Source organism: Variovorax sp. PCZ-1, assembly GCF_018413605.1.
Lineage (GTDB): Bacteria > Pseudomonadota > Gammaproteobacteria > Burkholderiales > Burkholderiaceae_C > JANMDU01.
This window is the reverse complement of sequence record NZ_JAHCDN010000001.1, coordinates 1656785-1770917: the sequence shown is the minus strand read 5'-3', so window position 1 is coordinate 1770917 and position 114133 is coordinate 1656785. Positions and strand designations below refer to the sequence as shown.

Annotated in this window: 111 protein-coding genes and 1 tRNA gene (2 of these 112 cut by a window edge); 60 read left to right on the top strand and 52 right to left on the bottom strand. The window is 53.8% G+C overall.

The genetic code is table 11. The features are described from left to right. From KIH26_RS08540 to KIH26_RS08465, 16 genes are all read right to left on the bottom strand, one after another. On the bottom strand, positions 1-444 hold the start of the coding sequence (locus KIH26_RS08540; protein WP_213444048.1) for a tetratricopeptide repeat protein. Its footprint begins 639 nt before the window's first position; 444 of the gene's 1083 nt are visible here — the first part of the coding sequence; it begins with the start codon at positions 442-444; its stop codon lies beyond the left edge, outside the window. 4 nt (positions 445-448) lie between these two features. Continuing rightward, positions 449-1171 carry a GIN domain-containing protein gene (locus KIH26_RS08535; protein WP_213444046.1) on the bottom strand — a complete coding sequence of 241 codons (723 nt, stop codon included), beginning with the start codon at positions 1169-1171 and terminating at the stop codon, positions 449-451. Positions 1172-1220: 49 nt separating this feature from the next. After that, a complete protein-coding gene (locus tag KIH26_RS08530) occupies positions 1221-2867 on the bottom strand; it encodes a DUF4384 domain-containing protein (protein ID WP_213444045.1) in 1647 nt (548 codons plus the stop codon). A 46-nt stretch (positions 2868-2913) separates the two neighbouring features. Further along, on the bottom strand, positions 2914-3249 hold the full coding sequence (locus KIH26_RS08525; protein WP_213444044.1) for a hypothetical protein: 336 nt from the start codon (positions 3247-3249) through the stop codon (positions 2914-2916). A 136-nt stretch (positions 3250-3385) separates the two neighbouring features. After that, a complete protein-coding gene (locus KIH26_RS08520) occupies positions 3386-3682 on the bottom strand; it encodes a hypothetical protein (protein WP_213444042.1) in 297 nt (98 codons plus the stop codon). Between the two features lie 73 nt (positions 3683-3755). Then, positions 3756-4487: a hypothetical protein gene (locus KIH26_RS08515; protein ID WP_213444041.1), complete on the bottom strand. Its 732-nt coding sequence runs from the start codon at positions 4485-4487 to the stop codon at positions 3756-3758. A gap of 171 nt (positions 4488-4658) precedes the next feature. After that, positions 4659-5321 carry an OmpA family protein gene (locus tag KIH26_RS08510; protein ID WP_249661009.1) on the bottom strand — a complete coding sequence of 221 codons (663 nt, stop codon included), beginning with the start codon at positions 5319-5321 and terminating at the stop codon, positions 4659-4661. Positions 5322-5337: 16 nt separating this feature from the next. After that, positions 5338-6174 carry a caspase family protein gene (locus KIH26_RS08505; protein ID WP_213444040.1) on the bottom strand — a complete coding sequence of 279 codons (837 nt, stop codon included), beginning with the start codon at positions 6172-6174 and terminating at the stop codon, positions 5338-5340. 12 nt (positions 6175-6186) lie between these two features. Further along, positions 6187-6942: a hypothetical protein gene (locus tag KIH26_RS08500; RefSeq protein ID WP_213444038.1), complete on the bottom strand. Its 756-nt coding sequence runs from the start codon at positions 6940-6942 to the stop codon at positions 6187-6189. After that, positions 6935-7570: an RNA polymerase sigma factor gene (locus KIH26_RS08495; protein ID WP_213444037.1), complete on the bottom strand. Its 636-nt coding sequence runs from the start codon at positions 7568-7570 to the stop codon at positions 6935-6937. Before KIH26_RS08495 ends, KIH26_RS08500 begins: the two co-directional genes overlap by 8 nt. A gap of 55 nt (positions 7571-7625) precedes the next feature. Beyond that, positions 7626-10538, bottom strand: coding sequence for a caspase family protein (locus KIH26_RS08490; protein WP_213444035.1), 2913 nt, complete (start codon positions 10536-10538; stop codon positions 7626-7628). Continuing rightward, a complete protein-coding gene (locus KIH26_RS08485) occupies positions 10538-11875 on the bottom strand; it encodes a hypothetical protein (RefSeq protein ID WP_213444034.1) in 1338 nt (445 codons plus the stop codon). Before KIH26_RS08485 ends, KIH26_RS08490 begins: the two co-directional genes overlap by 1 nt. A 102-nt stretch (positions 11876-11977) precedes the next feature. Next, the gene (locus tag KIH26_RS08480) at positions 11978-13483 is read right to left on the bottom strand and encodes a ShlB/FhaC/HecB family hemolysin secretion/activation protein (protein ID WP_213444033.1); all 1506 of its coding nucleotides are present in this window, start codon (positions 13481-13483) and stop codon (positions 11978-11980) included. 554 nt (positions 13484-14037) lie between these two features. Continuing rightward, positions 14038-14481 (bottom strand): sirohydrochlorin chelatase, encoded by a 444-nt coding sequence (locus tag KIH26_RS08475; RefSeq protein ID WP_213444032.1) that lies wholly within the window; start codon positions 14479-14481, stop codon positions 14038-14040. A gap of 2 nt (positions 14482-14483) precedes the next feature. Then, entirely contained in the window at positions 14484-15644 is a 1161-nt protein-coding gene (gene lptG, locus KIH26_RS08470) for an LPS export ABC transporter permease LptG (RefSeq protein WP_213444030.1), read from the bottom strand. 4 nt (positions 15645-15648) lie between these two features. Continuing rightward, the gene (locus KIH26_RS08465) at positions 15649-16812 is read right to left on the bottom strand and encodes an LPS export ABC transporter permease LptF (protein WP_213444029.1); all 1164 of its coding nucleotides are present in this window, start codon (positions 16810-16812) and stop codon (positions 15649-15651) included. Between the two features lie 56 nt (positions 16813-16868). Here KIH26_RS08465 and KIH26_RS08460 point away from each other — a divergent pair, with 56 nt between their 5' ends. The 4 genes from KIH26_RS08460 (at position 16869) to KIH26_RS08445 (ending at position 20538) form a co-directional block, all read left to right on the top strand. Then, on the top strand, positions 16869-18422 hold the full coding sequence (locus KIH26_RS08460) for a leucyl aminopeptidase (RefSeq protein WP_213444028.1): 1554 nt from the start codon (positions 16869-16871) through the stop codon (positions 18420-18422). Between the two features lie 8 nt (positions 18423-18430). Next, a complete protein-coding gene (locus tag KIH26_RS08455) occupies positions 18431-18862 on the top strand; it encodes a DNA polymerase III subunit chi (protein WP_213444027.1) in 432 nt (143 codons plus the stop codon). A 6-nt stretch (positions 18863-18868) separates the two neighbouring features. Then, complete coding sequence (locus KIH26_RS08450) at positions 18869-19210, top strand: hypothetical protein (protein ID WP_213444025.1); 342 nt, start codon at positions 18869-18871, stop codon at positions 19208-19210. A 116-nt stretch (positions 19211-19326) separates the two neighbouring features. Then, positions 19327-20538 carry a branched-chain amino acid ABC transporter substrate-binding protein gene (locus KIH26_RS08445; RefSeq protein WP_213444024.1) on the top strand — a complete coding sequence of 404 codons (1212 nt, stop codon included), beginning with the start codon at positions 19327-19329 and terminating at the stop codon, positions 20536-20538. 114 nt (positions 20539-20652) lie between these two features. Here KIH26_RS08445 and KIH26_RS08440 read toward each other — a convergent pair whose 3' ends face one another. Together KIH26_RS08440 and KIH26_RS08435 are read right to left on the bottom strand one after the other, a co-directional pair. After that, positions 20653-21129 (bottom strand): DUF192 domain-containing protein, encoded by a 477-nt coding sequence (locus tag KIH26_RS08440; protein ID WP_503005103.1) that lies wholly within the window; start codon positions 21127-21129, stop codon positions 20653-20655. Positions 21130-21240: 111 nt separating this feature from the next. Next, positions 21241-21495, bottom strand: coding sequence for a hypothetical protein (locus KIH26_RS08435; RefSeq protein ID WP_213444022.1), 255 nt, complete (start codon positions 21493-21495; stop codon positions 21241-21243). Positions 21496-21709: 214 nt separating this feature from the next. Between KIH26_RS08435 and icd the strand changes: the two genes are divergently transcribed. Together icd and nagZ are read left to right on the top strand one after the other, a co-directional pair. Then, positions 21710-22963, top strand: a complete 1254-nt coding sequence (icd, locus tag KIH26_RS08430) for an NADP-dependent isocitrate dehydrogenase (RefSeq protein ID WP_213444020.1) — start codon at positions 21710-21712, stop codon at positions 22961-22963. A 121-nt stretch (positions 22964-23084) separates the two neighbouring features. Then, complete coding sequence (nagZ, locus tag KIH26_RS08425) at positions 23085-24146, top strand: beta-N-acetylhexosaminidase (protein ID WP_213444018.1); 1062 nt, start codon at positions 23085-23087, stop codon at positions 24144-24146. On the opposite strand, the gene KIH26_RS08420 is transcribed toward nagZ, so the two are convergent. From KIH26_RS08420 to KIH26_RS08410, 3 genes are all read right to left on the bottom strand, one after another. After that, positions 24143-24784, bottom strand: coding sequence for a TfoX/Sxy family DNA transformation protein (locus KIH26_RS08420; RefSeq protein ID WP_213444017.1), 642 nt, complete (start codon positions 24782-24784; stop codon positions 24143-24145). The two genes, nagZ and KIH26_RS08420, sit on opposite strands and share 4 nt — an antisense overlap. Positions 24785-24794: 10 nt before the next feature. Further along, complete coding sequence (locus KIH26_RS08415; protein WP_213444016.1) at positions 24795-25373, bottom strand: DUF1439 domain-containing protein; 579 nt, start codon at positions 25371-25373, stop codon at positions 24795-24797. Between the two features lie 112 nt (positions 25374-25485). After that, positions 25486-28038 (bottom strand): sodium-translocating pyrophosphatase, encoded by a 2553-nt coding sequence (locus KIH26_RS08410; protein ID WP_213444015.1) that lies wholly within the window; start codon positions 28036-28038, stop codon positions 25486-25488. 214 nt (positions 28039-28252) lie between these two features. Between KIH26_RS08410 and ppa the strand changes: the two genes are divergently transcribed. The 5 genes from ppa (at position 28253) to KIH26_RS08385 (ending at position 33220) form a co-directional block, all read left to right on the top strand. After that, positions 28253-28789: an inorganic diphosphatase gene (gene ppa, locus KIH26_RS08405; protein ID WP_213444013.1), complete on the top strand. Its 537-nt coding sequence runs from the start codon at positions 28253-28255 to the stop codon at positions 28787-28789. Between the two features lie 48 nt (positions 28790-28837). After that, a complete protein-coding gene (locus KIH26_RS08400; RefSeq protein ID WP_213444011.1) occupies positions 28838-29425 on the top strand; it encodes a lysophospholipid acyltransferase family protein in 588 nt (195 codons plus the stop codon). A 268-nt stretch (positions 29426-29693) separates the two neighbouring features. Further along, the gene (gene rpoD / locus KIH26_RS08395; protein ID WP_213444010.1) at positions 29694-31952 is read left to right on the top strand and encodes an RNA polymerase sigma factor RpoD; all 2259 of its coding nucleotides are present in this window, start codon (positions 29694-29696) and stop codon (positions 31950-31952) included. A 352-nt stretch (positions 31953-32304) separates the two neighbouring features. Then, a complete protein-coding gene (locus KIH26_RS08390) occupies positions 32305-32469 on the top strand; it encodes a hypothetical protein (RefSeq protein WP_213444009.1) in 165 nt (54 codons plus the stop codon). Between the two features lie 19 nt (positions 32470-32488). Then, positions 32489-33220 carry a 2-phosphosulfolactate phosphatase gene (locus KIH26_RS08385; protein ID WP_213444007.1) on the top strand — a complete coding sequence of 244 codons (732 nt, stop codon included), beginning with the start codon at positions 32489-32491 and terminating at the stop codon, positions 33218-33220. Between the two features lie 87 nt (positions 33221-33307). Here the strand turns inward: KIH26_RS08385 and lolA are convergent, their stop codons facing one another. The 3 genes from lolA to KIH26_RS08370 form a co-directional block, all read right to left on the bottom strand. Then, positions 33308-33961, bottom strand: coding sequence for an outer membrane lipoprotein periplasmic chaperone LolA (gene lolA, locus KIH26_RS08380; RefSeq protein WP_213444006.1), 654 nt, complete (start codon positions 33959-33961; stop codon positions 33308-33310). A 6-nt stretch (positions 33962-33967) separates the two neighbouring features. Beyond that, on the bottom strand, positions 33968-36346 hold the full coding sequence (locus KIH26_RS08375; RefSeq protein ID WP_213444005.1) for a DNA translocase FtsK: 2379 nt from the start codon (positions 36344-36346) through the stop codon (positions 33968-33970). A gap of 102 nt (positions 36347-36448) precedes the next feature. Next, positions 36449-37123, bottom strand: a complete 675-nt coding sequence (locus KIH26_RS08370) for a Crp/Fnr family transcriptional regulator (RefSeq protein ID WP_213444003.1) — start codon at positions 37121-37123, stop codon at positions 36449-36451. Positions 37124-37311: 188 nt separating this feature from the next. On the opposite strand from KIH26_RS08370, the gene trxB reads away from it, so the two are divergent. Next, positions 37312-38259: a thioredoxin-disulfide reductase gene (gene trxB, locus KIH26_RS08365; protein WP_213444002.1), complete on the top strand. Its 948-nt coding sequence runs from the start codon at positions 37312-37314 to the stop codon at positions 38257-38259. Between the two features lie 5 nt (positions 38260-38264). Here trxB and KIH26_RS08360 read toward each other — a convergent pair whose 3' ends face one another. Next, the gene (locus tag KIH26_RS08360; RefSeq protein ID WP_213444001.1) at positions 38265-38690 is read right to left on the bottom strand and encodes a BLUF domain-containing protein; all 426 of its coding nucleotides are present in this window, start codon (positions 38688-38690) and stop codon (positions 38265-38267) included. A 1377-nt stretch (positions 38691-40067) separates the two neighbouring features. Between KIH26_RS08360 and KIH26_RS08355 the strand changes: the two genes are divergently transcribed. From KIH26_RS08355 to rimO, 4 genes are all read left to right on the top strand, one after another. Then, entirely contained in the window at positions 40068-41057 is a 990-nt protein-coding gene (locus KIH26_RS08355; RefSeq protein ID WP_213443999.1) for a hypothetical protein, read from the top strand. Between the two features lie 46 nt (positions 41058-41103). After that, positions 41104-41180: transfer RNA gene (locus KIH26_RS08350), tRNA-Val, on the top strand. Positions 41181-41342: 162 nt separating this feature from the next. Next, positions 41343-41837, top strand: coding sequence for a polyhydroxyalkanoate synthesis repressor PhaR (phaR, locus tag KIH26_RS08345; protein ID WP_503005097.1), 495 nt, complete (start codon positions 41343-41345; stop codon positions 41835-41837). A 140-nt stretch (positions 41838-41977) separates the two neighbouring features. Next, positions 41978-43435 (top strand): 30S ribosomal protein S12 methylthiotransferase RimO, encoded by a 1458-nt coding sequence (gene rimO, locus KIH26_RS08340; protein ID WP_213443997.1) that lies wholly within the window; start codon positions 41978-41980, stop codon positions 43433-43435. Positions 43436-43448: 13 nt separating this feature from the next. Here the strand turns inward: rimO and KIH26_RS08335 are convergent, their stop codons facing one another. After that, the gene (locus KIH26_RS08335) at positions 43449-44156 is read right to left on the bottom strand and encodes a hypothetical protein (RefSeq protein ID WP_213443995.1); all 708 of its coding nucleotides are present in this window, start codon (positions 44154-44156) and stop codon (positions 43449-43451) included. A 262-nt stretch (positions 44157-44418) separates the two neighbouring features. Here KIH26_RS08335 and KIH26_RS08330 point away from each other — a divergent pair, with 262 nt between their 5' ends. Then, a complete protein-coding gene (locus KIH26_RS08330) occupies positions 44419-44649 on the top strand; it encodes a helix-turn-helix domain-containing protein (protein ID WP_213443994.1) in 231 nt (76 codons plus the stop codon). A gap of 360 nt (positions 44650-45009) precedes the next feature. On the opposite strand, the gene KIH26_RS08325 is transcribed toward KIH26_RS08330, so the two are convergent. Continuing rightward, a complete protein-coding gene (locus tag KIH26_RS08325; protein ID WP_213443993.1) occupies positions 45010-45768 on the bottom strand; it encodes a 3-hydroxyacyl-CoA dehydrogenase in 759 nt (252 codons plus the stop codon). Positions 45769-45977: 209 nt separating this feature from the next. Between KIH26_RS08325 and KIH26_RS08320 the strand changes: the two genes are divergently transcribed. The 3 genes from KIH26_RS08320 to KIH26_RS08310 all read left to right on the top strand — a co-directional run bounded on the left by KIH26_RS08320 (position 45978) and on the right by KIH26_RS08310 (position 47988). Beyond that, positions 45978-46892: a patatin-like phospholipase family protein gene (locus KIH26_RS08320; RefSeq protein ID WP_213443992.1), complete on the top strand. Its 915-nt coding sequence runs from the start codon at positions 45978-45980 to the stop codon at positions 46890-46892. Between the two features lie 4 nt (positions 46893-46896). Then, positions 46897-47448: a transcription elongation factor GreB gene (greB, locus tag KIH26_RS08315; protein ID WP_213443991.1), complete on the top strand. Its 552-nt coding sequence runs from the start codon at positions 46897-46899 to the stop codon at positions 47446-47448. A gap of 201 nt (positions 47449-47649) precedes the next feature. Further along, on the top strand, positions 47650-47988 hold the full coding sequence (locus tag KIH26_RS08310; RefSeq protein WP_213443990.1) for a P-II family nitrogen regulator: 339 nt from the start codon (positions 47650-47652) through the stop codon (positions 47986-47988). Positions 47989-48066: 78 nt separating this feature from the next. Here KIH26_RS08310 and KIH26_RS08305 read toward each other — a convergent pair whose 3' ends face one another. From KIH26_RS08305 to KIH26_RS08270, 8 genes are all read right to left on the bottom strand, one after another. Next, positions 48067-49212 (bottom strand): ABC transporter substrate-binding protein, encoded by a 1146-nt coding sequence (locus KIH26_RS08305; RefSeq protein WP_213443988.1) that lies wholly within the window; start codon positions 49210-49212, stop codon positions 48067-48069. A gap of 298 nt (positions 49213-49510) precedes the next feature. Then, positions 49511-50095, bottom strand: coding sequence for an LOG family protein (locus KIH26_RS08300; RefSeq protein WP_213443987.1), 585 nt, complete (start codon positions 50093-50095; stop codon positions 49511-49513). 6 nt (positions 50096-50101) lie between these two features. After that, positions 50102-50494, bottom strand: coding sequence for a diacylglycerol kinase (locus tag KIH26_RS08295; RefSeq protein WP_213443986.1), 393 nt, complete (start codon positions 50492-50494; stop codon positions 50102-50104). Positions 50495-50534: 40 nt separating this feature from the next. Next, positions 50535-51065, bottom strand: a complete 531-nt coding sequence (locus tag KIH26_RS08290; RefSeq protein ID WP_213443985.1) for an RDD family protein — start codon at positions 51063-51065, stop codon at positions 50535-50537. 114 nt (positions 51066-51179) lie between these two features. Continuing rightward, entirely contained in the window at positions 51180-51872 is a 693-nt protein-coding gene (locus tag KIH26_RS08285) for a DUF3106 domain-containing protein (protein WP_213443984.1), read from the bottom strand. A gap of 13 nt (positions 51873-51885) precedes the next feature. Next, positions 51886-52326: a DUF3619 family protein gene (locus KIH26_RS08280; protein ID WP_213443982.1), complete on the bottom strand. Its 441-nt coding sequence runs from the start codon at positions 52324-52326 to the stop codon at positions 51886-51888. A 44-nt stretch (positions 52327-52370) separates the two neighbouring features. Next, entirely contained in the window at positions 52371-52937 is a 567-nt protein-coding gene (locus tag KIH26_RS08275; RefSeq protein ID WP_213443981.1) for an RNA polymerase sigma factor, read from the bottom strand. Between the two features lie 114 nt (positions 52938-53051). After that, positions 53052-53987: a 2-hydroxyacid dehydrogenase gene (locus tag KIH26_RS08270; protein WP_213443980.1), complete on the bottom strand. Its 936-nt coding sequence runs from the start codon at positions 53985-53987 to the stop codon at positions 53052-53054. Positions 53988-54174: 187 nt separating this feature from the next. On the opposite strand from KIH26_RS08270, the gene KIH26_RS08265 reads away from it, so the two are divergent. The 17 genes from KIH26_RS08265 to KIH26_RS08185 all read left to right on the top strand — a co-directional run bounded on the left by KIH26_RS08265 (position 54175) and on the right by KIH26_RS08185 (position 73289). After that, the gene (locus tag KIH26_RS08265) at positions 54175-55974 is read left to right on the top strand and encodes an acetolactate synthase 3 catalytic subunit (RefSeq protein WP_213443979.1); all 1800 of its coding nucleotides are present in this window, start codon (positions 54175-54177) and stop codon (positions 55972-55974) included. Between the two features lie 216 nt (positions 55975-56190). After that, a complete protein-coding gene (ilvN, locus tag KIH26_RS08260) occupies positions 56191-56682 on the top strand; it encodes an acetolactate synthase small subunit (RefSeq protein ID WP_213443977.1) in 492 nt (163 codons plus the stop codon). A gap of 160 nt (positions 56683-56842) precedes the next feature. Further along, complete coding sequence (gene ilvC, locus KIH26_RS08255; protein WP_213443975.1) at positions 56843-57856, top strand: ketol-acid reductoisomerase; 1014 nt, start codon at positions 56843-56845, stop codon at positions 57854-57856. 125 nt (positions 57857-57981) lie between these two features. Then, positions 57982-58821, top strand: coding sequence for a CDP-diacylglycerol--serine O-phosphatidyltransferase (gene pssA / locus KIH26_RS08250; protein ID WP_213443974.1), 840 nt, complete (start codon positions 57982-57984; stop codon positions 58819-58821). 26 nt (positions 58822-58847) lie between these two features. Then, positions 58848-59414: a DUF3305 domain-containing protein gene (locus tag KIH26_RS08245; protein ID WP_213443972.1), complete on the top strand. Its 567-nt coding sequence runs from the start codon at positions 58848-58850 to the stop codon at positions 59412-59414. After that, positions 59401-60099 carry a DUF3306 domain-containing protein gene (locus KIH26_RS08240; RefSeq protein ID WP_213443971.1) on the top strand — a complete coding sequence of 233 codons (699 nt, stop codon included), beginning with the start codon at positions 59401-59403 and terminating at the stop codon, positions 60097-60099. The genes KIH26_RS08245 and KIH26_RS08240 overlap by 14 nt, the downstream gene beginning before the upstream one ends. Continuing rightward, on the top strand, positions 60026-62146 hold the full coding sequence (locus KIH26_RS08235) for a 4Fe-4S binding protein (protein WP_249661008.1): 2121 nt from the start codon (positions 60026-60028) through the stop codon (positions 62144-62146). The genes KIH26_RS08240 and KIH26_RS08235 overlap by 74 nt, the downstream gene beginning before the upstream one ends. Then, positions 62143-62748, top strand: coding sequence for a TorD/DmsD family molecular chaperone (locus KIH26_RS08230; protein WP_213443970.1), 606 nt, complete (start codon positions 62143-62145; stop codon positions 62746-62748). The genes KIH26_RS08235 and KIH26_RS08230 overlap by 4 nt, the downstream gene beginning before the upstream one ends. Before the next feature lie 165 nt (positions 62749-62913). Further along, the gene (locus tag KIH26_RS08225; protein ID WP_213443968.1) at positions 62914-63120 is read left to right on the top strand and encodes a formate dehydrogenase; all 207 of its coding nucleotides are present in this window, start codon (positions 62914-62916) and stop codon (positions 63118-63120) included. A gap of 23 nt (positions 63121-63143) precedes the next feature. Continuing rightward, the gene (locus KIH26_RS08220; protein WP_213443967.1) at positions 63144-66107 is read left to right on the top strand and encodes a formate dehydrogenase subunit alpha; all 2964 of its coding nucleotides are present in this window, start codon (positions 63144-63146) and stop codon (positions 66105-66107) included. A gap of 11 nt (positions 66108-66118) precedes the next feature. Next, entirely contained in the window at positions 66119-66751 is a 633-nt protein-coding gene (gene fdh3B, locus KIH26_RS08215) for a formate dehydrogenase FDH3 subunit beta (RefSeq protein ID WP_213443966.1), read from the top strand. A gap of 15 nt (positions 66752-66766) precedes the next feature. Next, complete coding sequence (locus KIH26_RS08210; RefSeq protein ID WP_213443965.1) at positions 66767-66988, top strand: hypothetical protein; 222 nt, start codon at positions 66767-66769, stop codon at positions 66986-66988. A gap of 13 nt (positions 66989-67001) precedes the next feature. Continuing rightward, positions 67002-68210: a formate dehydrogenase subunit gamma gene (locus tag KIH26_RS08205; RefSeq protein WP_213443963.1), complete on the top strand. Its 1209-nt coding sequence runs from the start codon at positions 67002-67004 to the stop codon at positions 68208-68210. 26 nt (positions 68211-68236) lie between these two features. After that, positions 68237-68611 (top strand): hypothetical protein, encoded by a 375-nt coding sequence (locus KIH26_RS08200; RefSeq protein WP_213443962.1) that lies wholly within the window; start codon positions 68237-68239, stop codon positions 68609-68611. Between the two features lie 67 nt (positions 68612-68678). Next, positions 68679-69524, top strand: coding sequence for a formate dehydrogenase accessory sulfurtransferase FdhD (locus KIH26_RS08195; RefSeq protein WP_213443961.1), 846 nt, complete (start codon positions 68679-68681; stop codon positions 69522-69524). Between the two features lie 103 nt (positions 69525-69627). Next, positions 69628-70638, top strand: coding sequence for a DegV family protein (locus tag KIH26_RS08190; protein WP_213443960.1), 1011 nt, complete (start codon positions 69628-69630; stop codon positions 70636-70638). A gap of 128 nt (positions 70639-70766) precedes the next feature. Continuing rightward, positions 70767-73289, top strand: a complete 2523-nt coding sequence (locus KIH26_RS08185) for an ABC transporter permease (protein ID WP_213443958.1) — start codon at positions 70767-70769, stop codon at positions 73287-73289. A 295-nt stretch (positions 73290-73584) separates the two neighbouring features. Here KIH26_RS08185 and KIH26_RS08180 read toward each other — a convergent pair whose 3' ends face one another. Next, entirely contained in the window at positions 73585-74055 is a 471-nt protein-coding gene (locus tag KIH26_RS08180; protein ID WP_213443957.1) for a DUF6985 domain-containing protein, read from the bottom strand. On the opposite strand from KIH26_RS08180, the gene KIH26_RS08175 reads away from it, so the two are divergent. The 15 genes from KIH26_RS08175 (at position 74054) to KIH26_RS08105 (ending at position 87814) form a co-directional block, all read left to right on the top strand. Next, positions 74054-74401 (top strand): hypothetical protein, encoded by a 348-nt coding sequence (locus KIH26_RS08175; protein ID WP_213443956.1) that lies wholly within the window; start codon positions 74054-74056, stop codon positions 74399-74401. The two genes, KIH26_RS08180 and KIH26_RS08175, sit on opposite strands and share 2 nt — an antisense overlap. Before the next feature lie 150 nt (positions 74402-74551). Next, positions 74552-76675 carry a 3-hydroxyacyl-CoA dehydrogenase NAD-binding domain-containing protein gene (locus KIH26_RS08170; protein WP_213443955.1) on the top strand — a complete coding sequence of 708 codons (2124 nt, stop codon included), beginning with the start codon at positions 74552-74554 and terminating at the stop codon, positions 76673-76675. Positions 76676-76838: 163 nt separating this feature from the next. Further along, a complete protein-coding gene (locus KIH26_RS08165; RefSeq protein ID WP_213443954.1) occupies positions 76839-78014 on the top strand; it encodes an acetyl-CoA C-acyltransferase in 1176 nt (391 codons plus the stop codon). A 12-nt stretch (positions 78015-78026) separates the two neighbouring features. Further along, positions 78027-78530 carry a hypothetical protein gene (locus KIH26_RS08160; RefSeq protein WP_213443952.1) on the top strand — a complete coding sequence of 168 codons (504 nt, stop codon included), beginning with the start codon at positions 78027-78029 and terminating at the stop codon, positions 78528-78530. Next, positions 78523-78720 carry a hypothetical protein gene (locus tag KIH26_RS08155; RefSeq protein WP_213443951.1) on the top strand — a complete coding sequence of 66 codons (198 nt, stop codon included), beginning with the start codon at positions 78523-78525 and terminating at the stop codon, positions 78718-78720. Before KIH26_RS08160 ends, KIH26_RS08155 begins: the two co-directional genes overlap by 8 nt. Positions 78721-78766: 46 nt before the next feature. Then, entirely contained in the window at positions 78767-80599 is a 1833-nt protein-coding gene (locus tag KIH26_RS08150) for an acyl-CoA dehydrogenase (RefSeq protein WP_213443950.1), read from the top strand. Beyond that, positions 80596-80790, top strand: coding sequence for a hypothetical protein (locus KIH26_RS08145; RefSeq protein ID WP_213443949.1), 195 nt, complete (start codon positions 80596-80598; stop codon positions 80788-80790). Before KIH26_RS08150 ends, KIH26_RS08145 begins: the two co-directional genes overlap by 4 nt. Before the next feature lie 44 nt (positions 80791-80834). Next, positions 80835-81629, top strand: a complete 795-nt coding sequence (locus KIH26_RS08140; protein WP_213443947.1) for an SDR family oxidoreductase — start codon at positions 80835-80837, stop codon at positions 81627-81629. Then, the gene (locus KIH26_RS08135; RefSeq protein ID WP_213443946.1) at positions 81629-82102 is read left to right on the top strand and encodes a PaaI family thioesterase; all 474 of its coding nucleotides are present in this window, start codon (positions 81629-81631) and stop codon (positions 82100-82102) included. The genes KIH26_RS08140 and KIH26_RS08135 overlap by 1 nt, the downstream gene beginning before the upstream one ends. Before the next feature lie 89 nt (positions 82103-82191). Next, entirely contained in the window at positions 82192-83208 is a 1017-nt protein-coding gene (locus KIH26_RS08130; protein ID WP_213443945.1) for an NADP-dependent oxidoreductase, read from the top strand. A gap of 174 nt (positions 83209-83382) precedes the next feature. Next, a complete protein-coding gene (locus KIH26_RS08125) occupies positions 83383-84327 on the top strand; it encodes a glutathione S-transferase family protein (protein WP_213443944.1) in 945 nt (314 codons plus the stop codon). 2 nt (positions 84328-84329) lie between these two features. Then, positions 84330-84788: a GNAT family N-acetyltransferase gene (locus KIH26_RS08120; protein ID WP_213443943.1), complete on the top strand. Its 459-nt coding sequence runs from the start codon at positions 84330-84332 to the stop codon at positions 84786-84788. A 33-nt stretch (positions 84789-84821) separates the two neighbouring features. Continuing rightward, positions 84822-86060 (top strand): DUF898 family protein, encoded by a 1239-nt coding sequence (locus KIH26_RS08115; protein WP_213443941.1) that lies wholly within the window; start codon positions 84822-84824, stop codon positions 86058-86060. 4 nt (positions 86061-86064) lie between these two features. Further along, on the top strand, positions 86065-86889 hold the full coding sequence (locus tag KIH26_RS08110) for a M48 family metallopeptidase (protein WP_213443940.1): 825 nt from the start codon (positions 86065-86067) through the stop codon (positions 86887-86889). 13 nt (positions 86890-86902) lie between these two features. Then, complete coding sequence (locus KIH26_RS08105; RefSeq protein WP_213443939.1) at positions 86903-87814, top strand: SDR family oxidoreductase; 912 nt, start codon at positions 86903-86905, stop codon at positions 87812-87814. A 15-nt stretch (positions 87815-87829) separates the two neighbouring features. On the opposite strand, the gene trmB is transcribed toward KIH26_RS08105, so the two are convergent. From trmB to KIH26_RS08070, 7 genes are all read right to left on the bottom strand, one after another. Then, entirely contained in the window at positions 87830-88627 is a 798-nt protein-coding gene (trmB, locus tag KIH26_RS08100; protein ID WP_213443937.1) for a tRNA (guanosine(46)-N7)-methyltransferase TrmB, read from the bottom strand. After that, on the bottom strand, positions 88620-89582 hold the full coding sequence (gene gluQRS / locus KIH26_RS08095) for a tRNA glutamyl-Q(34) synthetase GluQRS (protein WP_213443936.1): 963 nt from the start codon (positions 89580-89582) through the stop codon (positions 88620-88622). The genes trmB and gluQRS overlap by 8 nt, the downstream gene beginning before the upstream one ends. Positions 89583-89618: 36 nt before the next feature. Then, positions 89619-92693, bottom strand: coding sequence for a beta strand repeat-containing protein (locus KIH26_RS17095; RefSeq protein WP_213443935.1), 3075 nt, complete (start codon positions 92691-92693; stop codon positions 89619-89621). A gap of 61 nt (positions 92694-92754) precedes the next feature. Then, positions 92755-93903, bottom strand: a complete 1149-nt coding sequence (locus tag KIH26_RS08085) for an NAD(P)/FAD-dependent oxidoreductase (RefSeq protein ID WP_213443934.1) — start codon at positions 93901-93903, stop codon at positions 92755-92757. A gap of 30 nt (positions 93904-93933) precedes the next feature. Then, the gene (locus KIH26_RS08080; RefSeq protein WP_213443932.1) at positions 93934-95154 is read right to left on the bottom strand and encodes an ABC transporter substrate-binding protein; all 1221 of its coding nucleotides are present in this window, start codon (positions 95152-95154) and stop codon (positions 93934-93936) included. A gap of 99 nt (positions 95155-95253) precedes the next feature. Beyond that, positions 95254-96498, bottom strand: a complete 1245-nt coding sequence (locus KIH26_RS08075; protein ID WP_213443931.1) for a TAXI family TRAP transporter solute-binding subunit — start codon at positions 96496-96498, stop codon at positions 95254-95256. 182 nt (positions 96499-96680) lie between these two features. Then, positions 96681-98378, bottom strand: coding sequence for an electron transfer flavoprotein-ubiquinone oxidoreductase (locus KIH26_RS08070; protein ID WP_213443930.1), 1698 nt, complete (start codon positions 98376-98378; stop codon positions 96681-96683). Positions 98379-98485: 107 nt separating this feature from the next. On the opposite strand from KIH26_RS08070, the gene KIH26_RS08065 reads away from it, so the two are divergent. The 4 genes from KIH26_RS08065 to KIH26_RS08050 are packed head-to-tail and all read left to right on the top strand — an operon-like array spanning position 98486 to position 101220. Next, on the top strand, positions 98486-99268 hold the full coding sequence (locus KIH26_RS08065) for an SDR family oxidoreductase (protein WP_213443929.1): 783 nt from the start codon (positions 98486-98488) through the stop codon (positions 99266-99268). Positions 99269-99280: 12 nt separating this feature from the next. Beyond that, entirely contained in the window at positions 99281-99937 is a 657-nt protein-coding gene (locus KIH26_RS08060; RefSeq protein WP_213443927.1) for a LysE family translocator, read from the top strand. A gap of 5 nt (positions 99938-99942) precedes the next feature. Further along, the gene (locus KIH26_RS08055) at positions 99943-100845 is read left to right on the top strand and encodes a DMT family transporter (RefSeq protein ID WP_213443926.1); all 903 of its coding nucleotides are present in this window, start codon (positions 99943-99945) and stop codon (positions 100843-100845) included. A 39-nt stretch (positions 100846-100884) separates the two neighbouring features. Beyond that, positions 100885-101220 carry a DUF805 domain-containing protein gene (locus KIH26_RS08050; protein WP_213443925.1) on the top strand — a complete coding sequence of 112 codons (336 nt, stop codon included), beginning with the start codon at positions 100885-100887 and terminating at the stop codon, positions 101218-101220. Between the two features lie 7 nt (positions 101221-101227). Here KIH26_RS08050 and KIH26_RS08045 read toward each other — a convergent pair whose 3' ends face one another. Further along, positions 101228-102313, bottom strand: a complete 1086-nt coding sequence (locus KIH26_RS08045; protein WP_213443924.1) for a phytanoyl-CoA dioxygenase family protein — start codon at positions 102311-102313, stop codon at positions 101228-101230. On the opposite strand from KIH26_RS08045, the gene KIH26_RS08040 reads away from it, so the two are divergent. The 4 genes from KIH26_RS08040 to infC all read left to right on the top strand — a co-directional run bounded on the left by KIH26_RS08040 (position 102312) and on the right by infC (position 105460). Then, complete coding sequence (locus KIH26_RS08040; protein WP_213443923.1) at positions 102312-102734, top strand: acyl-CoA thioesterase; 423 nt, start codon at positions 102312-102314, stop codon at positions 102732-102734. The genes KIH26_RS08045 and KIH26_RS08040 overlap by 2 nt on opposite strands. 118 nt (positions 102735-102852) lie before the next feature. Beyond that, entirely contained in the window at positions 102853-103710 is an 858-nt protein-coding gene (gene trhO / locus KIH26_RS08035) for an oxygen-dependent tRNA uridine(34) hydroxylase TrhO (RefSeq protein ID WP_213443921.1), read from the top strand. Next, positions 103703-104632: a pseudouridine synthase gene (locus KIH26_RS08030; protein WP_349627853.1), complete on the top strand. Its 930-nt coding sequence runs from the start codon at positions 103703-103705 to the stop codon at positions 104630-104632. The genes trhO and KIH26_RS08030 overlap by 8 nt, the downstream gene beginning before the upstream one ends. Positions 104633-104851: 219 nt before the next feature. After that, the gene (gene infC / locus KIH26_RS08025) at positions 104852-105460 is read left to right on the top strand and encodes a translation initiation factor IF-3 (protein ID WP_349627861.1); all 609 of its coding nucleotides are present in this window, start codon (positions 104852-104854) and stop codon (positions 105458-105460) included. Positions 105461-105572: 112 nt separating this feature from the next. On the opposite strand, the gene KIH26_RS08020 is transcribed toward infC, so the two are convergent. From KIH26_RS08020 to KIH26_RS07985, 8 genes are all read right to left on the bottom strand, one after another. Beyond that, positions 105573-106904, bottom strand: a complete 1332-nt coding sequence (locus KIH26_RS08020) for a TolC family outer membrane protein (protein ID WP_213443919.1) — start codon at positions 106902-106904, stop codon at positions 105573-105575. 30 nt (positions 106905-106934) lie between these two features. Further along, the gene (locus KIH26_RS08015; RefSeq protein ID WP_213443918.1) at positions 106935-107285 is read right to left on the bottom strand and encodes a rhodanese-like domain-containing protein; all 351 of its coding nucleotides are present in this window, start codon (positions 107283-107285) and stop codon (positions 106935-106937) included. Positions 107286-107290: 5 nt separating this feature from the next. After that, on the bottom strand, positions 107291-107959 hold the full coding sequence (locus tag KIH26_RS08010) for a protein-L-isoaspartate O-methyltransferase family protein (protein WP_213443917.1): 669 nt from the start codon (positions 107957-107959) through the stop codon (positions 107291-107293). A 23-nt stretch (positions 107960-107982) separates the two neighbouring features. Then, positions 107983-111165: an efflux RND transporter permease subunit gene (locus tag KIH26_RS08005; RefSeq protein WP_213443915.1), complete on the bottom strand. Its 3183-nt coding sequence runs from the start codon at positions 111163-111165 to the stop codon at positions 107983-107985. Between the two features lie 3 nt (positions 111166-111168). Further along, a complete protein-coding gene (locus tag KIH26_RS08000) occupies positions 111169-112332 on the bottom strand; it encodes an efflux RND transporter periplasmic adaptor subunit (RefSeq protein ID WP_213443914.1) in 1164 nt (387 codons plus the stop codon). Next, entirely contained in the window at positions 112329-113153 is an 825-nt protein-coding gene (locus tag KIH26_RS07995; protein WP_503005089.1) for a TetR/AcrR family transcriptional regulator, read from the bottom strand. The genes KIH26_RS08000 and KIH26_RS07995 overlap by 4 nt, the downstream gene beginning before the upstream one ends. Continuing rightward, the gene (locus tag KIH26_RS07990) at positions 113137-113946 is read right to left on the bottom strand and encodes a YdcF family protein (RefSeq protein WP_213443913.1); all 810 of its coding nucleotides are present in this window, start codon (positions 113944-113946) and stop codon (positions 113137-113139) included. The genes KIH26_RS07995 and KIH26_RS07990 overlap by 17 nt, the downstream gene beginning before the upstream one ends. A gap of 115 nt (positions 113947-114061) precedes the next feature. Then, positions 114062-114133 carry the end of a 2-keto-4-pentenoate hydratase gene (locus KIH26_RS07985; protein WP_213443912.1) on the bottom strand. 711 nt of this gene lie beyond the right edge of the window, so only the last 72 of its 783 coding nucleotides appear in the window; its start codon lies off the right edge, out of view; the stop codon is at positions 114062-114064.

Genomic DNA, 114133 nt, shown 5'->3' with positions numbered 1-114133 from the left:
GTAAGTCAAGTCGCGCCTGACTCCCCAGCCTCGCGCATGGGCAAGCCCCAAGGCACCGCTTGCGCAAGCGTGCCCTGCTTGATGTGCGATTTGTATATAAACAGCCATCTCGCTGTAATTGGGTGCACGGCACTCGCCGCGGAAACTTGCAAGTGCTAAGCGCCAGGCTGCTGCAGCGTCACCAGTTCGCGCTCGCGCCACGAGTGCCTCGTCAACACGCCCGGTAGGTTGTTTGCCGTTGTGGCGGGCAATGCTACCTTCAAGGGAGGGTTGACTCTCGCAAGAGGAATCTTGTGCAGATTCTTGCGGGTTCGCAGTGACTTGCAAGGTGGGTGATGGATCAGCACGTGATTTAGGTGTTGTCTTAATTTGAGAGAAGCTCACCGTACTGATGCTACCCAGCAGCATCGTCAGTATGAAAATAATGTGCAGCGTTAACTTCATGGATTCAGCGCCCGATGTCGATCGTAGCTAGGCTACTCGCTTGAATGAAAGGTTCATTAACCAGTTTTTCGATCTCGATGCTACCCACGCCACTGGCGCGGATCTGGGCAGACTGTGCACGACCCTTGAAGGTCATGCTGCCTGCACCGTTCAGCTGTAAATTCAGCACCGCATCGTTAGCGCGCTCAACCTCTATACTTCCTGCTCCGCGCATACTGGCGTCAAGTCGGCCTAGTAGCGATTGGGCTTTGATATCACCCGCATCGATGACAAGGCGTGAGTCCTTGAGTTGAGTGAAGCTCATCTCACCTGCCGAAATCTCCACATCCGCCTGCCAGATACCTGCATGCGTGCTCAGCGAGCCTACCCAGTTTCTTGCTTGAATTCGCCATCCGCTGGGCACAGTAACGACAACCTGTGAATCTGCTTTGGAACCACTCTCTTTGTTGCTGCGACCACCGATATTTTGCTCTGCTACAGCGCCTGTGCCAAAAGCCCGATTGATACGTGTGCCGTTAATGATCACAACAGATGAACTTGATGCTGCGCTTAAAGAGTGTTTTTTCTGCGGAGATTTGCACTGCATACTCACACCATTACTTTGGCTATGAAGACTAACACCCAATGCCTCAGCCGCAGCAGACAGTTTGGGTGCATCTGTTGTGCCATATCGCAAGATCACTGCATGCTCGCAGGAGGCTAAGTGAAGAGTTTGAGCGTAAGTCATGCTAGCAAACATCATTCCGATCAAGACCATGCTTGCTCTCACTGCAACCTCACTTACGCACAATGGTCCAAGGTGTGCGTGCCATACCAAATCGATTTGCACCTAAGGCTGTTGCAAACGCGCGTTGCATATCGTCAATACTGCTGACACCAGCTAAAGGCTGCAACGCTGGGCCGCGAAGTAAGGGAGGCAGCCGTGTGATGATCTCTTGATCGGTTGCAAAACAACCCACTTCTTGCCGCCCTGGTTTGTCAAATTCGATCGTGAAAGTATTAGGGTTGTTCAAATCAGGAACTTGGATAGCAGCATTGGCCTTGATCGGCTGCATGCGCTGAAGAGGGTTGGGGTAGACCTGCGCTACTTTTCTTTGGCTATCGACGTAGTAGCAATACACGAATGATTGGCGATCAACAAAGAATGAGTAGACCATGCTTTCGCCTACAGTGTATTCACCGTCACGATTACCCAGCAATATCGAAATCTTGGGTTCAAAAGTTGCTGTAGAGTTAATTGATGAGCGCTCATGACGTGGTTTAAAAGTGTCAATCACTTGTTGACTCATCACCACATGCGCAGCACCACCTTTGGCGACTGCTTTGGCCTTGTCGGCTGGTCCCCAGCCAACGCGTACGAATTTACCTGCGCCGTCAAAGCTAACATAGTCCTTGGTGAGTCGCTCGTAGGATTCGTAGCCCATGTTGCCTGTGACCACAATGTCTTTGTCTGCTTGATATTTCATCAGTGCTTCGCGTAGCGCTGCGCTGGGTTTGCCGTCAGCATTGCCGTTGAAATAGCTGCTGCTGCGAAGCGCATTTTGAAAGAGCTTGATACGCTCATCCCCGCTCATGTCGTCCCACCAAGCGCGCATCTGCGCTTGGAATTCGGGATGTGTCTGATCCAAAGAGAGGCATTGCCAATACGGAACACGTGACCACTTGCCAATCAGCTCAATCAAACCCAACTCAATCAGCGTGCGCACCGCGGGGCCGAGGCCTTGCGAAATTTCGCGGCTGAAGTTAAATTGCACGCCAGTTTTCTGGATGCGTCCGCCCACATCAAAACCGTGCCCTGCATTGCCTAGCACGAGCTGATTGGCAGATTCCACACCGGGTACCAATGTACGCGTTGCAAAATCACCCAAATGCAGCTCAAGACCGAAGACCGTGCCCATGAAATCACGCGAATAGCCTGCTTCCCAATTCTTAGCGCTGATGCCACCACCCATACGACTGACCGATACGTTTTGATCCATGAACGCAATCGAACCAGAAATATAGAGCTGTGGCTTTTGTAGTCGCATCTGACCGGCGTTGAGCATCAGATTAGTGAGATTTTGAACCGTATCCTGTTTGATCGCGTCAACTTCAAAGTCTACAAATCGGAATGCGCCACTGGTGCGCGACATCACCGATAGTGCCGTGATGACCATATCTTTCATGCCTACAGACACTTTGCCTGAAGAGTCAGCAATGATTTTGCTGGTCACCAAGGTTTGCGGAACTTTATAGTCGCGCAGCATCTTGTCCATGCACATGAGCGAATCGCTGAAACTGGAAATCGAGCGCACGGGCGCTGTCACCGGAATATTGTCAGTGGGTATGCTGTCAAAAAACTTGGTGTTATCGCGCGGGCTGATTGCGCAAGCACTTAATAGGCTCAAAGCCATGGCGCTAAGGGTCAGGCGGAGAGATCTCATGGCTTGATGTTGGAGAATTCAGGCAATCAGGGGTAATTTTTGACTGTCACTTGCAAACATTGATCACAGATCCTGTGACCACGGTGACAGATGGTTTATCTTTGGGGCCGTAACGGCCAGAGCCTTGCGTTTGCGCTGGCTGGCTGGGGCCCACAGTTGTGTTGCAGCCTTTGCTGCCGCCAGGGCCAGTTTTGATCTCACGGGTCACCATGTTTTGCGTGTCACCTGCACCCCATGATCTCCAGCGTTTGGCCATCTCTTGCTTGACTTGTGCATCGTCTTTGTTGTCGATACCTTTGCGTGGCGTAGGATCACCGTCGCTCGCCCAAACCGTGCCGGCGAGGGCAGCAACAAATAATGTGATGAATACATTCTTTTTCATGATGACCTCAGAATGACAGCTTGTTTGAATCCGGTTGGTAGTGAAGACTGATTGAGCCCACCCGCACGACCCACCCCTTTGGGCGAGCGCAAGCTGGATGCCAGCGCTCATCACCCAAAGAGACGGTTACCTTGATTTATTTGTCCGAGGTGTTGGATGCAAGGTTTTGCTTGGCTGTGGTTTTCATGCCGATGGCAGCATTGATCACAGCGCCTTGGATTTCAGTGGTTTGCTTGTTGTCACCGCCAATTTCCACCTTGCCGGCATTCGAAGAGAGGTTTTGCTTGGCAGTAGCACCCATGCCAATCGCTGCGTTGATGACTGCGCCTTGGACTTTGACTTTCTGCTCGTTCTTGCCTGTGATTTTGATCTGAGCTTGAGCTGCACCAGCGGCCATGAAAGCGGCGAGAGCGATGATTGCGAACTTGGTCATGAGATTTCTCCTAGAGTGATGCCCTTTGATAAAACTTCGCATGGGCTGGGCCCACCCGTGCGAAGGGTTAAATTCAGTTGGAGTTAATGTTGACTTTGGAAGGCACACCGAAAGCTGAGTAGTTCACGATGGCACCGCCCACAACGGCGGTTTGAGCATTTCCTGAAGCACTGCCAGCCTTGGATGCAACATTGACCTCAGCCTTGCCGCCCAAAGCTGCGACATTCACAATAGCGCCGCCCACATAGGCGCGCTGCGTGTTACTGCCGTTGACTGAGCCGCCCACAGAAGCGAGATTGACGCTGGCTTTTGCTCCTAACGCTGCTGCATTGACCACAGCGCCGACCACATGCGTGCTTTGCTTGTTGCTGCCTTTGACCGAGCCGTTGACGCTGGACATATTGGTACTGGCTTTTGCGCCAAGACCAGCGGCGTTGATAGATGCACCTACAAGGTTGGTGGTCTGATCATTACTGCCAGATACCTTGCCTTTGACACTGGACATATTTTGCTCAGCCTTGGCACCCAAGGCTGCAACGTTGACGGCGGCACCCTTGATTGTTACGCGCTGCCGATTTTTACCGTTGACTTTGCCACCCGTGGTGGAAGCCATGTTTTGCTCTGCTTTTGCCAAAGGAAGCGAAGCGTTGATCGCGACACCCTTGACATCAACTCGCTGCTCATTGCCGGCGAGTGCCAGATGCGCAGCTGATAGATTGATCAGCGCTACGATGGCAGACTTGAACAGATGGGATGTTTCGTGTTTCATGCCCATGAGTTGCAGCTCATGGGTGGTTCGGTTCAAGTTTTTCTTCTACCTTACACAACGATACTTTTGGTTTGACTGGTTACTATTAAATGAATAGCACTTTGCGCATATTCCGCGCTGGCTACTGAGCTAAAAGCAGATAATTTTTACGATTCACAAAAAAGGAGCCCTGAGGCTCCTTGAAAGACTGTGAAGTACGCAAAGTATTCAAGTGGGAACCACTTTTCCTTCGAAGGCCATCAGCACCACACGGCGATTGGCGGAGCTTTCGGGCTGATCGGGTTCGTGAAGATCGGTCGGACCTTTGCCCGCAGTGAGTAAGCGACGAGAGGGCAGACCATGACGTGCCATGAGATAACGCTTGACGGACTCAGCTCGCCGTGAAGACAGTTGCATGTTGTACTGCAAACTACCTGTTGCATCCGTGTGCCCTTCGATGAGGAAACGCAGCTGTACAAGCTCCTTGGCGCGCAGCGCGATACCGATTTCTTGCAGCACAGGCAAGGCTTCGCGTGAAATACGGGCGGAGTCAAACTCGAAAGTGATCTGATCGAAACTTAGACGCGCAGATTCTGATTCCACCTGCAGTGTCTCGCGAGGTGTATTGTCACGCGGTGTGCTATCAGCCGCGGCAATGCCGGTATCAGGGCGAGTCATGGGTTCGAGGTTGAGCTTGCGGGTGCGCGTTGAAGAAATGCCCTGCTGTGTCTTCAAAACCTCGATGATTTGAGTGCTGGACGGGCTACGGCCAGCCATGTCGATGAACCGTGGAGCGAATGTCGATTTCGATGAACTTTGCGCTCTAAGAGCCAAGGGCATGATCAGTGCAGGGGCTGCAAAGGCAGTGATAGCGTTTCTGCGTGTGAGCATCATCATCTCCTGAATATCAACTGACAGCGCAGCGACCTGCGCTGTCAGCTGCAAAACAAAAATCACCCATGAGGGAGCTTGACTCCCAAGGAACTTGCTTGTTGCCGGTATCACGCGCTACGCCAATGCGTACACGTTTGAAGACCTGCTCAATTGATTGGCCTGGCACACGCATTTGTTCGACAAGATGGCGCGTGTAAGGGCTATTGCCATCGACGCCGTCGTAAGCCACGGAGCCGGGTGCCGTGGAAAATGCAATGAGCGTGCCTTGTGGTGCATTGACTTGTGCTAAACCGCCACCCATGGAGCGCGTACCGCCAAGTCCTCGAGTGCGCGTTGTACCAGCAACAGGTGGGGTGCGGCAGGCATCCAAAATGACAACATTGACGCCTTTGCTGTTCTCATTGAGCTTTTCAACCACTTCATCCACAGAGGCAGCTCGCCTTGGCACATCCTCTTCGTTCTCAATCACCATATCGACAGGTACCAGGTAATTGCGTCCCCGGTGCTGGATACCATGGCCAGAAAAATACAGCAGACGCGCTTCAGAGCGGCGGCTACGTAGCCAAAACTCTTTCATGGCATCAATCATGCTGGCCTGTGAGGCATTCTCTCGCATGATCAAGTTGAAACCAACTTCGCGCATGGCAGATGCCATTGAACGGGCATCGCTGACGGCATTGCGTAATGGCTTTACTCGGTAATCTGCATTGCCGATCACAAGAGCCAACTTGTTATCGTCAGTGCTGGAGCGTGGGCGCTGTGCCCAAGCAGATAGACCTACCATTGAAGCCACACCAGTAGATACGCGTAGCAGTTGACGTCGAGAAATCAGAGATGCGGAGGCTGACATGCTGTGTTCTCTCTAGGGTTTCTTGATGGCAGCTTCTTGCGCAGGATTGCTGAGGGCAGAGCCTGTGGTGTCACTGCTGGCAGCGATACCAGGTGCAGCTGTCTCTTGAACTGATTCTGTCAGCATGCTGTCCTTGAACAGCTTGACCGTGGCATCAAGTTCAGCAGCAGGCACGGCCACGGTGTAGTCACCAAGTTGGGCAGGGCCATAAACGATCACTGCACCAGAACGAACCAACATCAGGCGCATATCGCGTTCGGTGATTTTTTCTTTGAAGTTGATTTTGATGTATTTGCTGCCAGCCGGTGCAGTACCCGTGGCGCTTGGGTTGGATTGCGCACTACGTACCTCAGAATACGCGCGGTCTCCATCAGCGCTAAGTAATATGCCCTGACCAATCACAACAGCAAGTAGCGCCGCACACGCACCGCCAAGCACTCGTGCAGACAGCCAACGATGAGGAAGGAGAACCTCTAAGCGCGCCCAGAGTGATGATTTGGCGGCTGGTACTTGCTGGTTGCGCACGCCTTGGGAAGCGCGAACTTTGGCTTGCAGTTGAGACCATCCGATATCGCCGCGCACTGACTCGACATCGGCAACTACTTTCTCTGCCAGAGCTTCATGCCAAGCCAATGCAGCTCGTGCCTCATGGCTCGCTTTAAGGGCATGCTTGACTTGAGCTTGCTCGGCTGTAGTAGCTGAGCCATTCACATAAGCTGGCAAAACGGCCAGCAGGTCTTTCATACTGAGCACAGCTGTATCAACCATGACGTACCTCCTTGCCACCCACCACATGCAAGCTAGGCTTTCCCGCAAAGACTTGTTCAAGACAATCTTTCATGCTCTTACGTGCGTGAAAGAGCCGCGTCTTGGCGGTGCCTTCAGGGCATGCTTGAAATTCAGCAATATCAAGTACCGACCATCCTTCGTAGAAAGTCAGCATGAGGCACTCGCGTTGCACATCAGGCAGCGTCTCAAGGCAGCCATCAATGTGGTGGCGGTGCTGGGTGTTCAGCACGGTTTCAAAAACTCCCATGCTTTCATCTGGCACAGTGTCACAGAGCTCGTCATCCAGCTCTTGCATTTCGGGGCGGCGTGCACGCAACATCATCAGTACCTTGAATTTTGCGATTCCAAGAATCCAGGTTGAAAACAGTGACTCGCCACGAAACCGATCGGGGCGCTGCCACACTTCGTACAGCACATCCACAATCACAGTCTCAGCATCCTGCTCGTCATGCAGGCGGTTGAGGGCAAAGGCGTAAATCCGCTTGCCGAAAGCTTGGTGAAGCTCGCGTAAAGCCGATTCATCCTGTTTGCCGATGCGCTCTAGCAAGGTGCGCACCTCAGTTTCAGAGGGATGAACTGTTCTTCTTGTGTCTTGAGTTGCAGCCATCGATATTTCAGTTCAATGAAATCGTGAAAAATTTGGTTTTTTTAGTGGGCAGGCACTAACGTGAGAGCAAAGCTGTCTGCTCCAGCACCGAAGGGGCAAGCAATTGCGGAGTTTGTGGGCCAATTGAGCGATCACGAAAGCGCTGAACCACCCTTGCGCTGGCAGCAAACCAGTCTCGCAGATTCAGTCGCGCCAAGTTTTGCGTTTGAGCCTCTTGCATGCTGGTGAGGAGACCGAAGGTGAATAAGCCGTGCCCAGCTGGGTCGTATTCTTGTGATTCTTCGTTTTCGCCTGATGCCAGCATGAGTGCAAATTGGCTCGATGCTGAGCGTTTGATGAGTGCGTTTGGGTCAAAACGACCGGCTATACCTTTGGCTTGACAGGTATCGACAACCAAAACGCGCTGCCCAGCTACAACACGCAGTGCATCAAAGAAAACTTGCCATGAGAGCAGGCTGCTCGGATTGTTGGAGGCTTGCAAGCCATTGAGATCTTGAGCCTTGACATCGCGTGGCACGAAATAATAATTGCCACGTGTGTCTGATACGCCGTGTGAAGCAAGAAATAGAACGACGGTGTCTTGCGCTCGTGCATTCTTGAGGAAATCGAGTGCCGCGAGAATATTAGCTCGCGTGGGTTTCTCTGAGCTGTTATCAGTCAATACGCGGATGTGGCGTTTGTTAAATTGCGTTGAGGGGATGCTCAGAAGCGTATTGGCGATAGTGTCGGCATCTTTGGCAGCATAGGATAGCCATGTCTTCTGAGGTAACTCCTCAAAACGGCTTGCACCAATTGCTAGGACATAGAGATCACCAGTTGCAGGCGCAGGTGATACACCCGAAGGCAGTTCAGCCTGTATTCGCGCAAGGCCCATAGATACGCCCGTAAATGCTTCAACTCGGATATCGTTTATAGGGCGGGTCAGCGGCACTTCGTAATCGCGGCGCAGCTGCCTGGCTTCAGATGAGCGAAGGCTACGATCATTGGATGGCGTGACAGGAATATCGTTCACGTATACAGCGATGTCCTTCATCTCCGGGCCGGCACGCTCGGCATCGACGCTGATGCGTGCGATGCCTCGAGCAGCATCCACACCTTGCAATTTGATTCGCAGGCGCGGAGGTGCAATGTTTGCCATTTGCTCGCTGCTCAGAATTGGTGCAGGCGAGCTGGATTGAACCTGACGACCTTCGAGTGCTGTTCTCACTAAGTCGGGTCGATACAGCACGCGTTCTAGTTGTACTGCGTAGATGAAATCTGGTGCAATATCTAGGCCACGGTTGATGTGCCAGCCAATATGGCGGTCACCATGTGGCGATGATGCATAGTAGCCGCCTGGTATCCATGCGATCCAATCCGCGGAGTTGCGGTGCATAAACGTAGCCAGTAGCTCTCGTCCTGTCTGCGCTGAAAACCAACGTAGAGTTCCGTCGCCAATAGCTGCTACAACAGTTTGATTGTCTGCAGACACATTGATCGCCCATACAGGGGAGGAGACGCGGGTTAGCCACAGGAGTTGGCCATTCGAGCTGTAGGCGCGCAGCCCCCATTCGGTGCCAATGGCTGTAAAGCTGCGATTAGCCGAAATTGCATGGCTGCGCACTCGCTCGTATTCCTCCAAAGCGATAGGCTGCTGATTGATATTCAATATTCTTTGATCGGCACTGATGCGAATATTCCAGCCAGGAGCTTGAGTCACGGGGCGCTGTAGTGCTGTACTGTTGCTTCGCTGGAACTGCGCGCGCGCGCTGTTGACGTCGTAAGCCATCGTTTGCCCAGACACAGCAATACTAACTTGGCTTGCGTTGCCTGACACCAGCAATTGCTGAGACGATTGTGTGAAGTCCCATTGCGCACTCGCAACGAGCTGTTTGACTTGCCCGCTGGGATCGACCCAACCAGCCGAAGGCTCATCAGTAATGAAAAGCATGCGCCCCTTGCTCAGAGGCCAGAGATCATTGATACGAGCCGATGTTGCCTGAAATACCTGTGGCTCGCTGTTAGGTGAGCCAGCGGGCCATGCCCACCGATACACGTCTGAGCGGCCTTTGCTGGCACTATCACCTCCCGCATAGAGATACTGGCCATCACTGCTCCAGCCCACTGTCACGAAATCATGCTGGCGCCCAGTAGATGCTTTCAACACATTTAGCGTACTCAGGTCACGTGCGTTGAGTACTTCAACAACTGGGGCGTCGGCAAAACCAATCGCCAATTGCTCGCCATCGGGACTGACGCGTACGGCTACTGGATCCTTGGATGCCTTGGCCTGACGCCGCGCTAATAGCTTGAAATCTTGCTGATACAAGCGCACAAAGCCATCCAGCCCAATGACATGAAGCCGCCCAAAGCGGTCAAAGTCCATATCCATCACTTTGTTTTGATAGGCTGTATCGGTGGCGATGACTTGGCCGCTAGACCTGCGCACAATGGCTAATCCGCCTTGGCCATGCATGCCTACAGCAAGAAATTGACCATCGGGCGAAAAACGGAGGCTGGTAATTGTCCAACTCGCAACGGGAAGGCGCTGTACAAGTTGCTCAGTTTGCGTGTCAAAAATATAAACGCTGGCACGCTTTTCCCAGTCCCATCCTGTCCAGCCACCTACAGCGAGCCAGCGGCCATCTGGTGATAAAGATAAGGCATAGAGTTGCCCCTCTGGCCCGTCGAGTATGGGCACACGCCATGTAGACAAGAGTTTGCCAGTTGGCATCTGCCAGATACGTACAGTTTTGTCATCCGAGGCGGTGTACAGGCGCTCACGTGTAGCGTCAAAGCCTGCTGCGCGCAGCAAACTGGTATGTGTACCAGGATCAATCCTCAGGATGGGGGCCGAAGTCAGCGCTGCTTGTACTGAATTGGGCGATGTGGTGTTTTGAGCTCTAGGCTGGGGAAGCAAGGCTATGACGCATATCGCAGTGCACAATGCAATGCGAATTTTTTCCCAGGAGCCGTCGTTGAGGAACATTATGGCTTAGCAGCTTGCGCCACAACTTGCTTAGACGCTCGGCCTAAGCCGCGATCTAGACTGTTTCCTAGTTGCTGAACCAAGACCGTCACGCTGCTAGGCCGGTTAGGGCGTAACTTGGTTGTTTTGAGGCCTGCAGCTTTACGTGGGTTGCTATTCGATGCGGCCAGGAGGCGCGGTGATGAGCTATCTTGTGCTTTAGACACGAGTGTGGCTTGGTGAGATACCCACTGCTCGTGTGACATCAATTGCCAGCCTTGTGACACTTGCACGAGGCGCATATCTGCTTGGTTTGCAAGGTTGCCCTGCAGCTGTACCAATTCACGACTCGCAGCCTGAGCGATACACCAGCGTACAGCCTGTGTGAGGTTGACCTCGGCGTAGCCTGCTCGTGTGAAGACAGCTTGGACATGTGCATTGGGCACAGCAGATACGATCAAACCGTCGCCTGTTAAATCTACAAGCGTGGTGTTGGTGCGTTGGGCATCTGGCCTAAGAGTCACGGGGATACAGGCGGTTTGCGAACGTGCTTGAACCTGCGTTGGCGGCCGATTGTCAGCGTTTGGAATGCTGGGTTGAATGACACGCATGCTGCTCAGAAGCACTTGAGTCTCAGGGATGATTTCTCTCAGCGTGGCTGGCGCAGGTGCATTGCCTGTAAATGAATTCCCTTGCGGGGGTGTCTTAGGCAAAGTGCTTTCTAACAGGCCTGTGCCTCTGGGCGGTGTTGAGGTGCCTGGTGGCTCGGCAAGGCTAACATTCGTTATCGGGCCAGCACCAGGCTGAACCTGTCCGTCAACCGTAGTGACTGGTCTTGACGGCGTTATGTCTATGGCACCCGAAACGGGGAGGGTTGGGGTGGGCGTGATGATCGTTGCGGGCTGAGATACTGTCGCCGATGGAGTAGTGACCAGTGGTGGCTGGGAGGTTACAGTCGGTGCGGCGCCTGGAGCTGGCGCAGGGGGCTGAAGAGGCAACGCAGCTGCTGGAGGTATAGCAGGCGTTGCTGGCGGGGTAGGAACAGTCACTGGGCCAGTACCCGGCGTCACACCACCTGTGCTACCTCTGCCTGGATTGGAGGGTAAGGTCGGTGACGATATCTCTAGCGATGGACCGGCGCCTCGAGGAGGGATATTGGAGATTGGCGGGCCTGTCCCAGGGCCGACGATATTGATCGAAGGCGGTATATACCGACCTGATGTGGGATTAGAGACAAGGTCCGCATACGCGAGCTGTGCCGCTAGCGTGGTGAGCATGAGTGCTCCAGCTTGATATGCGAAGCGCTTTGCGATCCGCTTGCGATGACTTGTATTCGTCTGAATGCGCATAGACTTCATCTTCAGCTCCTTTAGACTCTGTGTGAGTTGCATTTCACGTTGTTTTGGTTCATAAGATCAAATTCAGTTACTTTTGTTTGATTTAAGAACACGTTATCCAGATCAAAATTTCCAGGCTGCGCTTAGCCAAGCCTGAGTTTGCCCATCACGGCGACCTTCGTTGTTGTTGCCAGATGTGTCGACGCCACGGTTGTTTCCAATCGGCTTTGCAATCTGCAAGACCAGGCTTGTGCTTGCACTGTCATAGCGCACGCCCACGCCTGCTCCAGCGAGCGTATAAGTGTTGTCTTTTTGATTCATCATGGCCAAGACTGGGGCCACGTTGCGGCTGTAACGTCGCACACCACCTGCATCCACAAAAGCGGCCAGTGATAAGCCCTGTGCAGCTTCAATGGCGTAACGCAGCTCAGTCGATAAAAGCCAACCAGTATCACCTACGCCTTCACCAGAAGGGTAGGCGCGAACGCCATCTGCTCCGCCTAAAGCAATGCGCTCCGAGCCGTCTAAGTTACGTCCTAGATTAAGCTGTCCACGAGTTTGAAGCAGCCATAGCCAAGAGTGCGTGAGATTCAAGGATTGATAAAAACCACCCGTGAGCTTGCTGAAACTGCCTTGTATTTGTGTCGTTGCGTTCTGTGCGAGATCACCCGCATTGTTCTGTAAGTCCGCTCGACCTGCTCGCAGACTTGTATTCCAACTGCGGAATGTACCGACGGTGGTGTAGCCACGGATACCTGCGCTGAGTGCATCGATTTGCCGATTGCTTTGTTCAATACCGTTACGCTCACTCTTGAGGCGGCGCGAATCTAAAGCCGCATAGAGCGCTGAGTTCTCACCACGTTTGAGATTGAGCTGATATGCAGCGTCAAATCCAAAGGATTGAGCAGCGCCTTTGAATGTGATTCCAGCAGCCTGGCAACACAATTCATATTCGAGCACGGAAAGTGACACACCCATCGACAAGCGCGGTGTCAGTGGGAAGCGGTATCCGGCCTGAGCATATGTCAGCGGTGTCCCAGCGCTCAACACAGTCAGACTGAGCTGATCACCTGAGTTGAATGGCTCGTTGATGAGCATTTGACCTATCAAACGTGTGCTACCCGTGTAGCGATTTCCGGAGGTGTCGATCGTTGCACTGCCCTGAACTTTGGGTGCGGGTGCATAGCGCACGGTGACGTTTGATGCATCTCCTTGCGTAGGTGGAATAATCTCCGCCGAAGCGCGACCGCGCCCTGGAAGATCGTTGACCAGGAGCAAAATTTGCTCTAGCGCATTCACATTGAGTGCTTGCTGTGGTGTCAGTGTCTCTTGAATGCTGCGCTGGACCAAGCTTGGTGTCCGTTCACCAATGACTTGCACGCCCGCAAGACGATCCTCTCGTACAGTGATCACAACGATGCCATCGTTGATCGATTGAGGCAGGATCAAAGCTTGAACCAATGTATACCCCGCTGTCCGATAGGCTTGCGTCACTGCATCTGCCGCTTGCTGCATTTGCGATGTTGTTAAGCTGCGGCCCGCAAAGGGTGCAACCACCGTTTGCAAACGCGTTGTTGCCAGCAAGCTAGAGCCTTCAATCCTGAACTCTCGCACATCGATTTGTTGCATTGCTTCTGGGAGCGTTGGATTAGCTTGCGGACTGACCCTTTGCTGCAAGTTAGGCAAGGGTTGCTGTCTATCGTTGGGCAGGCGTGGTTGCACGGACTCGAGCACGCGGCCGGTATCGACGTTTTGGGCCCAAACAGACGATCCGCTTGACGCCAATCCACCCGATACGATTAACAAACCAATGGATAACTTCATATATTTACTAGCAAAGTATTAGTTCAATGCAATATTGTGAGTTGCACATGATGACTAATTCTTTGCATTAATTCACAATCCAGCGCATTCACTGGTAAGAGAAATCAATAGATTGCTACCAAACTACCGCAATTCGTAATAAAGAATGTCTGGTGTTGCAACGCGTGACCTAAGTGGGTGCTCATTGGGCTGAGCGCAGCGCCTCAGGAGAGCCGGTGCGGGCGGTATCGAAGAGCCATCAATCACAGACCAAGCATGGGCTGTAAGGCCAACAATTCTTGACTTGTCCGCAATCGCTAGGCGTCTCAGCCGCTGGCTAGGTTTGAAAAACCGCAGAAAGAGAATAGGCGCTCGATAACTTAAGCACCCAAAGCGATCTGCGCTAACAAAGCAGTCACTCGCTCATCTTCCCCAACAGTGGCTGAAATTTCGAATTGAACCTGGGTATGCGATGAGCGTAATTGGGCTGCCAGCTCGGGCAAGTCTTCACGTGCATGTTTACCCATCCCTAAAAACATAGGGATGATTCGTATTTTTAAGGGTTTTAGGCCAGTCGCCGGCTTAGAGTCTGCGCAGGCAGCTATTGAATTGATAGCAATCTGTAATTTGCTAATCATCTGTGCTGCTGCATCTGGCAGGCTGGGTTCGCACAACTCCAAGTAGGCGCAGGTCACTGGCAGGTGCGGGCTGTCGGTGCGAATACGTGCAGCCACAGCTTCAATCGGACCCCGCCAGAGTGGATCTCTCGAGCCGTGGGCGAATAAGATGATGCCATTGGGGGAGTGTGTTGCGGTCGTTGTCATCGCTATTGCCGTAAAACCAGCCAAGTGAAGGCACTGAGAGATGCCAGTGAATAGATCAAGCCTGGCGCTGCAGCGGTGATCCAGGGTGTCCAGTCGTTCAAATTACCGATGTAGCCAAAAACATTGTTGAGTAGGAAGAAGCTGATGCCGATCATCACGCCAGCAAATACATAGCCGCTGATCGCGCCGCTTCTGAAATGTAGGTAAGCAAAGGGCAGGGCGAGAACAACCATCACGAGGCAACTGAGCGGATAAAACACCTTACGCCAGAACTCGATTTCATAGCGTTGCGAGGTTTGATTGTTGGTCTGCAAATGGCGGATGTATTGAAAGAGGTCGAGTGTGCCCATACGCTCGGGCTTGAGCAATGCCACGGAAACCATTTCAGCGCTGATACCAGTAGGCCAGCGCCACTCAGGTAAGAGTTTGCTGCGCTCCACGCGGGCTGCTTCCTCCAGAGCTTTGGGCTTGTTGATGCTCAAGCTTGGCGTGACGAATGCAGTGGTATCGGGAATGAAGAACTCTTGACGCTGAACATCTTTGAGTAGCCAAGCTTCATCTTCAAAAGTGCCGCGCTGCGCTTGTACCGTGGCCAAAATTTGGCCTTTGGAATTGAATTCATAGACTTTTACGTTGCGCATGCTGCCATCGCCGTCGAGCGCACCCACGTTGACTGCGTAACTGGAAAATTGCTGGCGATCTTTGAGCCATGCACCAGTTTGCCCCAGGCTGATCTGCCCCATGAATTTAGATTTCAACAGTTGCGCAGCGCGTGTGGCCTGCGGAGCGATGTAGTCGCCTAAAGCAAAAGTGAGCAGGGTGAAGGCCACGCCCATCCAGAGCAGGGTTTTAAGTGCGCGCCAAGGCCCCATACCACTGGTGCGAAGAATCGTGAATTCTGAGCTCTGCGCAAAACGTGCCATCACGAAAATGCACCCAATCAGAACAGCAATGGGCAGCAATTCGTAGAGCCGACTCGGTGCCCACAGAAAAGTGTAGAGTGCGGCGTGAATTAAGCCATAGGGGCTACTTGGATTGCCCTTACCGATATCGCCGAGCTCCTCGACCAAATCGAAAAATGAAAACAACGTGAGGAAAGCCAGCGCCACGAAACCTACGGAGATCCAGATTTCGCGGTGCAGCAGGCGTCGGATGGTTTGCATAGTGTCAGAGCGCAGATGTAGGTGGAGTGCGGCGGGGGAGCAGCATCCGCCATGACCATTGGTTATGCCGTAGTGCCATCCATCCCACAGTGAGCGCAAAGACACTGCCATGCAAAGCAATCATCCATACTGCAAAGTCGGTGCGACCGCTGGCAATCCGCGAGAAGCCCACGTTGAGCATGTTGTAGTACACAACGAAGGCCAGCAGAGCAAAGGCGATGCCAAAGCCTCGGCCTGCGCGTGGATTCACAGCTGAGAGCAAGAGAGCGAGCAGCAGCAGATTGAATGCGCATAGCGCTAGCCCCAAGCGCCAGCTCAGTTCAGCCAAATTTAAAGCGGTAGGCTTGGTCAGTAAATCCAGTGTGTCCAATGATTTCGCAGTAGGCTCACGCGCACCTGTGAGCTTGGCAGCATTAGCGAGCACGGCGTATTCTTCAAACTCAATCACCTTGACTTGGCTGCCGTCTTTGTTTTGCTCCATACGCTGGCCGTTTTTCAGCACAATAAATTGATCTTGGTTAACGATGTCTACAGCGCCGCTGCGAGCAGAGGTGATGATTTGTTTTTGATCATCTGACTCCGATACGAAGATATTGCGTGCTTGGCGCTTGAGTATTTCAGCTTGTGTATCCGTTACCGCCTGTGACGATGGGTTGACTTGACCGTTTTCACGGTCAGTTGCTTCTACAAAAAAAACACGAGAGCCTGATGCGTTTTCTTGGAACTGACCAATCGAGACTCGATCCAAATCACCGCGCTGCTCATATTGGCTGCGAAGTTGATTGGTTTGTTGTGCAGTCCAAGGCCAAACCACCAAAGCCAGCGAAGCAATTGCCAGCAATATGGGCCATGCAAAGCGCATCACTGGACTGATGAATCCTGTGAGTCCTTTGCCAGAAGCAAACCATACAGCCATTTCCGATTCGCGATACATGCGTGCGAGTGTGTTCGTGACGGCAATAAACAGCGAGAGCGTCATGATGGTTGATAAATGCCCCAAGCCCGAATAGCCCATGAGCATGATCACATCGCGCGGATTCACGCTGCCCTTGGCAGCCAGGCCGAGCGATCGAATCAACATCATGCTCATGACCACGGTGATCAAGACTACCAAAGTCGCCACAAAGCTGCGAGCGAGTTCTTGGCGAATAGAAGAATGGAATAACATCGAGGCTGCTGAAAAAAGTATTTCTTCACGAGCGTACACCGCCCGGAGCCCCTATTATGAACTTTGAACTTAAGAATTTGTCTTGGGAAGCATGTGAGCAGACTATTTGCGATGTGCTGATTCTGTTGGTGCCTGCCAGCTCTAAGCCAGCTAAGCCTACCAAGGCCAACGACGTGCCCACGAAGTCGGTCAAAAGCCTGCCCGCATTGAAGCGGCTCATGCTGGCAGCTTTAGAACAGGATGATTTGGATACCTCCGCTGGCAAGCTGCTGAGCTGCTACCGCTCAACAGGCATCGCCGCCCGACAAGTGATTTTGGTAGGGGCTGGACAAGCAAATGAGAAAGATGTTGCGCGTGCTTGTGCAGCAGCGTTTGCCGCCTGCAAAATCCCCGGCGCGGTCAAATCGGCTCATGTCATGCTTTGCTTGGCGCAGATCAATGGTCTGTCTGGTGCATCGCTGCAAGCGGCCATGCAAGCTGCTGCTGCCTCAAGCTATGTTTATACGCATACCAAACCGAAGGCTGAAGCGCGCAAGCTTCAATTGGTCAGCATCAATCTGGGAAGTCAAGCCCAAGTCCAAGCCATGAGTCCTGAATTACAGCAAGGGCGAGCCTTGATCGAGGGCGTAGAGCTTGCCAAAGAATGGGGCAATCGCCCAGCAAATCACGCTACGCCAACCCTTCTGGCTAAAGCAGCTCAAGCCATTGCCGCTGGCAAATCGCCTGTGAGCTGCGAAATCCTGGGGCCGAAAGAGGTGGCTAAGCTCAAGATGGGCTCTTTCATGGCTGTGGCACAGGGTTCAGAGCAGCCTTTGCGCTTCATCGTGCTGCGCTATTTTGGTGCAGCCAAAACAGTTCAACCCACGGTGCTGGTGGGCAAAGGCATCACCTTCGACACAGGCGGTATCTCCATCAAGCCTGCTGCCGAGATGGATGAGATGAAATTTGACATGTGCGGCGCGGCCAGTGTGCTCGGCGTGTTCAAGGCTTTGTCTGTGCTCAAACCCAAGATTAACGTGGTTGGCCTCATTCCCAGTTGCGAAAACATGCCCTCGCACAACGCAGTCAAGCCCGGCGATGTGGTCACCAGCATGAGCGGCCAGACCATTGAAATTTTGAACACCGATGCCGAAGGACGCTTGATTTTGTGCGATGCGCTCACTTACGCCGAACGCTTCAAGCCCGCGGCAGTGGTGGACATTGCCACACTGACTGGCGCATGCGTGGTGGCGCTGGGTGCTGTGCGCAGTGGCTTGTTTAGCGCAGATGATGATCTCGCTGCGCAACTCCTTAGGGCAGGAGAGGCCTCGCAAGATCTGGCTTGGCGCATGCCTCTGGATGATGATTACGCCGAAGGCCTCAAAACCAATTTCGCTGACGTGGCCAATGTGGCTGGCCGTATGGGCGGCGCGATCACGGCAGCTAAGTTCTTGCAGCGCTTTGCAAGCCAATATCCATGGGCGCATCTGGATATTGCAGGCACAGCTTGGAAGAGCGGTGCGGCCAAAGGCTCCACGGGCAGACCTGTGCCCTTGCTCATGAAATTCCTCTTGAATTTTGAGCAAAAGCAGGCTGTAGCCGGCAAAAAATCTGCGCGAAGTGCTGCATAATTTATAGCATGACGAGTGTTGCCTTTCACTTTAACGCGCCCGGCAAACTCGCCTACGCTTGCCGTCTGCTGCGCAAAGCTGCGGCTAGCGGCAGCACGGTGGCCGTGTTGGCAGACGACACTCTTCTTGCCAAACTCGATGAACTGTTGTGGAGCTTCAGTGCCCTGGACTTCGTGCCGCACGGGCGAGTACAGCATCTGGCTGAACCAACGCGTCAGCACACGCCAATTTGGTTATGTGATACGGCCGAACAAGGTCAGGGCAGGCAGGTTTTGGTGAATCTCATGCATTCTGTGCCCGCTGGATTTGAAGGCTTTGGCCGTGTCATTGAAGTGGTGAGCCAAGATGAGGCAGATAAGCAAAGCGCCAGATTAAGATGGAAGCACTACAGCGAGCGTGGCATCCAGATAGTGCGACACGATCTCAATCTTGTGGCTTAAATTCCTATGCAGAAATCCCCGCCCCGTTTTGTACCAACACTAACGCAAGTCATCTCTGCAGCGCAGCGCGAGGCAGCACCAGTCGTACCTTCGGTTGCACCTGCAAACTTAGAGTTGAGTACAGAGCAAATTTCACAACAACTAAGACAGCAGTTACTTTTACGTGCGCGGCAATACATGGATATCGAGCTGCAGCGTCGTATTCGCGAGACGGTCTCACAGCTCGCCTTAGAGGCAGCACACAAGTTATTTGAGGAGTTGCAGCCCCAACTTGAAGCGACCATTGCACAGGTTGTCGAGGAGGCGGTAGCGCAAGCAGTTGCCCATGCTGCCGCGAATGCACCATAAGCGATCTCAATACTGGCATGGTGAAAATACTAAGAGCGTGTATCCAAAAGAATAGACAAAGTTCCGTTTTTTAGGGTATCTTCTCGGTTTCGCTCATTAACTTGGAGAATCGCTCGATGAAGCAAACCTTGAAACTGTCGGCAACCGCCGCCGCCATCGCCCTGACCCTGATTGCCTGCGGCAAGAAGGAAGAGCCAAAAGCACCAGCCGCTGCAGCTCCTGCCGCAGCACCAGCTCCTGCACCAGCAGCTGACGCAACTGTGATCAAAATTGGTCACGTAGGTCCAGTCAGTGGCGCAATCGCTCACCTCGGCAAAGACAATGAGCTTGGCGCTCGCATGGCGATTGCTGATCTGAACGCTCAAGGCCTGAAGATCGGTGGCAAGCCAGCCAAATTTGAATTGGTTGCTGAAGATGACGGCGCTGATCCAAAGCAAGGCACTGCAGCCGCTCAAAAGCTCGTTGACAGCAAAGTTAACGGCGTGATCGGTCACCTGAACTCTGGCACCTCCATTCCTGCCTCCGCGATTTACAGCGCTGCTGGTATCCCACAAATCTCCCCATCGGCTACGAACCCCAAGTTCACACGTCAAGGCTTCAAGACCACCTTCCGCGTGGTGGCTGACGGCGTTCATCTCGGTGGCACGCTCGGCAAATACGCTGTGACCACCTTGAAGGGCAAGAGCATCGCAGTGATCGACGACCGTACTGCATACGGCCAAGGCGTGGCAGAAGAGTTCAAGAAAGCCGTTGAAGCTGCTGGCTCCAAAACTGTTGCTCACGAATTCACCACAGACAAGTCCACCGACTTCATGGCCATCTTGACTTCGATCAAGGCCAAGAAGCCAGACGTGATTTTCTTCGGCGGCATGGACGCTGTTGCCGGCCCCATGATGAAACAGATCAAGCAGCTGGGCCTCAAAGTTAAGTTCCTCGGTGGCGACGGCATCTGCTCTTCTGAGTTGGCCAAGCTCGCTGGCGACGCCATGGCTGACGACCAAGTTGTTTGCGCAGAAGCAGGCGGCGTGGAAGGCGAAGGCAAGGCAGCCATGGAGAAATTCAAGGCTGACTTCAAAGCTAAGAACAACGCTGAAGTTCAGGTGTATGCACCTTACGTGTATGATGCTGTGAACGTGATGGCTGCTGCCATGGTCAAGGCTGATTCTGCTGATCCAGCTAAATACCTGCCTGTGCTCGCTGCTACCGCTGATTACAAAGGCGTGACTGGCGTGATCGCTTTTGACGAAAAAGGCGACATCAAGAACGGCGCTTTGACCCTGTACACCTACAAGGCAGGTAAGCGCGAGCAAATCGCCGTGGTGCGTTAATTTTTAGTTAACTCTAAGAAGACAATTTCCACACTCGAATTTAAGGGAGCCGAAAGGCTCCCTTTTTTCTTTTCTTTTGGATTTTTCGCCTGTGTTAGAAACACTTAGGCGTGATTAGCGGCTCGTAATACCCGTGATCTTCGCACCTGATCGAATATTCTTCTTTGCAAACCAACCTTGATTCATCTCCAGCACATAACGCACTGGCTTGGCGGAGCAATGCGGATTCAAGGTTTGCGGCTTCATATCGACTAAATTCACAATCGTGCCATCGTCATCCACAAAGGCGGCAGTCAATGGGATCAGGGTGTTTTTCATCCAAAAGCATTGCTGGTTTGGTTGCTCGAAAACAAACAGCATCCCTTCGTGAGCCGGCATAGTTTTGCGCCACATCAGGCCAATCTGCCTTTGCTCCGGTGTGATCGCCACTTGTGCGTCAATGCGATGCATACCTGCGCCCAACACCACGCGCTTTAAATTCATTTGTGGCTCTTCCTGTGCCCAAATACTTGGCGAACACAGCGAAAAAGCGCAAGCAATGAGGGCGAGCCGAATCTGAGAAGAAGTGGATGAAGGTAATTTACGCATCATTCAATTGTCCGATAAAACTCAAATCTAGAAAGATGTGAAATCCAATGTCCCATAAAAATTGCCCGTTGGCAATACTGCGCAACGGGCAATTGGGGAAAGAGTTAACCTAAATTAGGCTTTCTTTTCCATCTTAGCTTTTTTAGCAGCTTTCTTAGCAGCTTTCTTCTCTGCCTTAGCAGCAGCTTTCTCTTCTTTCTTCACTTCTGGCTTGGCAGCAGCGGCTGGTGCGGCGGCGGCAGCTGGTGCAGCGGCTGCAGGAGCAGCAGCGGCTGGCTTAGCAGCAGGAGCGGCAGCAGGAGCAGCAGCTTGTGCGAAAGCGCCAACAGCGAAGAGGCCAGCAACCATAGCAGCGATGAGTTTAGACATGTTAATTTCCTTAATTTAGCTAAATACCTCCCACCTCGGGAGTAGTCGTACAACGGGTGTGCTTTACGCAGGGTTGACACAAGTTCGATAAAAATTTGTAGCTAAAATGCTAGGGTTTACCCAAAATGCTTTCTGAACAGAAGGCAAATCGGAAAACTCTTTTTGGCGGCTGCTTGCTCAGCTGCCCCTCTAACAATTCGGAGATGATTTCCTCATGTATCAGCACATTAAAGTGCCCGCCGCTGGCCAAAAAATCACAGTCAACAAAGACTATTCCCTCAATGTGCCAGATGAGCCGATCATCCCCTACATCGAAGGCGATGGAACAGGCCTAGACATCACTCCTGTGATGCTCAAAGTGGTCGATGCTGCTGTTGCAAAAGCCTACGGTGGCAAGAAAAAAATCCACTGGATGGAAGTGTTTGCGGGCGAGAAATCAACCAAGGTTTATGGCCCTGATGTGTGGTTGCCAGAGGAAACGCTACATGCCGTGAAAGATTACGTGGTCTCCATCAAAGGCCCACTCACGACTCCCGTAGGCGGCGGTATCCGCAGCTTGAACGTGGCTCTGCGCCAAGAGTTGGATCTGTATGTTTGCCTACGCCCGATCCAGTATTTCAAAGGCGTGCCTTCTCCTGTGAAAGAGCCAGAGAAAACCAATATGGTGATCTTCCGCGAAAACAGTGAAGACATCTACGCTGGTATCGAGTTTGAATCTGGAAGTGACAAAGCCAAGAAAATCATCAAATTCCTGCAAGACGAAATGGGCGTGAAGAAAATTCGCTTCCCAGGCACTTCTGGCATCGGTATCAAGCCCGTGTCCAGCGAAGGCACAGAGCGTTTGGTGCGCAAAGCAATTCAATACGCGATTGACAATGACAAACCCAGCGTGACCATCGTTCACAAAGGTAACATCATGAAGTTCACTGAAGGTGGTTTCCGTGATTGGGCATATGCACTCGCACAAAAAGAATTTGGCGCAGAACTGATTGACGGCGGCCCATGGTGCCAGTTCAAGAATCCTAAGACCGGCAAAAACATCGTCGTCAAAGACAGCATTGCTGATGCATTCTTGCAGCAAATCTTGCTCCGCCCCGCTGAATACAGCGTGATTGCTACGCTGAACTTGAATGGCGACTACGTATCTGACGCGCTCGCTGCTCAAGTGGGCGGTATTGGTATCGCACCTGGTGCGAACCTTTCAGACAGCATCGCGATGTTTGAAGCAACTCACGGTACAGCACCGAAATATGCAGGCAAAGATTATGTGAATCCAGGTTCAGAAATTTTGTCTGCAGAAATGATGCTCCGCCATATGGGTTGGAAGGAAGCGGCTGATCTGATTATTTCCTCCATGGAGAAATCGATTGCAAGCAAGAAAGTAACGTACGATTTTGCTCGCTTGATGGAAGGTGCAACTCAAGTGTCCTGCTCTGGCTTTGGCCAAGTGATGATCGACAACATGTGATTGACTATCGAGTAAAGCATTGAAAAACCGCTCCTTGGAGCGGTTTTTTTCTGGAGGTCTCTGCGGATGAGACCTCGCATAAAATTTATGCAAACTGCAATCAAATTCATAAAGTGCATATATGACCCAACATGCTCCTATCGTTCTCGATGTCGCCGGCATCACGCTCACCCAGCTGGATAAAAAGCGTCTGGCGCACCCATTGACAGGCGGCGTGATCTTGTTTGCGCGCAATTGGCAAGACCGTAGCCAACTCACGTATTTGTGTGCTGAGATCAAAGCCATTCGGAGTGATTTACTGATTTTGGTAGACCATGAAGGCGGGCGGGTGCAGCGCTTCAAGACGGATGGTTTCACGCATTTGCCACCGATGCGCGCTCTGGGTGATTTGTGGATGAAGGATGCGCTTCAAGCCACGCATGCAGCTACTGCCGCTGGCTACATCTTGGCTGCTGAGTTACGCGCTTGCGGTGTAGATATGAGCTTCACGCCTGTACTGGACTTGGATTACGGTGGCAGCTCGGTGATTGGTGATCGGGCTTTTCATCGAGATCCGCGCGTGGCGACGCTTCTGGCGAAAAGCTTGATGCACGGTTTGCTGCTAGCAGGCATGAGTAGCTGCGGCAAGCATTTTCCAGGGCATGGTTTTGTGAAGGCCGATTCGCATACCGAAATTCCGGTGGACAAGCGCAGCCTGAAAGCGATTCTTGCTGACGATGCTGCGCCTTACAAATGGCTCTCTGCGGGCATGCAATCAGTCATGCCGGCGCATGTGATTTATCCGAAAGTGGATAGCCGCCCCGCAGGTTTTTCCAAACGCTGGCTGCAAGAGATATTGCGAGGTGATTTTGGCTTCACGGGTGCGATCTTCAGCGACGATTTGTCGATGGAAGGCGCGCGTTTGATTGACGATAAGCGTGTCAGCTATACCGAAGCAGCCATTGTGGCTTTGAACGCAGGCTGCGATATGGTGCTGCTGTGCAACCAAAGCGTGGGCGACGAGGGCAGGGCAGTGGATGAGTTGCTCGATGGCTTAGAGGCTGCGGAGGCTAAGCGCCAATTCACACCGAGCGAGATGAGCGAGCAGCGCCGCTTGAATTTGCTGCCGCAAACTGCGCCTATGCCTTGGGATGAGTTGATGATTTCGCCCGCTTACATGCAGGCACTCAATCAACTACCTTAAAGTAAACCCATATCATCTAGGCGCATCAGGATTTCGCTACGTCGATCTTTGGCGATGTCGCGCCAATCGGTGTTTCCTACAGCGCCGATCATCGCGTAAAGTAAATTCAGGCTGGTGCGCGGGTGCTTCGCCTTGATGCGCTCATAGAGCTTGAATAGATTGGCCTTGCGTAGTTTGGCCGGTGTATTGATACCGGCTTCGACCAACAGTTCTACCGATTTAGAACCCAAACCACGCAACTCAGACAAAGCTGGCTCCGTGCCTTGGCTCGTGATCTGGCGTGCATGCTCCGGCGGGCGCGTGGTACGTGAGGGCTTGGCGCTTTTTACAGCTGCTTGATCCCACTCAAAGCACAGTGCAGGCCAATCTGCCACGTGCAAAGACTTCACCGCCACACCATCATCCGCTAAACGTTGGACTTGCCAGTCTTTCACTTCGCCCTTTGAACCACAAATACGATGCAATGCATGCTTTTCGCGTTGCGTATCATCCAAGCGTGAAACGATATAAGCCACATGCCGCGCCGGCACATCAATCACTTGCCCGAGTAGCTGCGCTGATGTGATGCGCCCGCGAGGAATCACCGCAGCTAGGCGCAACACATCAGCTTCAATTCGGGCAAAAGCGTTTGAGGCCATCTTGTGTTGTTTACTTCTTCTCGATCGGATCAAGCGTGATCGCCAAGCCTGTAGCACCGATCTTGAATGCGCCGGGCTTGTAGCCCCAGCCTTTCGCAGCTTCCATGTCTTGTGCGCTCACTTTGTAGAGCGGGTAATCAGAGAGCAGCTTTTGCGCGAGCGCCACGCCTAGGCGTGAGATGGGGCGCTCCATCAGCTCGGGTGCGCCATCTACCTTGAGCTTGTTCAACTTCACATCGGTCATGCGTACAGAATTATCGCTGGGCTCAAAGCGCAGGCCGTAGCTCAGATCAATGCCGCCTTTGTATTCGCGTTTGGTGAGCAAGCCGACGATGCCGCTGCCTACTACATTCAGATCGAGTGAGGTATTGATGCGATTGTTGGCCGCATCGAAGCTGATCTTGGGTGAACTCACGCCTACGTCAAGCACATCCAGCATCTTGCTGTTGAAGGGAAACTGCCCGCTGATGAGCTGCATCAGGCGCTCTTGGGATATGTTGAGCGTCTTGGGTTGAGGGCGCAGGGCTGCGCATCCAATCAGGCTCGTGGCCATCAGTGCAAGGCTGGCAGAGAGGAGGATGCGGCGCACGATGTGTTCCTTTTGAGGCTGATGGATCAGAATTTAACGCAAAGCCAAGAAAAAAGACCACAAAAAAGCCGCTGATTTTTATCAGCGGCTTTGAGGCTTAAGTTAAAACCGTTTAGATCATGAACACTTCCACACGGCGGCCCTCTGCCGCATTGGTAGAGCCTTCTTTGATATCGTTCGGGCGCACGAGCACGATTTGGTCTTCTTTCACGCCAGAGACCTTCAGCAGCTCGCGCACAGCGAAGGCGCGTTGCTTGGCCAGCTCAGCGTTCTTCGCTGCGTCGCCACTTGGATCGACATAGCCGCTGATACCAACTTTCTTACCTGTCTTGGCAGCAGCAAGAATGGTCTCCAAAGCTTTCGCACCGTCTTGTGCCAGCTCTGCTTTACCAGGAGCAAAGTAGAACTTCACGACACTGCCATCCACCTTCACGCTTGCGCCATCTGCTGCGGGTGCAGCAGGGGTGGGTGCTGGAGCAGCAGCAGGAGTAGCTGCTGGGGCTGGAGCAGCAGGTGCAGCAGCCACCACAGCCGCTGCCGCAGCAACAGGAGCCGCCGCAGCCGCCACAGGTGCTGGCGCAGGCTTGCCATGGATCGACATCATCAAAGGCACGATCAGCAGAGCCACGATGTTGATGATCTTGATCAGTGGGTTCACAGCAGGGCCGGCGGTGTCTTTGTACGGATCACCCACGGTGTCGCCGGTCACAGCAGCTTTGTGTGTGTCGCCACCCTTTTTATGAGTCACGCCGTCTTTGTCCACGAAGTTGTCTTCGATGAGTTTCTTCGCGTTGTCCCAAGCGCCGCCGCCGGTACACATCGAGATCGCCACGAACAAGCCGGTCACGATCGTGCCCATGAGCAAGCCGCCCAGAGCTGCGGGGCCAAGCACCAAGCCAACAACGATTGGCACGATCACTGGCAAGAGTGATGGGATCATCATTTCTTTGATCGCAGCCGTGGTGAGCATGTCCACAGCAGCGCTGTAATCGGGCTTGCGTTTGCCCGCCATGATTTCGCCATCTTGGAACTGGCGACGCACTTCCACCACCACCGAGCCCGCAGCGCGGCCCACGGCCTCCATCGCCATCGCGCCGAAGAGGTAAGGAATCAAGCCACCGATGAAGAGGCCGATGATCACCATGGGGTTGGAGAGATCAAAGCTGATGACCTTGCCATAAGCTTCGAGCTTGTGGGTGTAGTCGGCAAAAAGAACCAAAGCGGCGAGACCAGCAGAGCCAATTGCGTAGCCTTTGGTCACAGCCTTGGTGGTGTTGCCCACGGCATCGAGTGGGTCAGTCACATCGCGCACAGAAGAGGGCAACTCGGCCATCTCTGCAATGCCGCCAGCGTTGTCGGTGATCGGGCCGTAAGCATCCAGCGCCACGACGATACCTGCCATGGAGAGCATGGACGTTGCTGCGATGGCGATGCCATACAAACCAGCCAGTGCATAAGCCGCATAGATCGCCATGCAAACGAAGATCACAGGCCAAGCGGTGGAGCGCATAGAAACGCCAAGGCCTGCAATGATGTTTGTGCCGTGGCCGGTGGTCGAGGCTTGAGCGATGTGCTTCACTGGCGAATATTGCGTGCCAGTGTAAAACTCAGTGATCCACACGAGCACGCCCGTGAGAATCAAGCCGACTGCGCAAGCGCCGAAGAGCGCCAAGCGTGTACCGCTGGCTTTGATTGCGTTATCAGGCATGATCATCCATGTGACTGCTGCAAACGCTACTAGTGACAAAACGCCAGCCACAGCCAAGCCTTTGTAAAGAGCCGGCATCACATTCTTCATGCCAGGCGCAGCCTTAACGAAGAAGCAGCCGATGATCGAGGCAATGATCGACACAGCGCCGAGCATCATGGGGTAAATCACAGCGGCAGTGCCAGCGCTAGACACGAGCAATGCACCCAGCACCATGGTCGCAATCAGCGTCACAGCATAGGTCTCAAACAAGTCTGCAGCCATACCAGCGCAGTCACCCACGTTGTCGCCCACGTTATCGGCAATCACTGCTGGGTTGCGTGGATCATCTTCTGGGATACCCGCTTCAACCTTACCCACGAGGTCAGCACCGACGTCTGCACCTTTGGTGAAGATACCGCCACCCAAACGAGCGAAGATGGAAATCAGCGATGAACCGAAGGCAAATCCAATCAGTGGATTGAGCATCTTGGCAAGATTTTTATCGGGTGTCATTGCGCCATTGCCGACCAAGAACCAATAAAACACTGCCACGCCGAGAAGGCCCAAACCCACCACAAGCATGCCCGTGATCGCGCCGCCACGGAAGGCGACGTCAAGCGCAGGGCCGATGCCTTTGGTAGCGGCCTGCGCTGTGCGCACGTTCGCGCGCACCGACACATTCATACCGATGAAGCCGCAAGCGCCCGAGAGTACTGCGCCCACCACAAAGCCGACTGCGGACATGCCATCCAAAAACAAGCCAATCAATATCGCCAGCACGATGCCGACGACGGTGATGGTTTTGTATTGGCGCGCCAGATAAGCGGCCGCGCCGGTTTGGATCGCCGCTGCAATTTCTTGCATGCGGGCATTGCCTGCGTCTTGGGAAAGGATCCAGCTGCGTGCCCAAACGCCGTAGACCACGGCGGCCAGACCGCAAAGAAGCACGATGATGAGTGCTGTATTGCCTGTCATATGTCTAATCTCCAATTTGGTTTTACGTAGAAGGATCAACGCTGGCGTTGATCCCGCAGCGTTGCTTCCTCATCCACTCCATATTCGGGAGACAATTGGCCAACACGCGGAATTTAGCGTGAAAACGTGACCGAATCGTGTTTTTGAAGGCTCGGTGTCAGTAAAATCAGGGTTAATACTGGTTTTGTTTTGTATATTTATTTAAGAGACCCCTATGTCCCTCGACCACGTGCCACCTGGCAAAAATGCCCCCGAAGAATTCAACGTCATCATCGAAATCCCGATGAACGCTGACCCGATCAAATATGAGGTCGACAAAGAATCTGGCGCGATCTTCGTGGATCGCTTTATGAGCACCGCGATGCACTACCCCACGAACTACGGTTACATCCCCAAGACGCTCAGCGGCGATGGCGACCCAGTGGACGTGCTCGTGATCACGCCTGTGCCCTTGATTCCTGGCGTGGTCATCACCTGCCGCGCTATTGGCATTTTGAAAATGCAAGACGAAGCTGGCGAAGATGGCAAGCTACTCGCCGTACCCATCGATAAAAAATGCAGCCTCTACACGCAGTGGCGCAAACCTGAAGATTTGAATCCGCTGCGCCTGAAAACCATCAGCCACTTCTTTGAGCACTACAAAGATTTAGAAGAGGGCAAATGGGTGAAGGTGCTCGGCTGGGAAGGCGTCGATGCCGCCCACAAAGAAATCACCGACGGCATGGCCAATTACGCCGCCTCCAACAAATAACCCGCCCAACACCCAACATGGATCGGTGAGTCACCGAACCTCACCTCCATGCACCGCACCATCTTCACCGCGCCCGTGGTCAACACCCTGCTGCGCGCAGGATCGATTGCCTTCCTCAAGCTCACGGGTTGGAAAGTGGAGGGGAGTTTGCCGCCCGAAGCCAGTAAATCTGTCTTCATCGCCGCACCTCACACCAGCAACTGGGATCTGCCCTACACACTCATGGTGGCCTTTGCACTGCGCCTGAATGTGTATTGGATGGGCAAGAGCAGTATCTTCAAATGGCCTTTTGGCCCTGTGATGCGTTGGCTGGGTGGCATTGCTGTCAACCGCGAGCAATCGACCAACTTGGTGGCTGCTTCTGCGCAAGCGATTACGAATGCAGATGGGCCGTTGCAGCTGATCGTGCCGCCAGAGGGCACACGTAGCAAAGCGACCTATTGGAAAACTGGCTTCTACTACATCGCCCTCACTGCCAAAGTACCTATCGTGATGGCTTATATGGACTATTCTCAGAAGCGCAGCGGTCTAGGAACATTGTTTTATCCAAGCGGAAACATTGAAGAAGACATGGTTGCGATCAAAGCGTTTTATGCGCCCTTTAAAGGAAAAAACGCATCGCAATTTGAAGCCTGATCTTGTCGAACAGGGTGCCCCTACTGGGCATGCGATTGAGCTTCTTGGTATAATCCATGTAACAGCAACGCAAGCGCGACAGCAACACCTCCGTAGGCATTCGGGAATTTTCCCACTGACCACCAGCGTCAACGCCTCACACGCAAGGACTGCACACCAAATGTTCGCCCATCCATCTTGTGTTGTTCCCTACTGCAATTCGCTTGGCTAAGGCTCTGACTCGCTTTGGTTCGGCATTTGCGCTTGAATTCTTTCCATAGGTGTTTGCATGCCCAATAAAACCCCAGCCAAGCCAGCCGCAAAAGTGGCCGTGAAAGCCGCTCCCGTTGTCGTCAAGGCGGGAGCTAAGCCAGCCACTAAAGCCGCAGCAGCCAAAGAAGAGCCGAAAAAAACCACGGTGAAGCCTGCGCCAGCCAAGCCCGCTGCCAAGGCGGCTCTTGAAAAACCAAAAGGCGCTAAACGCGGCCCGAAGCCGAAAGGCAGTATCAACACCGAAGACGATATCGAAATTGAAGCGCTGATTGACGATACGCCTGAACCGGTCGTCGTCGCGCTGGATGAAAACGGCGAAAAAATCAAACCGCTTCGCATGAAGCTCTCCAAGGCGAAAGAGCGCGCCTTGATGAAAGAATTTGGCCTCGATGAGACGGTGCTCTCCGAGGAAGATTTGGCCAAGCGTCGTGTGCGCCTGAAAGCCCTGATCAAGCTCGGCAAAACGCGCGGCTTCTTGACACACTCCGAAATCAACGACCATTTGCCCGATAAGCTGGTGGATGCTGAAACGCTAGAAGTGGTGTATTCATTGCTCAACGACATGGGCATTGCCGTCTACGAGCAAACGCCCGATGCGGAAACCCTGCTGCTTAACAACAACGCGCCTACCGCTGCTAGCGAAGAAGAAGCTGAAGAAGAAGCCGAAGCGGCGCTGTCCACCGTGGACTCCGAATTCGGCCGTACGACCGATCCGGTGCGTATGTATATGCGTGAGATGGGCACGGTGGAGTTGCTCACGCGCGAGGGCGAGATTGAGATTGCCAAGCGCATCGAAGGCGGCCTGAACGCGATGATGGAAGCCATCTCGCACAGCCCTGCCACGATCCAAGAAATCTTCAACATGATGACCGAAGTGCAGGAAAAGAAAGTCCTGATCTCGGCCGTGGTGGATGGTTTCTCCAACCCTGATGCAGCGGATGACTTCGTTGCGGAAGAGGATTTTGACGAATACGACGACAGCGATGGCGATGACGAAGCCAAAGCCAACAAGGCGATGACCAAGCGCTTGGAAGAGCTGCAGCTTGAAGCCTATCGTCGTCTCGACATCATTCGTGGCCACTTTGAAAAGCTGCACAAGAGCTACGACAAAGAAGGCTACGGAACACCTGCTTATCACAAAGCGCAAAAAGCCGTGACGGATGAGCTCATGCTGATTCGCTTTACCGCCAAAACGATTGAGCGCCTGTGCGAAATGGTGCGCGGCCAAGTGGCAGATGTGCGCAAAGTTGAGCGTGAGCTGCGCAAGATCATTGTGGAGAAATGCGGCTACCCACAAGACAAATTTGCCGAAGAATTCTCTGGCAAAGACAAGATGGGCAAGAAGGTCACGAGCCATTTGCTCGATCTTAAATGGATCGAGACGCAGGCCAAGGCTGGCAAAAGCTGGTCCGCCACCATGGGCCGCTATATTCCGCCTGTGCAAGAGCTGCAAAACAAACTCATCAGCTTGCAATCACGCGTGGTTGTGCCGCTGGAAGATTTGAAAGACATCAACAAGCGCATGAACGATGGCGAGCGCAATTCTCGCCACGCGAAGAAAGAGATGATCGAGGCGAACTTGCGTCTCGTGATCTCGATTGCGAAGAAATATACGAATCGCGGCTTGCAGTTCTTGGATCTCATCCAAGAGGGCAACATCGGTTTGATGAAAGCGGTGGACAAATTCGAATACCGCCGTGGCTACAAATTCTCCACGTACGCCACCTGGTGGATTCGCCAGGCCATCACGCGAAGCATCGCCGATCAAGCGCGCACGATTCGCATCCCGGTGCACATGATCGAGACGATCAACAAGATGAACCGCATCTCGCGCCAGCACTTGCAAGAGTTCGGTTTCGAGCCCGATGCCGCCTTGCTTGCTGAGAAGATGGAAATTGCGGAAGACAAGATCCGCAAGATCATGAAAATCGCCAAAGAGCCCATCTCGATGGAAACGCCGATTGGTGACGATGACGACAGCCACTTGGGCGACTTCATCGAAGACAGCGCCAACACCGCGCCTCTGGAAGCCGCCATGCAAGCAGGCTTGCGCGATGTGGTGAAAGACATTCTCGACAGCCTCACGCCCCGCGAAGCCAAAGTGCTGCGTATGCGCTTCGGTATCGAGATGAGCACGGATCACACCTTGGAAGAGGTGGGCAAGCAGTTCGACGTCACGCGCGAGCGCATCCGCCAAATCGAAGCCAAGGCGCTGCGCAAGCTCAAGCATCCATCTCGCTCGGATAAGCTGCGTAGCTTTGTGGACAACCAGTAATCTGGCTCTCCCCATCCCGTTCGGGCTGAGCTTCGCCTGTCCTTAGCTTGTCGAAGGATCGAAGCTCTTTCGCACCAACCGCCTCAGTTAACTCTGAGGCGGTTTTTTCTTTGTATTTTTATGATGAAAAAGGCTAATAGTCGACGTATTTACTGCGCAGAGTGCTATTCAATTCATAGTATTTAAAATTAGGCGCAGCTCCCGGTTATGACGCGGGTTGAGCAGGTTCATGCAATCCGTGCATGAAAATGGCTTTGTAAATCAAGGGTTAACCCTTAATATCTGTTCATCGAGTTTTTACGCAAGCTGATCCGCGTCTTTCGACTCGGTAGCGTGCAACAGAAAGAACACCATGAACGCATTGAAATCGTTTTTCTCCGCCCTCCTGAATCGTCGCAACAACGCAGGCGCAGCCCGCCAATTGCTAGAGCGCGCAGATCAAGCTCGAGGTTTGTCTGCAGGTGATGCGTCTGAACTGCGCGCTAATGCGATGGCAGTGCTGCGCGTCGTACGCTGATTGCGCTAAGCTTGTGCGGATGCCTCTCGTGCAAGCTTTTACGTCACAAGCCGCCTTCGATATTCGATTTGAGTGGGGTGCGGCAGGCATGGCTACTGTGGTGCAGCCCAGTGAAGCAGCCATCATCGTGGATGTGCTGTCTTTCTCTACCTGTGTGGATGTAGCCTGCAGCCGTGGCGCTCGCGTTTGGCCCTATCCGTTCAGGGATGCCAGTGCTTTAGATTTTGCAGATCAGCATCAAGCCATTCTGGCGGGCAGCAGAAGCGATGCAGCAGCCGCGTACTCCTTATCCCCCGTTTCTTTGAGCCAAATCCCTTCGGGCGCAGCCTTGGTGCTGCCATCGCCCAATGGTGCAACCCTTAGCTACGCATGCACGGCCTCACACGTGTACGCGGCCTGCCTGCGCAACGCGAGTGCCGTAGCGCGACACGCAAATCAATCTTCGCAAGTCATCAATGTGATCGCCGCTGGCGAAAAATGGCCAGATGGCACGCTGCGCCCAGCCCTAGAAGATTTGCTCGGCGCAGGAGCAGTGATCCATGCTTTAGCAGGCCGTAAATCTCCAGAAGCTCAGATGGCAGAAGCTGCCTTTGTAGCAATGCAATCGCAATTGGCTCAGATGGTTGCGCACTGCGCATCTGGTGTTGAGCTAGGTGAACGCGGATATGAAGATGATGTGGCGATGGCTTGCGAATACAACATCAGCGAAGCAGTGCCTAAATTGGTGGACGAGTGTTTTATGGCTCTTTGAGCTCATTTATTGAGTGATTTTTTAAGCTTTTTGAGCATATCTCCGGCATAGAGTCTGCGCGGAATGCTACAAAATTAGTAGTGAAGATTATTGCTTTAGTAGCTCAGCGCCCTTAGGCAAAGTGAACTGAAAGCTGCTTGCAGGTAAGCTCGGGTTGAGCTGCATGGTGGCGAAGTTAATGAGGCTGCGTTGGCCGAAGCTGTCTGTGATGTCGAGTTGCTGGAGGGCTTCGCCTTTGAAGCCGATGCGGACGGTTTGCAGGGTGCTGTCGGCAGACTTGGGCTTTGCGCTCACCCAGACGAGGCCGTCTTTTTCTGGGGCGTTTTCTAGGGTGAATTCGTTGCGCAATGCTGAGAGGTCAGTGGCGGAGGCGATGAGGGCTGCTGGTGTGTTGGCAAAGGCGGAGGATTGCTTGCGCTGCGAGGCTTGGTTAAGGTCTGCGTCGTAAATCCACAAGCTCGTACCATCGGCGAGGATGAGTTGCTCAAAAGGTTTTTTGTATTGGAATTTGAATTTGCCGGGGCGCTGGAATTCGAAGGTGCCGCTGGAGTTTTTGACGCGCGGGGCTTCGCCTGTGCGGGCGGGGGAGGTGACGGTTTGTGTGAAATCGGATTTGCCGGATTTCACTGTTTTGACAAAGTTTTCTAGGCTTTCTAAGCCATTTAATGCTCTAGCCGGCATAGATACTGCGCAAGCAGCTATCAAAAGTGTAGTAGCCAGAAGGGTGCGAATATTTTTCATGCGCGCTTACTCGCCACGGTTCGGCACAAGAATCTCGCGTTGCCCACGCCCATTCATGGCCGTCACAAGACCAGCTTTTTCCATCGCTTCGAGCAAATTCGCAGCCTTGTTGTAGCCAATGGCCAAGTGGCGCTGCACAAGTGAAATACTGGCTTTGTTGTTCTTCAAAACGATCTCCACAGCTTTGTCATACAGCGGGTCTTTCTCACCTGAAGAGCCGCCACCCAAGTCAAGAGATAGACCGTCTTCATCGTCCACAGTTCCGCCTTCGAGCACGCCGTCGATGTAATTGGGCTCGCCTTGTGACTTGAGGTAAGCGACCACGCGGTGCACTTCTTCATCGCTCACGAACGCGCCGTGCACGCGCACGGGGAAGCCTGTGCCTGAGGGCATGTAGAGCATGTCGCCCATGCCGAGCAGGGCTTCTGCGCCCATTTGATCAAGGATGGTGCGGCTGTCAATTTTTGAGCTGACTTGAAAGGAAATGCGTGTGGGAATATTGGCTTTGATCAGGCCGGTGATCACATCGACGCTGGGGCGTTGCGTGGCGAGGATCAAATGAATGCCAGCCGCACGAGCCTTCTGCGCGAGGCGTGCAATCAACTCTTCAATTTTCTTACCCACCACCATCATCAAATCGGCCAACTCATCAATCACCACCACGATATGCGGCAAGCGCTCCAGTGGCTCAGGTGAATCAGGCGTGAGGCTGAACGGGTTGTAGATGAATTCTTCGCGCGCTTTCGCATCATCAATCTTCGTGTTGTAGCCCGCGAGATTGCGCACGCCCAGCTTGCTCATGAGCTTGTAGCGCCGCTCCATCTCCATCACGCACCAGTTCAGGCCATGCGCGGCTTGGCGCATATCGGTGACCACGGGCGCGAGCAGATGCGGGATGCCTTCATACACGCTCATCTCCAGCATTTTCGGATCGATCAGCAGCAGGCGCACATCGCGTGCTTCGGCTTTGTACAGAAGCGAAAGGAGGGTTGCGTTGATACCGACTGATTTGCCTGAGCCAGTCGTTCCAGCCACCAAGCAATGCGGCATCTTCGCCAGATCAGCCACCACGGGGTTGCCAATGATGTCTTTGCCCAAGCCGATGGTGAGCATGGATTTGGCATCGTTGTAGACCTGCGAGCCTAAGATTTCTGAGAGGCGAATGGTTTGGCGCTTGGCATTGGGCAGCTCAAGCGCCATGTAGTTCTTACCGGGGATGGTTTCGACGACGCGGATGGAGACGAGCGATAAAGAGCGCGCCAAATCTTTGGCGAGATTCACCACCTGCGAGCCCTTCACGCCCGTGGCTGGCTCGATCTCATAGCGCGTGATCACGGGGCCGGGCATCGCGGCCACCACTTGCACTGTGACACCGAAATCTTTGAGCTTTTTCTCGATGAGGCGAGAAGTCATCTCCAGCGTCTCGGGGGAGACGGTTTCTTGACGGCCCACAGGTGCACCATCGAGCAAATCGACTTGCGGCAGCTTGCTATCTGGTAGCTCCACAAACAAACCTTTTTGCCGCTCTTTGGCTACACGCGTGCTCGTGGGTACGTCAACGAAGCTATCGGTCAGCACGGGCTCTATTCGTGGCGCGGGTGTTGGCGGCAGGATGACGGGTGCAATGTGCAGCTCTTCGCTTTCTGCGCGCTCCACAATCACGGTCTCTTCTCGTTCTTTGGCAGCTTGTGTGCCAAAGGCCAAATCTTGCGCCAGCTCTTTCTTCTCACGGCGGCGCTCGAACCAGCCGAGGATCATGCCGCCTAGCCCTTCGGCCCAAGCCACCCAAGAAAAGCGCAGCGCCCATGCTGCGCCGAGTACGCCCAATGCAATGGCTACCAATGCGGAGCCATTGAAGCCCAGCCATTTTGTAGCGAGTGCACCCAGCCAGTAGCCAAGTACGCCGCCCGCATGCCCAGGCAGACGTGGTTCAAAGCGATAGAGACGCGTCCATTCCAGTGTGCAGCTCGCCGCAAGCAGTAAGCCTAAGCCGATCCAGAAGAGGGCGCGGCGCGTCTCAGTGCTGGTATCGCTGCGCAACCAGCGCGCCAGGCCAGCCAGCCAAGTGCGCAGGCTAGCGGCAAACAGCCACCATACCGAATAGCCAAACAGGTAAAACGAGGCATCACCAAGCAGCGCGCCCAGCTTGCCACCCCAATTGCGTGAAGCAGCACCGGCAGCTTGACTGCCAGAAGTGCTCCAAGCGGCATCTGCGCCTGAATGTGTGGTGAGTGCGATTAGCCAGAAGAGCAGGGCGAGCGCACCAAGGCCGAGCATCAGCTCTTGAGAAAAGCGGCGCGGTTTATCCGGCGTGCCAGGCGTATTGCGAGAAGCGCCACGAGGAGTTCCCGCCGCAGAATTGAGAGTATCTAATGAGTAAGCCATCTATCAAAATGATAGCGCACTTCTGCCTAGGAGCCGCATAAATAAAAACAGCGCCCCAAACATGTCTGCTGGGCGCTGTTTTGAGCTACTGGAGCGAGTCACTTAACCCAATGTATTGAGCCTTTCGCGGATCAGCACTGCGCCAGATTCCTGCGTCTCAATGAACCCTCGCTCTTCCAAATCCTTCATCACACGGCTGACCATTTCACGCGATGCGCCCACCATTTTTGCCAAATCTTGGCGCGAGACCTTGTCGCGGATGATGTGGTTGCCAGCAGCGTCTAGCTCGGCGGCTTCCATCAGGGCTCGCGCCACCCGGCCATACACATCCATCAACGCTAACGATTCGATCTTGCGATCCGCGTTGCGCAGACGCTGCACCAAGCCCTTCATCACAGCATAGGCCATGGAGGTGTTTTCTGGCAAGCAGCGTGCAAATTCGAGGCGGCCAAGCATCAGCACATCGGTTTGCACCTCAGCGCGCACGGTAGCCGAATGCGGCTCGTTGTCGATCAGGCTCATCTCGCCGATATAGTCGCCTGGCTGTAAATTAGCCAAGATCACCTCGCGTCCACGATTGTCCGAGGTAAACACGCGTGCTCGGCCAGTGAGAATGATAAAGAGTGCGTTGGATTTTTTGCCTTGCTCCACCACCAGCTCGCCACGCTTGAAACGGCGCTTCACAACAGCCTCTGCCACAGCCTCAGCTTGCTGCGCAGTCAGCATGGCAAACAGCGGCACACGGCGGATCAGCTCCAAATTCGACAACATCGACATATTTGTGTCCCTCGACAATGAACGTTTCGTTTTATGAAATAGACAAACACTGAACAGCTTGATTTTCCTCAAACCGAACCGAGATAAGGCGAATAACGGGATAATCCACCGTCAGAAATCAAATCATTCGACCGACTGTACATTAAACGTGGCAGATAAGCCACAGCACTTTCCTCAAATTCTTCTCTATGAAACACGCCAAAGTCCTCATTCTCGGTTCCGGCCCTGCCGGTTATACCGCAGCTGTCTATGCTGCACGAGCCAATTTGAAGCCTCTCCTGATCACCGGTATGGCGCAAGGCGGCCAGCTCATGACAACGACCGAGGTGGACAACTGGCCAGCCGACGTGCATGGCGTTCAAGGCCCTGAGCTGATGCAGCGCTTTTTGGAGCACGCCGAGCGTTTCAACACCGAGATCGTGTTTGACCACATCAACAAGGTCGATTTCTCCAAGCGCCCATTTGTATTGACGGGCGACAGCGCCAGCTATACCTGCGACAGCCTGATCATCGCCACTGGCGCATCCGCTAAATATCTTGGCCTGCCCAGCGAAGAAGCCTTCATGGGCAAGGGCGTGAGCGCCTGCGCCACATGTGACGGTTTCTTCTATCGCGACGAGACCTGCTGCGTGATCGGCGGCGGCAACACCGCAGTAGAAGAGGCTTTGTATTTGAGCAATATCGCCAAGAAGGTCTATCTTGTGCACCGCCGCGATAAATTCAAAGCCGAAGCCATTTTGATCGACAAAGTGATGGCCAAAGTGGCCGAAGGCAAGATTGAGCTCAAGCTGTGGAACACGCTTGATGAAGTGCTCGGCGATCAAAGCGGCGTGACCGGCATTCGCCTGAAAAACACCCAAACTGGTGAGAAGCATGACGTGACGCTCAAAGGCTGCTTCATCGCCATTGGCCATTCGCCCAACACACAAATCTTCGAAGGCCAGCTCGAGATGAAAGGTGGCTACATCGTCACCAAAACCGGCCTAGAAGGCTTTGCCACACAAACCAGCGTGCCAGGTGTATTTGCTGCAGGCGATGTGCAAGATCACATCTATCGTCAAGCGATCACCAGCGCCGGCACGGGTTGCATGGCCGCGCTAGATGCACAACGCTTCTTGGAGCAGGCGGGCAGTTAAAGCCCTTAGGCTCGCTCACCTGAAGGCGGCGATGCGGCAGTGAGTTCATTAAGCAGGCCACGTGCCTGATTCGCGCTAAGTGCCAATGGCGAGAAATCTTGGCTCTTGCAGTACTTTTGCAGGATCTCTAGATTGTTCACGCCGGGCGTTACCAGGGCCATGCTCCAGTGTTGAAAAGCTCGTTGTTTGATGGTTTGCCTGCTGATCAGCTTGATACCGACATGTCGCTTGTCTTGCTCAATGCGAGAATAAAGTTGATCCACCGCTAGCTCAGGCCCTTCGAGCAATTGCATAAAAAACCGCGTATTGAACAGAAGAACGCCTGAGATGCCTGCTCTTGCGTTGTGCACCTGAGCCTGCTTGAGGATGCTAAAAATTTCTGGCAACTCGAGCTGAGGAGCAATCTGAGAGCCGTAAATCAGCTCGATCACGCGGCTTGCTCCAAAATAAACGCGACATTTTCTAGCGCTGTATGGTTCTGTTGTTTGGATCCGTGCTTCACTTCGAATAGCTCAATTTCTAGTTTTTTTTCAGGCATTGCAAACTGCGGCTTTGCTTGCTTTTAATTTTCAATTCAAAGTTTCACATTCTCAACGCCTGAGTCAAGTAAGAAATGAGTCAGTGTTTGATTTGAGGCATTGGGTTTACCCTTAGTACTATGACCTTATGGTGATTTTTTGTAGCCTGGCTGGGTTGCGTGAGGGTTTGTGAACCGGGGCAAAAACAGTGCTGATTGCGGCACCCGCATCCAGCTCCACAATCCCACTCAAATACAGGCCTAACAGCAGATTGCCAAGCAGATCGTCACTCATGCTCAATTTCTCGCAGAGATCCGCAAACTAATGTCTGTCATTTTGCAACGCGATGAGGATCGACAAAACCTGATCCGTGTGGTCTGCCAAGCGTATGACCGCGTGCGCACGCAGCCCAATATGAGCCGCACGCAGGCGACCCTTGAATAAACGGCGAGTGGTGCGCTGACAATAAATTCCCATCAGTTTGGGCAATGCCACCCGCTCAAAACTGGCTGAAGGACGCCTGCTAGGAGCGCGGCGATGCCATCGGCCTTGAGCAATAGAAGGCGTCTGTGCCAGAGGATTCACGAAAACTTCCGCCGAGACTGGCTGAAGTGTGGCTTGTGGCCTTCTATCGTGATCGAGGTGGTATTGCGCTGTGCTGGTGAAACAGTTTTGAATCGACGACAGCAGTTCAAAGCAGCGCTGGCCCATGCAAAATTGCAATCGTAAGGGCTCTAGTTCAGCCTCGAATTCTTGCCACATATGGATCAAGGCATCCCGAGAGCGTGGGTTGACGCAGACACTCTTGGGCACAGAGGAGAGCGTGGGCTCTAAAACCGCAAACGGTTTGTTCAGATCGAGGTCGTGGATGTTGTTGTGCAAAAGCCTCTGGGTACTTTTCCATTGAATTACCGCATGCCAACATTCTCTCGCCCATAATTATTCCTTGCCGGTACTGCGCAGTTACAGAGCGTATTTGAAACTTTGAGGCGCGCCAAAACACGCTCAATTAATGATTCGCCCTTGCGCAGATGCGTAATGAAGGAAAAAAATCACAAAGTTGCTGCAAATAGGAAAGATTTCCGGGCAAATGTCACGTTAGTCCATGTGAACAAGCTGCTCATGATCGCTGCTTATCCAAGCCAAAGCCTGAAAAGCGTATAGTCGCCGTACTTCAGAGTTCAGGGTGGTTTGTCCTTTCGCCGGGAAGCGAAACGTGATGCACTGAACACTACATCCTTGTTTCCATCCATGGCCTGTGATCAGGCTGTTGCCCCAGCTTAATCTCGTATGTCTCAAGCGTCATTGTTGATAGAAGTGCCATGCCTTTTAATCACATTGAAGGGCTTTGATACCAAGCAAGTGGCTTGTATTGAGGAGTGGCTGAGCGAATTCTATGTACGCCACGACGCTACCTCCATACGCTGGCAAATTACCAAGCACAGCAGCGCCGATGTGGTGCTGTCTGCTTTGCCAGACTCTTCACTAGAGCTGAATTCCTCTGAACTTTCACCCATCAAGCTTAACTTCTGGGCTTGCAATGATGACCGTCTGCAAGAGACGATGGAGAGTTCGAAACTGCGTTTTTGGGAGCTATTGGCTGGTTTGGATGAGCAAGTGCAATCCCAGTGTGCGCGCTACGTAGTCGCGGGCATGATGGTGGATCGTTATTTGGCCAAACTGCCCCTGAAGGGGATGTGGCATTTGATGTGTGATGGCGAGATGCTTGCTGCGGTAGATTTTGTGAATCTCAAAGTTGCTGTTCGCGAGCAAACGCATTTTTTAGAGTTTGATGAATGCATTTGGGTAAATCGCCCCAGCTCTGCGAAATTGCCTCAAAGTTTTGACATCTACCCGATTGAATTTGTGATGTGGGAGTATGCACGGCGTAGCGAACGGCAGTTGCTGCCCTCGCGCTTTTTCGAGCAGCGCATCAGCTTGCGCAGATTTCCTCGCTTGCCACTGGCCTTCATGAACGATCTGGATATAGCTTTGTTAGCTAGCTTGCGACAGTCGCCGCAAACCTTGACGCAAATCTCGCAGCGTTTAGGCTTGCCTAGCGAGCAAACAGCACGTTTGATGAGCGCGATGTATTTTTCTGGCGCTATCACGACAAGGCGAATTGGCTTTTGGGATCGGCTCGTACAACGCCTGCGCCCGAGCCGAAAAGAAGCCTTTCCATCTTCGCAAACGACCGTGCCCTGGGTAGACGCTGACTACACAGGCCCAGCTTCTTTACTTTTAGGACAATCGAAGAAAGTCGGGCGACGTGATCATTGAAAATTCATTTATTCGGTTTGGGTGATGCTATAATCGTGGGCTTCACAGGCGCATAGCTCAGCTGGTTAGAGCACCACCTTGACATGGTGGGGGTCGTTGGTTCGAGTCCAATTGCGCCTACCAACATTTTTCCAAAATGTTGGGCGCGCTTATTAAAGTTCTCGAAAACTAATGCAACCTCTTAGGGTAAACCTAAGAGGTTTTTTGCTTTTTGTCGCGGGTGAAATGCCTAGAATGGTGCATTGCAACATGTTGCGTAATGTTCGCAGAGCAGGAGTTAAGATTTTGGCTACCCAGAAAAAAACCAACAGTTCAGATGCCTCATCTGCAGTGCGGATCATCAAAAAATACCCCAATCGCCGCTTGTATGACACGGCCAGTTCTAGCTACATCACACTCGCAGAAGTTAAGCAACTGGTCATCGATGCCAAACCATTCGCTGTGCGCGATGCCAAGACGAGTGAAGACCTCACGCGCTCTATCCTTCTACAAATCATCTTGGAAGAAGAGATGGGCGGCGTACCGATGTTTAGTGAGGCTGCATTAGCCAACATGATCCGCTTCTACGGCCACACCATGCAGGGCTTCATGGGCTCGATGCTTGAGAAAAACATGCAAGCCTTCTCTGATCTGCAAGGCAAATTTGGCGCGGGCGCATTGCCTACACTCGGCTCCGTGCCGAATGCGAGCCAATTCATGGGCAGCTTCATGGAGCAAAGCCAAGCCATGGCGGCGCAAATGCAAGAGCAGATGCTGAACGCGTTTGGCATGAAACGCTGAGTTTGACGCGTATTGAAGTCCGTTCGCCCTGAGCTTGTCGAAGGGCTCTCTAGGGCTTCGACAAGCTCAGCCCGAACGGAATGGTGCATGGCCAGTGGTTTTTCCGAGCTTACTCTTAGCCCATCTGAGACAATACGGGGATGACTGTCGCATCCCCTGAAATCACTTCCACAAAAACCCCCAAAGTTGGCTTCGTTAGCCTTGGCTGCCCGAAGGCTTTGACCGATTCTGAGTTGATCCTCACCCAGCTCTCGGCTGAGGGCTACGAAACCTCCAAGACCTTTGAAGGCGCGGATTTGGTGATCGTGAACACCTGCGGGTTTATTGACGATGCGGTGAAAGAAAGCTTGGACACGATTGGCGAGGCGCTGGCTGCGAACGGGCGCGTGATCGTGACGGGCTGCCTGGGTGCGAAGACGGTGGATATGAAGCCGGAAGATGCTCCTGAAATGATAGCAGCTCGCGCAAATAATACGCCGGCTACTGTCCAAAATGATGCTAAAAACCTCGTGAAAAGCATTCACCCCAGCGTGCTCGCCGTCACGGGCCCGCATGCGACGCAAGAGGTGATGGATGCGGTGCACAAGCATTTGCCCAAGCCGCATGATCCGTTTACTGATCTCGTTCCCAGCTTCGGCATCAAGCTGACTCCAAAGCATTACGCTTATCTGAAGATCAGCGAAGGCTGCAATCATCGCTGCACCTTCTGCATCATCCCCAGCATGCGCGGCGATTTGGTGAGCCGGCCTGTGGGCGATGTGCTCAAAGAAGCGAAGGCGCTGTTTGAAGGCGGCGTGAAAGAACTGTTGGTGATCAGCCAAGACACGAGCGCGTATGGCGTAGATGTGAAATACCGCACCGGTTTCTTCGATGGCAAGCCTGTGAAGACACGCATGCTGGAGCTGTGCGAAGAGTTATCGAAGCTGGCTGAGCCGCACGGCGCGTGGATTCGCCTGCATTATGTGTACCCGTATCCGCATGTGGACGAGATCGTGCCGCTGATGGCGACGGGGCGCATCTTGCCGTATTTGGATGTGCCTTTTCAGCACAGCCACCCCGATGTATTGAAGCGCATGAAGCGCCCAGCCAGCGGCGAGAAAAATCTGGCGCGCATTGAGCGCTGGCGAGAGATTTGCCCAGAGATCGTGATTCGCTCGACCTTCATCGCGGGCTTTCCAGGTGAGACGGAAGAGGAATTCCAGCATCTGCTCGACTTTTTGCGCGAGGCAAAAATAGACCGCGCAGGCTGCTTTGCCTACAGCCCGGTCAAAGGCGCTGCAGCCAACGATATTCCTGGCATGCTGCCCCAAGAAGTGCGCGATGAGCGGCTTGCGCGCTTCATGGCTGTGGCCGAAGAAGTGTCTGCAGAAAAACTCAAAAGCCGCGTGGGTATGACGATGCAAGTCTTGGTTGATCACGCGCCCGCCATGGGCAAGAAAGGCGGCAAAGGTCGCTCATACGCCGATGCGCCAGAGATCGACGGTATCGTGCATCTGCTGCCGCCAGAGAAAATCAGCAAGCAGCTCAAAGTCGGTGAGTTCACAGCCGCACGCATTGTGGGCACACAGGGGCATGACCTCGTGGCATTGCCCGTGTGAAATGTGTTGTGTCCTAGGTGTCCCAAGATCGGGTTGCATGGATGGTATGGATAGATAAAGCGCTGCTACCAGGGGGTATCTGCTTCACAAATGCCTGCTGCTGTTCGTTATACATATCTGGCGGAATAACAGCAGTGACGTAGGCTCGATTGCGTTTGCACTCACCGATGAGCAGGCAATCAAAGCCATTGATCGCCAATGTGAAAGCACTCTTAGCGGTGTGCAGCACTTTCCACTTCTCGATGAGCTCACGACCTGCTGCAGCGAAAAGTTCCTCAGCTGCTCTTTGATCAATGTGACCCAACACGTTGTGATAAAGAAGCATCAAAGCTTGTTTCGTAATCCCAATACCAATGCGGCTGCGCAAGCGCCCATCGCCAAACTGCACCGCTGTGACGGTATAGGCGTATTTGCTATCCATTTCCACACTGACGGGATCCAAAACAGCAAGAAACCACGCTGCCTGCGGCCCAATCAGCTGTTCGACCTTGTTAGACACCACCAAATGCTTCGGTACGTTTTGCAGAACCAAGTTGTAGGCATCTCTTGAGTAGCTTTTGCCGATCTGCAATAGGGGATTTTTTGCGGCTTCTGCCAGTTTCCAAGCAGGGTCGCTGATTGTAGAAGCAACCGTATGACTGGTGGTTAAAGCTTTGTCTATATCCAGGTCTTTTGTCATTGAGTGATTCAGATCGCCGGGACTGTATTTATTTTTTTTCATCGTGCAATCCTTTCTGTCTTCCAAAAGTCGCAGAAATGGAAGAGATGGCTTGTGCTGCTTCAAGAGCGCCAAGCTGGCGTCTTAAGAGCTGGTGCTACTACTCCGTGTTTTCTGCTAGCGCCGCATGCATCGGGACTGATGCTTTGCTGCATGGAGGTAACTATACTACACTATATAATGCATAGTACCTAAACTAAGTGTTATTAGTGCTAACTGTCTAGATTTCAGGTAGCAACGTATAATTCATACACAGGAGTTCAGCATGGCAAGTAAACAAATGAGCCCTCAAGTCGTGGAAGCGCTCAAATTGGTCGATGACGAGGGCATGAGCATTTATGCTGCTGCCAAGCAGATTGGTATTCAGCAGGGAACGCTGTATTCAGCCTTCAACCGTCGCAAGTTGCGGATTCTTGAGGCGCGAATGGCGGGTTTGTGCGAAAAATGTGGCGCACCCGTTGATGCTCACGGTAAGTTTGCTCAGCAAACTGGCTGAGCGAATATGAATAGAGCGGATCGCTGTAGAGAGAAATAGCCGGCGCTATGTTGGCACTGAGCTAGGATACCGACGCTTTTGTGGTGTACGGTGCGCAAGCGATATCACCAACAGCGATGTAGCGAGCATATCGGTGTGTGGGCAAATACGGGGCGTCTGTGCCCAACATGTAGCATCAGCCTCCACGACTGAGCAAGCCGAGTATTTCACGATTGCTCTTAATTTAATAGCATTCAGCGCACAATGCATGCCGGCAAAATGCTGTTTTTACTTAGAAATCATCCGTTGGAATGCAGATGAGAAGAAAGTATAAAGCTCGTCAGCGAAGCACTGACGAGCTTTGAAGAAGAAACCTTGGAATTACTTCGGAGCCAAGCGAATGGCACCATCCAAGCGAATCGTCTCGCCATTGAGCAAATCATTGTCAAAAATGTGCAGCGCTAATTTTGCGTAGTCTTGCGGTGTGCCCAAGCGCGAAGGGAAGGGTACAGCAGCGGCCAATGCGTCTTGCACGTCTTGCGGCATGCCAAACATCATCGGTGTGCCCATGATGCCGGGGGCGATGGTGTTCACGCGGATGCCGATTTTGGATAAGTCACGTGCAATCGGCAGCGTCATGCCAACGATGCCGCCTTTGGAGGCTGAGTAGGCCGCTTGGCCGATTTGGCCGTCGTACGCAGCTACAGAAGCTGTGTTGATGATGCAGCCGCGCTCCTTGGTGGATTCGGGTTCGTTTTTGCTCATCGCGTCAGCCGCCAAGCGCAGCATGTTGAAGCTACCGAAGAGATTGATGGTGACCGTCTTTTTGAACGCATCGAAGTTATGTGGGCCGTTTTTGCCCACAGTGCGTTCGGCACTGGCAATGCCAGCACAGTTCACCAATCCCATGAGCTTGCCCATGGAGACTGCTTTGGCCACGACAGCTTGGCCATCGGCTTCGCTGGTCACATCGCACTTGACAAAAGCGCCGCCAATTTCTTTGGCTACGGCTTCACCTTTTTCAACTTGCATATCGGCAATCAGCACTTTGCCGCCTTGAGCGGCCAGCATGCGCGCTGTACCTTCGCCAAGGCCCGATGCGCCCCCGGTAACGATGAAAACTTTGTCTTTGATTTGCATGATTTTTCCAAAAATAAAGATAAGAACGCAAAATACGCGAAACAGCGCAAAAGGCGCAAAAAAAACACTTCAAAGTAGGTTGGTTTTTTTGCGTCTTCTGCGAAACCTCTGCGTCTTTTGCGTTCTATTGCATGGATCGCTGTGATTGACGTTAACGTAAACGTCAATCCCGAATTATCAGCGATTTTGCCAGCCACGATAATCGCTGCATGCTCTTTTCGAAATTGAAAATTTACCTGCTCGCAGCTACCCTGCTTGTCTTATCTGCCTGTACGACTGCGCCAACCCAGCCTCCTGCCCCGTCTGCTCATACAACGACGCCTGATCCAGTTGTCGCTAAACGCCCGCCCAAAATCGGCCTCGCACTCGGCGGCGGCGCGGCGCGCGGGTTTGCGCATGTGGGGGTGATCGCGGCTTTGGAAGAGGCGGGCATCAAGGTGGACTATGTGGTGGGCACGTCTGCGGGCTCGCTTGTGGGCGCGATTTACGCTTCGGGCAAGAATGCCGCGCAGCTTCAGGAGATTGCTCTGAAGATGGAAGAGGCCGAGATCACCGATTGGACGCTGCCATTTTTCAGTCGAGGCATTCTGCGTGGCGAGGCGCTATCGAATTACATCAACCGCCAGGTGAACAACAAGCTGATCGAGAGCTTGCCGATACCACTGGGTATCGTGGCCACAGACCTGAAGAGCGGGCAGGGGACCTTGTTTCAAAGCGGAGATACCGGGCGAGCTGTGCGTGCGAGCAGCTCAGTGCCTTCTGTGTTTAACCCAGTGAAGATTGGCGATAGAGAGTATGTAGACGGCGGCCTGGTCGCGCCTGTGCCTGTGCGCTATGCCAAGCAAATGGGCGCAGAGCTGATCATCGCGGTGGACATTTCTGCTGCGCCTGAAGGCAACGCGGCCGACGGCACGGTGGCTGTGCTGCTGCAAACTTTCGCGATCATGGGCAAGAGCATCAATGAATATGCATTGCAAGGTGCCGATGTCGTCGTACGCCCCGAGTTGGTTGGCGTGAAAAGTGGCGATTTCACTGCCAAGCGCCGCTCTATTGAAGCAGGTAAATTAGCGATGCAACGTTTGATGCCGCAGCTTAAAGCAGCGATTGAAGCGAAATCAAAGTGAGATCATGAGCAAGGCTTTCACGAAAGAAACAGACGCGGATGAGGACGACGACCTCGGCGGCGCGCCACCCATTCCCGCAGGCAGCAAAAACTACATCACCCGCGCAGGCTACGAGCGCCTGCAGCTTGAGTTGAAAGTGCTGGTGGATGATGAGCGCCCGAAAGTAGTGGAGGCAGTGCATTGGGCCGCCAAGAATGGTGACCGCAGCGAAAACGGCGACTATCTTTATGGCAAAAAGCGTCTGCGCGAAATTGACAGACGTATCCGCTTTCTTACCAAGCGGCTGGAAATTGCGGAAGTGGTAGATACCTCAAAGCATCACGGAGAGACCCAAGTGTTTTTTGGCGCAACTGTGACCTATGCTGATGTACAAGGCAATGAAAAAACCATCACGATTCTGGGTATAGATGAGGCAGAAAGTGCTCAAGGCCAAGTCAGCTGGATCGCGCCAATTGCGCGAGCTTTTCTTAAGAGTCGCGAGGGCGATGAGGTGCGCCTACAAACGCCAGCAGGCCAGCAGACCCTAGAAGTGATCCGAGTGCAGTATCCGAAGTAGCCGCCATTAAAGAAGCCAACAGCCTGAATTGCTATGATTCCAATAGCATTTCGCGCAGTTTCCACGGTGCTTTATGGCCAATTTGGCTTATTTTTTTATGGCTGAACCGCAGGCTTTGCATGCATGGGTTTTCCTTGAGGCGGCACAGTAACGAAACTGAGTTAAAGTTTAGTCAATTCAAATTAATCCAAGGTCTAACTTATGAAACAAATCACAGCCATCATCAAACCGTTCAAACTCGAGGAAGTGCGCGAGGCGCTCGCTGAATGCGGCGTGACTGGATTGACCGTCACAGAAGTCAAAGGCTTCGGTCGTCAAAAAGGACATACCGAGCTGTATCGTGGCGCGGAATATGTGGTTGACTTTCTGCCCAAAGTGAAAGTAGAAGTCACCGTGAAATCTGTGGATGTGGATCGCTGCGTGGACGCGATCGTGAAAGCTGCTCGCACTGGAAAAATCGGTGACGGCAAAATCTTCGTTACCGCCGTGGAGCGCGTCGTGCGCATTCGTACGGGAGAAGAGGATGAGGCTGCGGTGTAATCAGCATTTGACTGACCATTGACTGATAACAAAAAGCGACCTCTAGGGTCGCTTTTTTGTAGGGGCGATGGATCAAGATCAGACGCGGACTTTGCCATCGCCCGTGAGCATGGATTTCTCCACAAAGCTCGAAGCGACGTGATCACGACCAGACAAGGAGACCTGAAAACCGCCGTAATCTGCGCGGCCAATCGCTTCCAAGCCGTTGATCAGGCTCTCGCGTGTGACACGGCTTCCAGCACGGTTTAAGCCATCGGCGAACATTTTGGCTGCCAAATAGCCTTCAAAGCTCGAGTAATTGATGTTCACATTTTTGCCGTGCGAGGCTACGGCGGATTGAAATTCACGAACGATCGCTGTTGCAGCGTTATAGGGCGAGGGGACGACTTGCGTGATCACAACCCCAGCGCCATCTTTGCCCAGCTCATCGGAGAGTGCCTTGGTGCCAACAAATGAAACATTGAAAAACTGACCGCCATAGCCTGCCTTACGAGCCTCACGAATGAAGGCGGCGCAGGATTTGTAGGCGCTGACTTGAATGATGGCATCGGGTTTGGCGGGAAGAAGGGTTTTGAGCGCCCCTGCGACATCGACACTGTTACGCTCGACGGTCGCCAGCGCAACGGGTTTGTTGTTCAATTTAGCGAGCGCCTTGGTTGCGCCGTCCAGACCTGCTTTGCCGTAAGCATCGTTTTGATAGAAAACGGCAATGTTTTTCAAACCCAAGGTGTTGAGTTGGTTGACGATGGAGGCTGTTTCATCGTCGTAGGAGGCCCGAAGATGAAAGGCTAATTTGTTGAAGGGATCACGCAGGCTCATCGCACCAGTGAACGGGGCGATAAAGGGAATATTGGCTTTGGTAGCCAAAGGCAAAGCAGCCAAGCTCGTAGGCGTGCCGATGTAGCCAAACAAGGCGAAGACGTCTTGATCAATCAGCTTGTTGGTGTTTTCTGCGCAGCGATTGGGTTCATAGCCATCATCCATGGCCAAAATTTCAATGGGTCTGCCAGCAGCGCCGCCCTTAGCATTCAGTAGATCGAAATACACCGTGGCACCGGCGTTGAATTGGATTCCTAGTTGAGCGGCTGCGCCTGTGAGCGGGCATGACTGCCCCAGTAAGATTTTGCCGCTTTGAGCTGATGCGGTACGAATGACCGGAGCTGTAGCAAGAAAAGCAGCTGCAGACAAGGCGTGTTGATGGAGGCGACGGCGAGTAATGTTCATGGATTAACGAGAATACAACTTTCAACAGGATGTGCACCTCACCATGAGGAAAATACTCCGAGAAAGTAGGTTTTGTATTTGTCAGTTTATCTGCCACATTGAGTACAAATGAATTTATACACATTGATACATGACAGTATCTGACGAGTTGCTCGTTTTTAACGACAGAAGGCAATGCCTGAAAAAAGCATCGCTGCGTGTATGAAATACTTGGTATTCATTCTTCGCTTAATCCGTTCGCTTGTGATCTAAAAAAATCAACGAACTTGCAGATGCGATCTGCTACTTTGCGGAAAATTTAATCCACGTGTCTGATTTGCTCAGAGAGCCCAGCAGCAGTCACCAACTCGCGAAGTAAACCAGCCGGCTCTTCGGCGATTTGGATCATCTCCATTTGATAGTCACCCACGAAGCCATCGTTGACTGTGCCGCGCATCATCTCCATGAAAGCGTCATAGCAGCCATTCACATTGAGGATGCCGATAGGCTTGTCGTGGTAGCCGAGTTGCTTCCATGTCCAGGCTTCGAAAAGCTCTTCAAACGTGCCGATGCCACCAGGTAGGGCGAGGAACACATCGGCATGTTCGGCCATCATGGCTTTGCGCTCGTGCATGGTCTCAACGATATGCAGCTCGGTGCAATCTGTTTTGGCCCATTCTTTTTCTACCAAAGCTTTCGGGATGATGCCTTTCACGGTGCCGCCTGCATCCATGGTGGCCTGAGCGACGATCCCCATCAGGCCGTTGTTACCGCCACCATAGACGAGTTGGCCGCCATGCTGGCCGATCCATCGGCCCACTTCGCCGGCCGCATAAGCAAAAGCGGGCTGGTTGCCATCGCGTGAGCCGCAATAAACACAAACAGAAAAATTAGGTTTGGCCATATGCGGTTAGAGAAAGCGTGAATAAAGCGCTGCGAACCAGACGCCAGCGCAGAGCAATAAAGAAAGTAACACTGCAGCCGAGCCCAGATCTTTCGCGGTCTTGGAGAGCTCATGCCATTCAGGGCCGATACGGTCGATAGAACGCTCGATGCCTGTGTTGAGCAGCTCGACAATCATCATCAGTACGACGACGGAAATCAGGAAAGCGGACTCCAGCCAAGTGCGCCCGACCCAAAAAGCCGCTGGAATCAAGATAACGGCAAGCATCACTTCTTGGCGAAATGCAGGCTCTTGCAAGCCCACCTTCAGGCCAGACATGGAATAACCCGTGGCATGAATGATGCGTGTGAGGCCAGAGCGCTGTTTTTGAGCGGTAGGGGATTCTTGCGGTGTAGACATGACTTTGGAAAGACTGTTAACGGACAACTAGCCGCTATGGCTAAGCCGGTATGGTTTTGCTCATGGGCTTGTGTGAGATCAGGCGCGTTCCCGCCAGTGCGTCGTGCAGGAACTGGCGCTGAGGATGAAAGCGCGAGAGCAAGGCATAGACGGCGATCCATCCAAAAACGATGACACCGATTTCACCGGCTGTGAGCTTGAAAGGAGCCACCGCCGCCAAAGGAGGTAGAAACCACAGCCAAGACAGCGCATAGCGTGCCAATGCGCGCTTTTGAGAGATGGCCTGCCCATCCAGCCCCACGACCCGCAGATGCCAGGTCTTCATGGCCAAAGTTTGGCCTTTGTGCCAAAAATAGACGAAATAGATGCCGAAAATGATGAAGAGGAAAATCTGCAGGCCAAGCCGGTTGTCCATCGCGTTGCGCGTTTGGGAGAGCGTGCCAAACAGGTAACCCGCAATCCAAATCACACCAAACATCAGCACACCTTCATACAACCAGCAGGCCATTCTGCGGCGCAGGCTGGGTGGCTCAGTAGGGGCATGGGTAGAAGGAGAGGTGGCTTGGCTCATTGCATCATCATGAAAGAGCCTAGATTGTAAATGCTATCTATTCGATAGCACTTCGCGCAATAACTACGCCGCCAAAATGCTCAAAACGCTTAAAAAGCAGCAAGAAAATGGGTTTTATGGCTTACCAGGAGCATCACCCGCATGACCAGGCAAGATGCTGCCTTGCGCCGCCACATGCGGGGCAACGGCGATTCGCTTACCCGGGGCGGGTGCAACAGGTGCGGTTTTGGCATTGGCCAGTACTTTGGCTGTACCGAATTCTGGTGCGGGCTCTTTCCTCAGTACAGGCTGCGGGCGAGCGGCAGGTGCGGCGCCAGCAATCGAAGCCTTGGGAGCGCTCTCGGCGAGTTTGCGCTTTTCCTCAGGGCTGAGCTGCTGATAAGCCTGCCATTGAACTTTGCGCTGCTCAGGCGTGAGGCCGTCGGTGAGTTCGCGGTTTTGTGCAAAGTTGATGCGCGCATCGGCGCGCTGTTGTGGGCTCAGGGCAGTCCATTCCGTCATGCGAGCATGCATTTTGGACTGTTGTGCGGCAGGAAGCTTATCGAAATCTTTGGCGACGGTTTGCCATTTGCGTTTTTGACCAACAGCCATCGCATCCCAATTCGCAGCCAGCGGCCGCAACGCGGCCTGCTCAGCTTGGCTAAGGTCTTTCCACAAGGGCTGGCTGCCGGCGATTGCACTGACCTGAGCTACGGATTGAGGTTGTAGCGCTTTGCCAGTGGGAGCTACAGAAGCGACAGGAGCCTGCGCAAAAGCCCTCGAGGCTGCTACGAGGCTTAATAAACCAACCAGAAGCAAGCTACGCATGAGCTCAACCCCTTTACTGGCCACCTGCGGGTGGGCCAAATTTGAGATATTGCGCAAAACCAGGATCAGTGTGAGCTGAAGGTGGCAGGTCGTCGGTGAGCAATTGGGTATCTACCTCGGCCAGCTCGTTGGCGCGATCATCGTTCACATTGATATGGATGGCTACCAAACCGATGGCCAGCGCCAAAACGGGCACTGCACTGGCGAAACGATTGAACCAGCTAAAGCCTTCTCCACCGCCCAATACAGCAGCAGAGCCAGAGGCAGACACACTGGCTGCGGCTTGGGTTTGCGTGGCAGAGGCCGTTTTACGTTGAGCTAGAGCTTGCTGACGAGCAACACGCAAGCGCTCAGAAATGTCGTGGGGTAGAGGAAGGTCGTCCAGGTGAGCCGCTACTTTCAGGCCAAAGCGATCCATCTGGGCTTCGCGCTGGAGATAAGTTGCGTTATTCATGATCTTCACCTGGCATTCTAAATATTCTTAACTCGAAAAGAAAACTAAAGTTTAATTCCCTTGGCAATCAGCGTTTTGCTCAGAGCCTGCACTGCACGAGAACAGTGCGTTTTGACGCTGCCTTCTGAGCAGCCCATGGCTGCAGCTGTTTCGGCCACATCCATTTCCTCCCAGTAACGCATGAGGAAGGCTTCTCGTTGACGCGCTGGCAGCAATTGCACCGCATCATCGATCTCTTGTAGCGTTTGGCTGCGTGAGACCTGTTTCTCAGCACTTTCTGTGCCATCAGAGGTGTCGATAGCCTCTAAAGTTTCCAACAGATCAAATTCCCCGTCTTCGCCAGCTTTTTCAAAGTCGCTCATGTTGGAAAACACGGCGCGATGGGTTTTTTGACGGCGAAACCAATCCAGGGTGGTGTTTTGCAAAATCCGCTGGAAGAGCATGGGCAGCTCGGCGGCGGGCTTGTCGGCGTAGTTCACCGTGAGCTTGATCATGCTGTCTTGTACGATGTCCAAGGCCGCATCCTCGTCTCGGACATGGTAGACCGAGCGCTTGAAGGCGCGTTTTTCCACAGACTTGAGGAAATCGGAGAGTTCTTGCTCGGTGGCCAAAATGGTTTGCTAAGAAGCCGTTTTATTTATGTGAGCTGTGAATACAGCACTGTCTTGGGTGGCATTATCGCATTCGAAATAGCCAAGACTTACCTCGGGATACTGCTGATCAACTCAGTAGCCTCGCCCTCTCTGTATCACACCAGTGATGGCTTGTCCGTTTCTCAACGACATGATTTTTTGGCTGATTTGCGCGATAGATGGCGCAAGTAAGGTCATGGCTGAGATGTGTGGCGTGAGGGTGATCTGCGGGTGAGATCGGAACGGGTGATTGGCAGGCGCGGGTTCGGTGCGCATGACATCGAGGCAGGCGCCAGCCATATGGCCAGAAGCAAGCAGTTTCAGTAAATCTTCTTCCACCAGATGCGCGCCGCGTGCGATGTTGATGAGATAAGCACCAGGTTTCAAAAGGCTCAAATGCTGCTCGTTCAAAATATCTTGGGTGTGTGGAGTCAATGGCAGGGCGCAAACCAAAACACGGCTCATCGACAAAAATTTGTACAACTCTTCGCCGCTGAAGCAGCGAATGCCTTCCATCGTTTTAGGGCTCTTGCTCCAACCCACGACAGGAAATCCGATATCCCGCACGCGCTCGGCAATCTTGCTGCCCAGCTCGCCCAAGCCAAGAATGCCCACCGGAAAGCTGGCGTGATCCTGTGCGGGGTATTGAATCCACTTTCCGGCACGAATATCTTGCGCATATTGGTCAAAGCGCCGCACATGGCGCAGCAAGGCATGCGTCACGTAATCCTGCATTTGCGCTGCCATGCCACCGTCTTCGATACGCACCACGGCTAGACTTTCTGGCAAGCGCAGCTTGAGCAATCCGTCCACACCCGCGCCGAGCGCGAAAACGGCTTTGAGCTGGGGCTGCGCGTCAAAAAACGCCTGAGTGGGAGCCCAAGTGATCGCATAGTCTGCTTGTTCTGTGCAATCTGGCCAAATCTGTATTTGAGCTTCGGGCAAGGCTTTGGCCATGGCATCCGCCCAAGGCTGAGCATCAATGGTGGGGCAGCAAAAGGCGAGTTTGGGCGAATTTTGGTGAGGCATCTGGCGATGTTACTGAATCTGAAAAATCCGCATTTCCAGCAAGTGGCATAATGCGGATTGCAAAAGGGTTCTGATCCGGCTGTCTTTAGGCAAGCTCATGTTCAAAGCCCGAAGCCTCGCAACGGCACTTTCCGGTGTGCGTGAGAGGTACCTGCAAAGTTACTTTAACTCTTAAAGGTTGATCATCATGGAAATCTCCAAGGCGGAAATCGCCTCGGCCGCTGCTGCTTCCAGCGCTGCCACATCCTCATCCTCCAATTTGCCCGAAATGCGTGGCGCTGAAGTGCTTTGCGCTGCGTTGGCTGCTGAAAACGTCAAATACGTTTGGGGCTATCCCGGCGGCGCGGTGCTGCATATTTATGACGCGCTGTACAAGCAGCAAAGCATGCAGCACATCCTCGTGCGCCACGAGCAAGCGGCTGTGCACGCGGCGGATGGCTATGCGCGTGCAACGGGTGATGTGGGCGTAGCGCTCGTGACCAGCGGCCCCGGTGCAACCAATGCCGTGACTGGCATTGCGACCGCCTATATGGACAGCATTCCCATGGTGATCATCACCGGCCAAGTGCCTGTGCCAGCCATCGGCCTCGATGCCTTCCAAGAATGCGACACCATCGGCATCACCCGCCCGATCGTGAAGCACAATTTCTTGGTCAAAGATGTGCGCGATATGGCCGATACGATCAAGAAGGCTTTCCACATCGCGCGCAGCGGCCGCCCAGGCCCCGTGGTGGTGGATGTGCCGAAAGACGTGAGCTTCAACAAAGTGAAGTTTGATTTGGCTGAATATAAAAAGCCCGTCGAGATGCGCAGCTATCAGCCGAAAGTGAAAGGCCATGGCGGCCAGATTCGCAAGGCTCTTCAGCTCCTGCTCACAGCCAAGCGCCCATATATCTACACCGGCGGCGGCGTGATCTTGGGTGGCGCAAGCAACGAGCTGCGCACCTTGGTCGATATGCTCGGCTATCCCGTGACGAACACGCTCATGGGCTTGGGAGCGTATCCCGCATCAGACAAAAAATTCCTCGGCATGCTCGGCATGCACGGCACGGTGGAAGCCAACAACGCGATGCAAAATTGTGATGTGCTGCTTGCTGTAGGCGCGCGTTTTGACGACCGCGTGATTGGCAACCCCAAGCACTTCGCGCAAAACGAGCGCAAGATTATTCATATCGACATTGATCCATCTTCGATTTCCAAGCGCGTGAAGGTGGATATTCCCATCGTGGGCGATGTGAAAGACGTGCTCACCGAGATGATCAACCAGATCAAGGAAATGCCGCAGCGCGTTGCGCCTAGTGATTTGGCCAACTGGTGGAGCAACATCGAATCTTGGCGCAGCAAAGATTGCTTGAAGTATGACCGTGGCAACAAAGACGTGATCAAGCCGCAAATGGTGGTCGAGACGCTTTGGAACATGACCAAAGATGTCGAAACCTACATCACCTCTGACGTGGGCCAACACCAAATGTGGGCCGCTCAGTTCTACCGCTTTGATCAGCCGAATCGTTGGATCAACTCCGGTGGCCTTGGCACAATGGGCGTGGGTATTCCGTATGCCATGGGCATCAAGATGGCCAAGCCAGATGCAGAAGTGTTCTGCGTCACAGGCGAAGGCTCGGTGCAGATGTGCATTCAAGAGCTCTCTACTTGCTTGCAATACAACACGCCGATCAAAGTGGTCAGTTTGAATAACCGTTACCTCGGCATGGTGCGCCAGTGGCAAGAGCTGGATTACGAAGGTCGCTACTCGCACTCCTATATGGATGCGCTGCCTAACTTTGTGAAGCTGGCGGAGGCTTACGGCCACGTCGGTATGTTGATCGAGCGTCCACAAGACGTCGAGCCAGCGCTGCGCGAAGCCCGTAAGCTGAAAGATCGCACCGTCTTCATGGATTTCCGCACCGACCCGACGGAGAACGTCTGGCCGATGGTGAAGGCGGGTAAGGGCATCACTGAGATGCTTTTGGGCTCGGAAGAGCTTTAACTGTTCAACCGATAGAACGCAAAGGACGCAGAATAAACGCAGAAGACGCAAAAGAAAGAAATTGATTTTGGTTTTTTCTGCGCATTTTGCGAACTTCTGCGGCTTTTGCGTTCAATTAGTTGCCTTCAATTTAACTTAACCTAAACGATAAATCTATTTGCAGCCAAGTCCGTTGATTACCGTCAACGGAGGAGGGCTCAGAAAAGAGGAATCATCATGAAACACATCATTGCAGTATTGATCGAAAACGAAGCCGGGGCGCTGTCCCGCGTGGTGGGCTTGTTCTCAGCCCGTGGCTACAACATTGAATCGCTCACCGTGGCCACCACGGAAGACGAATCGCTCTCCCGCATGACCATCGTCACCAGCGGTTCCGATGAAGTCATTGAGCAAATCACCAAGCATCTGAACCGTTTGATCGAGGTCGTGAAAGTGGTCGATCTCACCGAAGGCAGCTACATCGAGCGAGAGCTCATGATGGTCAAAGTGCGTGCGGTGGGCAAAGAGCGCGAAGAAATGAAGCGCATGGCAGAAATCTTCCGTGGCCGCATCATTGATGTGACTGAGAAGAGCTACACCATTGAGCTCACAGGCGATCACGACAAAGTGGATGCCTTCTTAGAAGCCATCGACCGCACCGCCATTCTCGAAACCGTCCGCACTGGCGCCAGCGGCATTGGCCGAGGTGAGAGAATACTGCGTGTTTAATTTTTTGAGCGCTTAAGAATAGAACGCAAAAGACGCTAAACAACGCAAAAGACGCAGAATCAGAGAATTCTTTTTTGCGCATTTTGCGTTTTTTCTGCGACTTTTGCGTTCAAAAGATCCGTACCAACAATCCATTAACCAATTACCTGGAGAAAATGAAATGAAAGTTTTTTACGACAAAGACTGTGATCTGTCCCTCATCAAAGGCAAGACCGTTGCCATCATCGGCTACGGCAGTCAAGGCCACGCCCACGCTCAAAACCTGAACGACAGCGGCGTGAAAGTCGTGGTCGGTCTGCGCAAAGGCGGCGCGAGCTGGGACAAAGTGGCCAAGGCTGGCCTGCAGGTCGCTGAAGTCAACGATGCAGTCAAATCTGCAGACATCGTGATGATTTTGTTGCCTGATGAGAACATCGCTGGCGTGTACCGCGAAATCGAATCGAGCTTGAAGCAGGGCGCTTCGCTCGTGTTCGCTCACGGCTTCAACGTGCATTACAACCAAGTTGTGCCCCGCGCCGATTTGGATGTGTGGATGGTTGCTCCTAAGGCGCCTGGCCACACCGTGCGCAACACCTACACTCAAGGTGGCGGCGTGCCTCACCTGATCGCTGTGCATCAAGACAAGAGCGGCAAAGCCCGCGAGATGGCTTTGAGCTATGCGATGGCCAATGGCGGCGGCAAAGCCGGCATCATCGAAACCAACTTCAAAGAAGAGACCGAGACCGATTTGTTCGGCGAGCAAGCCGTGCTTTGCGGCGGCGCTGTTGAGCTCATCAAGATGGGCTACGAGACGCTGACCGAAGCTGGCTACGCACCTGAGATGGCCTATTTCGAGTGCTTGCACGAGTTGAAACTCATCGTTGACTTGATCTATGAAGGCGGTATCGCCAACATGAACTACTCCATCTCCAACAACGCGGAGTACGGCGAGTATGTGACGGGCCCCGAGGTGATCAACGAAGAGTCTCGCAAAGCTATGCGCAATGCATTGAAGCGCATTCAAAATGGTGAATACGCCAAGATGTTCATCCAAGAAGGCCGCTTGAACTACCCAAGCATGACTGCTCGCCGCCGCAACACCGCCGATCACCAGATCGAAAAAGTCGGTGCTCAGCTGCGCGCCATGATGCCTTGGATCGCGAAGAACAAGCTGGTGGATCAAACCCGCAACTGATTTTTTAAGCCAAATTGGCACTTCGCCGGCTACAAGCCTGCGCGAAGTGCTATTAAATCAGTAGTAAGCCGCTTGGGAAACCAAGTGGCTTTTGTTTTTACCAAGATTCACATTACACTGCAGCCATGCATGATGGAACCGACACCTCTCCCGCTGAACTGGCTTTGACAAAACCACGCCGCAAGGGCATTTATATTCTGCCCAACTTGTTCACCTTGGCCGCGCTTTTTGGCGGCTTCTATGGCATCGTGATGGCGATGAACGGGCGCTTTCATGAAGCTGCCATCGGCATCTTCTGCGCCATGGTGCTGGACAGCCTGGATGGTCGCGTTGCGCGTATGACGAACACGCAATCTGCCTTTGGCGAGCAGATGGATTCGCTCTGTGACATGGTGAGTTTTGGCGCTGCGCCGGCGATCATCGCTTATGTGTGGGCACTCAAAGATCTCGGTCGCTGGGGCTGGATCGCCGCTTTCGTCTATGTGGCCTGCGCTTCCTTGCGTCTAGCGCGTTTTAACGTGAATACGGCCGTGGTCGATAAGCGCTACTTCCAAGGCTTGCCAAGCCCAGCTGCCGCAGCACTGGTGATGGGTCTGGTGTGGCTCATGACAGATTTGAACATTGCTGGCAGCGATACGATCGTGATATTAGGTGCGATTGAGATGAAAGTGCGCTGGATCATGTTTGCTTTCGCCTTGTTGACAGGCCTGACGATGGTGACCAATGTGCCGTACTACAGCTTCAAAGATGTGAACATGAAGAAAAGTGTGCCTTTCGCAGTGATCGTGTTGATCGCTTTGGGCATCGCTGCGATCAATATTGATCCACCCACCGTGCTCTTTGGAATTTTTGTCGCCTACGGTTTGAGCGGTTATGTGATCTATGCTTACCGCAAGGCCAAAGGCTTGCAAACCAGTGTGATTGCCACATCCAAAGATGAGCCTGACGAACGCGGCCTGCATTAAGCACTGCGTCCTGCATGTAGCCAGCTATGTCTGAGAATCAACGCCCTGATATCCAAGTTGCTGTCACGATGCGCAAAGAGCGTGTGACAGGAGCTGCTGCGCGATGGGTGGATTGGCGCTGGAAGCTGCATGACGTGGCTTTGCATTCTGAAGCTTTTGGGCATGCGCCACGTTGTTTGCACAGCGGCGAGGAGGGTGCGCATTGGCTGTTTCCGGCGATGACCGTGCAGCTGTATCGTGATGATGCTGAGGGTTACTACCTGAATGCCACGACTGAGCAGCCTTGCTGGTTTGTGATGTGGCGCATGGAAGAGGAGCTGGGCTTCTCCGATGAATTGATTGCTGTGCCGCAGGTGGTGAGTCTCTCCTACAACGACGCAGGGCGCTGGCTGGATTCTCAGGAGACGGTGGAGCAAGTGCCTTGCCCGATTGATGTGGCGCAGTGGATTGCTCAGTTTGCCGAAGATCATTTTGTGGCAGAGCCAAAAAAACGCAAACGCCCTGAGAGTTTTAAGCGGCTGGAAGATCGCTTTGGTAATCCAGTGAGTATCAGCGCAGGGCCCAAGTTTGGAGCGGGTGATGGCAGCAGATAAAGCCGTACCCGAGGAAAGTGGTTTCCTCGCCAGATGGTCGCAGCGCAAGCAGGCTCTTCGTAAAGGTGAAGAACTTTCCGAGCCGCAAGCTCCCAAAAAGAATGAGTTTTTAGAGCAAAAACAGCCTGTAGCCGGCATACATACTGCGCAGAATGCTCCTGATTTGATAGTAAGCGAGACTGAGGTGGAGGAGGCCAAAGCGCTGCCACCTGCGCCCACGATGAAAGATGTGCACGGCCTCACACCTGAATCTGACTTCAAACCCTTCATGCGCACCGATGTCACGCCTGAGGTGAAAAATGCAGCAATGAAGCAGCTCTTCAAAGATCCGCATTTCAACACCATGGACATGATGGATGTGTATGTGGATGACTATTCCAAGCCTGACCCGCTGCCGCCAGAGATGCTGCGCAAAATGGCCGTGACGCAGTTTCTTGGCTTCTGGAAAGAGGAAGAAGAGGATGCCACTAAGAAGCTCGCCGAGCAAAAAGCAAGGGAAGATGCTGAAAGCTCTCTGGGCGAAAACGTGGCACAGTCAGGGCTTGAAAAGTCAACACCTGAGACGATCCAAGAAAGCCACGCTTCATCATCAGAAGCACTAGCCACCGAACATGACCACCCTGATCTGCAACTGCAACCAGACGATGCCGCTGGACGCCAAAGCGCTCTCAAGCGCGCTGGATGAAGACTTAACGCTGCACACCGCGCTGTGCCGCCGCCAAGCCGCGAGTTTCCAAAAAGCCATCAAAGCCAATGACGATGTGACTGTAGCCTGCACGCAGGAGCAGAGGCTCTTTGCGGCACTGGCTGATGAGACGGAAGGCGCGAGAGCGGGCGTCACTGCCCCGATCAAATTCATCAACATCCGCGAGACGGGTGGCTGGAGCCGTTATGCCTCGCAAGCCATGCCAAAGATCGCTGCGCTACTGGCAGCTGCGCGTTTGCCAGAGCCTGAGCCAGTTCCCACGGTGACCTACAAAAGCCAAGGCCGTTTGCTCATCATTGGCGAGATGGGGCAAGCAACGCAGCTCGCTGACATGCTCTCCGATACTCTGAGTGTTACTATCTTTTCGATAGCTGCTCGCGCAGCATCTGCGCCGTCAAATGGCCATTTTTCATCTCAAGAACGCAAATATCCTGTGCTCGCAGGCAAGATTGATCAGCTGAGTGGCTGGCTCGGCGCATTCAAACTGAATTGGCAGAAAAACAATCCGATTGATCTGGATTTATGCACCCGCTGCAATGCCTGTGTGGTGGCTTGCCCAGAGCAGGCTATTTCTTTTGATTTCCAGATCAACATGAGCAAATGCAAGAGCCATCGCTCCTGCGTAAGCGCTTGCGAGGTGGCAGGTGCGATTAATTTTGAGCGCGATGCTGCTGAGATGGAAGACGCGTTTGATGTGGTGCTGGATTTATCAGACAAGCCATTGATCGATTGGCATGCTGCTCCGCAAGGCTACTTCAAAGATGCGAGCGCCGCCACGCTGATCAAACTGCGCGACATGGTGGGTGAATTTGAAAAACCAAAATTCTTCACCTACAAGCAAAAAATCTGCGCTCATTCGCGCAACGAATCCGTGGGTTGCAATGCTTGCGTGGAGATTTGCTCAGCGCATGCGATCACGAGTGAAAAATCACGTCAGCAGATCAAGGTGAACCCGAATCTCTGCGTGGGCTGCGGCGCGTGCACGACCGTCTGCCCCACAGGCGCGCTCACCTATGCGTATCCGAAGGCAAGCGAGCAGGGCGCGAAAATCAAAGCGCTTCTGACCACCTACGCGGCTGCAGGCGGCAAAGAGCCCGCGCTTTTGCTGCACAGCCAGGGCGCTGGCGCGCAGCTCATCGAGCAGCTTGGCCGCGCCGCACAACTGCGCAAAGCACAGGGCGTGCCTAATAACCTGATTCCTATTGGTGTCTGGCACACAGCGAGTATGGGCATTGATCTTTGGCTTTCTGCCATTGCCATGGGCGCGCAACAAATCGCTGTGCTCACGACTGCTGAAGAAGCACCAGATTATTTGAATGGCCTGCGCCAGCAGATGGAAGTCGCGCAAACCTTGCTGCGCGGCTTAGGTTATGCAGGCACGCATCTCCAACTGATCGAAGCCAAAGATGTGACCTCTCTGGAGGCGGCTTTACAACAGCTCAAAACCACCAAGCAAAGCGTGCCTGTGAAACCAGCGCGCTTTGCCTTGCCCTCAGAAAAACGCAGCACACTGGATTTGGCGCTCGATCACCTGATCACGAATGCACCACAAAATCCACTCCCCGAGCAAATTGAGCTTCCAAAGGCTGGCTCACCCTTCGGCAATCTGCAAATCAACAAAGACGCTTGCACGCTTTGCCTCAGCTGTGTCAGTGCCTGTCCTGCGAGCGCCTTGCAAGACAACCCTGAGCGCCCGCAGCTCAAATTCATCGAAAAAAACTGCGTGCAATGCGGCCTCTGCGCACAAACCTGCCCAGAAAAAGCCATCACCTTGGAGCCACGATTACTCCTCACCAAAGAACGCGGGCAGAGCAGGGTGATCAACGAGCAACCGCCTTACACCTGCGTGCGCTGCAGCAAACCTTTTGGCACACTGAAAGCCATCGAAGCCATGCTCGGCAAGCTATCCGGCCATGCGATGTTTCAAGGCGAAGCACTCAATCGCCTCAAGATGTGCGGCGACTGCCGCGTGATTGATATTTACTCGAACAACAACGAAGCCAAGATTCAAGATTTCCCCCGATGAGCAATATTTCAACTTTCGATGAAGAAACCGCTCGTGCGGAAGTCTACGGCCTGCTCGCCGCGCTTCTTTACGCGCCACCTACTCCCGAGTTGCTCGCGCAATTGCGCGTGGCCGTGACCCAAGCACCTCAAGAGGGTGGTTTTTTGGAGGAGAGTTGGCGTGATGTGGTGGCATCTAGCCGTGAGCTTTCAGATCAGCAAATCGCCAGCGAACACGCGCAACTCTTCGGTGGCGTGGGCAAGCCCGAGGTGTATTTGTTTGGTTCTCATTACCTGAGCGGCTTCTTGAATGAAAAACCTCTCGTGCGCTTGCGCACAGCGCTCACCAAACTGGGAATCGAGCGCGATGAAGCCATGCCCGAGACGGAAGATCATTTCGCGTATTGCTGCGAGGTGATGCGTTTTCTGATCGCGGGTGAAGATGTGAGCGTGTCCAACCTCACAAATCAAAAAGAGTTTTTTGCAGAGCATGTGCAGCCTTGGGCAGCTCAGATGTGCGATGCCCTGCAAGCGCATCATCGTGCTGTGTTCTACGCTAGGCTTGCAGGCTTCATGCGCGCTTTCATCAGCATTGAAATGCAGGGCTTTGATATGCTGGCGTAAGCTCAGCGTAGGCTAGCGCGCGATGAAATCGTGCCCTAGTGAAATCCCTAGTCGCTCCCACTGCAAATTGAGGGGCATTGCATTGCAAATGGCTCAAGATGAGTCTATAGTTGCTATAGAAAACAAAGCTGGCACATATTTGCCGTTATCCATTTGGAGACACCCATGGATCAAGAAGTGAAAACACCCTCGCGGCGCGGAATGCTTTTTGGAGCTGCTATTGCTGGCACCGCTGCAGCTGCTGTCGTCGCATTGCCAAAAGTTGCGCCGCAGGAGGCCGCGCAGGAAACTCTCAAACCCGCCCCAGAAAAGGGCGGTGGCTACAGCCTCACAGCGCATGTGAAGCAGTACTACAGCACCACCCTGATTTAATCCCTCCTTACTCGGAGCATCCTATGTTGTTGACTAAAAAATCCTCATCGGTGGGGCAGAGCGCTGGGCGTTCACCATTCGTGCACAACCTCTCTCGCGGGCTCTCGCAAGCCATTCCGACAGTCGATCGCCGCGCCTTCCTACGCCGCTCTGGTCTGGGCGTTGGTGTAGGCATCGCTGCATCCCAGCTCACTTTGGTGAAAAAAGCCAAGGCAGCGCCAGGTGGCTCAATAGATGGCAGCGGCAAGATCGAAGTCAAGCGCACGATCTGCACACACTGCTCCGTAGGCTGCGCGATTGATGCTGTGGTGGAAAACGGCGTGTGGACGCGTCAAGAGCCTGTGTTCGATTCCCCGATCAACCTCGGCGCGCATTGCGCTAAAGGCGCAGCCATCCGCGAACACGGCCACGGCGAATTCCGCCTTCGCTATCCGATGAAGCTGGTCAATGGCAAATACGAGCGCATCAGCTGGGATACGGCCTTGAATGAAATCAGCGCCAAGATGCTTGAGCTGAAAAAAGCCAGCGGCCCCGATTCACTTTTCTTCGTTGGTTCATCGAAACACAACAACGAGCAAGCTTATTTGCTTCGCAAATGGGTGAGCTTCTTCGGCACGAACAATTGCGATCACCAAGCCCGTATCTGCCACTCCACTACCGTGGCTGGCGTTGCCAACACTTGGGGCTACGGCGCGATGACCAATTCGTACAACGACATGCAAAACAGCAAGTTGGCGTTGTACATCGGCTCGAATGCTGCGGAAGCCCACCCCGTGAGCTTGCTGCACATGCTGCATGCCAAAGAGACGGGTACGAAGATGATCGTGGTCGATCCACGCTTCACGCGCACGGCAGCCAAGGCGGATGAGTTTGTCCGCATCCGCTCCGGCTCAGACATCGCCTTCTTGTTTGGCATCTTGCACCATGTCTTTAAAAACGGCTGGGAAGACAAGAAATACATCAATGACCGTGTCTATGGCATGGAAAAGATCAAAGAAGAAGTGCTGGCCAAGTGGACACCCGATAAGGTGGAAGAAGCCTGCGGCGTGCCAGAGGCGCAAGTCTTCAAAGTGGCCAAAATGCTCAACGAGCATCGCCCCGGCACGATCGTGTGGTGCATGGGTCAAACCCAGCACACCATCGGCAATGCCATCGTGCGTGCCTCCTGCATCTTGCAGCTCGCGCTTGGCAATATCGGCGTGAGCGGCGGCGGCGCAAACATCTTCCGTGGCCACGACAACGTGCAGGGCGCAACCGATGTGGGCCCCAATCCTGATTCACTGCCCGGCTACTATGGCTTGGTGGAAGGCTCATGGAAGCATTTCGCCAACACTTGGGGTGTGGATTTCGAGTGGATCAAAAAGCAATACGCCTCGCCCGCGATGATGACTAAATCGGGCACGACCGTTTCTCGCTGGATTGATGCGATCCTTGAGAAAAACGAACTCGTCGATCAAGACAGCAATGTGCGCGGTATGTTCTTCTGGGGGCATGCACCGAATTCGCAAACACGTGGCCTCGAGATGAAGCGCGCGATGGACAAGCTCGATTTGATGGTCGTGGTTGATCCCTATCCATCGGCCACGGCAGCCATGGCAGCGATGCCCGGGAAAGCGGAAGATTTGAATCCGAATCGTGCTGTCTATCTGTTGCCCGCAGCCACTCAGTTTGAAACCAGTGGTTCATGCACCGCATCGAACCGCTCAATCCAATGGCGCGAAAAAGTGATTGAGCCGCTGTGGGAAAGTCGCTCGGATCACATGATCATGTATCAGCTGGCGCAGAAGCTTGGCTTCGATAAAGAGCTGGTGAAGAACTACAAAATGCAAAAGGTCAAGGGCATGGATGAGCCCATGCCAGAAGACATCTTGCGCGAGATCAATAAATCTGTCTGGACGATCGGCTACACCGGCCAAAGCCCAGAGCGCCTCAAAGCGCACATGCGCAACATGGATAAATTTGACGTGAAAACGCTCAAATCTAAAGGCGGCAAAGACAAAGAAACTGGCTACGACCTGAGCGGCGATTACTTCGGTCTGCCATGGCCATGCTACGGCACGCCCGAGCTCAAGCACCCCGGCTCACCGAATTTGTATGACACCAACAAACATGTCATGGATGGCGGCGGCAATTTCCGCGCCAACTTCGGCGTGGAGCGCGAAGGCGTGAATCTGCTGGCCGAAGATGGTTCGCACTCCAAAGGTGCAGACATCACCACAGGCTACCCAGAGTTTGACCACCTCTTGCTCAAAAAGCTCGGCTGGTGGGATGAACTCTCCGAAGCTGAGAAGAAAGCAGCAGAAGGCAAAAACTGGAAGAATGACCCATCGGGCGGCATCATCCGCGTCGCGATGAAAAATCATGGCTGCCATCCGTTTGGCAATGCAAAAGCGCGCGCCGTGGTGTGGAACTTCCCTGATGCTGTGCCAATTCACCGCGAGCCGCTGTACGGCAACCGGCCAGATCTCATGGCGAAGTACCCCACGCATGACGACCGCAAAACGCTCTGGCGTTTGCCCACGCTCTACAAATCCATCCAGCAGGAAAACATCGCGAAGAAGGTTCACGAGAAATTCCCGCTGGTGATGACTTCGGGCCGCTTGGTGGAGTACGAAGGCGGTGGCGAAGAAACTCGCGCCAATCCATGGCTGGCTGAGTTGCAGCAAGAATCCTTCATTGAGATCAATCCCAAAGCAGCAGCCGAGCGCAGCATTAAAAATGGTGATCGTGTTTGGGTGACCACACCAACAGGTGGCCGTATGAATGTGCAGGCGATGGTCACAGAGCGCGTTGCGCCTGATACCACCTTCATGCCCTTCCACTTTTCAGGCCGTTGGCAGGGTGTCGATATGCTGGCGCACTATCCAAAAGGTGCAGCGCCGATTGTGCGAGGTGAAGCTGTGAACACCGGCACAACATACGGCTACGACATCGTCACGATGATGCAAGAAACTAAAACGACGGTTTGCAACGTCGAGAAAGCGTAAGGAGAATCACTATGGCACGGATGAAGTTTATTTGTGATGCCGAGCGCTGTATCGAGTGCAATGGCTGCGTGACGGCTTGCAAAAACGAGCACGAAGTTCCTTGGGGTGTGAATCGCCGCCGCGTGATCACGCTCAATGATGGCGTGCCCGGCGAGCGCTCCATCTCGGTGGCGTGCATGCATTGCTCCGATGCGCCTTGCATGGCGGTCTGCCCTGTGAACTGCTTTTACCGCACCGATGAAGGCGTGGTCTTGCACGATAAAGATGTGTGCATCGGCTGCGGCTACTGCTCATACGCTTGCCCATTCGGCGCACCACAGTTCCCGACTGCCGGTACATTTGGCGTGCGCGGCAAGATGGATAAATGCACCTTCTGCGCTGGTGGCCCTGAAGCCAATGGCTCTCAGGCAGAATTTGAAAAATATGGCCGCAATCGCTTGGCTGAAGGCAAGCTGCCAGCCTGCGCTGAGATGTGCTCCACCAAGGCGCTCCTTGGCGGTGATGGCGATGTGATTGCCGATATCTTCCGCAATCGTGTGCTCAAGCGCGGCAAAGGCGCAGAAGTGTGGGGTTGGGGCACGGCTTATGGCTCTCAGCAAGCTGGTCAGCCGCCGAAAGAACAACAAGCGCCAGCTAAAAGCTAAAGCGAGAAGCATGTCATGAAAAAAATACTGTTAGCAACTGCGATTGTGTTTCTGGCTTCAGCTTGCACAGAAAAGCCGCAAAGCGCCGGTGGCGTGAAAGGCGATTCTGCACCTTACACCGGCACAGGCAAAGCCTATGCAGAAGGCAATTGGAAGCAGGGCGATAAGGCCAGTTGGGAGAGCGCATTGAAAGTGCGTGCCCAGAATGGTCAGAACGACTATTCCAAGACCAATTGAAGGGATTGTCGGCATGAAATATGCGCAACGTGCTATTCTTTCGATAGCGACTGTGGTGTGCTTGGCTGGGAACGCTTGGGCGCAAAAGTTGCAAGTTGAGCCTGTGAAACCAGCAGAGCAAACCGCACCTTCAGTGGCACCTGCCGATCCCGCGCCTCCTGCTGCAGGCGGCATCAAAAGCCAAAATATTTTTGATGTGCAGCCTGATGCTTCTCAGGATCCTAATTACGCCAAGCAGAGCAATGCTGAACGCAATAAGGTGCAACCTGGCAACAATGCCCCCGTGTGGCGGCAAGTGGGGCAGGGCGCAACGGGCGTGACCACACTGCCTTATGCGCAAGCACCTGAAGCCGGCAACATGATTCAAAAGTTTGTGCAATACCCAGGCACCAAGCTGACCAATGCTGGGGAAGCTTGGCGGCAAGTGCGCAACAACTGGATCCTTCCCTATGGTGGTTCACTGATTGTGATTGCTTTACTGGCGTTGGCACTTTTCTATTGGAAGAAAGGCAGCATCGGTTTACATGGCGAAGAAACCGGCAAAAAGATCGAGCGTTTCACTTACTTTGAGCGTGCTGCGCATTGGACGAATGCGATTGCATTTGTTTGCTTGGCCATCTCTGGCCTCATCATGGCTTTCGGTAAATTCTTCCTCTTGCCCATCATCGGTGGCTCACTGTTCGGTTGGCTCGCCTACGCACTGAAAAATCTACACAACTTCGTTGGCCCGCTGTTTGCTGTGTCCCTCGTGGTGGTGATCTTCACCTTCATGCGCGATAACTTGCCCAGCAAAGACGATATGAAATGGATTCTCAAGGGCGGTGGTCTTTTCAGTGGCGAAGAAGTTCCTTCGCACCGCTTTAACGCGGGAGAGAAAGTGGTCTTCTGGGGTGGTGTATTTTTACTTGGCTTGATTGTTGTGGGCTCTGGTTTGGTGCTGGATAAGCTCATCCCGGGTTTGATGTATTACCGTGAGACGATGCAGATCTCTCACATGATCCACGCTGCAGCCGCTGTATTGATGATGGCCGTGTTCCTAGGCCACATCTACATGGGTACGATTGGCATGAAGGGCGCTTACAAGGCCATGAAAACAGGCTATGTGGACGAAACCTGGGCGAAAGAGCATCATGCGCTCTGGGCTGAGGATATCGCAGCCGGCAAGATTCCAGCGCAGCGTACCCCAGTGGCAAACAATGCTGCGCCCGTGGCTGCCGTATAAGCCTGATTCTCGAGGAAACAAAACCCATGAAAAAACAACTCATTATTTGTGCAGCAGCATTACTGACCACAGCTGCATTTGCTAAATTGCCAACGCCAGTGCTTACCGACGAAGCCAAGGCCAAAGCAGCCGAGGCAGCTGCCAAAACGGCGCATGGCAACAAGCTTGCGAACTATCAATTGTGTAAATCCATGGATCGCACTGCAGCCCACTACTTCAAAACTGCCAAAGCTGCAGGTAAAGAAATTAAGCCGGCAACTGACACCGGCGCTTGCGCAGATCCTGGTGCATTTGTTTGGCCTGCTCCAGCAGCACCAGCCGCAACTGCACCTGCTGCGCCGGCTGTGGCAACAGCAGCGCCAGCTAAACCTGCTGCACCAGCAGCACCAGTGAAAAAATAAAAATCTCGGCAACTGCGAAAAACGGCGCTTCCAAAGCGCCGTTTTTTATGCTCGCTACACTTCATCTATGGCTACTCTGTCAATCTTGCCCCAACTTACTCAAGCCCGCGCCCCGCTCACTCGCGAGGTGCTGGTCATCAACGAAAAAGGTGAGAAGAGTACGATGCAGATCCCTGCTGAGCGCGATCTCACCGTGTATGTGGATAAACGCGAGCTCGTCACACTGATGACGCTGGGTGCTCAGCCCGAATTGCTCGTACTCGGCTTCCTGCTCAATCAGCGCTTGGTGGATAACGCAAGTCAAATCGAATCCATCACTGTCGATTGGGAGGTCAATTCCGCCGCCGTGAAAACGCATGCAGGTATCGACAAAATCGAAGAGCGCACCGCCAAAAAAGTTGTTACCACCGGCTGCGGCCAAGGCAGTGTGTTTGGTGGCTTGATGGATGAAATAGAAAACATCAAGCTCCCCGCTGCACTGCTCACAAAAGCCCAGCTCTATGGCATCACAGAAGCGATTCGTCAGCAAGAGTCCACCTATAAAAGCGCCGGCAGCGTGCATGGCTGCGCGCTCTTTAAAGGCACTCAAATGCTGATGTTCGTCGAAGATGTAGGCCGCCATAACGCAATAGACACGCTTGCAGGCTGGATGGCCATGCAAGGCCTCAGCACCAAGCAGCAGCCCCAGGAGCATGAGCCCTACGTCTTCTACACCACAGGCCGCCTAACCAGTGAGATGGTGATTAAATCAGCCCAAATGGGCATTGCTATTGTGATTTCCCGCAGCGGCATCACGCAAATGGGCTACGACATTGCCCAGCAGCTGGGGCTATGTGCGATAGGCCGCGCAGTCAACAAGCATTTCGTGGCCTACACCGCATTCCAGCGATTTGAAATGCAACTGGCAGGATAGCTCTGAGTCATTCGATTCGAGCTACCTGGGCTGCATTAATTCGAAGACTACTTCTTAGGCCGTTCAGAGAAAAAGCTTTTACTTTTGCCGCGCTTGGCATAACATGGTTGACACACTCTATCACCTGGAGATACAAACCGTGGCCGATACTGCAACTTGTCTCTTGATCGACGCTTCTTGTGATGTGCCGCCTTCGGTTCTGGCTCATCCTCAGGTCAAACTGCTGCCGGTGGGCGTGATGGTTGGCAGTTATCGTTACTTGGATGATCGCAGTGCACATACGACGCTGGATTTTTATCGCGCCAATCTGAATTCTTCAGCCGTCATGGAAGCAAGTTCAGAGCCGCTCAGTGTGGATGAGATCGCTGCATTCATGCTTGATCACACCGCAGTGGCTTTTGATCGCGTGCTGGGTGTCTTCGTTTCTTCCACCCGCAGCCCCATCTACGAGCGCGCGCAAAAGGCGATGGAGCGCACGAAAACCAGTTCTTTCACCAAGCGTGTGCGCGAAAAAAAACTGGTGGCGCTGGAGCAGCTTGCTTGCGACAGCTTAGCTTTGTTTGCGGGTTATGGCGTTCAAGTGATGAGCTTGCTCGATGCGATCGATCAAGCCCGAGACTCGATATCGCTTGAAACGCTGGCTCAGCTACAACATCAATACCAAGAGCAGAGCTACATCTATCTCGCGCCCGGCGATGTGAGCTACATCTTAAAGCGAGCCAAAGCAAAAGGTGAAAAATCTGTGGGCATGGTGGCCGGTTTTGCAGCCAAAACACTCGCGATCACGCCGATCATCCGCGGCCATATGGGGCAGACAGAGCCCGTTGCCCGCAAGCGGGGCGCTGGTAATGCGCGCGAAATGGTGATTGATTTTGCGCGCACTTGTTTGGCTGAGCGGCTTGTGCTGTCTAAGCATATTTGCTTTTCCTACAGTGGGCAGCTGGGCGATGTGCAATCTATGCCCAGTTATCAAGCGCTGTTGGCTGATGCGCAAATGCAAGGCATCGCAGTGCATCTGTGCTTGATGTCCATGACAGGCTCAGTCAACGTGGGGCCTGATACGCTGTCCTTTGGTATGCTGGCCAAGCCGCATGATGCATCCAGTTTGCTATAAATGAGCATCAGAACGCTGATTCGCCGGCATAGATACTGCGCAAAGTGCTATTGAATTAATAGTAAGTTTGCGTCAGGTCTTTACACACCCGATATGCAAACCAAGCCATCAAGCGCTACTATGCGGGCATGAAATCCAGTTTTTTAAGTCTTGGCTTGCGTTCTTTGTGGCGTGATTTGCGTGCGGGGGAGCTGCGGCTCTTGATTGTCGCCGTTACTTTGGCTGTAGCCGCGCTCACAGCAGTGGGCTTTTTTGCAGATCGGATCAAAGGTGGTTTGCAGCGGGATGCGCGGGCGTTGATTGGCGGCGATTCTGTGGTGAGCAGCGATAAGCCGACGCCGGATGCGATTACTGCCAAGGCCAAAGAGCTGGGGCTTCAGATGGTGAATAACGTGGGCTTTCCCACGATGGCGCGGGCGCAAGATGCGCAGGGTGGCGCTTCTAAGTTAGTGGCTTTGAAGGCTGTGGAGCCAGGCTATCCGCTGCGCGGGCAGCTCAAGGTGAGCACCGCACCCGATCAACCCGAGCAAGGTACACGAGAGATTCCTGCGCAGGGCAGCGTGTGGGTGGATGCGAATTTGCTGGATTCTCTGGGCCTGAAGATGGGCGATTCGCTCGCACTCGGCTCCAGTAATTTGAAAATTGATCGCATCATCGTCGTCGAGCCAGATCGTGGCGCAGGCTTTATGAATTTTGCGCCGCGCGTGATGATCAATCGCGCTGATCTAGCGGCGACAGCGCTGATTCAGCCCGCCAGCCGCATCACCTATCGCATGGCGGTGATCGGGCAAGATCAGCGGCAAGTGCGTGAGTTTGCCGATTGGGTGGCAGCCAAAGAAAAAGCGGGCGAATTTCGTGGGCTAAGGCTTGAGTCGCTTGAAGGCGGCAGGCCTGAGATGAGCACCACGCTTAATCGCGCTGAGAAATTCTTGAATCTCGTGGCTTTGCTTTCTGCTTTACTCAGCGCAGTGGCGGTGGCAATTGCGGCGCGAGGCTTTGCGGCGCGGCATTTGGATCAATGCGCCATGCTACGCGTGCTCGGCGTATCGCAGCGGAATATGGCGGCCAGCTATGTGCTCGAATTCGCCATCGTTGGCTTGGTGGCGAGCGGTTTGGGTGTGCTGCTGGGCTTTGCGGTGCATTTTGGTTTTGTGGTGTTGCTGGCTGGGCTGGTTGAATCTGCTTTGCCTGCGCCTTCCATCTGGCCAGTGCTCTTTGGCCTAGGCATGGGGCTCACGCTCTTGGGCGCATTTGGCTTGCCGCCTGTGTTGCAGCTCTCTCAAGTGCCGCCGCTGCGCGTGATTCGGCGCGATGTGGGTGGCTTGAAGGCCGCGTCTGCTGGTGTGCTCTTGCTCGGCATTGCGGGCTTTGCAGCGCTGCTCATGGCGGCGAGTCGTGATCCGCTTTTGGGTGGCATTGCGGTCGGTGGTTTCTTAGGCGCTGTGTTGCTGTTTGCAGGTCTGAGCTATCTGGCCGTGCGCGTGTTGCGCAAGAGTGTGAATGAAACCACTGCGCCACGCTGGCTCGTGCTCGCCACGCGGCAAATATCCGCGCGCCCTGCGTATGCGGTGGTGCAGGTGAGTGCGCTGGCTGTCGGCTTGCTGGCGCTTGTCTTGCTAGTCCTTCTGCGCACAGATTTGATTTCCAGCTGGCGCAAAGCCACGCCGCCCGATGCGCCGAATCGTTTCGTGATCAACATCGCGCCCGAGCAGAGTGCAGATTTTGTGAAAAATATCGAATCGCAGGGCGTGAAGAAATACGATTACTTCCCCATGATTCGCGGGCGCTTGGTGGCGATCAACGATAAAGCCGTTACGCCCGAGGCTTTCACCGATGATCGCGCCAAGCGTTTGGTGGATCGTGAATTCAATCTCTCACACGCCGCTAAAAAACCTGATCACAACCAAATCATTGCCGGCCAGTGGGTCGAAGAAGAAAAGGGCACGATCAGTGTGGAAGAGGGCATCGCCAAAGATCTCGGCTTCAAGATGGGCGACAGCTTGACCTTTGATATCGCAGGCATTCAAGTCACCAGCAAAATCACGAGCTTGCGCAAGGTCGATTGGGGTGGCATGCGGGCGAACTTTTTCGTGATGTACCCCGTGAGCCAAATGCCCGATGTGCCGTCCACCTACATGAGCGCCTTCAAAGCACCCGAGGTGAAGGGCTTTGACAACGCACTGGTGCGCCAATTCCCCAACGTCACGAATGTGGACATGAGCCTCACGATCAACCAAGTCCAGCGCGTGCTCGATCAAGTGATCCGCGCCGTGGAATTCCTCTTCGGCTTCACGCTGCTGGCCGGCCTCGTGGTGCTCTTCGCAGCCGTCACAGCCACGCGCGAGGAGCGTACGCGAGAGTTTGCGATTCTGCGCGCTGTGGGTGCGAGAAGCCAGTTGCTGCGGCAAGTGCAGCGCGCGGAGCTGGCAGGTGTGGGCATGCTAGCGGGCGTGCTGGCTAGTTTGGTTGCTATTGCTGTGGGTTGGGCGCTGGCGAAGTTCGTCTTTGAATTCACTTGGACGGCGGCTGCTTGGGTCGTGCCGGCTTCTGGTGTGCTGGGTGCTTTATTGGCGCTTGCTGCTGGCTGGTGGGGATTGCGTGAAGTGCTCAATACGCCGGTGATGAATACTCTTCGTCGGGCTGCTGAGTAGTTTCGGTTTTGGCGAGCTTGAGGTTTGACGCGACCCGCTCGCCTGCCTCGTGACGTGCCCGAAAAAGCCGAGGCCTTTCTTCGTGTAGCGCTCTTGCCCGCTAGCTGCGAGCTCCCACCATATGTGGCGATGATGAGATGGTTTGCCGCGCCCGACCAGCGAAAGGCTTCGTTTTTTCAGACCCATCACGAAGCGGGTTGGGATTTTTGACGCGTGCTAGCAAGTTGCAAGGCAAGGAATACGCGTGCTACTCAGATGCGGAGTTGCTTTAATTGCGAGCTATTAACTATCGGACTCAAACGCTGCCACATAACTCTATAAAACACCCATTTTGCAAGCGAGCGCCCAATGTGTGTTCTTCATCCCACCCCACCCGGTATGCGACCTCCACAGTTGGGATTCCCTGCATAGGCTCAATTAATGCATAGGAAGGATAAACGTGTGGCCAGATTTGCTTGGCATCGCTAATTTGAGGCAAGGGCTCATTTAGTTCGCCAAGATCACCTTGCGCGGTGGCTTCTGCATATTCCAAGAAATACTCATAGAGCGCAGTCTCGATTTGATTGATCTGTGACGTATACCAGTTTGGTAATTCGCGAGCCAGCGAGAGAGCGGAAGTATCAGGGCTAGTTCTATCACCGTGGAGTCGCAGCTCCAAGTTGCTGTGAGGCGAAAGATCAACTGTCCCAACCCAATATCGCCATTGCTTATTGAAAGTGCCGAGAGCGTCGTCGATAAATGGGGCAGACTTAAACAAACCAAACATGGCGATACCTTTTGAGGATATTGAACGTAATGTACTCTTATTTTTAGAGCATTTTTGGCATATAGCCGGCATAGAATATGCGCAGAGTGCTACGAAATCAATAGTTGGAAACGACGCGCCAACCACCTATACCCGCCGCGTGATGGGTCTGAAAAAACGAAGTCTTTCCCGGTCGGGCGCGGCCAACCATGTAATCACCGCTACAAAAGATCGCAGCTCGTGGTATCCCAGCAAGAGCGCCGTCAGGAAAGGCCTCGGCTTTTTCGGGCACGTCACGTGGCAGGCGAGCGGGTCGAGTACAAAGCAAAGCGAACACACGCCGGAGCGCGATAAGAAACATCCATAAACGCCCCAGTGAAACACAGGTGACAGCAAGTCATAAAAGCGGGGTATGCTGAGCGACTTTCTGCGTAAAATGTAAAAATAGAACGACCGTGCTTTTATGTAGATGCGTTTGAATTCGTTAGCCAAATTTAAAACCCTTGAAAGGACTGCCATGACAGCCGAATACAAAGTTCACGGCGATGTTGCTGTGATTACCCTGAACAACCCGCCGGTCAACGGCTTGGGGCTTGCCACGCGCGTGGGCATTGCCGCTGGGCTGGCCAAGGCGCAGCTGGATGACAAGGTGAAAGCCATTGTGATCACGGGCGCGGGCAAAGCCTTCTCAGGCGGGGCTGACATCAAAGAATTTGGCACCGACAAAGCTTTGGCTGAGCCGAATTTGCTCAGCGTGATTTTGAGCTGCGAAAACACCAGCAAGGTCACTGTGGCGGCGATTCACAGCGTCTGCATGGGCGGCGGCTTGGAGCTGGCGCTGGGCTGCCACTATCGCGTGGCCGCGCCTGGCACGAAGGTGGCTTTGCCTGAAGTGAAGCTGGGCTTGATCCCCGGCGCGGGCGGCACGCAGCGCCTGCCGCGTGTGCTTGGCGTGGAGCATGCGCTCAACATGATCGTGAGCGGCGAGCCTGTGAACGCTGAAATGCTGGCGATGGCGCCTGGCCAGAAGCTGTTTGACAAGCTGGCTAAGAGCGCTGAGACGGTGCTTGAAGAAGCGATTGAGTTGGCGCGTGAGAAAGCCGCTGCGCATGCCAAGAGCGGCGAGAGCTTCCCGCTGGTGCGCAATCTGCCTTGCAAACACCCCCTGGGCGATGCTTACTTTCAGTTTGCTCGCAATATGGTCAAAGGCATGGCCAAGGGCTTTCCTGCGCCGCTTAAATGTGTGGATGCGGTGGAAGCAGCCACCAAGAAGAAATTCAACGAAGGCATGCTGTTTGAGCGCGAGACGTTTATCAATCTGATGTGGACGCCGGAGTGCCGTGCGTTGCGTCATTTGTTTGTGGCTGAGCGCGCAGCTTCCAAGATTGCTGATGTGCCGGAAGACACACCCAAGCGCGAAATCAAGAGCGTAGCCGTGATCGGCGCGGGCACGATGGGCGGCGGCATTGCCATGAACTTCTTGAACGCGGGCATTCCCGTGAAGATGCTCGAGCTCAAGCAAGAAGCGCTTGATAAGGGCATCGGCATCATGCGCAAAAATTACGAATCGCAGGTCAAGAAAGGCAAGCTCAAGCAGGCCAAGCTCGATGAGCGCATGGGCATGCTCTCTACAACGCTGAGCTACGACGGCTTGGCAGAGGCTGATCTCGTGATCGAAGCCGTGTTTGAAGACATGGGCGTGAAAGAGAAGGTGTTTAAAGAGCTCGATCGCGTGATGAAGAAGGGCGCTATTCTGGCCTCCAACACATCTACGCTCGATGTGGACAAGATCGCATCGTTTACCAAGCGCCCACAAGATGTGGTCGGCCTGCATTTCTTCAGCCCAGCGAACGTGATGAAGCTGCTGGAAGTGGTGCGCGGTAAGAAGACGGGCAAGGATGTGATGGCCACCGTGATGGGCGTGGCCAAGAAGATCAAGAAGATTGCCGTGGTCTCGGGTGTGTGCGATGGCTTCATTGGCAATCGCATGATCGAGCAGTATTCTCGTCAAGCGGGCTTCTTGATTGAAGAAGGCTGCACACCGCAGCAGGTGGATAAAGCTGTAGAGAAATTCGGCTTTGCCATGGGCCCGTTCCGCATGGGTGATTTGGCAGGCAATGATATTGGCTGGTATATCCGCAAGCGCCGCTATCAAGAAAAGCCGAATATGAAATACAGCAAGACGGCTGATTTGCTCTGCGAAATGGGCCGCTTCGGCCAGAAGACGAATGCGGGCTGGTATGACTACATTCCAGGCAAGCGCGATGCGATGCCTAGCGATGTGGTGAACAAGATGATTGACGATCACCGCGCGAAGATCGGCCTGAAGGCTCGCAAGATTTCTGATGAAGAAATTGTGAACCGCTTGGTGCTCTCTTTGGTGAACGAAGCCGCTCACATCCTGGAAGACGGCATTGCATCCAAAGCCAGCGACATTGATATGGTTTACATCACAGGCTACGGCTTCCCGATTCCCAAAGGCGGCCCGATGCACTTTGCGGACCAAATGGGCTTGTACAACGTGATGATGGCGATGAACAGCTTTGCCAAGAATCCGAACGACGACGCAAGCTTCTGGGAACCCGCACCGCTGATCAAGCGCCTCGTGGCTGCTGGCAAGACGTTTAACGCCGCTTCTTGATTCTCACACTCAAAGAGGAGAACGCAAAAGACGCAAAAAATTCGTAAAAGACGCAAAAAATGAAATTGAATTTTCTGCGTCTTTTGCGTACTTCTGTGAATTTTGCGTTCTATTCTCACCGAACCAAACATCTTCCGAACACACCTGTTTTAGGAGCATTCAAATGACATCCGCAGTAATCGTATCTACCGCCCGCACCCCGCTTGCCAAGAGCTGGAAAGGTGCTTTCAACATGACCCATGGCGCGACGCTTGGCGGCCATGCCGTGAAACACGCTATTTCAAGAGCTGGCATCGAAGCCGCAGAGGTGGACGACGTGATCATGGGCTGCGCCAATCCCGAGGGCGCAACCGGTGCGAACATCGCTCGCCAAATTGCTTTGATGGCCGATTGCCCGATCACCACTTCCGGCATGACAGTGAACCGCTTCTGCTCCTCAGGCCTGCAAACCATTGCGCTCGCAGCGCAGCGCATCATCGCGGGCGAGGGCGATGTGTATGTGGCTGGCGGCGTGGAGAGCATTTCCTGCGTGCAGCAAGAGATGAACATGCACATGATGACCGATCCCGTGCTCATGAAAAAGAAGCCCGAGATTTACTGGAACATGCTGCAAACCGCTGAGCAAGTGGCTAAGCGATACAGCATCACCCGTGATGACATGGATCACTACGGCGCACGCAGCCAGCAGCGCGCCACTGCCGCTTTGGCCGCCGGTTTCTTTGATGCGGAAATTGCGCCCATCACCGTGAAAGCAGGCATTGCAGACGCCACGCTCGGCCTCATGACCAAAGAAGTCACCGTGAGCAAAGACGAAGGCATCCGCGAAGGCACTACCTTTGAAGGCATCACCGGCCTGCGCTCGGCGCTGCCCGGCGGCTTGATCTCCGCAGGCAATGCCAGCCAGTTTTCTGATGGCGCTGGCGCTTGCGTGGTGATGAATGAAGAGCTGGCATCCAAACGCGGCTTGAAGCCGCTTGGCCGTTTCCTCGGCTTTGCAGTCGCAGGCTGCGAGCCCGATGAAATGGGCATCGGCCCTGTGTTTGCCATTCCCAAAGTGTTGAAGCGCCTCGGCCTCAAGGTCAGCGATATCGACTTGTGGGAACTCAACGAAGCCTTCGCCGTGCAAGTGATCTATTGCCGCGACAAGCTGGGCATTCCAGACGACAAACTCAACGTCAACGGCGGCGCGATTGCAGTCGGCCACCCCTACGGCGTGAGCGGCCAGCGCCTCACCGGCCACGCCCTCATCGAAGGCAAGCGTCGCGGCGCCAAGCGCGTCTGCGTGACGATGTGTATTGGCGGCGGCATGGGCGCAGCGGGTGTGTTTGAAGTGCTTTGATAAGATAAATGAATGAAATCTATCCCCAGCATCATTCAAGCACTTTCTCAAGAAGGTGTGCAGTTCGTGTTGGTGGGTGGATTTGCCGTGCAGCTTCGCGGTTTCATCCGTTCTACTTTGGATATTGATCTGGTTCTCGCAATGAATGATGAGAATCTGGGCAAGTTCATCGAAGTTGGCAAACAATTCGGTCTCGCTCCAGTGATCCCTGTGCCGATTGATTCACTCAAAAATGCGGCTCTGATTGATCAATGGCATCGCGAAAAGGGTATGTTGGCTTTTGCACTGCGCGAACCTGGCATCACGGGCAGCGTGATCGATGTGCTGGTGCGATCCGATGTCCCGTATGAGCGTTTGTCTGCTGATGCGACACATATGCCTTTGTTCGGGGCTAATGTCGCTGTCGCTTCAATTGATCATTTGTTGGAAATGAAACGTATCGCCAATCGCCCGAAAGATCGAATCGATATCGAGGCGTTAGAAAAAATCAAGCGTGGGGAGGATCCCGATGCGTGACGAGCACTACGGCATACCTGTGCCAACTGCTGAGCAATTGCAGCAGCGTTGGGAGCAATCATTGGCGCAGTTTGAAATGTGGACGCAAATCTGGCGCGAAAACCCCCAGCTTGCCAAACAAGCCGGCGCGCGTGTCGAAGAGTTGTTGATGCCGCTAGCGCAAGTCCAAGCTCGTTACGCAAAACCATAAGCTATTGCCGCCACACATGCGGAGCAGGTTCTTTTGAGAATAAAACATGAGTTATCGCAATACCCTTGATTTTTTGATGTATGGATGGCTCAATGCCGATGCGCTGAATGGACGTGCGCGCTTTGCAGATCATTCACGTGAGACGTTTGATGCTGTGCTGGACACATGCGAACGGATTGCGCGGGAGAAGTTTGCGCCATTTAACCGCGTGGCAGATCGTGAGGAGCCGCGCACCGAGGTGGATATGGATGGCGCGCTCAAGGTGATTTTGCCGAAGGCGACGCATGATGCGCGTGCGGCTTATGCGGAGAGCGGGATGTTTGCTGCTGCGCAAGATGAAGAGATGGGTGGAATGCAACTGCCTTATTTGGTTGAAGCTGCGGCGAATTCGTTTTTCGGAATAGCGTCAATCTCGATTGGCTGGAATTTGCTCACGGTGGGCAATGCGAATGCGATTTTGGCTTCTGGTACAGAGGCGCAAAAGCAGGTGTTTGCTGCGAACCAATTCAATGGCCGCTGGGCGGGCACGATGTGTTTGAGCGAGCCGCAGGCGGGTTCGTCTCTATCAGACATCACCACTCGCGCTGAGCTGGAAGATGCGAATGATGCTTTAGGCGTGCGCTACCGTCTGCGTGGCAACAAGATGTGGATCTCGGGTGGTGAGCATGATGTGACGGAGAACATCATCCATCTGGTGCTCGCCAAAATTCCTGATGAGAACGGCAAACTGATTGCGGGTACGCGCGGTATTTCGCTGTTCATCGTGCCGAAAAAGATGGTGAACGGGCAGGGTGAGTTGACCGGGCAGCGCAATGACGTGACGCTGGCTGGCCTGAACCATAAGCTGGGCTGGGCAGGCACGCCGAATACGCTGCTGAATTTTGGCGAAGGCAAGTTCAAGCCGGGTGGCAAAGCTGGCGCTGTGGGCTACCTAGTGGGCAAGCCAGGCGAAGGCTTGAAGGGCATGTTCCACATGATGAATGAGGCGCGCATTGGCATTGGCATGGCGGCGACTTCGCTGGGCCTTGCCGGCTATTACGCGAGTCTGGATTACGCCAAGGTTCGTACGCAAGGCAGGCCGATCACGGGCGCTGGTAAAGACAGCAGCGCGCCGCAAGTGCGCCTGATCGAACACGCCGATATCAAGCGCATGCTGCTCGCGCAAAAGAGCATTTGCGAAGGCGCGCTGGCTTTGCAACTCTATTGCGCCAAGCTGGTGGATGACAAAGCAACAGCAGATGTTGCCACTGCGCAAGAGGCCGCTCTGTTGCTAGAAATGCTCACTCCAATATCGAAGAGCTGGCCAAGCGAAAACTGCTTGGAAGCCAATTCTCTGGCCATTCAAATCCACGGCGGCTACGGTTACACCCGTGATTTTCCGGTGGAGCAATACTGGCGCGATCAGCGCTTGAACATGATTCACGAAGGCACACACGCCATTCAGGCCATGGATTTGCTGGGGCGCAAGGTGGTGATGGATGGTGGCAAGGGTTTGCAGCTCTTGGCGAGCAAGATCAACACGACGATTGAACGCGCCATGCAAGTGCCCGAGCTGGCGGAGCAGGGCAACCAGCTCGCAGGCGCTCTGAAAAAAATCGACAACGCCACCAAAGCCGCTTGGAGCACAGGCCAGCCGCAAGAGGCGCTGGCCAATGCCGTGCCCTATATGCAAGCCTTCGGCCATGTGGTGTTAGCATGGATATGGTTGGATGTGTCTCTGGCGAACGCAAATGCTCCTAAATCAGGAGCATCTAGCGCAGGAATCACGCCGGCCGCACAGTATTTTTACCGTTATGAATTACCAAAAATCGACGCTTGGCTTGCCGTGGTTTCCAGCCGCGATATGACCTGCGCCGAACTAGCAGAGGAAGCTTTTTGAAAATCAAAAAAAGCCAGGAAGGCATCATTGATGTCGTGATCTGGGTCTGCATTTATGGCGGCCTACTCAGCGTCGTGGGCGCTCTGGCGATTGCGAATGCAGATGAAGACGCGGCCTACTGGTTGGGCGGCGTTGGCAGCTTGGTGACAGTCGTTGGCTGCATCTTGGTTTACATTCGCAGTAGAAGCTGATTCGCCGCACACATTGCGGCGGTTTTTATTTTGGAGATGACTTCATGAACCACCGCCCCATTCAACAACTCTTCGACCTCAAGGGCAAAACTGCACTCGTCACTGGCGGCTCGCGCGGCCTTGGGCTTCAAATGGCCTTCGCCTTGGGCGAAGCTGGCGCGAAGATCATGCTTTCATCACGCAAGGCTTCGGATTTGGAAGAGGCCACCGCCGAGCTGCAAGCCAAAGGCATTGATGCGCGCTGGATTGCTGCTGATTGCGCGGTGGAAGCTGATATTCACAAACTGGCCGATGAAACACTAGAGCGCATGGGTGATGTAGACATTCTCGTGAACAACGCCGGCGCGGCTTGGGGCGCGCCTGCTGAAGATCACCCATTAGAAGCTTGGGATAAGGTCATGAACCTGAACGTGCGTGGCTACTTTTTGCTCTCGCAACGTATCGCGAAAAAATCCATGATCGCGAAAAAGAGCGGCAGCATCATCAACATCGCCTCCATCGCAGGCCTAGGCGGCAACCCCAGCGGCATGAACACCATCGCCTACAACACCTCCAAAGGCGCTGTGATCAATTTCACCCGTGCACTCGCTGCCGAGTGGGGCCCCAAAGGTATCCGTGTGAATGCGATCTGCCCCGGTTTCTTTCCGAGCAAGATGACTGCAGGCACGCTCAAAGCCATGGGGGAAGAAAAGCTATCTGCGCATGCGCCGCTGCGTCGCTTGGGTGATGACGAAGATTTGAAAGGCTTGACCTTGCTGTATGCATCCGATGCTGGAAAACACATCACCGGCCAGTGGCTGGCTGTGGATGGTGGCGTTAGCGTGATCACGGGTGGCTGATGCAATTCCCTCTCCAGATTGCTTTCGTCGAGCACCTTGGCTTCGAGCTGATCAAGTTTGAAGGTGGAGAAGCTGAGATTCATTGCGCCTTGAAGCCTGAGCTACTTAACACGTGGCAAGTGGCGCATGGCGGCTTGGTGATGACGCTGCTGGATGTATGTATGGCACATGCGGCGCGTAGTACGGAGGATCGCAGCAAGGCGATTGCGCCAGGCTTGGTAACGCTGGAGATGAAGACGCAGTTCATGCGGCCTGGGGAAGATTATTTGGTTGCCAAGGCCAAGCTCTTGCATCGCACGGCGACGCTGGCGTTTACTGAGGGCAGTGTGTTCAGCCGCAGAGCGAATGGCGATTTGAGCGAGCTGTGTGCGCATGCAACGGGAACCTTCAAATTCCTCAAAGCGCTGGCCACGGCTTCTGGCGCGCATGGTGGGCGTGATCTGAAGAAGATCGTGCCCAATGCATCGGATTAGCTGGATTTTTAAGCCATTTAGGGCATTCGCCGGCGTCAATACTGCGCGAAATGCTATTGAATTGATAGTAATTTAGAAAGATCAGTATCATGACAGCAAATCAAAAAATCGTATTAGACAACCGCCCTGCAGTAGAGGCGAGCTTGTCGAACTTCAAACTGGTGAGCGAGACAATGCCCGCGCTGCAAGACGGCCAAGTGCTGGTGAAGCATCACTACTTGAGTCTTGATCCGTATATGCGTGGCCGCATGAATGACAGCAAGAGCTACGCAGCATCGCAAGGCATCGGCGAAGTGATGATTGGCGGCACAGTAGGCGAGGTGGTTGAATCCAAGCATGCCAAATACGCGGTGGGCGATAAAGTGGTCGGCATGGGCGGATGGCAGCAATACAGCATCGTGGATGGCAATGCAGTTGGCGCTTTGCGCAAGGTGCAAGATGGCCCGATTCCTTTGTCTGCTTATCTTGGCGCAGTCGGCATGCCCGGCGTCACAGCTTGGTATGGCTTGCTCAAAATTTGCGAGCCGAAGGCGGGCGAAACGGTGGTCGTGAACGCCGCTTCCGGCGCAGTAGGCAGCGCTGTGGGCGTGCTGGCTAAATCACGCGGTTGCCGCGTGGTGGGCATTGCGGGCGGCGCGGAGAAATGTGCTTATGTGGTGAATGAGCTCGGCTTTGATGCTTGCATTGATTACAAAGCGCAGAGCGATGGTAAATCTTTCAACGCCGCGCTCAAAGCTGCTGCGCCCAATGGCATCGATTGTTTTTTTGAAAACGTAGGCGGCTGGATGAGTGATGTGATCCTCGCCCGCATGAACGCCTTTGGCCGCATCGCCGTCTGCGGCATGATCTCGCGCTACGACGGCGCATCGCCGCCCTTGGCTAACCCCGCGATCATCTTGGTCAGCCGCCTCAAAATGCAAGGCTTCATCGTAAGTGAACACATGGAAGTATGGCCCGAGGCTTTGAAAGAGCTGGGCGGCTTGGTGGCTTCTGGCAAGTTGCGTGCGCGTGAGAGCATTGCTGAGGGTATTGAGAATGCGCCGGAGGCTTTCTTGGGGCTGCTGAAGGGGCGCAACTTTGGTAAGCAGTTGGTGAAGTTGATTTAGGTTATTTGCGATCAAAAAATAGAACGCAAAAGACGCAAAAATTACGCAAAATGCTCAGAAAAGAAAACCAAAAGTGTAAGACCCAACATTGGTATTTTTTGCGTTTTCTGCGTAGTCTTTGCGCCTTTTGCGTTCTATTCTGATGAACTCCCATGATCTAAAGCGAGACAAACCATGAGCCAAGATATTTTTCTTCACCACTATCCCACCTCGCCCTTCGCCGAGAAGATCCGCGCCATCATGGGCTACAAAAATCTGGCTTGGAAATCGGTCTTCCAGCCTATGGTGATGCCTAAGCCCGACATGCAGACGCTCACGGGTGGCTATCGCAGAATTCCTATTTTGCAGGTTGGCAATCAAATCATCTGCGACACGATGTTGATTTGTGATGTGCTGGAGCATTTGAGTCCCGAGAAGACGTTGTATCCAGCAGGACTCAAGGGCGCTGCGCGCACGGTGGCGCAATGGGCAGACAGCATGCTCTTTCCTGTTGCTATGGCGTTCAATTTTCAGCCTGCAGGCGCAGCGCATGTGTTCAAAGACCAGCCGCCAGAGAATCTCAAAGCCTTTGGCGCAGATCGTCAAGCTATGCGCGGTGGCGCAGCGCGCATGAACCCTGCAGATGCTGCGGCCAGCTACAAAAGCTATCTGCGCCGCATCTCCAGCATGCTCGATGGTCAAAACTTTTTGCTAGGCGACAAACCCAGCGTGGCTGATTTTGCGGTGTATCACCCGCTGTGGTTCACCCGAGAGAAAACACCGCCTCTGGCATCCGTACTCGATGCCACGCCTGCCGTGCTCGCCTGGATGGATCGAATGGCCGCTTTCGAGCATGGCATGCCCAGCAAATCAGATGCTACTGAATCTATAGCTGCTTGCGCAATGAGTATGCCGGCCAGCAGCCTTTTTGGCACTGAAAATACCTTTCAAGACGAGCATGGTATTCCATTGGGTAGCCAAGTCACCATCATTGCCGAAAGCTTTGGCTTAGAGCCCAGCATGGGTGAGCTGGTTGCAGCCACACGTACGCGCTACACGCTGCGCCGAGTAGATGCACGCGCGGGCGAAGTGTTCGTCCATTTTCCACGCATTGGCTTCATTTTGAAAAAGGCCGAGTGAGGATGGCGTCTACTGATTCTTTGCAATGGCAGTTCGTGGCGTTTGATGCACTGTCCACGCAGCAACTGTATTCATTGCTGCAACTGCGAACTGAGGTGTTTGTCGTCGAGCAAAACTGCGTGTTTCAAGATATGGATGGCGCAGACAGCGAGGCCATGCATTTGTTGGGCATACAAGAGAACCAGCTCGTCGCATACGCCCGCTGCTTCAATGCTGGTATCAAATTCAAAGAAGCCAGCATCGGCCGCGTGATCACGCGCAGCAGCATGCGCGGCACTGGAGCCGGTCATGCGCTCATGCGCCAAGCCATCCAATCGTTAGAGCAAGCCTGGGGCGGGCAACCCATCCGCATCGGCGCGCAAGCCCGGTTGGAAAAGTTCTACCAACAACACGGCTTCGCAGTAGCCAGCGCTCCCTACATCGAGGACGGCATCCCGCATATCGAAATGCTTAGATCGTAGGCAATTAACGCTCCCTCTGATATAAATCACGTCATGGGAGTTTTTGATATACCGCCGCTGCGCAGACAGCCTTTGCCTGGGGAAGACACCGAGCGCATAGAAGCCGAGATCGCTTCTGCAGAACAACCCGATCTGCCTTTTGAAGTCGATCCTGATTTGCCCCCTACGGGGCCGAAGGTTGAGCTCAGGTTTACTGGGCAAACTGGCGAATACTATCGGCTTTGGATGATTTGCAGCGTGCTCAGTTTGCTGAGCTTGAGCTTGTATCGGCCGTGGGCGAAATTGCGGATACGCAGATACTTGGCTTCTCATTGGCATTTGAATGGCGCGCAATTCGACGTTCAGTATGACCCTTGGGTGAATTTGCGGGGGCGTTTACTGGTGATCTTTGTGGCTGTCTGCGCAATCGCGTTGTTCTATGGACTACCCCGTTTGCAGCCGCTCGTGATCGTCATGGCGTTTGCAGCAGCGCCTTGGTTGATGACGCAGAGCAATCGCTTTAACTGGCAAAGCATCAGTCTGAAAACCTCTCAAGCTGTATTGCATCTGGGTTTTTGGGGACGCAGCGCTCTGCTTTGCAAGCCCTTTATGCTTTTGGGGGCAGGTTTGGCGTTCTTAGCTCTTGGCTACGATTTATTGGGTGATGGCCTTCTTGATCTCACGGTGATCTTGACGTTGCTTGGAAATTTGCTGGTCTTTGTTCTACTGTATCCGCGCGCATCAAGCTATGTTTTGTATCAAAAGTTTGCCTATGGCAAGCTGGGTAGGACACGTTTTACCTTTTATGGCTCGCCTAAAACAGTGATAGCTCACTTGTTCAAATTCAGTTTCTCTGGCCCGTTTTTTTTACTGATGTTTTTTCTCTTGGGCACGCAGATGTTCGTGCTGTTTTTGGTGAAGCAACCGGATGTGCGGGCCATCAGCTTGGGCTTGATTTACTTGGCAACCACAGTTGCGTCCTTGTCTTTTGCGCGTACGCGGCGTCTGAATTTTGTGATTCATCGCACTCGCATTGGTGGTTTGAGTTTTACTAGCACGCTAGAGCCGATCGCGAATGCCATGCGTGTCAGTAGTTACGCCGTGCTAGCTGTGTTGACTTTGGGTTTATCGATCCCATGGTCTACCATGGTGTATCAGCGTTGGCGTGCCAATCATCTGTTTGCTTATATGCAAGGCGACTGGTCACAGTTTGCGGTGTCAGATGTGCCAATGCGCAAAGGGACAGCAGTTGAAGAGTTAGCGCAGCAGTTCAATTTTGACTTAGGGCTTTGACGCCATGATGAGCCGCCTGATTGATCGTTGTATTGCTTCAAAACGGGCTGTGCTGGCAGCTACCGTGTTGTGGATTGCCGCCCCAGTGGCGTTTGTTTTAGAGGGTCTGCCAAGGCTTTCTGTCGCTATCAGCCGGTCGATCCCGGTGGCTTATGAGAAAAGGCTTGGTGAGTTTGTGCTCGCGCAATTGAGTGTGATCATGATTCGCGATTTATCCAAAGAGCCCACGCAGCGCCAGCAAATCCTTCAGCAGCGTTTTGCTGAGATGGCCAAGCTCGCCAATTTGCCAGATGCCAAGTTGTTGATACGTAACGGCCCCGTCAATGCCATGGCGCTGCCAGGCAATACAGTTGTGTTGATGGATGGCTTGGTCAAGCGTCTGAATGATGATCAGGTGATGGCTGTGGTGGCGCATGAACTGGGGCATTTGCATCATCGCCATGTCATGCAGCGTATCGTGAGCGTTGGCATGATGGAGGGGATGATCGAGACGATGGCTGGAGGAAACTCACAGGCTGCCAAGGTAGGCTCTATGTTTTCTAGTGCGCTTTTGAGCAGTGCTTTCACCCGTGAACAGGAACGTGAAGCTGACACCTATGCGATACAGCTTCTCAAGGCGCAAGGAGAATCTGGCTTAGCATATGCACAGGCTTTGCAGTTTTTCTTGAAGTATGAGAAACAGCAAGGATTCATATCGGGTGGTTGGGCAAGTTCGCATCCGAGCACGCAAGAGCGATTGGACAAGGCGATGCATGAAGCTGGCGGTATGACAACGACGGTGACTTGCACGCTGAATCCGCTGCACCAACCTGAGTTTTTATGCAAATAATTTTCTACTCATCATGATCACAAATTTCAAAAACAAAACCGCTGTTCTCACTGGCGCTGGCTCGGGCTTCGGGCTGGAGTGTGCGCGCATTGGCGCGAAGTTGGGGATGAACTTGGTCTTGGCTGATGTACAGCAAGATGCGCTGGATAAAGCGGTTGCTGAAATCTCGGCGTTGGGTGCGCAGGTGTTGCCCTTTAAGCTGGATGTGAGTAAGGCTGATCAGGTGGAGGCTCTTGGAGCGGCTACTTTTGAGCGCTTTGGCGCGCCGCATTTTGTGTTCAACAACGCAGGCGTGGGCGCTGGCGGTTTGATCTGGGAGCACACGCTGAAAGACTGGGAGTGGGTGGTGGGCGTGAACATCATGGGCGTGGCGCATGGTGTGCGCGTCTTTACGCCGATGATGCTGGAAGCTGCGAAGAAAGACCCGAGCTACCAAGGCCATATCGTGAACACCGCGAGCATGGCGGGCTTGCTCAATGCGCCGAACATGGGTGTGTATAACGTGAGCAAGCATGCGGTGGTGTCGATGAGCGAGACGCTGTATCAAGACCTGCGCTTGGTAACCGATCAGGTGAGCGCCTCCGTCCTATGCCCCTTCTTTGTGCCCACGGGCATCAGCCAAAGCCATCGCAATCGGCCAGAAGAATTCAAGCAACGCGGTATCAAGCCGACCAAAAGCCAGCTGATTGGCCAAGCGATGAGTGATAAGGCGGTGGGCAGCGGCAAGGTGAGCGCTGCAGATGTGGCTCAGATGGTGTTTGATGCCGTTGCTGAAGATCGCTTCTACATCTACAGCCACCCCAAGGCGATCAACTCGGTGCAAACCCGCCTCGAAGATGTCTTGCAAGCCCGCAATCCGACGGACCCGTTTGCTCACAAACCTGAGATTGGCTCAGAACTGAAGAAGGCGCTTCGAGCGGAGTGAGACTGATTTTCGAGATCAGGCTTTTTGGAAAACCAAATCCCACACGCCATGGCCGAGCTTGATGCCTCGGTTTTCAAACTTTGTGAGCGGGCGATAGTGTGGTTTTTCGGCGTAGCCATCAGGCGAGCTCGCGGTATTTTTGATGGCCCGCTCGGCTGACAAAACCTCTAGCATTTGCTCCGCGTAGGGCTGCCAGTCTGTGGCGCAATGCAAGTAGCCGCCGGGCTTCAGATGCTGAACTAGCTTGGCAACAAAAGGCGGCTGGATCAAACGGCGCTTGTTGTGCCGCGTTTTATGCCACGGGTCGGGGAAGAAGATGTGAATCCCATCCAGACTTGCTTTGGGAATCATTTTGTCCAAGACTTGCACGGCATCGTAGGAAATGATGCGGATGTTGGAGATGCTTTGCTCTTGGATGCGCTTGAGCAGAGCCCCTACGCCAGGCTCATGGACTTCACAGGCGAGGAAGAGGGTGTCGGGTAAGACCTTGGCGATATGCGCGGTGGCTTCGCCCATGCCAAAGCCGATTTCAAACACAGTTTTTGTCGGAATTTTTAGGGCTTTTTGGCCTGTAGGCGGCGTAGAATCTGCGCGGGGTGCTATTGAATCAATAGTATTGGATGTCGATGCGAGCATATCAAGATCCAACAAATGATCTTGAAACGGGATCAGAAGCTGTGGCCCTAGCGTATCAAGCGCTTTGGCTTGACCGACGGTTAGCCTGCCTGTGCGGCGCACATAGCTGCGGATGTGGCGAGGGTGTTCGATATCGGTGGGTGCGGCGCTGGGCGCAGAGGCTGGTAATTCATTCATGAAGCCGGTATTTTACGAGCCAAGCCTGCACCCAGCTGTGAAGAGCTTGGGCGATGGATGTGTGTTGCACCTGAGGCAGTTGCAAAAGGGTTGCCGCTGATTGCAGCGCAGCCAAGGCTTGCTGCGGCGAATTTAGGCTCAGGGCTTGTGCACCATTTTGTTTGGAGAGTTTGTTGCCATCAGCTGCGAGCACGAGTGGGGTGTGAAGATAAAGCGGTGTGGAGTAGCCCAGCGCATGCTGTAAGTAAATTTGCCGGGCGGTGTTGTCGGCTAAGTCTTCTCCACGCACGATGTGCGTGATGCCTTGTGCGGCGTCATCCACCACCACAGCGAGCTGATAAGCCCAAAGGCCATCGGCGCGCTTGAGGATGAAATCGCCGACCTCGGCCGCAAGGTGTTGCTGCTGCGTATTCAAGCGACGATCCTGCCAGCGTATGACCGAGGCATCATTTGCTATCGAAAGATGAGCACTTTGCGCAGATTCTACGCCGGCGATAAGCATATTTGGCTTAAAAAAATCCGTCTGAAGCCGCCAGGCGCGGGCTTCGCGGCCTGCCAAGCCGTGGCGACAAGTGCCTGGGTAGATGAGTTCGCCGTGACGAGTTTTTAACGCACCCTGGGCTGAAATCGCAGCCTCAATATCTTTGCGCGAGCAGGCGCAGGGGTATGCGGCTTGCGCTGCAATGAGCTGGTCAAGCGCAGCTTGGTAAAGCGAGCTTCGCTGTGATTGATAAACGGGCGCTTCATCGGGAGTTAAGCCACAAGCGGCGAGTTGGCGAAGAATTTCTGCTGCTGCACCGGGTATGCAGCGTGGCGTATCAACATCCTCAATCCGAACCAGCCATTTCCCAGCATGGGCACGTGCATCAAGCCAGCTGGCCAGCGCTGCAACGAGTGAGCCAGCGTGCAAAGCGCCAGTAGGTGAGGGAGCGAAACGCCCGATATAAGAACTCATGCTACAGACTGTAGCAAGGAGCTGAGTTCACCCCGGCTACAGGCCGGAGGCCGTGACACCGCAACGAACAACGAAGCTGATGCTGCTGCCCGACGGAAAGCTGGGCAGGATCAAGCCACCTGGGGTCAACAGATTGGGGAAATTGGCGCTTGCAGGGCATGTAGCAGCTGGGCTACCGCCGGTGGCAATACAGGAGGTGGGTACAACGCTGCAATTGCTCAGGCCTGCGCTGGGCACATCCCGCGCAATCGAGCCATCGGCAGAACTGGGGCCTGCGTTTGAGAATGTCACGGTGTAGTCTGTGGTCTGGCCTGCAGACAATGAGAGAGGTGTCGTGACAGCATTGGTTTTGGTGACGGCAAGCTGAGCGCTGCAATTCAAGGTGTTGGTAACGCTGGCGCTGTTGTTGACGAGCGTGGACTCGGTGTAGGGCGCTTGTACTGAGCTGATTTCAGCTCGGTTGGTGATTGGGCCCGGGCAGGCTGCTGCAGTGACGCGCACTGTGCCCGTGATGGCAGGCAAATCCGTCGTGGCTGCTATAGGCACGATAGGTGCATTGCGGCTACAAGTCACAACCGTGCCTGTTGGGGTGCAAGTCCAACCAGTGCTTGATGGCTGTGTGGTGAAGGTCACACCCGCAGGCAAGGTGTCTGTGATGAGCAGATTGCCACTGGCAAGCACGGCACTGGCAGAGACGGCATTGGTTGCGGTGGTGCTTTGGTCTGCTGTGAAGCTGGTGTCACGAATGCCTCGGCCATTGTTACGCGGCGTTATGGTGTAAATCGCGGTTTGGCCGGCTGCAAGTGTGCCTGTGGGTGTCACGGTTTTGGTCAATGACAGATCAGCCAACAGGCAGACGTCTTCTGCAGCAGGGCCGTTGGGCAGACCCGAGTAGTTGTTGCCTGCCACGTTCGTAATGGCACCACTGGCATAGGTTGAGTTGGTGTTGTAAAGCGCACCGATTCGATTTGCACCATTGTTTGTCGCTGACGTCACGGTTCGGTTAGCTGCTGCAGCCAAGAAGGTCGGGTCGAGCATGCTGTAGCCTGCGCCATTGTGATAGCAACCCACAGGCGCACTGGCAGGGATATTGACAATCATGCTGATGGTGATTTGCGATGGCACGCCTGCTTTCAAAGGCGCTAGGAAAAACTGTTGCCAAGTCAGCGTGGTGTTGCCTATTGCCGGTGCAGTCGTCGGTGCCGTGCCCAGAGGGAAGGTAGCGCCGCCCGCTGTGGTGCTGGCTTCAGAACCACTCGGAAGATTGTTGTTGGCAATCGGCCCTGCGGGGAAGAATGTATATGTGGGAGCGCTGGCTAGAGTCCAGCCTGGAGGCAGGGCGTTGTCGAACACGTTCACGTTTCGCGCACCGCCGCCGAAGTTTTGAAGGTTGATGGTGTAGGCGGCCGTGGCAGCACCCGAGGCAGAAATAGAAGGGGTGCTTGTGGCTTTGCTGACGCGAACATCGGGCAAGCACTCGGGTGCAGGACGCACGCCAGTGTTGGCGACGGGAATGGCGATCGTCGTGGTGGCACCTACGCCGCCAGCCGTTGCGAAGCACTGGGGGTTGGTAGAAGGTGCAAAATTACCGCAAACATCACTTTGAGAGTTATTCATGACTCCAGCGATGCCGCCTGCTGCTGTGAAGACTGCACCCGTACTGTTGGTGAGAAAAACACCGCCGCCACCGCCACCGCCTGGACCGTCAGTTTCATTGCTGCCCGCCATCGGGCCAGAGTTTGCACCCGTGCCGCCAGTCGCTGTGATGTTGAGTGTGTTCGGAAGAACACCTGTACCTGTGGTGATCCAAACTGTTCCACCAGCTCCCCCGCCGCCTGCTGCATCTGTGGCGTTAGAGCTGATACCGTTAGCACCGTTGGCATTGATGGTGCCTGCGCCAATTAGAGATCCAGCGCGGATCATCACAATGCCGCCGCCCGATCCGCCATGGGCGTTCAGCGGACCTGTCGGTGTGTCATTAAAGTCGCCAGCACCACCGCCACCGCCCATCACAACACGCGTTGCCAGGTTATAGTTGTTTGCACCACCAAAACCACCATGGCGCGTGCCCGTGAATGTTGCGTTGCTGGCATTCCAAGTGTTTCCACCAAAGCCGCCTAGGCCGCCGTTGCCGCCGCCACCGCCGCCAGAGTTGTGTTGGTTACCGCCACCACCGGCATTGCCCGGCGCACCTCGACCGCGGTCTCCGTTGGGGTAGCCGTTTGCACCTGCTGCGCTACCAACCGTGGCCAAGGTAATGCTGTCGAATACCAAGGCAGGAGTACCAGCAATGCCTTCGCCCTTGAAGGCGCCGTTGGCTGGATTGGCATTGACTGCACGGTATTCCGTACAAGGCAATGAGCCACCCGAAGCCGTGCATACAGCGGCTTGATTGACACCACCGCCGCCACGAAAGCCTCGCAGAGCTGCGTTGATAGTTTGCCCGTTGAAGTTGAGCTGTCCTGCAACATCGAGCACCAAAACACCGCCTGTTGTGCCATTCCACTGTGGTGGCGAGAGTGTGCCGTTGAGTGTTAAGGAGGTGAACTGAGGAATGCGAATCACTTGGTAGCGCTGTTGCCCTGAGGCGTTACCGGCAGCTGGGGTGGCCGCAGCGGCAGCATCGGTGTATGCGTTTTGCAAGGGAGCACTCAAATTGACCGTCGCGCCGCCCGCAAAAGCAACGGCATTGGTAGCCACTGCGAATTCGTAAGTGCCAGCTGTGTTAGAGACGCTACCTCGCGCCGGATCGCCAGTGTTATCTTGCAAGACCCCGCTACCCGCACCATCACCATACTGATTGGTGTTGCTGGTGTTGATCACGGCACCTTGCATCTGAATGATCAAAAGCAAATCACCAGGATTGATGGCTGCATTTACGCCACGACCTGCGCCTAGCGCGATTTGCGTACTGCCTGCAGTTAAGTTGGCTGTTAAGCCTGGAAAGTAGGTGTTGGGTGCCGCATTGATCGTAGCGGCTGCGCCTTGAGCGGGAATGGAGCAGGTCTGCGCTAGCAACCAACCAGGCCCGAGAGCGGTGAAAAGCAAAATGATGCCAAATTTGAATTGGCGAATAAAACGATAGGCCTCATCCAAATAGTCATTTATCATACATTTAGCCCGCCGGTTACAATCAATACTGATTGTAGGTGATTTATTTTTCGCGGCGAAGCTATTTTTTTATCATCTGTAAAGCTAATTCCAAACCGCTGACAAACGCATCTTCCACCCTATGGCCAATGCACCAATCACCGCACAGGCCGATACCAGTAGCAGCATCCCACAGATGCGATGTGCCGAGTGCTTTGTCGGTCTTGGCGTAACGCCAGCGATGCACTTGGGCGTAGGCAGGCTCAGCTCGGATATGCGTGATTTCGGCAAAGGCTTTGAGCAATTTGGCTTTGACACGCTCGGCATCGTCCTCTAAATGCTCTTGGCTCCATGCGGCGCTGGCCTGCGCCGTCCAACGTTCAATACCACTGCGCGCGGGTTTGGAGCTTTCGCGAGCGAGCCAGGCAATGCGGTGATGGGTGGAGCGAGCCGCATTCCACTGAGGACCAAGCGGGCGCACCGGCTCATTGGGATTGAGGGGGAGGGCGTTGGGGAAGGCGAGCATCAGTGTCCAGCAGGGGGAGACGGTGACAGCGCTGATTTTTTGAGCGAAATCTGTCATTTGCCGGCATAAAATCTGCGCAGAATGCTCCGTTATTGATAGCATCGACTGCGCACTATCTTGCAGCAGCGCATGTGCCTGTACGTTAGGAATTGCCAGCAATACAGCATCAAAGCCGCCGATTTGAACGGGCTTGGCTTGCTCGTCTTGCGGATTGTGGCATTGCAGACTGTATTGGCCGGAAGCGTTGCGTGAAATCAAGCGCACCTGTTGGCCAAGCAAAAGTTGCTTGTTGGCAAGCAAGGGCGCTGCCATCGAGCTCACCAAGGCATTCATGCCTGGCTGCGCCACCCAATGCGGCTCTCGGCTGGGCAGGGCGGCTTCTAGTGTGCGGCCCTGGCTGTCGAGAACGCGCACGGCATTCGCAGCCCAAGGGCGGGCAAGGTTGGGTTCGTTTTCTAGCGCCCATTGCATCATTTGGCGAAAGCGCGCATCGCGCACAGTGAAATACTGCGCGCCGTGGTCAAAGCCGCCGAATTCAGTACGACGGGTGGACATGCGTCCACCTGCACCACGGCTTTTATCAAGCACTGTGACTTGGTAGCCCGCTTGTAGCAAAGTGCGCGCTGCCGTGATACCGGCCATGCCAGCGCCGATGATGGCAATATGTTGAGGAGATTTTTTGGAGGGTGTAGCAGTCTTAGGCATACCCTGACTCTACACGGTTTAAGGGGGTGGTTAGCGCGCCCGCAAGCCCAGCAAGCGATCCCTTGCATCGGCCAGATGGCTGCGCAAGGTATACCAACGCTCGGCATGGGGCGTAGGTAAATCAAGTTGCATCACTTGCATATCAATTTCATCGATGCGCTGCAGTAAGCGTTTCATCTCTATGGGGCGCTCAGAAGCAACGGAATCGATTTCAGTTTCCAAAAATTTGAGCTCACCATAAAAATTCTGTAGCAAGGCATTGGAGCGCCATTCAAACCAACGAGGGATCCACACCAGCATCAGCACGGTAACCAGCAAAATCGGCAGGCCAGCGTAAAGAAACCATTCCAATCCTTGCGCCCAGCCATAGGGCAGCACATACTCTGTCCAGGGTTTACTTCCACGCGAATACGCAAGTGCTGTGGGGGATACTTTGAAATCGGAGCCAATGACGGTGGGGAACTCCTCCGAGCGGTGCATGAAGTTGGGAGTTTCGTGGATTTGGTAGCTCGCGTCCAAGATGGCACGTTGCAAAGCGGGGTGCATCTCTGGCCGAGTCAGCAAATGCACATTAGCGATAGCCAAAGTTAAATCACGGGATGGCACATCTCCGCGAAATTCAATCGCCCCTTGAGGAATCACAAGGGGGCCCAAGCTCCCGTCGGCACTGGTCGCTGCACCAATGCGATCCATGCCCATGAGCTGAATACCGTTGCTACGAGCGAGCGCAGTCACGATATCGTTGCGCATGCTCCCCATGAAAACAAGGGCATCGACCTTGCTATCGATCAATGCATTTGCCATGCTGGCGCGATCCAAGGGCACACCCTCAACATCTTTCGTTTCTAGGCGTCCTTGATCCAAAACCAGTTTCAACACCTTGAAATTGAGCTCATCGTAGTCAGGATATCCCACTCGCAAGCCACGCAATTGGCTTAAATTAACGAGGGTAGGCATCCTGGTGAAGATCCAAATCGGATCGTGCTGAATCACAGCCAGCGCTTGAAATTGATCCGCATTGGATTGCTTGGCAAACATGCCGTTGACCAAGGCTAAATCTACATCGGGTGTGGAGCTGAGCAGCCGGTAACCGCCATGCGCTTTTTCAGTGGTCACGATATCGCAACGAATGCCCATCAATGCAAGTTTTTGCTGATATTGCCTCGCCAGTAGGGTGTAGCCGCCACCAGGCACACCCGCCGCCATGACGAACTGGCTAGGAGGTAAAGGAATCCAGTGAGTGATAGACATCCAAAGCATCACAGCACTCAGCGTAAGAACCGGTAGGTACAGCAACCACTGGCGTTGACGAAATAGGATATCCAACTTCATATTGAGCCTGCGTGGGTATCAGCGCCCATGGCGTTGAACAAGCTGCGATTGCACGAGCTTGATATGCTGATGAAGCATATAGAGGCGTTGCATGTAGGCCTGTGGCGCTTGGTAATGAAATAATTGTTCTGAGATATGAGCCAATTGCTTGCGATAGCGCGCAATTTCCAAACCACCGGGTGTTGTCGTGCCTAAATCATTTTCAATAAATTTGAGCTCGCCGTACCAGCCATTGATGCTGCTTTCAATGCGCCAGTGTAGATAGCGAGGTATGAGCTGGCTGAGTGTAAAGGCCAGCAAAGCCAGAGGAAGGCCAATGAAGAGAAGGCGATACGCCCATTGAGCAGTATGCAAACTCAAATGCTGTTCTAACCACGGGTAGCCATTGCGCATGACTTCGCGCGCCTGAGGTGCACTCGGAAACTCAAGCTGCTTTAAATGCGGAAATTCGCCAGCGCGATGCAAAGGCCCCGCGCCTGAGTGCGTTTGCTGCACTGCTTGTGCGAGCAGGCGTTTGATCATAGGATGAAGCTCCTCGCGCACCAAGACACCAGCCAAGGTGCTGAGCAAAATACCATCTTGTGGGGGCTGCAGGCGAGTTGGGTTGAGGCTACCTGCTGCAACAAAGCGCGGATTCAAATAGGGCAAGCGCTCCGATAAGCCAGCACTGCGTTTGAGCTGTGCCAAGTGGATACCGGGGGAGTCGAGCAAGGCCTTGACCAAGGGCGCGTCTACCGATGCGACAAAAATCGCAGCATCCACTCGCCCCTCGCGCATCGCTGAAACGATTTCCATACCCACGGTTTCAGAAACAATCAAATCTTTCGGCTCTAAGCGAACTTGCTCAAACATCCGTGTCGCGACAGCTCGGCTACCGCTACCTAACTGCCCCATCGTGACGCGCTGGCCTTGTAGCCGCAGCAAGGAATCCACATCTTTAAACCGTGAAAATACCCAAATCGGCTCGACATCGACACGCGCTATGGTTTGAATGCCTTGAGCTTCCGCGCTCAATTGCTCACCAAGTGCAAAACCGCCTTGTAAAAAACCCATGTCGGCTTCACGTGAGACCGAGCGCAAGCGTTCCAAATTTTGTCCTGATCCTGCGGATTCAAGGATATTGAGCGTGATGCCTTTGCTTGCAAAGATCTCTGCATAGCGCTTGGCATGCTCGTGATACATGCCACCTACGCGCCCAGTCGTGATGTTGAGGCTGCTGGGCGGAATCGGTAAGTAGGTATCGCTCAGTGCGAAAAATGCCAAAGCCGCAAGTAACCAAATAGGAAGATGAACAAACTTCCATTGCCGTCGGTGTAACTTCGCAGCATTCATGACGACATAATACCTTGCGGTTATGAAATAACACCCTCAAGTAACGCGATCGCCAACTGCAGAGTGTTAAAAATCACACAGTTAATCAATGACTGTGCTTAAGTTACCTTTGATTACATGCCAACATAATTCGGCCCGCCACCGCCCTCGGGCGTGACCCAGACGATGTTTTGTGTCGGATCTTTGATATCGCAGGTTTTGCAGTGCACGCAGTTTTGCGCGTTGATTTGCAGGCGGTCTTTGCCAGCATCGTCGCGCACGTATTCATAAACGCCGGCGGGGCAGTAGCGGCCTTCGGGGCCAGCGTAGGTGATGAAGTTGACATTGACGGGCACGCTCGCATCTTTCAGCGTCAAGTGCGCGGGCTGGTTTTCGGCGTGGTTGGTGTTGCTGATGAAGACGCTGGAGAGGCGATCAAAGGTGAGCTTGCCGTCTGGTTTCGGGTACACGATTTCTTTACAGTCGCGCGCGGGCTTGAGGCATGCGTGGTCGGGCTTGTCGCGGTGGATCGTCCAAGGGATGTGGCCGCGCAGGGCGAATTGCTCGAGGCCGTTCATGAGCGTGCCGACCAGCAGGCCTTTCTTGAACCAGTTCTTGAAGTTGCGGTCTTTGTTGAGTTCGGTGTAGAGCCAGCTTTTCTCAAAAGCTTCTGGATACGCGCTGAGTTCGTCATGTTGACGACCTGCGTGCACGGCATCGAAAGCGGCGTCTGCTGCGAGCATGCCGGTTTTGATGGCGGCGTGGCTGCCCTTGATGCGGCCAACGTTCAAGTAGCCAGCGTTGCAACCAATCAGCGCGCCGCCTGGGAACACGGTTTTGGGGAGCGAGAGCAAGCCACTGGAGTTGATGGCGCGAGCACCGTAGCCAATGCGTTTGGCGGGCTTGATGCCTTTGGCTTCGTCGCCTTCGAGATACCAACGGATATTGGGGTGCGTTTTCCAACGCTGCATTTCTTCGAATGGGCTGAGGTAGGGGTTCTCGTAATTAAGGCCAACGACGAAGCCTAAAGCGACTTGGTTATTTTCCAAGTGATAGAGGAATGCGCCGCCATAGGTGTTCGAATCCATCGGCCAGCCCGCACTGTGCAGCACGAGGCCGGGCTGATGACGAGCAGGATCAATCTCCCACAGCTCTTTGATGCCGATGCCAAAGCTTTGCGGATCTTTGCCAGCATCGAGCTTGTACTTAGCAATCAGCTGCTTGCCCAAATGGCCGCGCGCGCCTTCTGCAAACACGGTGTATTTGCCATGCAGCTCCATGCCGAGCTGGAAATCGCCGGTGATTTCGCCTTCTTTGCCGATGCCGAGGTTGCCGGTGGCGATGCCTTTCACGCTGCCATCATCGTTGTACAAAACCTCTGCAGCTGTAAAGCCGGGGAAGATTTCTACACCTAAGCTTTCAGCTTGTTGCGCCATCCACTTGGTGAGGTTGGAGAGGCTGATGATGTAGTTGCCATGGTTGGCGAGATTCGGCGGAATGAAGGGGCCGGGCACGCGCACTGCATTTTTCTCGCTGAAGAACATGATCGCGTCATCTGTCACTTCTTGATTGAGCGGTGCGCCTTTCTCTTTCCAATCAGGAATCAGCTCGGTGAGGGCGCGTGGATCCATGATCGCGCCAGAGAGGATGTGCGCGCCAGGCTCAGAGCCTTTTTCGATCACGACGACGGAAATATCTTTGCCTGTCTCTTGCGCTTTTTGCTTCAAGCGAATGGCTGTGGCCAAACCGCCGGGGCCGCCGCCAACGACAACGACGTCGTATTCCATGGATTCGCGGGGGCCGTGGGCTGCAAGAATTTCTTCGTGTGTCATGACGTGTTGCCTTCAAATTCGTCGTTGATAATGATTGCATCGGATTTTAGGCCGTGCAGGGCATATTTCCCTGCGCAAGCTGCTATCAATTGAAGAGGACTCTCTAAATGGCGTACGAACTTGATCTCTCTGGCCGCGTCGCTTTGGTGACGGGCGCATCCAGCGGCCTCGGCACGCAATTCGCCAAAACGCTGGCTAAAGCTGGCGCAGCCGTCGTGCTCGCTAGCCGCCGCATCGACAAGCTCAAAGAGCTGCGCGCTGAGATTGAAGCCGAAGGCGGCAGCGCGCATGTGGTGGCGTTGGACGTGACGGATACCGTGAGCATCAAATCTGCCGTGGCGCATGCGGAGACGGAAGTGGGGCCGATTGATATCCTGATCAACAACTCCGGCGTATCAACAACTCAAAAGCTCACTGATGTCAAAGAAGAAGACTACGACTTCATCTTCAACACCAACACACGCGGCTCTTTCTTCGTCGCGCAAGAGGTGGGCAAGCGCATGCTGGCTCGCGCGAAAGGCGCCGCGCCGGGCACGTACACAGGCGGGCGCATCGTCAATATCGCCTCCATGGCAGGCTTAAAGGTGTTGCCGCAAATCGGTGTGTATTGCATGAGTAAAGCCGCCGTGGTGCACATGACGAAAGCCATGGCGGTAGAGTGGGGCAAATACGGCATCAATGTGAATGCTATTTGCCCTGGCTACATCGATACCGAAATCAACCACCATCATTGGCAAACCGAGCAAGGTCAAAAACTGGTGCAAATGCTGCCGCGTAAGCGCGTGGGCAAGGCCTCTGATCTGGACGCTTTGCTGGTGATGCTGTGTTCGAGGGAGAGCGATTTCATCAATGGCGCGGTGATTGCTGCGGATGATGGCTTTGGTGTTTAAAGGTTGAGCGGCATGGAATTCCCTTCTTATCTCACTTCAGTTGGCTTGATCTTGCTGGCTTTACTGGCAGGCGTGCTTAGCCCCGGCCCGAGTTTTGTGATGGCTGCTCGCACTGCGGTTGCGAAATCGCGAGATGATGGGTTGATGGTCTCGCTGGGTTTGGGGCTGGGTGCAACCTTGATTGCAGCTCTTTGTTTGGCAGGCTTGAGTGCCGTTTTGCATGCTGTGCCAGCGCTGTACATGCTGCTCAAAGTGCTGGGCGGGCTGTATTTGGCATGGCTGGCTTGGCAGATTTGGAGATCTGCGCCGCAGCCGCTGGATATCGGCAGCCTCTCCTCTGAAGCAAGCAGCGCGCGTAAGGCTCAATATTGGGCTTCATTTCGTTTGGGTCTGATCACGCAGATCAGCAATCCCAAAGCGGCCGTGGTGTATGGCAGCGTGTTTGCTGCGTTGTTGCCAGCCCAGTTCCCGCTCACGGGCTCGGTGATGGTGGCTGCTGGCGTGTTTGTGATGGAGTTTGCTTGGTATGCCATCGTCGTGCTCGTGCTCTCGTCGCCAGCGCCACGCGCAGCCTACATGCGCGGCAAAAAGGCGATTGATCGCATTGCAGCTGGCGTGATGGGATTGTTAGCCGCTCGCTTGATCAGTACGGCACACCACGCACACTGATCGGCATGGGCATTGGTATATTCGCAGGCCTCATGGCTGGCGCTCTCTGGGGCTTGGTCTTCGTTGCGCCGCGCATGGTGCCGAGCATCAGTGGTGTGGATTTCACAGCGGGGCGTTTTGTCTCTTACGGCATTCTGGCTTTCGCTTTGATCATGCTGGCGAAAAACAAGCCATGGCCGACTTGGGTGCAGGCTCGCTCTGCAGTCTTGCTGAGCGTCCTAGGCTTCACGGGCTACTACTTGCTCTTGGTCTATGGCATTCAAGACGCTGGCACTGAAGTGCCCAGCCTCATCATCGGCACGATTCCGTTGTGGATGATGATTTTGGGCAAACCTGCTGGCTTGACTTGGAAATCACTCATCCCCGGTTTGATCCTCACTGGCTGTGGCTTGGCGCTCATGATGACGGCCTCGCACGACGCGGGTACGAGCACGGGCGCTGCCAACGAACATCCTCACTTCTGGCGCGGCGTGGCTTACTCTCTCGCTTCCATGGCCTGCTGGACAGCTTTCGGTTTGATGAACGCCAAATGGCTCAAAGACCATCCTGAGGTGAGCGCCACCACATGGGCGAATTGGCTGGGTGTTGCCACAGGCTTGGGCGCGCTCGTTCTCTGGTTTATTGCGGGTTCAGAGCCAAAAGTGCTTCTCGCCAGCAAGGAGATTGCGCTAGCAGCTATGCTTTCAGTAGCAACTGGTATTGGTTCAGCGTGGATCGCCACCATTCTGTGGAACATCGCCAGCCAGCGCCTTTCAGCGAGCCTATGCGGCCAGCTCATCGTGAGCGAGACGATTTTTGCGTTGATTTACTCATTCATGTGGGATGGGCAATGGCCGAGTGCCATGCAGTGGATCGCTACAGCGCTTTTCGTGGCAGGTATCCTTGCCAGCATCCGCGCGCACCGTTAAGATCAAGTGACTTTTAAATCACAAACGAGGAGTATCACTATGGATTTCAAAACAGCAATCGTTACTTGCCTAACCAAATATGTGGATTTCGATGGTCGCGCTAGCCGATCTGAATTTTGGTGGTTTTCTCTGTTTCAGTTCTTGACGGTGGTGGTTCTGAGCTTCGTGATGTCTTTGCTGGCTAGCTTGGCCTCTTTAGCATTGCTGCTGCCTGCTCTGGGTGTTGCTGTGCGTCGCTTTCATGATATCGGCAAGAGCGGATGGTGGGTGTTGATTTGGGTGCTGCCTTTCATCGGCTGGATCATTGCGATTTATTGGGCCGTGCAACCCAGCCAAACCGAAAGCAATAACTGGGGCGCGCCTCCTGCGGTTTGAGGGTTGCTTAGCGCAGGTTCCGTTCGATCAATTGTTTTTCTGATGCTAGTAATCCAAAATCGGGTGCAGGTGTCCAGACCTTGAAGCCGTGGCGATGCATAGAGTGACTCAACTGTGTGTATTTGCGTGCCCAAGTTTTCTTTATCCATGGCAGTGATAACAAGCTCGGAAACAAGCCAGCGAAGAATGGTGTGCGGCGTAGGCTCAGATAAATTTCGACACGTGCAGTAGGGCGCACACAAGGCGTGCGTCTGTGGAATCCTCCTGTATCTGCAACGATCAAGGTGTTGGCGGGTAGAGCTGCAGTAAATGTTTGCGCGTAACCCATTGCAGACAGTTCTTGCTCGCTGGCGCGCCACGATCCCTTAGCATGCATAGGTACAGAATGCCGGCTTGCCATGACACTCTGAGATTGTTCCCAAGTTTGTCTTTCAAGCGTAAGCTTGTGTGTGCCAGGAATGTAGGCGAATGGGCCTTGATCGGCAGCCAAATCATGCAAAAGCAACCAAGCCTTTGCAGTGCTGTGGAAAGTATCGGTATGCCACATAGTTTGTGGATCTGATGCATCTGTAGTGGGCGCATCGCTATGAATACACTGCAACGCAATCACAGCCTGCCCCGGATAGCCGGCTATATATTGCATCAAATGATGAAGCAGGGGGTGCGTCAAAAGTGCAGTTGTTACAGGCATATTTTTGCAACTTACCGCATCAAGATACGCTCGACGTGTGAGAGCGGGGGGTTGTGCCATTTCCAGCATCGGCAAGGTGTGATCGTGGACTTCTTGCAGTAAGCTTTGCCATTGCTGAGGACTTAAAAAATCTGCAATCTTGATCATGCCATCTCGATCACACGATTGTTTTAATTCAAGCGGTAGCATGACTCCCAATTTGCGCCTACGGCGCGCAGCCAAAGAATGTGCCCACCGCTTGCGCCATAGGTGCAAACCACGGCGATTAAGTGCTGGACTACCAATAACTGGGTTGTCTCGGAAATTCTTGGCACTGGTCAACAGAGCCATCCAGTGCCAAGGAAAGAAAAAACTAATATTCACAACTATATTATCGGCGCAGCAATGGCGATAATGCAACATGAAATACGAGATTCCCGAGCTCAAGAAACTGGTCTATGAAATGCGCATTCCTATGCGCTGGGGTGATATGGATGCGATGGGGCATGTGAACAACACGCTTTACTTTCGCTATCTCGAGACGGTGCGCATCGAATGGATGCGCTCGATTGGCTGTCAGCCGGATCCGGCTGGCGAAGGCCCCGTGATCGTGAATGCATTTTGCAATTTCTACAAGCAGCTGGTCTATCCGGGCGATGTGCTAGTGAAAATGTATGCCAGCGACCCTCAGCGCACCACGTTTGAAACCTGGGGCACGATGGAGCGCGCAGACGAGCCCGGTGTGATTTACGCGGCGGGTGGCGCGACGACGATTTGGGTGAATTTTCCGCTGCAGAAGGCGGCTGCGCTGCCGGATTGGATGAAGGCGCAAGTCTCGCTCTAGGCTTAACTACTCCTGATTTGATAGCTGCTCGCGCATATTCTACGCCGTCGAGATGCCTAAAACGCTTTAAAAACCAGATCGAAGACCTTGCTTTCAGGTCTGGGATAATGCGCTTCGTATGTCTGATCTTTTTCATATCGCCTTCTACAAATTCGTCTACATCGCCAAACCTGAGGCGGTTGTGGAGCGCCTGCGTGAGCTCACAAAAGATTCCCTAGGAAGCATTTTGATAGCGCAAGAGGGTATCAATGGCATGCTGGCTGGAACAGCTGAACAACTTGACGCTTACGAAGCAGCAGTTCAAGCCGATGTTGAACACGATCCCGTTCTTGCGGGCCTCTTCAAAGGCATGGTGTTTAAGCGCACGGCTTGTTTGACGCAGCCTTTCAAGCGGATGAAGGTGCATTTGAAGCGTGAGATTGTGCCCCTTGGTGTCGAGGGCGTGGATGCGCCGGGGCGGATTGATGAGATTCATGCCAATGATGTGCCGCCACGCGAATGGCGCGAGCTGATCAAGCGGCCAGACGTGGTGTTGCTAGACAACCGCAACAGCTTTGAATGGCGGCTGGGTCGCTTTGAAGGCGCAATTGATCCTGGCGTAGTGAATTTCCGCGATTTTCCTGAGTATGTGAAAGCGCATGCGCAAGAGTGGAAAGAGCAGGGCAAAACAGTCGCGATGTACTGCACTGGCGGTATCCGCTGCGAGAAGAGCAGTGTGTGGATGCAAGATATGGGGCTGAAAGTTGCCCAGCTTGAGGGCGGGATTTTGAATTACTTCAAAGAAATGCCGGATGCGGAAAAAGATTGGCAAGGCGAATGCTTCGTGTTTGATAACCGCGTGGCGCTAGATACCAAGTTGCAAGAGACTGAAACCTCGGTAGATGACGTGTATAGCGAGCAAGATTTGCTCGATGCGGCACAGGCTGAAGATGCGCGCTGGCGCTTGAATCGCGCGAAGCGTTTGGACGGTGAGTAAAGCTCGTTTGCCTACACGTGATGGGGTGAGTGCGAGCACGATGGTGCTGCCGCCTTTATCTGCATTAGATTTTTCTCCTGACTCGCTGCTCTCATTTTTAGAGCACTCTGCGCACAATTCACGCCGCTTAGACTGGGAAAAGCGTCTGAAAAATGGCTTGGTGGTAGATGATGATGGCCAAGCATTGGCAATCGATGCTCCATATTTAACAGGCCAACGCATTCACTATTGGCGAGATGCCGGTATCGAGCCTCGTATCCCGTTTGATGAACAGATCATTTATCAAGACGATCACATTTTGGTGGCAGACAAACCGCATTTCCTGCCCGTGACACCTACTGGCGGGTATGTGCAAGAGACACTGCTCGTTCGCTTGAAAAAACGAACTGGCTTGACTGATCTCACGCCGATGCACCGTATCGATCGAGACACCGCTGGCTTGGTGATGTTTTGTATCCGCGTGCAAGAGCGTGATGCCTATGCAGCGATGTTTCGTGAGCGACAACTGCGCAAAATATACGAATGTATTGCGCCGTATTCAAGGCACATCGATTTCCCGCTGATTCGCAAAACGCGCCTGGTCAGCTCGCCAGATTCCTTCATGCAAATGGTAGAAATACCTGGTGAACCCAATTCAGAGACGCATATCGATTTGATAGAAGGTTTGGGTGAGTACGCCCGTTATCAGCTGCGTCCGATTTCGGGGAAACGGCATCAACTGCGTGTTCATATGAATGCACTCGGGCTTTCGATTAGAGGAGACGGCATTTACCCCACGCTGACGCCTGAGACAGCGCAAGCTGATTACGATCATCCCTTGCAATTACTGGCCAAATGCTTGGCATTTACCGATCCAGTCACCAGTAAAAACCACGAGTTTTGCAGCCAAATACAGCTTGGCTGGCCGCCTAATTCGGATTAGGGCTTGCTCCTATCTTCCCAATTCGCCAATAAGCCTTAAAATACAGTAATCCGCGTCAAACGGATATCACCCCCGGCCAAACCCTTTAGGAGCGATACAGGTTGAACATTCTGCAAAGAAACTGCCCAGCCCCCTTCAGCTCCAAAGCGCCAGGCCACGGGACAGACTCACTTTTATAGGAATTTCACCATCGCTACCGCACCGTACCGGCCGCCCATTATTCGGCCACCGCGCCCGCCGCGCCCCTCGCGCTACTCTCGTGAAGAGCGCAAACACCGTTTAAACCGCGAAATCATGGCGCCTGAAGTGCGCGTGATTGGCCCTGATGGCGAGCAAATGGGCGTGATGAGCATGCAAGAAGCCATGCGCGCTGCCGCCGATTTTGACGTAGATGTGGTGGAAACCGTTGCGACCGCTTCGCCGCCCGTGGTGCGCCTGATCGATTACGGCAAATTCAAATACCAAGAGCAAAAGCGTGAGGCGGAAGCCAAGGCCAAGCAAACGGTGATTGAAGTTAAAGAAATCAAGCTGCGCCCCGGCACTGACGAAGGCGACTACCAAGTGAAAATGCGCAATATCAAGCGCTTCTTGGAAGAAGGCGACAAGGTCAAAGTCACCCTGCGGTTCCGTGGTCGCGAAATCACGCACCAAGAGCTGGGTATGGCTCAGCTGGAGCGGATCAAATCTGATCTGGGCGAGCTGATTACCGTAGAAAGCATGCCTAAGCTTGAAGGCAAGCAGATGATCATGATGATTGCTCCTAACCGCAAGAAAGCTTCTGCAAAACCTGCTGCGGCTCCTGCAGACAATTCGGCACCATCGGCCTGAGCAATCTTCAGCGCCAATCAAAAAGGACAAAGCAGTGCTTTGTCCTTTTTTTATGTTCTCCTGGTGAGCAGGAGCGCAAGACCATTCAATATCCGGCGCATGATCGATGGAGTCAGCGCGCTAGCAGTGCGTTCACTGCGCCCAAGTCCTCAGCCTTCAATGTGCCATTCGCTTGGCGCAGTCTCAATCCTCCCACCAACACGTCATAACGTGCTTTTGCCAGATCACGTTTGGTTTGGAAGAGTTGGGATTGGCTGTTGAGAACATCGATATTGATTCGCACGCCAACTTGATAGCCCAGTTTGTTGGCGTCTAGGGCGCTTTGGCTGCTGGCCTCTGCTGCTTCTAGAGCTTTGACTTGCCCTTGACCGGAGAGCACGCCGAAGTAGGCGGTGCGTGTGGCTTGGGAAATGCTGCGCTTGGCTGCCTCGAGGTCGTTTCGGGCTTTGTCTTCCAGCTGCAGAGTTTCCTTGATGCGGTTTTGTGTGGCATAGCCGCTGAAGAGGGGGTAATTCAGAGCGATACCGATGGTGGCGTTACGACTTTCGCTGTTGATTCGGCTGGATGCGCTGCCGCTGCTGTAAGACAAACCATATGAGCCAGTTAAGTCAACTGTGGGCTTCTCACCGGCTTGGGCTTTGGTGGTCTCGAGCTTGGCAATGTCTACTGCCAGCTCAGCAGCTTTGATACTGGGGTGCTGCTCTTGCGCTTGGTTGACCCAGAGGTTCACGTCAGCTGGCAAGACATCTGGCAGTTTGGCAGGCAAGGCGAGCGGCTTGGGCGCCACACCGGATTTACCCACGAGCTGATCCAAGGCAATGCGTTTAACGCGCAAATCGTTCTCAGCGGCGATTTCTTGCGCGACCACCAAGTCGAAGCGAGCTTGCGCCTCACGGGTGTCCGTGATCGTCGAGGTGCCGACCTCGAAATTGCGTTTGGCTGCGGCAAGTTGCTCGGCGACTGCAGTTTTCTGTGCTTTGACAAAGGTGAGGCTGTCTTGGCTGGCGAGCACATCGAAATAAGCTTGAGTGACACGCACGATCAGATCTTGCTCAGCAGTGATGAGGGCAGACTTGGCTTGCGTGGCTTGCAACTCGCCTTGTGCGGCTGTGGCTCTGTTGGCAGGGCGGTACAGAGGCTGGCTGGCGTTGATGGCCGCGCTTTGAGAGCCAAAAGTGCGATTGGCGTTGGCCGCGGGCTTGATCACATCGGCATTCGTGCCACTCACACTGGCCGTCGCACCGATTGTGGGCAAGAGGCCAGCCTTGGCTTGCTCAGCGCGTGCCAGATTCGCTTCGTATTGTGATTTGGCGGATTGGTAGGTGGCGTCATACGTGCTGGCAGCTTGATAGAGCTCCGAGAGGCTTTGCGCATACGTTGCGCTCGCGAGTGCGCTGGCCGCTAGAAAAATGGCGCTGCGAGGCAAGCGGGGAAATTCAAACATGGACATCCTTTCGGTTCAGATTCTGTGCGCTCAGTAAGCAGCAACGGTGTTGTCGAGCTCGTGGCTCCACGCATCAATGCCACCAGAAATATTGATCACGTTCTCAAAGCCGCGATTGAGCAGAAAAGCTGCCACCTGCTGGCTGCGCATGCCATGGTGGCAAAGGCAGGCAATGGGGCGATCCGCTGGTAATTCATTCAATCGCTGAGGAATGGTTTGCATCGGCATAAACAAGACATCAAAACCAGGGCTATCCGCAAGCGGTTTGATCGATGCCGTATTTGTTTCCCAAGGCTCACGCACATCCAGCACCAAAGGCGTGGTATCGCTTTGCGTGGCCAGCCATTGGCCAAACGCTGCAGGGCGGATTTGCGGGATCATGCTGCTTAGAAATTGAATTTCGGTGTGTCAGCAAAGCCGAGCAAGCGCGGTGCGAGTGTGTCCCATGGCTGGGTGGTCACGTTGCTGCCGTCTGCAGCTTTGGTGATGAAAGTAGCGCACATCACGGGCTCATTGCCCACGATGGCGGCCAAGCGACCGCCGGGCTTGAGCAAGGCTTTGAGGCTGTCTGGCACACTGGCTACGGAGCCTGAGAGCACGATCACATCGAAGGGGCCATCAACAGACAGATCTACTTTGGAGCCATCAGCCACGCGCACTTCGCAGTTGTGAATGCCGGCTTTTTGTAAGTTGGCGCGAGCAGTTTGCGCCTGAGCTTCATTGATCTCAAGCGAGATCACGCGCTGTGCTTTGTGTGCGAGCAGAGCTGCCATGTAGCCGCTACCTGTGCCGATCTCGAGCACTTTCTCATGCTTGTGAATAGCCAAATCTTGCAGCATGCGCGCCTCCACTTTCGGCGCGAGCATGGACAAGCCATTTTTGCTGCCGGTTTGCAGCGGGATTTCCATATCAGTGAAGGCCACTTGCTTGTAAGCCAGCGGCACAAAATCTTCGCGCTTGACGGTGGCAAGTAGCTGCAAAACGGCTTGATCGAGCACATCCCAAGGGCGGATTTGTTGCTCAATCATGTTGAAACGGGCTAGTTCGAAATTCATAGTGTTTCTCTTCTCAAATGTGGTTATTCAGCGGCTTTGAAGGGCTGCTTTGGCAAACCTTCAATTTTAGTCTGCGGTGTACTTCCCAATAGTTTCTTGAACCAGTTGGCCAGGTCATCCATATAGCAATACGCTACGGGCACGACGACCAAAGTCAGCAATGATGAAGTGATCACACCGCCAATCACGGCTTGTCCCATGGGCGCACGCTGTTCAGAACCTTCAGACAGGGCAAAGGCCAGGGGCACCATACCGAAAATCATGGCCAGCGTTGTCATCAAAATGGGGCGAAGGCGCACCTTGGCTGCGAGTAACAGGGCTTCAGCACGTTCCATGCCAGCCTCACGCGAACGGATCGCGAAATCCACCAGCAAGATGGCATTTTTTGTCACCAAGCCCATCAACATGATCACGCCGATCACGGAGAACATGGAAAGTGTGGAGCGGAACATCAATAAAGCCAGCACCACACCGATGAGCGTGAGTGGTAGCGCTGTCATCAGCGCCAGCGGTTGTAAGAAGCTTTTGAATTGACTGGCCAAGATCATATAAATAAAAATCACGGCCAAAGCCAAGGCAGAGATCGCGTAATTGAATGACTCGGCCATGCTTTTTGTGCTGCCCCCAAACTGATAGCTATAGCCGGGTGGCATGGTGATCTCGTCGATGGCTTTTCGGATATCGGCAGACACTTCACCCGATGAGCGGCCAAACACGTTGGCATTGATGGCCACCTCACGCGTGAGGTCACGGCGGTTGATTTGATTGGGGCCAGTGCTCTCACGCACATTGGCTACCTGGTTGAGCCGCACCACACGCGAGCTGCCATCGGCATTCGTGCCCAGGGCAAAAGGAAGGCGTTCCAAGTCTTGTGGGGTGTTGCGTGCATCGGGAGAAAGGCGCACATTCACGTCATAAGTTTGATCATCTGGGGCACGCCAGTTGCCCACCGTTTGGCCAGCCACGAGGGTGCGCAAGCTCGAGCCGATTTGCGCAGTGGTGAGTCCCAAATCAGATGCCACTTCGCGGCGCACATCTACTTCGATGGTGGGCTTGGCAGGTTTCACACTCGAATCGAGATCGACCAAGCCAGGTATATCGCGTAACTTAGACATGACCTGAACAGTGAGTCGCTCCAGTTCTTTCAAATCTGTGCCTTTAAGTGCGACTTCAATTTGCTTGTTGCCACCTACTGCATCGAGCGTGCCTGCTTGCGTGACAGTGATGCCCGCTACTTTCTGCAGGCGTGTACGCAAATCCGATGAGATTTGATCGACACTTTGATTGCGTTCACTGCGATTACTCAAGCGCACATAGATGTTTGCGTAGATCTTGCCTTGTGCGTTGCCGGTGTTGACTGTGGAAAGTGTGTAACGGACCTCTGGCCGCTCTCGTATGATGGCCTCGACTTGGCGCACTTTAGCTTCGGTGGCTTCAAGCGATGAGCCCACGGGTGTGTAGAAGCTGATGTTGCTTTCGCCGAAATCTGCCTTGGGCACAAACTCTGTGCCGAGGAAACGCACCATCACAATACTCACCGCAAATGTGAGCAGAGCCAAGAGCATCGTGGTTTTTTTCCAATGCAAGCTCCATCGCAGAATGCTTTGATAGCCATCGCCGAGTCGGTCTGTGCCGCGTTCAAAAGCATGTGTGACGCGGCCAATAGTTTTGTCGTAGAAGCTCACCGGCTTGAACGGCTTGCCATGCTGGTCAATCGCCGGATCGTGCCAAATGGATGACATCATCGGATCGAGCGTGAAGCTCACAAACATCGAGATCATCACTGCTGCCACGATGGTGATGCCAAACTCGTGGAAGAACTTGCCAATGATGCCGCCCATGAAGCCAATCGGCAAAAACACGGCAACAATGGAGAAGGTGGTCGCGAGCACGGCGAGGCCGATTTCCTGCGTACCATCGAGTGAGGCTTGGTAGGGCGATTTGCCCATCTGGATATGACGCACGATGTTTTCTCGCACCACGATGGCATCGTCAATCAGCAAGCCCACACAGAGCGATAAGGCCATCAGTGTGATCATGTTGATCGTGAAGCCGAAGATTTGCATGAAGAGGAAAGTGCCGATCAACGCGATAGGTAGCGTGAGACCCGTGATGACGGTAGAACGCCAAGAATTAAGGAAGAGGAAAACAATGAGTACAGTGAGAAACGCACCTTCGATCAGTGTTTGGCGCACATTGTTAACAGACACGCGAATGGAGCGAGAGTTATCTTGAATTTCTTGGAGCTTCACTCCCGGCGGTAGTAATTTTTCCATCTCCGCGATGGTTTTCTTCAAGCCATCCACCACCTCAATCGTATTTTCATCTTGCGACTTTTGTACTGAAAGCAACAGGGTGCGCTCGCCGTTATAAAGCGCCAAATTCTCAGCTTCTTGAGCACCGTCTGAGACGCGAGCAAGCTGACCTACGGTGATGGCAGCACCAGCTTTGCGTGCCACGATGATCTTGGCAAAATCTTCTGGCCGCTGCACACGAGACTGCACCTGGACCACGCGCTCCTGTGCGAGCGAGCGCACCGCGCCCACTGGCAAATCTTGGTTCTCGTTACGAATGGCACTGGCCACTTGATCGCCGCTGATGCCATAGGCTTCCAGCGCTTGCGGATTCAGATAGATATTGATCTCGCGTTTGGTTGCGCCCACAAGCGAGACAGAGCCCACGCCACGTACGTTTTCTAAGCGTTTTTTCAGATTTTGATCTGCCCAGTTGGTGAGCTCCACGCCTGATAATGGCTTGCCTGTTGAGGCATCTGGCACCACAGCGACCGACCAAACCGAGCGCGCCGCTGGATCAAAGCGCAGCACACGTGGCTCTTTGACTTCTGTGCGCAAGCTCGGGCGCACAGCAGCAACTTTCTCACGCACATCATCGGCTGCCTTGCGGCCATTCACATTGAGCTGAAACTCCACGACCACGACTGATGAGCCTTCATAGCTGCGCGAGGTGAGGGCGTTGATGCCTGCAATCGAATTCACGGCCTCCTCAATTTTTTTAGAGACTTCTGATTCCACGATCTCGGGCGCTGCGCCGGGATAGTCGGTGACGACGATCACCACAGGGAAATCGATACTGGGAAACTGGTCTACTTTGAGACGCTGGTAACTGAAGATGCCCAGCACCATCAGTGCCAACATCATCATGGTGGCGAAGACCGGGTTTTGCAGGCTGACGCGGGTGAACCACATGTTTTATTGACTCGTGGTACCAGCGACCGCTGTTTTGGCAGGGGTAGCAGCTTTGCTTCCAGGCAAAGAGATTTTTGTATTTTCGCGAAGATTTCCGGCACTCGCCGGCGTAATCATTGCGCCAGCAGCTATATTTTTTATAGCAACCATGGTCATCCCTTGAGCTTCACCGCGCCCGCCCAGCTCCACAGTTTGATGTGCAATGCGCCCGTTTTGAATGAGCTGCACGTATGGCTGAGGTTTATCGGTACGCACTGCAGACAAAGGGACAGCGAGCACGGTTTCTTTCACTGTATCTAATGTGCCTTGCGCAAACAGGCCTTGGCGTAAGCCTGGCAGGGCAGCAACGCTCAGATAGACGAGCACACTGCGGTTGCTGGCGCTGGCGCTGGGATTGATGCGAGTGACGGTAGCTGCGATTTCTTCGCTGCGCCCCTCTAGCTTCAGTCTGGCCGTTTGGCCGACCCGGACTTGTACAGAATCAGAGGCAGCTAATGGCGCTTCCAGCTCCAATCGGCTCAGATCGACAATCTCAACAACTCGTGCATCAATGCCTACGCGCTCCCCCGGTTGCGCCAGGCGTTGCGAGATGATTCCAGTGATGGGGGCAACGAGTACCGTGTCTTGAACGGATTTTTTAGCGACGTCCAAAGCTGCCAAAGCAGCTTTGTGATTGGCTTGTGCTGATTGCAAAGACGCCTGAGAGGTGTCTAAAGCAGTACGTGAGATAAAGCCTTGATCTACCAGAGCTTTGTTGTTGTCAAAGCTGCGCTGCGCAATGGAAATCTGGGCTTGAGCAGCATCGGCTGTTTCTTGGGCTTGGCGTACGCGAGCGGCGTATTCGCTGCTGTCGACCCGAGCAATGACTTGCCCAGCTTTCACGGCATCACCTTCGCGCACAACGAGGCCTTGCAATTCTCCAGATACACGTGCTTTTACCAACGCTGAATTCACTGCCTTGAGTGAACCAGAAATCGGAACACCCTGGGAAAGTTCGATGTTTTGTAATGTGAATACGTCACCAGCTGTTAGCTCAATCACAGGTTCTACTTTGGCGGTGGAAACTGGAGGTGGCGTAGCCTGTCTTTTAGCCAAGACGCGCGCAGCACCACCTGCAATGAGCAGCAGTGCCAATGCGCCAATGATCCATTTCGTCGAACTCTTCATAATGTGTTTGTAGTCGATTGAGATGTCTGAGACGTAAAGCCAGGATTGCGCAGACCTTTGGCGACGATATCTGCCTGTGAATTCAAATATCGGATCGGGTCAATTTTCTCGCCCATTGGGCAGCAGCCGTTCATCGAGTATTTCCACATGATCAAAAACATGATCGGCGCAAGCATACTAAAAACCGCATACTCCACGTCTACTTGACGGAACTCGCCAGATGCCATGCCGCGCTCAATCACTTTTTGAATGAGCTGATGACCCGGAATGATCACTTCTTGCTGGTAAAACTCCGCCAATTCGGGAAAATTATTGGCCTCGCTCATCATGAGCTTACTGATGCCAGAGGCTTTGGTGTTGCCGTAGCGTTCCCACCATTGGTGCATCAGGTAATGAACAAGCTCGCTGCTCGTTCCCGGAAAGGCCTGCAATTCACCGAAAGCATCCTTGATCGTGCCGGCAATATGCTCACGCACTACTGCTTTAAATAGCTCTTCCTTACTTGGGAAATACAAGAACAGTGTGCCTTTTGACACACCAGCACGTTGCGCCACCTCCTCGGCGCGGGTGCTGGCAAAGCCCTTTTCTACAAACAAATCCAGCGCCGCCGCCAATAGCTCGCCAGGGCGAGCCTCCTTGCGCCGCTCACGCTTATCTGAGCGCTCAGCGGCTTCGGCAGTGGCGGTGGATAGATTTGGCATGATTAATGACCGATTGGTTATTAATGTAAGGGATTTGTGGCTCTGGGTCAAGCAAAGACAAGTGAGGAGACAAGACAAAAACCCGAGAGCATGAATGGCCAGCTCATGAGTTTTGAGCACGCCTCAAGATCGCCATACCAAGTATTTCATGCATCACACGGCGTGTATTGCGCAGTCCATGGCCAGAGGGAAACCAATCCAAGCCCAAACCTTGCTCTGATTGCAGGAAGTGCGTAGGTGCGGGCAGGACTTTGAGCTCCGTACTTTCAAACTCTTTCAGGGCGCGGGGCATATGGCTGGCATGCGTAACGAGCGCGATGCTCTTGATACCGTCTTTTTTGAGGGCTGCGGCAATGGCTTGCGCATTGCCAGCGGTGTCTTTGGATTGTGAATCTGCATAGCGAAGAGCAGGTAAACCCAGCTGCGACAGCCAACGAGCAGCTGCGGCAGATTCTGTTTCTTGTTCAGAGGCGGAAGACCAGCCTATGCCACCGCTGAAGGCCAATGGCAGACCTGTTTGTTTGGCCAAGCTGGCGCCGTAGTGCAGGCGTTGAGCAGAGCTCTCAGACAGTGCTGGCTTGCCATATTCTCTGCTCACACTTTGTATCCCACCACCCAGCACCACAATCGCTTGTACTTGGTCAAGCTTGAAGGTCGGTGTCACGGATTGCGGCTCGATGGGCAAGGGCGGGCGCAGCGCCACGCGCTCCAAGAACATTGCCGTGCCGTGGCTGCAAAACAGCCAAAGCGACACAAAAGAAACCACGAACAGCATCTTGCCCAGCGCAGTCCACAGCACACGTTCACTGCGTACCACAAGCAAGTAAGCGAAGAGGATCAGCAGCAAAGGCAAACCAGGGGGCAGTACGAGTGTGGTCAGCCAAGGTTTGAGGAAGGCGTATTCGGTCAGCATCCCTGCATTTTAGTAGCCAAAATCGAGCATTTGCCGGCATAGAACCTGCGCGAAATGCTCATCATTTGATAGCGTTTGTGTGATCTGCTTCTGGGCAGTGATTTTGTAATACAAGCTAGAAGTTGATGCTCAGAGGCGACAGCGGCGAATCAAAATCTGCAAGCCACATTTGGCCAGTGGCCACCGC

What these genes read in the sequence shown, in the direction of transcription:
- KIH26_RS08535 (WP_213444046.1), bottom strand. Translation starts at nt 1,171, where the DNA reads ATGACTTACGCTCAAACTCTTCACTTAGCCTCCTGCGAGCATGCAGTG.
- KIH26_RS08530 (WP_213444045.1), bottom strand. Translation starts at nt 2,867, where the DNA reads ATGAGATCTCTCCGCCTGACCCTTAGCGCCATGGCTTTGAGCCTATTA.
- KIH26_RS08525 (WP_213444044.1), bottom strand. Translation starts at nt 3,249, where the DNA reads ATGAAAAAGAATGTATTCATCACATTATTTGTTGCTGCCCTCGCCGGC.
- KIH26_RS08520 (WP_213444042.1), bottom strand. Translation starts at nt 3,682, where the DNA reads ATGACCAAGTTCGCAATCATCGCTCTCGCCGCTTTCATGGCCGCTGGT.
- KIH26_RS08510 (WP_249661009.1), bottom strand. Translation starts at nt 5,321, where the DNA reads ATGCTCACACGCAGAAACGCTATCACTGCCTTTGCAGCCCCTGCACTG.
- KIH26_RS08505 (WP_213444040.1), bottom strand. Translation starts at nt 6,174, where the DNA reads ATGTCAGCCTCCGCATCTCTGATTTCTCGACGTCAACTGCTACGCGTA.
- KIH26_RS08500 (WP_213444038.1), bottom strand. Translation starts at nt 6,942, where the DNA reads ATGGTTGATACAGCTGTGCTCAGTATGAAAGACCTGCTGGCCGTTTTG.
- KIH26_RS08495 (WP_213444037.1), bottom strand. Translation starts at nt 7,570, where the DNA reads ATGGCTGCAACTCAAGACACAAGAAGAACAGTTCATCCCTCTGAAACT.
- KIH26_RS08490 (WP_213444035.1), bottom strand. Translation starts at nt 10,538, where the DNA reads ATGTTCCTCAACGACGGCTCCTGGGAAAAAATTCGCATTGCATTGTGC.
- KIH26_RS08485 (WP_213444034.1), bottom strand. Translation starts at nt 11,875, where the DNA reads ATGAAGTCTATGCGCATTCAGACGAATACAAGTCATCGCAAGCGGATC.
- KIH26_RS08480 (WP_213444033.1), bottom strand. Translation starts at nt 13,483, where the DNA reads ATGCAACAAATCGATGTGCGAGAGTTCAGGATTGAAGGCTCTAGCTTG.
- KIH26_RS08475 (WP_213444032.1), bottom strand. Translation starts at nt 14,481, where the DNA reads ATGACAACGACCGCAACACACTCCCCCAATGGCATCATCTTATTCGCC.
- lptG (WP_213444030.1), bottom strand. Translation starts at nt 15,644, where the DNA reads ATGCAAACCATCCGACGCCTGCTGCACCGCGAAATCTGGATCTCCGTA.
- KIH26_RS08465 (WP_213444029.1), bottom strand. Translation starts at nt 16,812, where the DNA reads ATGTTATTCCATTCTTCTATTCGCCAAGAACTCGCTCGCAGCTTTGTG.
- KIH26_RS08460 (WP_213444028.1), top strand. Translation starts at nt 16,869, where the DNA reads ATGAACTTTGAACTTAAGAATTTGTCTTGGGAAGCATGTGAGCAGACT.
- KIH26_RS08455 (WP_213444027.1), top strand. Translation starts at nt 18,431, where the DNA reads ATGACGAGTGTTGCCTTTCACTTTAACGCGCCCGGCAAACTCGCCTAC.
- KIH26_RS08450 (WP_213444025.1), top strand. Translation starts at nt 18,869, where the DNA reads ATGCAGAAATCCCCGCCCCGTTTTGTACCAACACTAACGCAAGTCATC.
- KIH26_RS08445 (WP_213444024.1), top strand. Translation starts at nt 19,327, where the DNA reads ATGAAGCAAACCTTGAAACTGTCGGCAACCGCCGCCGCCATCGCCCTG.
- KIH26_RS08440 (WP_503005103.1), bottom strand. Translation starts at nt 21,129, where the DNA reads ATGATGCGTAAATTACCTTCATCCACTTCTTCTCAGATTCGGCTCGCC.
- KIH26_RS08435 (WP_213444022.1), bottom strand. Translation starts at nt 21,495, where the DNA reads ATGTCTAAACTCATCGCTGCTATGGTTGCTGGCCTCTTCGCTGTTGGC.
- icd (WP_213444020.1), top strand. Translation starts at nt 21,710, where the DNA reads ATGTATCAGCACATTAAAGTGCCCGCCGCTGGCCAAAAAATCACAGTC.
- nagZ (WP_213444018.1), top strand. Translation starts at nt 23,085, where the DNA reads ATGACCCAACATGCTCCTATCGTTCTCGATGTCGCCGGCATCACGCTC.
- KIH26_RS08420 (WP_213444017.1), bottom strand. Translation starts at nt 24,784, where the DNA reads ATGGCCTCAAACGCTTTTGCCCGAATTGAAGCTGATGTGTTGCGCCTA.
- KIH26_RS08410 (WP_213444015.1), bottom strand. Translation starts at nt 28,038, where the DNA reads ATGACAGGCAATACAGCACTCATCATCGTGCTTCTTTGCGGTCTGGCC.
- ppa (WP_213444013.1), top strand. Translation starts at nt 28,253, where the DNA reads ATGTCCCTCGACCACGTGCCACCTGGCAAAAATGCCCCCGAAGAATTC.
- KIH26_RS08400 (WP_213444011.1), top strand. Translation starts at nt 28,838, where the DNA reads ATGCACCGCACCATCTTCACCGCGCCCGTGGTCAACACCCTGCTGCGC.
- rpoD (WP_213444010.1), top strand. Translation starts at nt 29,694, where the DNA reads ATGCCCAATAAAACCCCAGCCAAGCCAGCCGCAAAAGTGGCCGTGAAA.
- KIH26_RS08390 (WP_213444009.1), top strand. Translation starts at nt 32,305, where the DNA reads ATGAACGCATTGAAATCGTTTTTCTCCGCCCTCCTGAATCGTCGCAAC.
- KIH26_RS08385 (WP_213444007.1), top strand. Translation starts at nt 32,489, where the DNA reads ATGCCTCTCGTGCAAGCTTTTACGTCACAAGCCGCCTTCGATATTCGA.
- lolA (WP_213444006.1), bottom strand. Translation starts at nt 33,961, where the DNA reads ATGAAAAATATTCGCACCCTTCTGGCTACTACACTTTTGATAGCTGCT.
- KIH26_RS08375 (WP_213444005.1), bottom strand. Translation starts at nt 36,346, where the DNA reads ATGGCTTACTCATTAGATACTCTCAATTCTGCGGCGGGAACTCCTCGT.
- KIH26_RS08370 (WP_213444003.1), bottom strand. Translation starts at nt 37,123, where the DNA reads ATGTCGATGTTGTCGAATTTGGAGCTGATCCGCCGTGTGCCGCTGTTT.
- trxB (WP_213444002.1), top strand. Translation starts at nt 37,312, where the DNA reads ATGAAACACGCCAAAGTCCTCATTCTCGGTTCCGGCCCTGCCGGTTAT.
- KIH26_RS08355 (WP_213443999.1), top strand. Translation starts at nt 40,068, where the DNA reads ATGTCTCAAGCGTCATTGTTGATAGAAGTGCCATGCCTTTTAATCACA.
- rimO (WP_213443997.1), top strand. Translation starts at nt 41,978, where the DNA reads ATGACTGTCGCATCCCCTGAAATCACTTCCACAAAAACCCCCAAAGTT.
- KIH26_RS08335 (WP_213443995.1), bottom strand. Translation starts at nt 44,156, where the DNA reads ATGAAAAAAAATAAATACAGTCCCGGCGATCTGAATCACTCAATGACA.
- KIH26_RS08330 (WP_213443994.1), top strand. Translation starts at nt 44,419, where the DNA reads ATGGCAAGTAAACAAATGAGCCCTCAAGTCGTGGAAGCGCTCAAATTG.
- KIH26_RS08325 (WP_213443993.1), bottom strand. Translation starts at nt 45,768, where the DNA reads ATGCAAATCAAAGACAAAGTTTTCATCGTTACCGGGGGCGCATCGGGC.
- KIH26_RS08320 (WP_213443992.1), top strand. Translation starts at nt 45,978, where the DNA reads ATGCTCTTTTCGAAATTGAAAATTTACCTGCTCGCAGCTACCCTGCTT.
- greB (WP_213443991.1), top strand. Translation starts at nt 46,897, where the DNA reads ATGAGCAAGGCTTTCACGAAAGAAACAGACGCGGATGAGGACGACGAC.
- KIH26_RS08310 (WP_213443990.1), top strand. Translation starts at nt 47,650, where the DNA reads ATGAAACAAATCACAGCCATCATCAAACCGTTCAAACTCGAGGAAGTG.
- KIH26_RS08305 (WP_213443988.1), bottom strand. Translation starts at nt 49,212, where the DNA reads ATGAACATTACTCGCCGTCGCCTCCATCAACACGCCTTGTCTGCAGCT.
- KIH26_RS08300 (WP_213443987.1), bottom strand. Translation starts at nt 50,095, where the DNA reads ATGGCCAAACCTAATTTTTCTGTTTGTGTTTATTGCGGCTCACGCGAT.
- KIH26_RS08295 (WP_213443986.1), bottom strand. Translation starts at nt 50,494, where the DNA reads ATGTCTACACCGCAAGAATCCCCTACCGCTCAAAAACAGCGCTCTGGC.
- KIH26_RS08290 (WP_213443985.1), bottom strand. Translation starts at nt 51,065, where the DNA reads ATGAGCCAAGCCACCTCTCCTTCTACCCATGCCCCTACTGAGCCACCC.
- KIH26_RS08285 (WP_213443984.1), bottom strand. Translation starts at nt 51,872, where the DNA reads ATGCGTAGCTTGCTTCTGGTTGGTTTATTAAGCCTCGTAGCAGCCTCG.
- KIH26_RS08280 (WP_213443982.1), bottom strand. Translation starts at nt 52,326, where the DNA reads ATGAATAACGCAACTTATCTCCAGCGCGAAGCCCAGATGGATCGCTTT.
- KIH26_RS08270 (WP_213443980.1), bottom strand. Translation starts at nt 53,987, where the DNA reads ATGCCTCACCAAAATTCGCCCAAACTCGCCTTTTGCTGCCCCACCATT.
- KIH26_RS08265 (WP_213443979.1), top strand. Translation starts at nt 54,175, where the DNA reads ATGGAAATCTCCAAGGCGGAAATCGCCTCGGCCGCTGCTGCTTCCAGC.
- ilvN (WP_213443977.1), top strand. Translation starts at nt 56,191, where the DNA reads ATGAAACACATCATTGCAGTATTGATCGAAAACGAAGCCGGGGCGCTG.
- ilvC (WP_213443975.1), top strand. Translation starts at nt 56,843, where the DNA reads ATGAAAGTTTTTTACGACAAAGACTGTGATCTGTCCCTCATCAAAGGC.
- pssA (WP_213443974.1), top strand. Translation starts at nt 57,982, where the DNA reads ATGCATGATGGAACCGACACCTCTCCCGCTGAACTGGCTTTGACAAAA.
- KIH26_RS08245 (WP_213443972.1), top strand. Translation starts at nt 58,848, where the DNA reads ATGTCTGAGAATCAACGCCCTGATATCCAAGTTGCTGTCACGATGCGC.
- KIH26_RS08240 (WP_213443971.1), top strand. Translation starts at nt 59,401, where the DNA reads ATGGCAGCAGATAAAGCCGTACCCGAGGAAAGTGGTTTCCTCGCCAGA.
- KIH26_RS08235 (WP_249661008.1), top strand. Translation starts at nt 60,026, where the DNA reads ATGACCACCCTGATCTGCAACTGCAACCAGACGATGCCGCTGGACGCC.
- KIH26_RS08230 (WP_213443970.1), top strand. Translation starts at nt 62,143, where the DNA reads ATGAGCAATATTTCAACTTTCGATGAAGAAACCGCTCGTGCGGAAGTC.
- KIH26_RS08225 (WP_213443968.1), top strand. Translation starts at nt 62,914, where the DNA reads ATGGATCAAGAAGTGAAAACACCCTCGCGGCGCGGAATGCTTTTTGGA.
- KIH26_RS08220 (WP_213443967.1), top strand. Translation starts at nt 63,144, where the DNA reads ATGTTGTTGACTAAAAAATCCTCATCGGTGGGGCAGAGCGCTGGGCGT.
- fdh3B (WP_213443966.1), top strand. Translation starts at nt 66,119, where the DNA reads ATGGCACGGATGAAGTTTATTTGTGATGCCGAGCGCTGTATCGAGTGC.
- KIH26_RS08210 (WP_213443965.1), top strand. Translation starts at nt 66,767, where the DNA reads ATGAAAAAAATACTGTTAGCAACTGCGATTGTGTTTCTGGCTTCAGCT.
- KIH26_RS08205 (WP_213443963.1), top strand. Translation starts at nt 67,002, where the DNA reads ATGAAATATGCGCAACGTGCTATTCTTTCGATAGCGACTGTGGTGTGC.
- KIH26_RS08200 (WP_213443962.1), top strand. Translation starts at nt 68,237, where the DNA reads ATGAAAAAACAACTCATTATTTGTGCAGCAGCATTACTGACCACAGCT.
- KIH26_RS08195 (WP_213443961.1), top strand. Translation starts at nt 68,679, where the DNA reads ATGGCTACTCTGTCAATCTTGCCCCAACTTACTCAAGCCCGCGCCCCG.
- KIH26_RS08190 (WP_213443960.1), top strand. Translation starts at nt 69,628, where the DNA reads ATGGTTGACACACTCTATCACCTGGAGATACAAACCGTGGCCGATACT.
- KIH26_RS08185 (WP_213443958.1), top strand. Translation starts at nt 70,767, where the DNA reads ATGAAATCCAGTTTTTTAAGTCTTGGCTTGCGTTCTTTGTGGCGTGAT.
- KIH26_RS08175 (WP_213443956.1), top strand. Translation starts at nt 74,054, where the DNA reads ATGGCGATACCTTTTGAGGATATTGAACGTAATGTACTCTTATTTTTA.
- KIH26_RS08180 (WP_213443957.1), bottom strand. Translation starts at nt 74,055, where the DNA reads ATGTTTGGTTTGTTTAAGTCTGCCCCATTTATCGACGACGCTCTCGGC.
- KIH26_RS08170 (WP_213443955.1), top strand. Translation starts at nt 74,552, where the DNA reads ATGACAGCCGAATACAAAGTTCACGGCGATGTTGCTGTGATTACCCTG.
- KIH26_RS08165 (WP_213443954.1), top strand. Translation starts at nt 76,839, where the DNA reads ATGACATCCGCAGTAATCGTATCTACCGCCCGCACCCCGCTTGCCAAG.
- KIH26_RS08160 (WP_213443952.1), top strand. Translation starts at nt 78,027, where the DNA reads ATGAAATCTATCCCCAGCATCATTCAAGCACTTTCTCAAGAAGGTGTG.
- KIH26_RS08155 (WP_213443951.1), top strand. Translation starts at nt 78,523, where the DNA reads ATGCGTGACGAGCACTACGGCATACCTGTGCCAACTGCTGAGCAATTG.
- KIH26_RS08150 (WP_213443950.1), top strand. Translation starts at nt 78,767, where the DNA reads ATGAGTTATCGCAATACCCTTGATTTTTTGATGTATGGATGGCTCAAT.
- KIH26_RS08140 (WP_213443947.1), top strand. Translation starts at nt 80,835, where the DNA reads ATGAACCACCGCCCCATTCAACAACTCTTCGACCTCAAGGGCAAAACT.
- KIH26_RS08135 (WP_213443946.1), top strand. Translation starts at nt 81,629, where the DNA reads ATGCAATTCCCTCTCCAGATTGCTTTCGTCGAGCACCTTGGCTTCGAG.
- KIH26_RS08130 (WP_213443945.1), top strand. Translation starts at nt 82,192, where the DNA reads ATGACAGCAAATCAAAAAATCGTATTAGACAACCGCCCTGCAGTAGAG.
- KIH26_RS08125 (WP_213443944.1), top strand. Translation starts at nt 83,383, where the DNA reads ATGAGCCAAGATATTTTTCTTCACCACTATCCCACCTCGCCCTTCGCC.
- KIH26_RS08120 (WP_213443943.1), top strand. Translation starts at nt 84,330, where the DNA reads ATGGCGTCTACTGATTCTTTGCAATGGCAGTTCGTGGCGTTTGATGCA.
- KIH26_RS08115 (WP_213443941.1), top strand. Translation starts at nt 84,822, where the DNA reads ATGGGAGTTTTTGATATACCGCCGCTGCGCAGACAGCCTTTGCCTGGG.
- KIH26_RS08110 (WP_213443940.1), top strand. Translation starts at nt 86,065, where the DNA reads ATGATGAGCCGCCTGATTGATCGTTGTATTGCTTCAAAACGGGCTGTG.
- KIH26_RS08105 (WP_213443939.1), top strand. Translation starts at nt 86,903, where the DNA reads ATGATCACAAATTTCAAAAACAAAACCGCTGTTCTCACTGGCGCTGGC.
- trmB (WP_213443937.1), bottom strand. Translation starts at nt 88,627, where the DNA reads ATGAATGAATTACCAGCCTCTGCGCCCAGCGCCGCACCCACCGATATC.
- gluQRS (WP_213443936.1), bottom strand. Translation starts at nt 89,582, where the DNA reads ATGAGTTCTTATATCGGGCGTTTCGCTCCCTCACCTACTGGCGCTTTG.
- KIH26_RS17095 (WP_213443935.1), bottom strand. Translation starts at nt 92,693, where the DNA reads ATGATAAATGACTATTTGGATGAGGCCTATCGTTTTATTCGCCAATTC.
- KIH26_RS08085 (WP_213443934.1), bottom strand. Translation starts at nt 93,903, where the DNA reads ATGCCTAAGACTGCTACACCCTCCAAAAAATCTCCTCAACATATTGCC.
- KIH26_RS08080 (WP_213443932.1), bottom strand. Translation starts at nt 95,154, where the DNA reads ATGTCTATCACTCACTGGATTCCTTTACCTCCTAGCCAGTTCGTCATG.
- KIH26_RS08070 (WP_213443930.1), bottom strand. Translation starts at nt 98,378, where the DNA reads ATGACACACGAAGAAATTCTTGCAGCCCACGGCCCCCGCGAATCCATG.
- KIH26_RS08065 (WP_213443929.1), top strand. Translation starts at nt 98,486, where the DNA reads ATGGCGTACGAACTTGATCTCTCTGGCCGCGTCGCTTTGGTGACGGGC.
- KIH26_RS08060 (WP_213443927.1), top strand. Translation starts at nt 99,281, where the DNA reads ATGGAATTCCCTTCTTATCTCACTTCAGTTGGCTTGATCTTGCTGGCT.
- KIH26_RS08055 (WP_213443926.1), top strand. Translation starts at nt 99,943, where the DNA reads ATGGGCATTGGTATATTCGCAGGCCTCATGGCTGGCGCTCTCTGGGGC.
- KIH26_RS08050 (WP_213443925.1), top strand. Translation starts at nt 100,885, where the DNA reads ATGGATTTCAAAACAGCAATCGTTACTTGCCTAACCAAATATGTGGAT.
- KIH26_RS08040 (WP_213443923.1), top strand. Translation starts at nt 102,312, where the DNA reads ATGAAATACGAGATTCCCGAGCTCAAGAAACTGGTCTATGAAATGCGC.
- KIH26_RS08045 (WP_213443924.1), bottom strand. Translation starts at nt 102,313, where the DNA reads ATGTTGCATTATCGCCATTGCTGCGCCGATAATATAGTTGTGAATATT.
- trhO (WP_213443921.1), top strand. Translation starts at nt 102,853, where the DNA reads ATGTCTGATCTTTTTCATATCGCCTTCTACAAATTCGTCTACATCGCC.
- KIH26_RS08020 (WP_213443919.1), bottom strand. Translation starts at nt 106,904, where the DNA reads ATGTTTGAATTTCCCCGCTTGCCTCGCAGCGCCATTTTTCTAGCGGCC.
- KIH26_RS08015 (WP_213443918.1), bottom strand. Translation starts at nt 107,285, where the DNA reads ATGATCCCGCAAATCCGCCCTGCAGCGTTTGGCCAATGGCTGGCCACG.
- KIH26_RS08010 (WP_213443917.1), bottom strand. Translation starts at nt 107,959, where the DNA reads ATGAATTTCGAACTAGCCCGTTTCAACATGATTGAGCAACAAATCCGC.
- KIH26_RS08005 (WP_213443915.1), bottom strand. Translation starts at nt 111,165, where the DNA reads ATGTGGTTCACCCGCGTCAGCCTGCAAAACCCGGTCTTCGCCACCATG.
- KIH26_RS08000 (WP_213443914.1), bottom strand. Translation starts at nt 112,332, where the DNA reads ATGAAGAGTTCGACGAAATGGATCATTGGCGCATTGGCACTGCTGCTC.
- KIH26_RS07990 (WP_213443913.1), bottom strand. Translation starts at nt 113,946, where the DNA reads ATGCTGACCGAATACGCCTTCCTCAAACCTTGGCTGACCACACTCGTA.